Below are 111,061 nucleotides of genomic sequence, written 5' to 3'. Positions count from 1 at the left end.
ACCGTTTATATCAAAACCAACCACATCATATTGGGTCGCAAATAATCGTGCCAATGGCAAACCTACATAGCCTAATCCTATTACTCCTATTTTTATACTCATAGAATTTTGTTTTAATAATTAATTATGTTCCAATAGACTGAAATACAAACCCTATTTCTCTCATTTTATGTGCATCTAATATATTTCTTCCGTCAAACACAAAAGCGGGCTTTAACATCGCATCATATATTTTTTGCCAATCGTATTGTTTAAACTCATCCCATTCGGTGAGAACAGCAATAGCATGAGAATTTTTACATGCTTCATAAGGATCTGAAAAAGAAACAACTCTTTTTTCATTTTCTTCTGACGTTCTAGTCTCTAAATAATTTAAATCTGACATAATCTGTTTATGGTCTACCTTGGGATCAAAAACTGCTATATTTGCTTGTTCATTTATTAAATCATCTGCCACATAAATAGCCGCAGACTCTCTTGTATCGTTGGTATCTTTTTTGAAAGCCCATCCTAAAAAGGTAATTTTTTTATCGGCTATCGTATTATAAAGAGAACTTACAATTTTCAATGAAAATCTTCTTTTTTGATGATCGTTCATAATTATTACTTGTTCCCAATAATTCGCAACTTCATTCAATCCAAAAGATTTACAGATATAAACCAAATTTAAGATATCTTTTTGAAAACAAGAACCTCCAAATCCAACTGAAGCTTTCAAAAATTTATTTCCAATTCTACTATCAGTACCAATTGCATTGGCAACTTCACTAACATTAGCACCGGTTTTTTCGCATAGCTCAGAAATAGCATTTATAGAAGATACTCTTTGTGCTAAAAAGGCATTTGCTGTTAATTTTGACAACTCAGAAGACCATAAATTTGTTGTTAAAATTCTCTCTTTAGGAACCCAATTAGAATAAACATCTACCAAAGCCTGAATAGCTTTTCTCCCTTGATCGTTTTCATCCCCTCCAATTAAAACGCGATCAGGCATAAATAAATCTTCTACAGCAGTTCCTTCAGCCAAAAATTCCGGATTTGATAATATTTGAAACTGCACTCCATTTCCCGTATTATCTAAAATATTTTTAATTGCCTCGGCGGTTCTTACAGGCAATGTAGATTTTTCTACAACAATTTTATCATTTTTAGATACTCTTGCAATTTGTCTTGCGCATAATTCTATATATTTCAAATCTGCTGCCATCCCTTTTCCTAAACCATACATTTTAGTTGGGGTATTTACAGAAATAAAAATCATTTGTGCCTCATCTATTGCTTGATCTACCTGTGTTGAGAAAAATAAATTTCTACCTCTTGCTTCACCTACAACTTCAGACAAACCAGGTTCATAAACTGGAATATTATTTACATCTTTATCGTTCCATTTAGCGATTCTTTCTTCATTCAAATCAACTACAGTAACTTTAATATGTGGACATTTTTGAGCAATCACTGCCATTGTAGGGCCTCCAACATATCCTGCACCTATACAGCAAATATTAGTTATTTTCATATTATATTATTTTAGATTTTCCCAATACCATTTAACTGCTTCTTTTAAACCATCGTTAAAGGAGTATTTGGGATTGTAATTTAGTAATTTTTTTGCTTTTTCAATACTTGCTAATGAATGAGGAATATCTCCAGCTCTATTGGGACCATGAATAATTTCAACATTTCCAATTTCTGATTCAAACTCAGATAAATATTGTTTTAATAAATTTACCATCTGATTTAAAGTTGTTCGATCTCCATAAGCCGTATTATAAACGGTGTTAATTGCATTGGAATCTGTAGTTGTCATAGCTAATTCATTCATCTGAATAACGTTATCAATATAAGTAAAGTCCCTTGAATAATTGCCATCACCATTAATTATGGGACTTTCCTTTTTCATTAATTGCATTACAAACTTAGGAATAACAGCAGCATATGCTCCATTTGGATCTTGTTTTCTTCCAAAAACATTAAAATATCTTAACCCAATTGTTTCAAGTCCGTACGTTCTGCTAAAAATTTCAGCATACAATTCATTTACATATTTTGTTATGGCATAGGGCGACAATGGCTTACCTATTTTATCTTCTACTTTTGGTAATGATTCTGAATCTCCATAGGTTGAAGAACTAGCAGCATATACAAATCTTTTAATTCCATTATCTCTAGAAGCAACCAACATATTAAGAAAGCCAGAGACATTCACATCATTACTAGTTATTGGATCTTTTATAGAACGAGGTACTGACCCTAAAGCTGCTTGATGAAGTACATAATCTATATCTTTTGTAGCCAATAAACAATCATCAATATTTCGAATATCTCCTTCAATTAATTTGAATTTCCCATTTGATAAAAATGGTTGAATATTATGCCTATGTCCAGTCGCAAAATTGTCTAAACAAGCAACTTCATAACCTTTATTTAAAAAATATTCGCATAAATTAGAGCCAATAAATCCAGCTCCTCCTGTAATCAGTATTTTCATGAATTGTTTTTATTTTTATTAGCAACTAATTTATTTATGATTTTTACTATCCTATTTTCTTTATCATCTTCTTGATGGTAACCGTTTGCGTAGTTTCCATAGCCATAACCATAACCATAGCCATAGCCATAGCCGTACTTAGCTTTATTTTCAAAACCGTTTAAAATTATACTTACATTCTTCAATTCTTCTCTACTGACACGATTATTTAGCAAATTAACCATTTCCTTTTTGGTGTAATTTTGTCTCATAACATATAATGTAATATCAGCAAATGCTGCCAACTCCATCGAATCTGAAACCAACCCTACAGGTGGAGTATCAAGAATAATGTATTCATATTTACTCTTCAATTCTTCCATAAACTTTACCATTGTTTCTCCCATAATCAACTCGGAAGGATTTTGGGGTATAGGTCCTGCTGTAATTACATCAAGATAGGGTATTTTAGTTTTATGAGTCACCTCATCCAATGTGTTTTCTTCAGTTAAATAATTAACAACCCCTATATGATTTGTTAAATTAAAATCATCAAAAATTTTGGGTTTTCTCAAATCAAGTCCAACAATAACAGTTTTCTTCTCACTCAAAGCAAAAACGGTTGCAATATTTATAGAACAAAATGTTTTTCCTTCTCCACTTACAGAAGAAGTCAACATTAATGTTTTTGCTCCAACCACCTTATTTTTTCTGTACAAAAACTGCAATGAAGAACGTATCGCTCGAAACGATTCTGATAAAGCCGATTTCGGTTTTTCAAAAACAGTTAAGTTAGTAGCTGATTTTTTAACTCCTATCACCCCTATGAGTGGTAATCTAGTTAAATTTGAGATATCATCAGTATTTTGTATCGAATTATTTATGTAAAAAATTAAAAAAACTATAAACAAAGGCACTAATAGCCCTACAAAAATGGCAATAACATAATTTACGCTTGTTCTAGGTCCTATTAACCCTCCTCCAATATCTTTGGCTGGATCAATAAACTGGATATCTGAAAGATTTGCTGCTTTAACTATTTGAGCTTCTGTTCTTTTTTGTAAATAAGTCTCGTAAATATTATTATTCAATTCATATTTACGCATAATTTTCAAATATTCTTGATGATCTTCTGGAAGTGCTGAAATTTGCCCTTCCATTTTATCGATTTTATTTTTTATTTGTTTTGATTCAAATTGAATAGCTGCTTTAGCAGAATTAATATTTTCCAATAAAACATTTTTTACAGCAGAAATTTCATTATCTATATTATTAAACATCAAATCACTCTTGACAGAATAGACCATTTCAGATCTTCTTACTGACAATTCGACCAATTTAGTAACGTTCAACAATATATTAGGATCTTCAATCCCAGCTACTGAAGGGGCTGGTAACTTTGAGAAATCATTTGATCGCTTCAAATAATTGCTCAAATTATTATAGTAGTTTATTTTTCTATCAACATCCCCATTTACCTTATCCAAATCTACTATTTGTTCTTGCAACACACTACCACCGCTTTCTAATTGAGGAATATTTTTATTCTTACTAAACATCTTCAAGTCTTGATTTGCTTTCTTGAGATCTCCTTCCATCAATTGCAATGTAGTATCAATAAATTTTATCGTATTTTCAGCAAATAAATTCTTATTATCTAATTGTCTTTTTATTAATGTCTTAACCGTTTCATTTAAATAATCGACAATTCTAGATTTATTTGTCCCATCCATTGAGAGCTTTAATATGGATGGAGATTTTTCATCAATATCAATTCTTAATTTTTTATAATCGGAAACTACCTCATCAAAAGACATGAATTTTACCATAAATTCTTTACCTTCATAATTCTCAGAATTTGGAACTATTTCAAGACTCCAATGTAAAAAAGGCAGAGAAACTGATTGTCCCACTTTATATCTTTTTACTATTTTAGTTGTTCCTAAGTTTACGACATTTTTTGAATTGGATAAATAATTAATTACGGGAACTGTATTTGAATTTGCAGTAATCGAAATCTCATATTCAGTAGGAGAAACAAACTTGATATTTACAGGAATATCAAACAATTGACCTTTTGCTTTATCAATTTTAACTATAAAAGGAGTACTTCCATAAACATCTTGAATATAGTACTTTTGTTGTTGCAGATACTCAATGTAAAACTGTAATTTATCTACAACAATCTCGTTGTGAGATCTTGACTTCAAAGTAGTAGCAATATTTTGAACCTGATCAGAACTACCTCCCCAATTAAAAACCAAACTTGTATTTGAGGTAAACAACGGATTATCTTGCTCTTTGATGGCTATCGTTGTGTCTAAGGAATATATTTTTTGTTGACGAATATTTATTTGATAAGCCACTATCAAACATACTATTAATCCAAATAAAAACCACTTCCAATAACTTCCTGTTTTTATCAAAAACATTTTGAAGTCAAATTTATTTTGGTTTTCAAAAAAGGAAAAATCTTTAATATCTAACATGAACTCTTTTTATTTTTTTAATAGTAAAAATGTTGTCGTTGCCAATGATAAAATAGTAATTAATGTACTCAAAGATTCTATCCCTGTCTTTCCTGTACCCCATGTCTTTTGTTTCAAGGGTTTTACATAAATATAATCATTGGGTTGTAGATAATATCCAGTCGAGTAGACCACATTTTGGTCTGTTAAATCTAAACTAAACGTTTCAGTTCCTTGAGGAAATTGTCGAATGACTTTAACATCCTTTCTATCTCCAGTCACAGTGATATCCCCAGAATTCGCAATGGCTTCCAACACATTCACCCTATCTTGATACATGATTTTGGTTCCTGTATTATTTACTTCTCCATTAACCGTATATCTAAATCCGGAAAGTTTCACACTTACAAAAATTCCTGCCTCTTTTTTAAAATGCTCTTGCAGCAAAAGTGTTTCTATTTTCTCCCTAGTTTCCTCCAAAGTATATCCCAAAACATTAATTTCTCCCAAAATAGGCAACCTAATATTCCCATGATCATTAACAGTATATCCTTTTAAATACAACATTTGATCAGACATACTAATCCCTGAAGCGACATCTGAATTAAATATTTCAACCACTTTAGGGTCTATCGCCTTTATTGAAATACTTAAGATATCATTTGTTTGAAGTCTATAGGGTTTAAAAGCAATAGAAGTAATTGACGCAGGATTGGCATCATTTTTATTTTGTAGATATACCAAATCTTGTGTCGGAACACACGAAGAACAAAAAACAACAAAAAGAATATATATAAATAAATTGCGTAGATTCATTAGCAAGCCAAATTAGCAAACAAAAATAGATTTTTCAAGTCTAATATTAAAATAATATCTAATTATTTTTCAAAGCATTTTCAAAAGGAACGCGATGCACAATACTTCTTCCTAATGTCACTTCATCGGCATATTCCAACTCATCACCTACTGCAATTCCTCGCGCTATAGTTGACGTCTTAACATCAACTTCCTTTATTTGCTTGTAAATGTAAAAATTTGTTGTATCACCTTCTATGGTTGAGCTTAAAGCAAAAATAACCTCTTCTATATCACCCGACTTTACTTTTTCTACTAATGATGCTATAGTCAACTGACTTGGTCCAATTCCCTCAATAGGTGATATTTTTCCCCCCAAAACATGATACAATCCTTTAAATTGATTGGTGTTTTCAATAGCCATAACATCTCTCACATCTTCAACAACACAAATGATTTTTGGATTTCGAGTAGAATTTGCACAAATATCACAAACATCGGTATCTGAAATATTATGACATTTTTTACAAAATTTAATATCCTTTCGCATATTGAGCAATGCATTTGATAAATATTGCGTTTGTTCTTCAGGTTGTTTGAGCAAATGCAACACCAAACGAAGCGCTGTTCTTTTGCCAATTCCAGGCAATTGAGCCATTTCGTTTACTGCCTTTTCAAGTAATTTTGAAGAAAATTCCATTTGGCAAAAGTAAGGAATAGATGTTTAGATTTATAGATTTTTGAATATTAGATTTCCAAAATCAATCATTCGTTCTTTTTTTCCTTTTCTAATATCTATATTCTGATTTATTTCTATTTTAGCGAAAACAAATTAAACCATGACACCCACAGCAATTCTTATACTTATCATATCCTATTTTGGGTTACTGCTACTCATTTCAAATCTTGTAAGTAAAAAAAGTGCCGATAACAACACCTTTTTTAGTGCCAATAAAAATTCGAAATGGTACTTAGTGGCCTTCGGAATGATTGGAACTGCGATTTCGGGTATTACTTTTATCTCTGTACCTGGTGAAGTAGGAAATCCAGATTTGCAGTTCAAATATTTTCAATTTGTGCTAGGCTGTGCCATCGGATTTGTTATTGTAGCAAAAATCTTACTCCCACTCTATTACAGAATGAATTTAACCTCTATCTACGGGTATATCGAACAAAGACTTGGAGTAGTAAGCTATAAAACTGCCGCTTCTATTTTTTTGATTGGAAGAACGATTGGTTCCGCTTTTAGGTTATATCTTGTTATCTTTGTTTTGCAACGCTATGTATTTGATTTCTACCACATCCCCTTCGCCATAACAGTATTAATTTCACTTGCTTTTATTTTTGCATATACTTATCGAGGTGGACTGAAAACAATCATCATTACAGACACTCTGCAAACGTTTTTCTTAATCTCATCTGTTTTTTTAACATTGTATTTCATTTGCAACAGTTTGAATTATTCCGTTATTGAAGCTTTTGAAAAAATTAAAACCAGTCAGTATTCCAAGACTTTTTTCTTTGAAGATTATTGTAAAGGAACTTATTTCTGGAAGCAAATTTTAGGAGGAATATTTGTAACCATTGCCACTGTAGGATTGGATCAAGATTTAATGCAAAAAAATTTAAGTTGCAAAAACATTAAAGAAGCACAAAAAAACATGTTTACCTTTACTGGAATTTTTCTTGTAATCAACATCTTTTTTTTAAGTGTTGGGGCCTTGCTTTACATTTATGCAACCAAAAACGGAATTGTAGTTCCAATGGTGAATGATATTGCCAGAACCGATTTACTTTTTCCAGAAATTGCTATTCATCATTTAAGTCTTATTCCTTCTATAGTTTTTCTTTTAGGACTTACAGCCGCTACTTTTGCAACTACAGACTCCGCATTAACAGCATTAACCACTTCGTTTTGTGTCGATTTTTTAGGCATGGATAAATCTGAAAATCTAAACAAACCTAACATTGTAAGAACACGTCATTTAGTTCATATAGGATTTTCATTTTTAATGTTTTTGGTCATCATTGTTTTTAACGCAATAAACGATGATTCGGTTGTAAAAATGGTTTTTAAAATTGCTACATACACCTATGGCCCACTTCTTGGACTCTATTCATTTGGTTTATTTATAAAATCTAAAACAGTAAAAGACAAATGGGTACCGCTTATTTGCTTGATTGCTCCAACGATTTGCTTTATACTCTCGCAAAATTCGGAAAGATTCTTTGGAAACTATGTTATTGACAACGAACTCATCATCTTGAATGGACTGATTACTTTTATTGGACTGTTATTTATCAGTAAGCCAGCAACAAAACAAACTCAATTTTAATACTGATTCGTCGTTAATAGCACCAGAGTACACGCTTCTTCCACTTTGATGTTGTTCGATTTCAAAAGTTGATACAATTCAGGATTTTCAGTTCCTGGATTGAAAATTACTCTTTTGGGGTTTGTCTCTAAAATGTAATTGTAATAGTCACGCTGACGTAAGGGATTCAAATACAAAGTAACTGTATCAATATTTTTCAATGGGATATTTTTCGTTCTAATAGTTATTCCTGCAACTTCGCCTTGATTTTGACCAATCGCAATAACAGAATTACCTTTATCAACGAGCAGCTTTATCGCTTTAAAAGAATACCTCTCAGGTTTTGTAGAGGCTCCTAGAACTAGAGTTTTCTTATTTTTCATTTTTCAAAATTAGTGAATCTTGTTTTTATTTTAACGCTTCTCTTTTATTCTTTATCTATCTTTGCCGAATGATAATTTTAAATAGGAAAAAATGGATGTTTTTTTAAATACATTTTTTGTTTTGGTAGGAGCTTTGTTTTCAGTATTGAATCCTTTTGGGGCCATTCCTTTTTTTGTGGGATTAACCCAAGATTTCAATAAATCTGAGCGTTCAAGAGTTTCTCTTTGGACTGCAATAAATGTGTGTATTATTCTTCTTATTTCCTTTTTTGCAGGTGAATATGTGTTACGCTTTTTTGGCATTACCATTCCTGCCCTACGAATTGCTGGTGGAATCTTGATTTCTAGTTCTGGTTTTGGATTATTGAATGCCAATCAGAAAAAGAGAAAGGGGATCAGTAAAGAAGTTGAGGAAGATTTACAACATCGTAATTCAATAGCACTAACACCACTTGCTATGCCCATGTTGGCAGGACCTGGTTCTATATCTTTTTTAATTGCTTTCAATCAAGATCATCATAAAACAACGGAAATACTAGCATCATGTTTTTCTGTAATTATTGTTTCGTTACTCATATTTTTGATATTAAGAAGTGCTCATTATTTAGCAAAATATTTAGGAGCTTCTGGAATTGTGGCGATTTCAAGAATCGTAGGTTTCTTGACGGTTGCTATCGGAATTCAATATATTATTAGTGCTATATTAAGTATCATTAGAGGTATTTAATATGAAAAAAATCCCAAAATCTAGAGTTTTAGATTTTGGGATTTTTTCTACTTTTTTTTACTACTCTTTCGGCAAGAATATTTCGGCCATCATGCAACGGGCACTGCCACCCCCACAGGCTTCAATTGTATCTAAACTTGAATGTAAAATAGTAATATGTTCTTCAAGTTGTGCAATTTGTTTTTTTGTTAAAGCATGGTATGCTGAAGAACTCATTACCAAATACCTTCTATCATCGGCCCCTTTTACTTCTAGCATATTTCCTGCAAAGTTATTAACTTGATCTTCTGTGATTAAAATCACCTCTTTATCATCCCCTCTCAAACTATCAAGAACCATTTTGCGTTCGCTTTTATCATCAATAGCATCAGCACATACCACCGCAAAAGTATCACCTATACACATCATAACATTAGTATGATATATCAATTTTCGTTCGCCACCCACAGTTTGATACGCTTCAAAAATAACCGGTTGCATATCATAATCTTCGCAAAATTCTATAAATAACTCTTCATCTGCTCTGGGAGAAAGAGCACAATAAGCTTTACCATTTTCTCTATCTAACAACAAACTTCCCGTTCCTTCAAGATAGATCCCATCTTGTTCTGCCTGAGAGTAGTCCATGATTTCATTAATAACAAAACCTTTTTCTTCTAAAATATCGAGTATATCTTCTCTTCGTTCTGCGCGTCTGTTTTCGGCAAACATGGGATATAAAATAACATCGCCATTTTCATGAAATGAAATCCAATTGTTTGGAAAAATACTATCAGGGGTATCAGGCGTGAGCGTATCTTCAACTACTGTGACATCTACACCCACTGCGCGCAATTTTTTTACAAAAGCATCAAACTCCTCCTGAGCTTTAGCATTAACCGTATCCGGAGTTAATCCGTCTAATACTTTTTGATAATAATTATTTACAGCCGTTTGTTCATTCATGCGGAATGATATAGGACGAATCATTAAAATGGAATTTGTAGTTTGTTTCATTTTGATTTGATTTTGGTTGTCAGTTTTCGGTTTGGTTGCTTTTTTGTTTTCCAATTACTTTCAACGTATTTTTATAAAATATAATTCTTTAGACTTATCATGTTTATTTAACTCAAAATCCACAATTCAGAACTTCTCAATCTCTAATCAATGGTAATGTAGAACATCGTAAAAGGCCCTCTTGTTTGGCGATTTCTGCATAGGGAAGTTCCTCTACTGTAAATCCTTGTTCCCGTAACCAAGTATTTAATCGTGTGAAATTTCTTTCGGAAACAACAACATCTGGAGCAATTGAAAAAACATTGGAATTCATACGGTACATCTCCTCACGCGTGATGTGGAATAAATTTTCTTTACCAAACAAATTAACCAAGTACATGTAATCTGACTCTTCTCGGAATCCACTTTTATAAATAATCCCTTTATTGATTCCTACGGGTTGAAAACAACAATCTAAGTGGAGCGCATTATCCCTTGCTTCGAGTTTTGATTTTACTAAATCGAATTCTTTAACAATTTTATGAGGAAATAGGTTTCTAATAAATTCAACTCCCTCCATATTGGTCCTTGCCGTAATATAATCTTTATAATCAGACCCTTTGTAGGTACCTATAAAAACATAGTCATTCCACAACATTACATCACCCCCTTCTATATGCACTGTATCGGGAGGGCGTACTACTTTATTGGGATCTATTTGATCAATAATATACTGAATGGCGTCTAATTCTCTATTTCTATCAGGCAAAATATTTGCTTTTATAAAAACATCATCAATGACAAATCCGATGTCTCTTGAGAAAATCTGATTATAATTCTCAATCATTTCAGGGCGATAAACCGTAACATTGTATTTTTTAAAAACCGCATGAAACGCTTCCATTTCATTAATCATATCTGATTCTACAGGATACGTACCCGCTAAAATATGTTCGAGAGATTTTGGGTCATAAGCCTCTTCAACTGTTGGAGTAGGGCCATTATTTACAGCCGAACCCAACACAACAGCCCTTAATCTTGACGTTTCATTCTTAACATTTAATTTCATAGTATGTGCTTTTGGCATTAGGCAAATATAAAAAAGCTCCGCCGATTTGCGAAGCTTTTATATAGAAAGTCTCTATTTTATTTATCTTTTTATCTTTTATCCATAGGAACAAAATCACGCAGCGGATAACCTGTATACACTTGTCTTGGTCGTCCAATAGGTTCTTTATTGACACGCATTTCTTTCCATTGTGCAATCCAACCTGGTAAACGACCTATTGCAAAAAGAACCGTAAACATATCGGTTGGTATTCCTAAAGCGCGGTAGATAATCCCTGAGTAAAAATCAACATTTGGATATAATTTTCTAGACACAAAGTAATCATCGACTAAAGCTGCCTCCTCTAATTTTTTAGCGATTTGCAAAATGGGATCATCAACTCCTAAAGTACTCAGTACTTCGTCGGCTGCTTTTTTAATGATTTTTGCTCTTGGGTCAAAATTTTTGTACACTCTGTGTCCGAATCCCATCAAACGGAAAGGATCATCTTTGTCTTTAGCTTTAGCTAAATATTTATCGGCATCTCCTCCATCTTTTTGAATGGCCTCAAGCATTTCTAACACCGCTTGGTTAGCCCCACCATGAAGAGGTCCCCACAACGCAGAAACTCCAGCAGAAATTGACGCAAATAAACCTGCATGAGAAGATCCCACTATTCTCACGGTTGATGTAGAACAGTTTTGTTCGTGATCTGCGTGAAGAATAAATAACTTATCTAAAGCATCAATTACAACTTTGTTTTGTGTATATGGTCCTGTAGGAAGTCCAAACATTAAATGCATAAAGTTTTCAACATAGCCTTTCGTATTATCATAATAATTTAAAGGATAGCCCATCATTTTTCTGTATGTCCAAGTAGCAATGACCAAAAATTTGGCCATGGTTTTGCAAACCGCTTCGTACATTTCTTTTTCATTTTCTACATTTACTACTTTAGGATTAAAAGCAGTCAACGCCGATGTCAATGAAGACAACACTCCCATGGGATGAGCCGTTTTAGGAAATCCATCTATGATGTTTTTCATTTCTTCATTAACTAAAGTATACTTACGAATATCATTTTCGAATTTCTCTAATTGATTTTTTGTTGGCAATTCCCCAAAAATAACCAAATAAGAAACTTCAAGAAAATTCGCTTTTTCAGCTAAATCTTCTATGGCATATCCTCTATAACGAAGAATACCCTCTTCTCCATCCAAGAAGGTGATATCACTTTTACACGATCCTGAGTTTTTATAACCTGGATCTAAAGTAATGGCGCCAGTCAAGGCACGTAATTTTTCGATATCAATAGCAGGTTCATTTTCGCTTCCAACGATTACTGGAAACTCATATTTATTGCCATCATACTCTAATATTGCTGTTTTTGACATGATATAAATTGAAAATTAAATCTTATAAAATTATAATTTAACAAAATTATGGAATTCCAAATGAATAAAAAAAGAATTACAACAACGATTTCGTTAATTTTATTATAAAAATTGCAAGATTGGTATAGATTTTTAATTCCCTAACAAACTAAAATAAAAAAGAGTCTTTCCAAAAAGTTGAGCCTGTTTTACTATAATTACTTTTTATGAAAATCTTCACTAAACAATATCAGAATATTTTGACATAAAAAAGGCGGCCTTTTCAGACAGCCTCATGTTTAAATTATTTGATTTTAAAAGCTCTCAATCCAGGGAAGTAAGCTGTATCTCCCAATTCCTCTTCTATTCGTAAAAGTTGATTGTATTTTGCCATACGATCAGAACGTGAAGCTGATCCTGTTTTGATTTGTCCACAGTTTAAGGCTACTGCTAAATCGGCAATAGTATTGTCTTCTGTTTCACCAGAACGGTGTGACATTACCGAAGTATAACCCGCATTTTTAGCCATATTTACTGCGGCTATGGTTTCTGTTAAAGTTCCGATTTGGTTTACTTTTACTAAAATTGAATTCGCAATTCCTTTTTCAATCCCTGTTGATAGACGCTCCACATTAGTAACAAATAAATCATCACCAACTAATTGCACTCTATCGCCAATTAACTCGGTTAAATAGCTCCAACCTTCCCAATCGTTCTCTTGCATTCCATCTTCGATGGAAATAATTGGATATTTGGCTGCTAATTCTGACATATATTCGGCTTGTTCTTTAGAGGTTCTCACTTTTCCATTTGGTCCTTCAAATTTTGTGTAATCGTATTTTCCATCCACATAAAATTCGGAAGCGGCGCAATCTAAAGCTATCATTACTTCATCACCAAATTTGTAACCCGCATTTTCAACCGCTTTTTTGATGGTATCCAAAGCATCTTCAGTACCTCCTGCTAAATTTGGAGCAAAACCTCCTTCATCTCCAACAGCTGTTGACAAATTTCTATCGTGTAACACTTTCTTTAAATTATGGAAAATTTCAGTTCCCATTTGCATAGCATGTGTAAAAGAAGTGGCTTTTACAGGCATAATCATAAATTCCTGAAAAGCAATCGGAGCATCTGAATGCGACCCTCCATTGATAATATTCATCATAGGCACAGGCAATATATTGGCTGAAACTCCTCCTACATAACGATATAAAGGCAGTCCAACTTCATTTGCCGCTGCTTTGGCTGCCGCAAGTGAAACACCAAGAATAGCATTAGCCCCTAGATTTCCTTTGTTTGCAGTTCCATCTAAGTCAATCATAATTTGATCGATAAGATTTTGTTCAAATACAGAAACTCCCAATAATTCAGGGGCAATTTTTGTATTTACATTATCGACCGCTTTTAAAACTCCTTTTCCCATGTAGGCTTTACCACCATCACGAAGTTCAACCGCCTCATGTTCCCCTGTAGATGCTCCACTTGGAACGGCAGCACGTCCTAAAACGCCATTTTCAGTTACAACATCCACTTCTATGGTAGGATTTCCTCTAGAATCTAAAATTTGTCTCGCATGAACTTTAATAATAATACTCATTGTTATATTTTTTTATATTTAATTTTATAGTAAAATAAGTATACAAATTTAAGGATTTGTTAAATGAAAATCATTTTTAATCAAAAAACTTATAAACTCAATCGATTTAGTATCAGAATAAGTGATGAATAACTATCGTGATGCTTCTTTAATTAGATTAATAAATTCATCAAATAAATAAGATGCATCATGAGGTCCCGGACTTGCTTCTGGATGGTATTGAACCGAAAAACAAGGTTTGTTTCTCATTTTCATTCCAGCAACAGTATGGTCATTAATATGTAAATGGGTGATTTCTAATTCAGAATGAGAAGTAAGTTGTTCTTTATCAATTGCAAAGCCATGATTTTGGGAAGTTATTTCACCTTTATTGGTTGACAAATTAAGTACGGGATGATTATTTCCCCTATGTCCGTTGAACATTTTGTAAGTAGGAACATCATTGGCCAAACCTATGATTTGATGACCTAAACAAATGCCGAAAACAGGTTTATTAGAATCAATCATTTGTTTGGCTACTTGTTGAACTCCTTGTAAAGGTTCTGGGTCACCTGGACCATTGGACAAGAAAAAACCATCTGGATTAAAAGCGCTTATTTCTTCAAATGTAGAATCGAATGGAAAAACTTTTATATAACAATCGCGCAAAGCCAAATTTTTTAAGATGCTTCGCTTTATTCCCAAATCCAATGCTGCTATTTTATATGAGGCAGTATCACTACCAAAATAATATGGATGTGTAACCGAAACTTTAGAAGCAAGTTCCAATCCTTTCATATTTGGCATTGATGCTAGTTGCTCTTTCAAAGATTCGATTGTAGAATCCTCTGTTGAAATCACTGCATTTTGAGCACCATGTTCTCTGATATAGTTTACCAATGCCCGTGTATCAACCTCTGAAATGCAAACTAAGTTATGTTTAATAAAATAATCATATAAACTACCTTCTGAATCAGGTCTTGAATGGTTAAAGCTAAAATTTCTACAAATCAATCCAGAAATCATAATGTTATCTGATTCGACTTCGTGTTGATGAACCCCATAATTTCCGATATGCACAGAAGTGGTTACAAGAATTTGACCAAAATACGAGGGATCAGTAAAAATTTCTTGATATCCAGTCATTCCGGTGTTAAAACAAATTTCACCAAAAGTACTTCCCGAAATCCCAATAGATTTACCATAAAAAACAGTTCCATCAGCCAATAGAACTATTGCTTTTTTTTGTGTTGTGTTATTCATTATTTGTAGTTAGTTGTTGTTGCACAAATTTAGTTTTTTAATTCATATATTATACAATTAAAATTTTAAAAGGCATAAAAAAAGGATAAACGTAACTGTTTATCCTTTTTCTATTTATGAATTTGAATTCATTATTCTGCTGATTCTGTAGATTCTTCAGAAGAAGTTTCTGGAGCTTCAGGAGCTTTTGCTTCAGGAGCAGGAGCCACCTCAGATTTTTTAGCTTTTCCACCACGACGGCTTTTTGCTTTTTTCTCTTCTTTTTTACCTCCGTTGTATAACTCATTAAAATCTACTAATTCGATCATTGCCATATCAGCATTATCCCCTAGACGATTTCCTAATTTGATTATACGTGTGTATCCTCCTGGACGATCACCCACTTTTGCTGCAACTTCTCTAAAAAGTTCTGTTACACCATATTTATTTCTAAGGTAAGAAAATACAATACGACGATTGTGTGTAGTATCTTCTTTAGATTTAGTGATTAAAGGCTCAACAAATTGTTTAAGCGCTTTAGCTTTAGCTACAGTAGTATTAATACGTTTGTGCTCAATTAAAGAACAAGCCATATTAGCTAACATAGACTTTCTATGTCCCGTCTGTCTGCTTAAGTGATTTACTTTTTTTCCGTGTCTCATTTTAAATGCGATTTAATTTGAATAAAGAAACTAGTCTTTATCTAATTTATATTTTGACAAGTCCATTCCGAAAGTTAAATTCTTAACTGCAACAAGTTCATCAAGTTCAGTTAAAGATTTCTTACCAAAATTACGGAATTTCATTAAGTCGTGTTTGTTAAAAGAGACAAGGTCTCCTAATGTATCAACTTCTGCTGCTTTTAAACAATTTAAAGCTCTAACTGACAAATCCATATCTACAAGCTTCGTTTTAAGTAATTGTCTCATGTGTAAAGACTCTTCATCGTAAGAATCAGTTTGAGCAATTTCGTCAGCTTCTAGAGTAATTCTCTCATCAGAGAACAACATGAAATGGTGAATTAAAACTTTGGCAGCCTCAGTAAGTGCATCCTTTGGATTGATAGAACCATCCGTTTTGATTTCAAAAACTAATTTTTCATAGTCTGTTTTTTGTTCAACACGAAAGTTTTCAATTGCGTATTTCACATTAATCACAGGAGTAAAGATAGAATCAGTAAAGATAGTACCAATGGCTGCATTTTGCTTTTTATTTTCTTCTGCAGGAATATATCCTCTTCCTTTTTCAATGGTTAATTCCATATTGAAATTAACTTTAGAATCAAGATTACAAATCACTAAATCAGGGTTTAATATTTGAAAACCTGATATAAATTTTTGAAAATCTCCAGCAGTAATTTGTTCTTTACCAGTAATTGAAATCGTAACCGATTCATTATCTACATCTTCAATTTGACGTTTGAAACGTACTTGTTTAAGATTTAAGATAATTTCAGTAACATCTTCAACTACACCTGAAATAGTAGAGAATTCATGCTCAACACCTTCAATTCTGGTTGATGTAATAGCATAACCTTCCAAAGCAGAAAGTAAAACTCTTCTAAGTGCATTACCAACGGTCAATCCGTAACCAGGTTCTAAAGGTCTGAATTCAAACTTACCTTCAAAATCGGTTGAATCGATCATGATAACTTTATCGGGTTTTTGAAAATTAAATATTGCCATAATTTAGACTTAGGTCAATTATTATTTGTTGTACAACTCAACGATTAATTGTTCTTTGATATTTTCAGGAATTTGTAATCTAGCTGGTGCAGAAACAAATGTACCCGATTTAGTGTCGTTATTCCAAGTAATCCACTCATACACATGACTTGAATTAGCTAGAGAACGCTCAATAGACTCTAAAGATTTTGATTTTTCACGAACAGCGACAACATCTCCTGCTTTTAAGTGATATGAAGGAATGTTTACAACTTCTCCGTTCACAGTAATATGACGATGAGAAACAATTTGTCTTGCAGCTCTTCTTGATGAAGCGATGCCCATTCTAAAAACAACATTATCTAAACGAGCCTCACATAATTGAAGTAAGATTTCACCTGTTACTCCTTTAGAAGCAGCAGCTTTTTCATATAAATTTCTGAATTGTCTTTCTAAAATACCATAAGTATATTTAGCTTTTTGCTTTTCCATTAACTGAACAGCATATTCAGATTTTTTTCCTCTTTTTTTAGCCAAACCATGTTGCCCTGGAGGATAATTTCTTTTTTCGAAGGCTTTATCATCTCCGAAAATAGCTTCGCCGAATTTACGGGCGATTTTTGTACTTGGACCAGTATATCTTGCCATTTTTAAATTATTTTGAAAAAGAGATTATGAATTCAGGTCTAAATCCTTCGATAATCTGAAACCTTTTTCTAGTTATACTTTTATTAAAATTAAACTCTACGTCTTTTAGGAGGACGACATCCATTGTGAGGCATTGGAGTAACATCGATAATTTCTGTTACTTCAACTCCACTGTTGTGTATTGATCTGATAGCAGACTCACGTCCATTTCCAGGACCTTTAACATAAACTTTAACTTTTTTAAGTCCTGCTTCTAATGCAACTTTAGTACAATCTTCAGCTGCCATTTGTGCAGCATAAGGAGTATTCTTTTTAGAACCTCTAAAGCCCATTTTACCAGCAGATGACCATGAAATCACTTCTCCTTTTTTGTTAGTCAAAGAAATGATAATATTGTTAAAAGTTGCATTAATATGAGCTTCACCAGAAGATTCAATAATAACTTTACGTTTTTTTGTACTTGCTTTAGCCATATTACTTATTATTTAGTTGCTTTTTTCTTGTTAGCAACAGTTTTTCTTTTACCTTTTCTTGTTCTAGAGTTATTTTTAGTTCTTTGACCTCTCAATGGAAGACCAGATCTATGTCTAATACCTCTATAACAACCAATATCCATTAAACGTTTAATGTTCAGTGACGTTTCAGAACGCAACTCTCCTTCAATTTTGTAATAAGATACTGCATCACGAATCGCGTGAATTTGATCATCATTCCAATCTTGAACTTTAATATCTTGGCTAACTTGAGCTTTTTCTAAAATCTCAATTGCTCTACTTTTTCCTATTCCGAAGATATAGGTTAGTGCTATAACACCTCTTTTATTTTTAGGTATATCTACCCCTGCTATTCTTGCCATAACTATCCTTGTCTTTGTTTAAATCTAGGATTCATTTTGTTAATAACGTATAATCTTCCTTTTCTACGCACTATTATACAATCTGCGCTTCTTTTCTTTACTGATGTTCTTACTTTCATTTTTAATAACTTTAGTATCTGTAAGTGATTCTTGCTTTGGATAAATCGTAAGGACTCATTTCTAATTTTACTTTGTCACCAGGTAACAATTTAATATAATGCATACGCATTTTTCCAGAAATATGAGCAATTACAACGTGTCCATTTTCTAATTCTACTCGGAACATAGCATTGGACAATGCTTCAATTATTGATCCGTCTTGTTCTATTGCTGATTGTTTTGCCATAAAAATTAAGCTACTGCTTTTCTATTTTTACCACTTTTCATCAAACCATCATAGTGTCTATTCAATAAATATGAATTTATTTGCTGAATAGTATCAATTGCAACTCCAACCATAATGATTAAGGAAGTTCCTCCATAAAACATTGCCCAAGATTGTTGAACATCTAAACTTACTACAATAGCTGGGAACACAGCAATTAGAGCTAAGAATAACGCACCTGGAAAAGTAATTAATGACATGATTTTGTCAAGAAAATCTCCAGTTTCAACACCTGGTTTGATGCCTGGAATGAAACCACCACTTCTTTTTAAATCATCTGCCATTTTATTTGTTGGAACTGTAATTGCTGTATAAAAGAATGTAAAAATTATGATTAATAAAGCAAAAACTAAATTATACCATAATCCGAACATATTACTAAAAGCACCTGCAATTGATTGAGAAGCTTCTGACTGAGATAATCTTGCTAATGCTGCCGGTATAAACATAATTGCTTGAGCAAAAATTATAGGCATTACACCCGCTGCATTTAGCTTCAAGGGAATCCATTGTCTATTACCACCCATCATATCTTCTTCAAAATCACCTGTTGTAGTTCTTCTGGCATATTGAACAGGAATCTTTCTGATTGCCATAACCAACAAAACACAAGCAATAATCACTAATAACCAAACAATGATCTCAAATACTAAAATCATTAATCCACCATTATTATTAGTAACTCTAGAAGTAAATTCTTGAATTAAAGCTTGTGGTAATCTTGCTAAAATTCCTACCATGATTAAAAGAGAAATTCCATTACCAATACCTTTATCTGTTATTTTTTCACCTAACCACATCGCAAAAATGGTACCTGTAGTCAAAATTAAAACAGATGAAAACATGAAAGAAACAGAATCAAACCCAAGCAAAAATGCATCATGCGGAATAGTCTGTCTCAAGTTATAAATATAACCAGGACCTTGTAAAAAAGTGATAGCAATAGTTAACCAACGTGTAATTTGATTTAACTTTTTTCTACCACTTTCACCATCTTTTTGAAGTTTTTGCAAATAAGGTATAGCAATCCCCATTAATTGAACAACAATTGAAGCAGAAATGTATGGCATGATTCCTAAAGCAAAGACTGAAGCTTTAGAAAAGGCACCTCCTGTAAACATATCAAGAATTGATCCTATACCTTTATTAGTTTGTCCTGCTAACCCAGACAACTGAGTGGCATCAATACCAGGTAATGTTACGTGAGCACCAAATCTATAAACTAATAATAACCCTAAAGTAAATAGGATTCTATTTTTAAGTTCTTCGATTCTCCATACATTTTTGAATGATTCAATAAAATTCTTCATGATAAGGGATATTATAACGTTACAACTTCACCACCTGCAGCTTCAATAGCAGCTTTTGCAGTAGCGGTAAATTTATGAGCAGAAACTTTTAACTTAGATTTTAATTCACCTCTACCTAAAATTTTAACTAATTCATTTTTAGTAGCTAAACGGTTTTCAACTAAAACTGCAAAGTCAATAGTGTCTGTTACAATCCCGTTATCAACTAAAGATTGTAAGGTATCAAGATTCACACCTTGATATTCTACTCTATTAATGTTTTTGAACCCAAATTTAGGAACACGTCTTTGAAGTGGCATTTGCCCTCCTTCAAAACCAATCTTTCTAGAATAACCAGAACGAGATTTAGCTCCTTTGTGACCACGTGCAGCAGTCCCTCCTTTTCCAGAACCTTCTCCTCTACCAACTCTTTTATTTTGATTGTGCGTTGAACCCTCAGCAGGTTGTAAGTTACTTAAATTCATAACTATAAATGTTGTTATTTAACTTCCTCTACGGAAACTAAGTGTTTAACTTTATTTATCATTCCAAGGATAGCTGGATTTGAATCATGCTCAACAACTTGTCCCATTTTGCGAAGACCTAAAGCTTCTAATCCTCTCTTTTGTGAAAGAGGACAATTGATTTTGCTTCTTACTTGTTTTATTATTAATTTAGCCATATTTCCTTGAATTAACCTTTAAAAACTTTTTCTAAAGAAACGCCTCTTTGTCTAGCAATAGTATGAGCACTTCTCATTTGAAGTAAGGCATCAAACGTTGCTTTTACCACATTATGTGGATTAGACGATCCTTGTGATTTTGATAATACATCGTGAATTCCTACTGATTCAAGCACTGAACGAACAGCACCACCAGCAATAACTCCCGTACCATGTGAAGCAGGCATTAAAAATACACGAGCTCCTCCAAATTTACCTTTTTGTTCGTGAGGAACTGATTGACCACTTAAAGGAATTCTAACAAGATTTTTCTTAGCATCTTCCACCGCTTTAGCGATTGCCTCAGATACATCTTTAGATTTTCCTAAACCGTGACCTACAACACCATTTTCATCACCTACCACAACTATAGCAGAAAAACCGAAAGCTCTACCTCCTTTAGTTACTTTGGTAACACGATTAACACTAACCAAACGATCTTTTAACTCAAGACCACTTGGTTTTACAAATTCTACATTTTTGTATTTATTAGACATAATATATTAGAATTTAAGTCCAGCTGCTCTCGCACCTTCTGCTAATGATTTAATACGACCGTGATATAAATATCCCCCTCTGTCAAACGTTACAGTATCAATACCTGCTTTCAATGCTTTTTCAGCTACCAGTTTACCTACTGCTGAAGCAATTTCTACATTTGTACCTTTTCCATCAAAATTTTTATCTTTTGATGAAGCTGATAAAAGAGTAACACCGTTTACATCATCTATGAGCTGAGCATAGATTTCTTTATTACTTCTGAATACAGAAAGTCTTGGTCTAGCAGCTGTACCACTTACAATCTTTCTTATTCTATACTGGATTCTCTGTCTTCTTTCAGATTTTGTTAATGACATAAGCTTTATTTTTAAGCTGATTTACCTGCTTTTCTTCTTAATACTTCACCTACAAACTTAACTCCTTTTCCTTTGTAAGGTTCTGGTCTACGGAAACCTCTAATTTTAGCCGTTACCGCTCCCAAAAGTTGTTTATCATATGAAGTGAGTTTAACAATTGGATTTTTCCCTTTTTCAGAAATTGTTTCAACCTGTACTTCAGGAGCAACTTCCAAAACGATATTATGCGAAAAACCTAATGCTAAATCTAATTTTTGTCCTTGATTTGAAGCTCTATATCCAACTCCTACAAGTTCTAGTTCTTTTGTAAAACCAGTTGAAACACCTACAACCATATTATTGATTAATGATCTGTATAAACCGTGTTTTGATCTGTGATCTTTGTGATCTGAAGATCGCTCAACTATTACATTACCTTCTTCTAACTTAACAGTAACATCTGAAAACTCTTGAGTTAGTTGTCCTAATTTTCCTTTAACTGTAACCAATCCTTCAGCAACTTCAACAGTCACACCAGCTGGAACTACAATTGGGTTTTTTCCTATTCTTGACATTTTCGTTTTACTTTAAGATTAGTATACGTAACAAATTACTTCACCACCAACATTCAATTGTCTAGCTTGTTTACCTGTCATCAACCCTTTAGAAGTTGAAACGATAGCAATACCTAAACCATTTAAAATTCTAGGTAATTTTGAAGCACCTGCATACTTACGTAAACCAGGTTTACTAATTCTTTGAATATCTCTGATTACTGATTCTCTAGTTTCTTTGTCATATTTCAAAGCAATTTTAATGGTGCCTTGAACGCTAGAATCATCAAACTTGTAACTCAAGATATATCCTTGATCAAATAAAATTTTTGTGATTTCCTTTTTTAAATTAGAAGCAGGAATCTCAACCACTTTGTGATTAGCTTTGGCTGCATTTCTAATTCTTGTAAGAAAATCTGCAATTGGATCTGTATACATATTTATTGATTTGCGGTTATGGTTTTCATGTAGCACTCGCTACATGAACCTTTAACCAATTATACTATTATTTTACCAGCTTGCTTTTTTAACACCTGGAATTAAACCTTGATTTGCCATTTCACGGAATGTAACACGTGAAATACCAAATTGACGCATATACCCTCTTGGTCGTCCTGTTAATTTACAACGATTGTGCAAACGAACTGGAGAAGCATTTTTTGGTAACTTTTGTAAACCTTCATAATCTCCAGCTTCTAACAAAGCCTTTCTTTTTTCAGCATACTTTTCTACCGTTTTTTGTCTTTTAACCTCACGGGCTTTCATTGATTCCTTAGCCATATCTTAATTCTTTTTAAAAGGTAAACCTAATTCAGCAAGTAATGATTTTGCTTCTTTGTCAGTATTAGCAGTAGTTACAAAAGTAATATCCATTCCTGAAATTTTATTTACTTTATCAATATCAATTTCTGGGAAAATGATTTGTTCTAAAACTCCTAAATTATAATTACCTCTACCATCAAAACCAGTAGCTTTGATTCCATTGAAATCTCTAACACGTGGTAATGCAGATGTTACAAGTCTATCAAGAAACTCATACATCTTTTCACCACGTAAGGTTACTTTAGCTCCAATTGGCATACCTTTTCTTAATTTAAAAGATGCAACGTCTTTTTTAGAAATAGTAGCTAATGCTTTTTGTCCTGTAATTTTAGTTAACTCATCTACTGCATAATCAACTAATTTTTTATCAGAAACTGCCGCACCAACACCACGGCTTACAACAATTTTCTCAAGTTTAGGAACTTGCATAATGTTTTTGTAACCAAATTCCTCTTTAAGAGCAGGAATTACTCTACTCTTATATTCTTCTTTAAGTCTAGGGATATATGCCATAACTACAATACTTGATTAGATTTTTTTGAAAATCTTACTTTCTTATCACCTTCCATTTTAAATCCAACTTTAGTAACTTTTTTAGATTTAGCATCTACTAAAGATAAGTTAGAAATATGAATTGGTGCTTCCTTTTTAACGATTCCCCCTTGAGGATTTTTTGCACTTGGTTTCGTGTGTTTTGAAACCATATTTACACCCTCAACAATCGCCTTATTATTCTCGCGATCAACTTTTAAAATTTTACCTTCAGACCCTTTATGATCTCCAGCAATAACTTTAACTACGTCGCCTGATTTAATTTTTAACTTTGTCATCATTAATCGAATTAAAGCACTTCAGGTGCTAATGATACAATTTTCATGAATTGTTTTTCACGAAGTTCTCTGGCTACCGGACCAAAAACACGAGTACCTCTCATTTCACCAGCTGCATTCAAAAGAACACAAGCATTATCGTCGAAACGGATATAAGAACCATCAGCTCTTCTCACTTCTTTTTTGGTACGTACAACAACTGCAGTAGATACAGCACCTTTTTTAACGTTTCCGTTTGGTGTTGCATCTTTAATAGATACTACAATTTTATCTCCAACAGAGGCATAACGACGTTTCGTTCCTCCTAAAACACGGATAGTCAAAACTTCTTTGGCTCCTGTGTTATCTGCTACTTTTAATCTAGATTCCTGTTGTACCATAACTATTTCGCTCTTTCAATGATTTCAACTAATCTCCAACATTTAGATTTAGATAAAGGTCTTGTTTCCATGATCTTTACTGTATCACCAATGTTACAATCATTTGTTTCGTCGTGTGCAACATATTTTTTAGTTTTTAACACGAACTTACCATATAATGGGTGTTTTACTTTTTTAGTTTCTGAAACTACAATAGATTTGTGCATCTTATTGCTCGTAACAACACCAACTCTTTCTTTTCTTAAATTTCTTTTTTCCATCATTCAGCAGATTACAATTATTGTAACTCTCTTTTGCTTAATTCTGTTGCCAATCTTGCAACCGTTCTTCTCATTGTTCTAATTTGAAGTGGGTTTTGAATTGGTGAAATAGCATGAGCTGTTCTTAATTCAGCATACGTTTTTCTTACCTCACTAAGTTTTACTTGTAACTCAGCTGTAGACAGACTAATAATTTCTGATTGTTTCATAATTAATTTTTATTATGCTTCGAAATCTCTAGCAACAACAAACTTAGTTTTAACTGGAAGTTTTTGAGCAGCAAGACGCAACGCTTCTTTGGCTACTGCTAAAGGCACACCTCCAACTTCAAACATAATTTTACCTGGTTTAACTACAGCAGCCCAATATTCAACTGCTCCTTTTCCTTTACCCATACGTACCTCAAGAGGCTTTTTAGTAATTGGTTTATCAGGAAAAACATTAATCCATAATTGACCCTCTCTTTTCATATAACGAGTAGCTGCAATACGAGCTGCCTCAATTTGACGAGAAGTTAAAAACATGCCCGTTTCATGTACAGATTTTATACCGAACATTCCACTTGAAAGAACGTGTCCTCTTTGAGAAACACCTTTCATTCTACCCTTTTGTACCTTACGATATTTTGTTCTTTTAGGCTGTAACATTTTTTTCTAATTTAAAAAATTACTTTCTCTTACGAGGACTAGATTTACCATTAGATTTACCACCTCTTGGAGCATCTCCTTTTCCTGAAGAAGCTTGTTTTTTATCCATACCAATCAACGGAGATAAATCACGTTTACCATACACCTCGCCTTTCATGATCCACACTTTGATTCCCATTCTACCATAAGTAGTATGTGCTTCACCTAGTGCATAATCAATATCAGCTCTGAAAGTTGACAAAGGAATTCTTCCTTCTTTAAAACCTTCTGAACGAGCCATTTCGGCACCATTCAAACGACCTGAAATCATCACTTTAATACCTTCTGCATTCATACGCATAGCTGCCGCGATAGCCATTTTTATAGCTCTTCTGTATGAAATACGGCTTTCAATTTGACGAGCGATACTTGTTGCAACCAAATAAGCATCTAACTCAGGTCTTTTAATTTCAAAGATGTTAATTTGAACTTCTTTGTCAGTAATTTTCTTAAGTTCTTCTTTCAACTTGTCTACCTCTTGACCCCCTTTCCCGATAATAATACCAGGTCTAGCAGTAGTGATAGTAACGGTTACGAGTTTTAAAGTTCTCTCGATGATTACTTTTGATACACTAGCTTTTGATAAACGAGCATGGATATACTTTCTGATTTTATAATCTTCAGCGATTTTGTCACCGTAATCATTTCCACCATACCAGTTTGAATCCCATCCTCTGATGATCCCAAGTCTGTTTCCTATTGGATTTGTCTTTTGTCCCATCTTTTTATTAATTTGCTTGTGTGTTATCTAATTGTCCTAATACGATAGTAACGTGATTAGAACGTTTTCTAATTCTGTGTGCTCTTCCTTGTGGTGCTGGACGTAGTCTTTTTAACATCATACCTCCATCCACACGGATTTCTTTAACGATTAAGCCTGCTTCAGCTACATTACCTTCACTATTTTTTTGCTCCCAGTTATTGATCGCAGATAATAATAGTTTTTCTAATTTTCTTGAAGCTTCTTTTGAGCTAAATCTTAATATATTTAAAGCTCTTTCCACTTTCTGACCTCTTACCAAGTCTGCTACTAAGCGCATTTTTCTAGGTGAAGTAGGGCAGTTATTCAATTTAGCAAATGCTATCGACTTGTTAGCCTCTTTTCTTGCGTCTGCAGTTTCTCTTTTACGAACTCCCATTGCTTCTTATTTTTTACCTTTATTTTTTGCTCCAGCATGACCTCTAAAAGATCTTGTTGGTGAAAACTCTCCTAATTTATGACCTACCATGTTCTCAGTTACATAAACTGGAACAAATTGACGACCGTTGTGTACTGCGATAGTTTGTCCAACAAAATCTGGAGTAATCATTGAAGCTCTAGACCAAGTCTTAACCACTCCTTTATTTCCACCAGCAATATTTTCTTGAACTTTTTTATCTAATTTATAATGTACAAAAGGTCCTTTTTTTAATGAACGTGCCATGTCTATCTAATTATTTCTTTCTGCGTTCAACAATATACTTATTACTCGGGTTAACTTTAGAACGAGTTCTATAACCTTTAGCAGGAAGACCTTTTCTAGAACGTGGATGACCTCCAGAAGAACGACCTTCACCACCTCCCATTGGGTGATCAACAGGGTTCATTGCTACTGGTCTCGTTCTTGGTCTTCTTCCCAACCATCTTGTTCTACCTGCTTTACCAGATACAATTAACTGATGATCAGAATTTGAAACAGCTCCTATGGTAGCCGAACAAGTCAACAAGATTAATCTTGTCTCCCCTGAAGGCATTTTAATAGTAGCATATTTCCCATCTCTTGCCATTAATTGAGCAAAAGTACCTGCACTTCTTGCAATAACAGCACCTTGTCCTGGACGTAATTCAATACAAGAAATCACAGTTCCAAGAGGAATTTTACTTAACGGTAAAGTATTTCCGATTTCTGGAGCCGCATTTTCACCAGACACAAGAGTTTGACCTACTTGCAATCCATTTTGAGCAATAATATACGTTTTTTCTCCATCAGCATACCACAATAATGCGATAAAAGCAGTTCTATTTGGATCGTACTCAATTGATTTTACTGTAGCTGGAACACCAACTTTAGCTCTTTTGAAATCAATGATACGATATCTTTGTTTGTGACCACCGCCAGTGTAACGCATGGTCATTTTTCCTTGACTATTTCTACCTCCTGAGTTTTTTATCGGTGCAATCAATGATCTTTCCGGCTTATCAGTTGTAATGGCGTCAAAACCATTCACAACTCTAAAACGCTGACCCGGGGTAATAGGTTTTAATTTTCTTACTGACATCTTGTTTTATTAGATATTGTTGTAAAAATCTATTGTTTCTCCTTCTTGTACTTGAACTACTGCTTTTTTGTAAGCATTAGTCTTTCCACTTATCAAACCACTTTTAGTGTATTTAGTAGTTCTATCTGGTCTAACATTCATTGTATTCACACCCACAACAGTCACACCATAAGCAGCTTCAACAGCTTTCTTAATTTGAACTTTGTTTGCATTTCTATCTACAACGAAACCAAAACGATTGAAAACCTCACCTTCTTTGGTGATTTTTTCTGTAATAATAGGTTTAACTATGATACTCATGGCTTGTTATTTACTTAAATTTTCTTCAATTCCCTCTAATGATCCTTCTAATAAAACCAAGTTATTCGCATTTAAAATTGAATAAGTGCTTAATTCTGAATTAGTTACAACATTAGATGTTTTCAAATTGCGTGACGACAAATATACATTTTTATTTGAATCACCCAACACAAAAAGAGATTTTTTATTTTCTAACCCTAAGGCTTTCAAAATACTAATGAATTTTTTTGTATTTGGTGTTTCAAAATCAAAATTTTCAACAACCATTACATTAGATTCTTTAGCTTTAATTGAGAAAGCTGACTTACGAGCTAATCTTTTCAAACCTTTATTCAATTTAAAAGAGTAATTTCTTGGTCTAGGCCCAAAAATAGTACCTCCGCCTTTGAAAACTGGTGATTTTTTACTACCTGCTCTTGCAGTACCAGTCCCTTTTTGTTTTTTAATTTTACGTGTAGAACCAGCTACTTCTGCTCTTTCTTTTGATTTGTGCGTACCTTGTCTTTGATTGGCAAGATATTGCTTAACATCAAGATAAACAGCGTGATTATTTGGCTCAATTGCGAAAACTGAATCAGAAAGTTGAACTTTTCTTCCAGTTTCTTTTCCGTTGATGTCTAATACTTTTACTTCCATTACTTCTGAATGATTACGTAAGAGTTTTTGCACCCAGGAATAGCTCCCTTAACAACAAGTAGATTCTTTTCAGCAACCACTTTTAAAACTCTAAGATTTTGCACTTTTACATTTACACCACCCATTCTTCCAGCCATACGCATTCCTTTGAACACGCGTGATGGATAGGAAGATGCTCCTACAGAACCAGGCGCTCTCAAACGATTGTGTTGTCCATGTGTAGATTGCCCAACCCCACCAAAACCGTGACGCTTAACAACACCTTGGAAACCTTTTCCTTTTGACACACCCTGTACATCAACAAATTCTCCTTCGTTGAAAACTTCTACAGTGATATTATCACCTAACTTAAACTCACCCTCAAAACCTTGGAATTCAACGACTTTCTTTTTAGCAGAAGTACCTGCTTTTTTAAAGTGACCTAAATCAGCTTTAGTAGCATGTTTTTCTGTTTTGTCATCGAAACCTAGTTGAAGTGCTTCATACCCATCAACTTCTTTGGTTCTGACTTGGGTAACAACACATGGTCCAGCTTCGATTACTGTACAAGGAATATTTTTCCCGTTTTCATCAAAAATGCTGGTCATGCCGATTTTTTTTCCGATTAACCCAGACATATTATAAATTATTAATTAATTATTTCGAAACAGAACAGACTGTTTCTTTTGAGCGTGCAAAGTTAAACTTAATTTTCACATACACAACAATTTATTTTTTATTTTTTTTATGATTTTTCAAAGACTAAAATCATTGAAAAATCAAGTAAATATGCCGAATACTGTTTATAAACAAAAAAGCTGCCTTAAATAAGACAGCTTTTTTAAACTTGAAAAAGAATTTATCACACTTTTATTTCTACTTCAACACCACTTGGCAACTCTAATTTCATAAGAGCATCAATAGTTTTTGAAGAAGAAGAGTAAATATCTAACAATCTTTTATAAGAACTTACTTCAAATTGCTCTCTCGATTTTTTATTAACGTGTGGAGAACGCAATACAGTAAATATTTTTTTGTGCGTAGGTAACGGAATTGGACCTGTTACAACAGCACCTGTGCTTTTCACAGTTTTTACGATTTTCTCAGCTGATTTATCAACCAACATATGATCGTAAGATTTCAATTTTATTCTAATTTTTTGACTCATTTTGATAAAAATTAAGCGTTACCTTTTGCTTTTTTGATAACTTCTTCTGAAATATTAGAAGGAGTTTGTTCGTAATGTGAAAATTCCATTGTAGAAGTTGCTCTACCTGAAGACAATGTTCTTAAGGTAGTAACATATCCAAACATTTCAGAAAGTGGTACATTAGCTTTGATTGTTTTAGCGCCATTTCTGTCACCCATATCATTTACTTGACCTCTTCTTCTGTTCAAATCTCCAACGATATCCCCCATATTTTCTTCTGGAGTAATTACTTCAATTTTCATGATTGGCTCAAGAATTACAGCTCCAGCAGCTTTAGCTACTTCTTTGTATCCCATTTTTGCAGCCAATTCGAATGAAAGTGCATCAGAATCCACTGGGTGATAAGAACCATCCAATAAAGTAACTTTCAAACTATCTACTTGATAACCTGCTAAAGGTCCTGTTTTCATAGCTTCACGGAATCCTTTTTCAACCGCAGGAATGTATTCTTTAGGAACGTTTCCTCCTTTTACTTCATTCACAAACTGTAATCCAACTGGTACTTTACCATCCAATTCGTCAGCAGGCTCCAAACGGAAAACGATATCCCCGAATTTACCACGTCCACCCGATTGTTTTTTATAAACTTCTCTGTGTTGTGCTGATTTTGTGAAAGCTTCTTTGTACTCTACTTGAGGCTCACCTTGATTCACCTCCACTTTGAATTCACGTTTCATACGATCCACAAGAATGTCTAAGTGTAACTCACCCATACCTGAGATAATCGTTTGTCCAGAAGCTTCGTCTGTTCTTACAGTAAATGTTGGATCTTCTTCAGCCAATTTAGCTAAAGCCATACCCATTTTATCTACATCCGCTTTAGTTTTTGGCTCAATAGCGATACCAATTACCGGATCAGGGAATTTCATTGACTCAAGAATGATTGGGTGCTTTTCATCACACATAGTATCTCCAGTCTTGATATCTTTAAATCCAACTGCTGCTCCAATATCTCCAGCCTCGATATACTCGATTGGATTTTGTTTGTTCGCATGCATTTGGTAAATACGAGAAATTCTCTCTTTGTTACCAGAACGGGTGTTTAAGATATATGAACCTGCATCCAAACGACCTGAATACGCACGGAAGAAAGCCAAGCGACCTACATATGGATCAGTAGCAATTTTAAATGCTAAAGCCGCAAAAGGCTCTTTTACATCAGGACGACGTAAAATTTTAGTTTGATCTTCTTCTAATAAATCGGCATCATCAGGGTGAATTCCTTCAATACCTTCTTTATCTAATGGAGATGGTAAATATTTACAAACGGCATCCAACATAAATTGAACTCCTTTGTTTTTGAAAGACGAACCAGCAATCATAGGAATAATAGCCATATCAATCGTAGCAGCTCTTAAAGCAGCATTGATTTCATCCTCTGTAATAGAGTTTTCATCTTCCATGTATTTATCCAATAAACTTTCGTCATACGTAGCAATTTCCTCTATAAGAATAGATCTGTAATGTTTAACATCATCCACCATATCCGCAGGAATATCTACAATATCAAAAGTTGCTCCTTGTGTTTCTTCGTGCCAAACAATAGCTTGGTTTTTCACTAAATCCACAACTCCTTTAAAGTCTGCTTCATCTCCAATTGGTAACGTGATAGCCACCGCATTAGATTTCAACATATCTTTTACTTGTTGACAAACATTCAAGAAGTTAGCACCTTGACGATCCATTTTGTTAACGAATCCCATACGAGGTACTCTATATTGATCTGCTAATCTCCAGTTAGTTTCCGATTGTGGTTCTACACCATCAACTGCTGAAAACAAGAATACTAATCCATCCAATACACGAAGAGAACGATTTACCTCAACTGTAAAGTCAACGTGTCCAGGAGTATCAATAATATTAAAGTGATATCCTTGAGATTCTGGTATTAAATTACCTTGTTTTGTTGGATAATTCCAAGTACAAGTTGTAGCTGCAGAAGTAATCGTAATTCCTCTTTCTTGCTCTTGAGCCATCCAGTCCATAGTTGCAGCACCATCGTGTACTTCACCAATTTTGTGAGACTTTCCAGTATAGAATAAGATACGTTCTGTTGTTGTCGTTTTTCCAGCATCAATGTGAGCTGCAATTCCGATATTTCTAGTAAATTTTAAATCTCTAGCCATTTCTCTACCTATTAAAATCTAAAATGAGAGAATGCTTTATTAGCATCTGCCATTTTGTGAGTATCCATTCTCTTTTTAACTGCAGCTCCTTCTTCTTTAGCAGCAGCTAAAATTTCTGAAGCTAACTTTGAAGCCATGGATTTTTCGTTTCTTTTACGAGCGTACAAAATCATCCATTTCATTGCCATCGATATTTTACGATCTGGGCGGATTTGCATTGGAATTTGGAATGTAGCTCCTCCAACTCTTCTTGAACGAACTTCAACGTGAGGCATTACATTAGTTAATGCATCTTTCCAAACTTCTAATGCTGATTTCTCGTCATTATTTTTCTTTGTCTCTACAATATCAATAGCATCATAAAACACTTTGAACGCTGTAGATTTTTTACCATCCCACATTAAGTTGTTCACAAAACGGGTTACCAATTGGTCGTTAAACCTTGGATCTGGTAAAAGAGGTCTTTTTTTCGCTGCTCTTTTTCTCATGTCTTTTCTTTAAATAAAAGTTTTAAAAATTACTTTTTCGCCTCTTTTGGACGTTTTGCACCATACTTAGATCTTCTTTGTGTTCTTCCAGCCACACCTGACGTATCAAGTGCACCTCTCACAATGTGGTATCTAACCCCTGGTAAATCTTTTACTCTTCCCCCTCTCACTAATACTATCGAGTGCTCTTGAAGATTGTGTCCCTCACCTGGAATGTAAGCATTCACTTCATTTCCATTTGTCAAACGCACACGCGCAACTTTACGCATTGCTGAGTTTGGTTTTTTTGGAGTGGTTGTATACACACGTGTACAAACCCCTCTTCTTTGAGGACAAGAATCTAACGCAACCGATTTACTCTTCTTAGTGATCTGAGCTCTTCCTGTTCTTACTAATTGTTGAATAGTTGGCATAATTAATTACTATAAATTACTTGTTTATTAAATTCCCGCTTTTTACGGGGTTGCAAATGTATAAATTATTTTTAATAAAAAAAATCATAATTAATTAATTTTCAATAGCATTCTTTAATGACTTAAAAAATATACCATACTCAGAATTTTTCCGTTATTTTTACAACGATTACAAAAGAACAAAAAAGATTGTTCTCTAGCCCTGATGGAAGCGACACCTTGTATAGCGGACAACAGGAATATCGTTTACTTATATACGCAAGCCCTACGCTTCAAATCATGAAACAGTTTCTTTTTATTATGTTCTTTATGTGCTCTCTGTATTCTCAGGGGCAAAAATGGCATGTGAAAATAAACGGGCAAAATGAATTCCAAACCCAAACGATTGATTCTATTGGATACACTTCCTCTTTTAACAACCCTGATGACCAATTTAATGAAAAAAAAGCTTTTACAGAAAAGCTCCTCAAACTTGGATTTTTGGAACATGAGCTTTTGACTACCAAAAAATTAAACGACAGTACTTTTTTATATACTTATGAATTAGGTAAAAAAACAAAAACGATACATATATATATAAGCAACATATACAACATCAAAGAATGGGGAATGTACCGCGTTAAGAACGATACTTTAACACTACCATTTTCTGAGAGTGAGTTGTTTTTGAATGCAACGCTAAAAAAACTAGAATCTGATGGTTTTTCTATGGCAAAAATACACTTGGCACACTTAAATAGAAAAAAGGATTTTGTAACAGCCGATTTAATAATTTCTTCCAGTAAAAAAAGAATTTTAAACGATATCGTAATTAATGGATATGAAAAATTCCCTATAGGGTATACCAACAATCTTAAACGAATCTATAAAAAAAGGGCTTTTAATCAAGATAATATTGACCGACTCTATCGAGACGTTTCTCAGTATCGTTTTGTGAAACAAACCAAATATCCTGAAATACTGTTTACAAAAGATTCAACTAAATTGTTTGTTTACCTCGAAAAAGCAAAAGCCAATTCGTTTGATGGATTCATTGGATTCACAAACGATGAAAACAGTAAACTCATTTTTACTGGTAACGTCGATCTGAAATTAATGAATCTGTTAAACTCGGGAGAAAAACTAGCGCTGTATTGGAAAAGCAATGGAAAAGACCAAAGAACATTCAACATCAACGTCGTAATTCCTTATATCTTTAAGAGTCCCATCGGATTAAAAACCCAACTTAACATTTTCAAACAAGACAGCACTTATCAAAATACGTCAACCTCCTTCAACTTGGGATATTACTTTAATTATAATACTCGAGTGTATTTAGGATACCAAGCTACCGAATCGAGCGATATAAAAAACACCAACTCGCTTCTTTTGAGCGATTATAAAAACACTTTTTACACCACTAATTTCGAATACAACGATTACGACCCAAATATGATTTTGTTTCCAGAAAAAAGTTCGATTTCAATGCTATTCGGTTCTGGAAGACGAGATTCAAAATTTCAACAAAATCATCAATTTTTTGGAAATCTTTTATTCAAACATCATTTTTACTTGAATGCAAAGAACAGCATCAATATAAAAAGTCAAAATTATTATCTTCAAAGTGAAGCCTATATTACCAACGAACTTTATCGTTATGGAGGTATAAATTCTATTAGAGGTTTTAATGAAAATAGTCTTCAAGCAACGCTCCTTTCATCTGTTCTAACAGAATATTGTTATATTCTATCTCCCTCCTTGTACCTTCACTCTATTTTTGATTATGGGTATTTTCAAGATAAAACTACGTCTAGTTCGGGAAATCTAATGGGACTGGGATTTGGATTTGGACTTCTTACAAAAAATGGGTTGTTGAATTTTGTCTACGCTAATGGAAGTACAAACAACCAAGCTATAAAACTTTCCAATTCGATCATCCATATTAGTTTGAAAACAAACTTTTAAACTTTTTTAAACGCATAAACTTTTAAACCATAGTCAAAAAGAATTACTTTTGTACCATGGAAAAAGAAAACCAAATCTTCGGAATTAGAGCAATCATTGAGGCCATTCAAGCCAAAAAAGAAATCGACAAAGTATTCGTTCAAAGCGATGCTCAAGGCGAATTGATGCAGGAATTAATAAAAGTGATGAAAAAAAACAACATCAACTTTACGTATGTTCCTGTTGAAAAATTAAACCGATTAACCCCCAATAACCATCAAGGTGCGGTAGCCACTATTGCGCCTATTACATTCATAAAACTAGAAACTTTGGTTGACAGTGTCGTAGAAAGTGGTAAAAAACCCTTGTTTTTGATTCTTGACCAATTGAGTGATGCCCGAAACTTTGGCGCAATCATTAGAACTGCCGAATGTACGGGCGTTGACGGCATCATTGTACAAAAAACGGGTGCGGCACCCGTGAATGGAGATACGGTAAAAACATCTGCAGGAGCTGTATTTAATGTTCCAATTTGCAAAGTAGATCATATTAAAGATGCTATTTTTTATCTTCAAGGAAGCGGAATCAAAACCGTTGCGGCTACTGAAAAAACCGAAGACAGTCTTTATGATATTTCCCTAAACGAACCCGTGGCCATCATCATGGGAAGTGAAGACAGAGGAATTAACCCTTCTGTATTAAAAATTGTAGATGCCAAAGCCAAGTTACCCATGTTTGGAAGTATCGGTTCTTTGAATGTTTCTGTGGCTTGTGGCGCGTTTTTGTATGAAGCCGTTAGACAGAGACAATAAACAGTTTACAGTCGCAGTTTTCAGTTATATTAGAAGCGAAAGGCATGAGCTTTTTCAGCAAACCTTTTTCCCGCTATACATTACAATCTCGCCGAAAAAGGCGAGATTTTCTTTACTATCGGGGCTAACAAGCATTTTAATGGTTTACTGGTTTTCACCTTTATTTTCTTTAAAGAAGTAAACGTATTTTATTGGCTCTGAAAGTACTTCTTCATCCACTACATCTAATTCTTCAGGCTTGGGAGGATTAACAAAATTGCCTTTTTCATCAAAGCGTTTCATAAATGGGTCGGTACTTGGGTCAAAATCGGGTTTTTCCCAATCAAATTGAATGTCTTCTACATAATCGGGTGTTTTAAATTGCATTGCAAAGACAAATCCTGTGAGCAAACCTGCTAAATGTCCTTCCCACGAAATCGAACTTTCGCCCACAATTTCAGGTTGCGGAAACACATACCAAATCATGCTACCATACAATAAAACTACTGTAAAAGATAAAGCCATTAATCGGTAATATTGGGTTCGCAATCCTTTAAAAAAAATGAACGAAACCAAAACATAAATCAGGCTACTCGCACCAATATGATAGGAGGCTCGACCAATCACCCACGTAATCAATCCCGAAAGCAAAATCCCATACACCAACACCTTTAAAGAGACCTCTCTGTAAAAATAAATTAACGCTGTTGTCAAAATAAATAATGGCAAAGTGTTACTGGCAATATGGTTCAAATCACCGTGTAAAAACGGACTAAAAACAACCCCTTGTAATCCTGAAAAAGTCCTAGGATAAATTCCGTGAACATCAAGATGTAAATGAAAGGAATGATCAACATAAAAAACAAACCAATTCATAAACAACATCATTGTGGGAATTATCCAAGTCGATGGAGAAAATTTAAAATGATTATGTTCGTTAGGATGTATCATACTTATGAATCGTGTATCAAAAATGCAACCAATCTTTTTTTAATGCTATTTTGTCATATCCATTCGAAAAATTGAAAATGAGATAATTTGAAAATTTCTTTAAAAATGATTTATAATAATTAAATTTGTAAAGTGCTTGTTTGAATTAAAATACTTTATCTAAGTTCATTCGCATTTTAAATCTTCAAATTATTACATTTCAAATTATAATGGAAGCCCCTTTAGCCGAACGCATTCGTCCTCAAAAATTGGAAGATTATATTAGTCAATTGCATCTGGTTGGCCCTCAAGGGTCGCTGACACAACAAATTGTACGTGGTGTGATTCCGTCAATGATTTTTTGGGGTTCTCCTGGAACAGGAAAAACTACCTTGGCACAGATTATTGCAAAACAAAGTCAGCGTCCATTTTATGAGCTAAGCGCAATTAATTCTGGTGTAAAAGACATTCGGGATGTAATTGAAAAAGCCAAACAAAGCAATGGATTGTTTACGGCTAAAAACCCCATTCTATTTATTGATGAGATTCATCGTTTTAGTAAATCTCAACAAGATTCTTTATTGGCTGCCGTAGAAAAAGGTTGGGTCACATTAATAGGAGCTACTACTGAAAATCCAAGTTTCGAAGTGATTCCGGCGTTATTGTCACGATGTCAGGTGTATATTTTAAATCCGTTTTCCAAAGACGATTTGTTATCGCTTTTGGATAGAGCAATGAAATTGGATCCTATAATTTCCTCCAAAAAAATAAAAATTAAAGAATCGGAAGCTTTATTACGCCTTTCTGGTGGTGATGGACGTAAGTTGCTGAACATTTTTGAACTCGTTGTAAATGCAACTTCAGGAGATAACATTACGATTACTAATGACAAAGTTCTAGAATTAGTACAACAAAATACCGTTCTGTATGACAAAACGGGTGAACAACATTACGATATTGTTTCAGCATTTATCAAATCGATTCGAGGGAGCGACCCCAATGGTGCGGTATATTGGTTAGCCCGAATGATTGAAGGGGGTGAAGATGTAAAATTCATAGCCCGACGCATGCTCATTTTATCGAGTGAAGATATTGGAAACGCAAACCCAACGGCATTCATCATGGCAAATAATACCTTTCAAGCAGTATCAACAATAGGCTATCCCGAAAGCAGAATCATTTTGAGTCAATGCGCTATTTATTTAGCCACTTCACCAAAGAGTAATGCCAGTTATATGGCTATTGGAGAGGCACAAGCTTTAGTAAAACAAACTGGTGACTTGCCTGTTCCTCTTCATTTACGCAACGCACCCACCAAACTAATGAAAGAATTAGGATATGGAGACGAATATCAATATTCACATAATTATGCAAATAATTTTAGTGAGCAAGAATATTTACCCGATGCCATTTCTAATACAGTTTTTTATAATCCAGGAACAAATTCTCGCGAAAATAGCACTAGAGAATTTTTAAAAAATCGGTGGAAAGATAAATATGGGTATTAAATCTTAACCATGATTATCAGGGAGGTTAAGACTTCTTTTTCATAATATTCATAGACTAAATAATCCCCTTTAACCCTAACAATGCCGTTACCTTTATTTGATTTTCCTATAAAAATAGTCGGATCACTTGTTTTCAAGAGCTCTAGAAAAAAACTTGAATTTGATTTATCTTTTATCAAATACCCGTTGGATTGTTTATTTACAACATAAGTCCATTCACTTGCGCGATATTCTGGGATGTCATTTTTATTTCCCATAACAGGAGCCTCATTGCGATGTTCCAATTGATTATTTGTCACGTCTGTTTTTACAGATGCTTGATATTTATGCATTTTCAACACATCAAAAGAATCAAAAGCTTCTCGAAGTGCTAAATTATAGGCAACTTTATATTCCTTTTCATTGCTTCTACCTTCAGGAGAGGTAAACAGAATTGTATTTTTACAATCTTTCAAAATCACTTTGACTTTAGTACTAAAAATAGTGCTTTCACTCACTACTTCGACCACTATTCTATTGCAATTGTCACGCGCAAAATCGGTTGAAAAAATATCCGTGTCCAAATACGTTTCGAAACCATATTTTTGCATGTAGAGTTTGGTTAAAGTATTCAAACCATACATATCGGGTTCTTTCAAAAAGGAAAATTTTGCTGGAACCAAAGCATATTTGTATTCATTCAGATTTTGACCATATCCGAAACTTGAAACTAATAACAATAGAATAAGATACTTTTTCATTTTATAAATACTTTTTTAATTCTATCAAACTATTGACTTGTTTTATATGGGATGGAATTTCTATTTTACTTTCATTAAAATGGATGGCATCAATTCCGAATTCTAATGCTCCATTGACATCGGCATCAATACAATCACCAATCATAATACTGCTTTCTTTACTTGCATTAGCAGCATTTAAAGCATATTCAAATATTTTAGGATTTGGTTTTTTTACGCCCGCCATTTCCGAATTGGTTACCGTTTGAAAATACCTAGTAATCCCAGAATTTTTCATCTTCCCATCCTGAACTTCCTGAAAACCATTTGTAATAATATGAAGTTTGTATTTAGGTTGCAAATACTCTAAAACCTCAATGGTTCCTTCAAAAAGATGGTTGAATTGAGGCAAAAAGAAAATATATTCTTCTGATAATGTTTGAATCAACGTCGAATCAATTTCATATTTCAATAAATCGAACGCATCTTTTAACCTTCCATGACGGAGTTCTATCTGTGTTACTTTTTCTTGGCGATACAACTCCCAATACTTCTTATTCAAAGGTATATAATACAAGAGAAATTCATTCAAATCAACCCGAATTTGGTGTTTTTTAAAAACAGATTCAAAAGCCAATGCAGAATTTTTTTCAAAATCCCAAAGGGTATGATCTAAATCAAAGAAAATATCGGTAATTTGTTTCATTTCTTAAAATATTCCTGCATCGTTAAAACTGTAATGAGCTGTTTCTGTCACAATAACGTGATCTAACACTTGTATCTCTAGTTGTTTTCCTGCTTCTTTTATTTTTTTGGTTACGGCAATATCGGCTTCACTTGGAACTAATTTTCCTGAAGGATGATTGTGTGCCAAAATTAGTGAAGTTGCATTATATTCCAATGCCGTTTTAAATATTAATCTGCTATCGACTACCGTTCCTGTTAATCCTCCTTTTGAAATTTGAGCTTTGTAGAGTACTTTGTTGGAATTATTCAGATATAAAACCCAAAATTCCTCATGAGGCAATTCGCCAATAATGGGTTGCATGATTTCAAAAACGGCTTTACTTGAGCTAATTTTTCTCAACTCTTGCGTTTCTTCAGCTCGTCTTCGTCTTCCTAATTCTAATGCGGCTGCAATAGCAATGGCTTTAGCCTCTCCTATTCCTTTAAACGTTGTGAGCTGCTGAATGGATAATTTCCCAAGTTGATTCAGGTTATTATTGGTTGAAAACAGAATGCGTTGGCACAATTGTACGGCACTCTCATTTCGAGAACCAGAACCAATAAGAATAGCAAGTAATTCGGAATCTGATAAAGAAGATTTTCCTTTAAGAAGAAATTTTTCACGTGGCCGATCGTCTTCAGCCCATTGGTTGATTGGTGTGTACATGATTATTTTGGCGTTTAATTAAAAAACAAAGAAACTTATTTTTTTAATACGTTCAAAATAAAATGACACAAAAGAAACCAGAAATTAGTTTTATTCTTTTACCAACTCCTTAACCTCATCAAAATTCAATCCACCATAATTCCCTGAGCTCATCAGTAATAATGCGGAATTATCAAGATTTTGACTGAACAAGAAATTTTTAAAATCGGCTGGATTAGTATAAATAATTAAATCTTCACGTTGAAACGATTGTGCAATTTGCTCATACGTTACTTCTTCTAATTGTTTTATTTTTACTGCATCGGGCGAATAAAAAACCACAGCCACATCGGCAGCATCGAGTGCTCCTTGATATTCTTTCAAAAACTCGGCATTCAAACTACTATAAGTATGTAATTCTAAACAAGCGATTAATTTTCTATCAGGATATTGATTTTTAACCGCTTTGGTAGTGGCCGAAACTTTACTAGGAGAATGCGCAAAATCTTTATAGGCAACTTTATTTTTACCTTCCGCTATTTTTTCTAAACGCTTGGATGCACCTTTAAAACTAGCAATAGCTTCATAAAAATCGGCTTCATCCACTCCCATATTTTGACAAATCCATTTGGCACCTGCCAGATTGTTTAAGTTATGAGCCCCAAAAACTTCAATAGGCATTAATCCTTCAGGAGTTTCTAATAAAGTAACTCCATCTTCAACCGTGTAATTTGGTGTAATATAAGGCATCTTTCGTATAGGATTTTCTGAATGTTCCGCTACTTTACGAACGGTTTCATCTTCTTCATTGTAAACCAATATCCCACCTTTTGTAATTTGATTCACAAAAATCTCAAATTGCTCCACATAATTCCCAAACGTGGGAAAGACATTGATATGATCCCAAGCAATTCCTGAAAGTAAGGCAATATTGGGTTGATACAAATGAAACTTAGGTCGTCTATCAATTGGAGAAGACAAATATTCATCACCTTCTAGAACAATAAAATCATTATCGTGTGTGAGATGCACCATGGTATCAAATCCTTCAAGTTGTGCACCCACCATATAATCTACTTCAATATTATGGTAATGCATCACATGTAAAATCATAGAAGTAATGGTGGTTTTTCCATGAGAACCTCCTATAACTACACGTGTTTTGTTTTTTGATTGTTCATATAAAAACTCGGGATAGGAATAGATTTTCAAACCTAATTCTTGTGCTTTCAACAATTCAGGATTATCTGCTTTGGCATGCATTCCAAGAATTACCGCCTCTATGTCGGATGTAATTTTTTCGGGAAACCAACCTAATTCAACAGGAAGAAGTCCTCTTTTTTCTAAACGAGATTTGGAAGGCTCAAAAATAGCATCATCACTACCCGTCACTTGATATCCTTTTTGGTGTAAAGCGAGAGCCAAATTGTGCATGGCCGCTCCGCCTATAGCTATGAAATGTGTTCTCATTTTTCTAGTTTATGAGTTGTGTGTTTATAAGTTTATAAGTTTTTTATATAGTGTATAATAAACTCATAAACAAATAACCTTTTAACCTATTTTTCAAATTGTTCTTTTAACTTATTTGCTTTTGCTTTGTCTCTAATTTTGTTCAAATATAAATTATATAATTTTTGAAACGTGATTTTCGAATGTCCAATTTCGTAGGCTCTAGTATAATTTTTTTCAGCTTCATCATACCGTTCGTAATATTCATCAATGTATCCTTTGGATAGGTAGCCGTCTACTTTAGATATTCGCATCAATTCGTTAGCATACTTCTGTGCTTTTTTTTCGCTTCCACCCACAATTCCAGGCAATTCAATATAAAACATCACGAGAGCCCATCTGCAATCTACATGTTTTTCATCCAATCGAGCTGCAGTACAAAAAGCGGTTTCTATATCATCTAGCATTGTAAGGGCTTTAAATTTACTGACTGATTTTGCTTTCATCCCTAAGGCTCCTCCGAATTTATAAAAATACATAGCTTCTTGAGGAAATTGGTTTTTTAAAGCTTTGTAATAATATAATGCTTCATCCCATTTTTTTTGATGTCCCGCAATATCACCAAGATATTCTTTAACTTTATAATTATTGGGATTGTTAGATAATAATTGGGCAAAACTTTTTTTGGCTTCCTCATATTTTTCCTGCTGAAATAATTGTTCAGCCTTTGCAAAAGCATCCTGTGCCCGCATCGGAAAAACTATTGTTATAAAAACAATGAGGCTAAAATATTTCATACTGATTTATTGCTCAAAAATAAGAAAAATGTCTTAGTGAGTGGTATCAAAATAAAAACTCCGAATAAAAGTAAAATTTATTCGGAGTTTTCTTCATATTCATTTTCTGTTTTTCCTGCCTTTATTTCACCAAAGTCATTTCGTCAACAATATGTTTGGCGCCTGAGAAATTTTCAATAACCCACAACACATAACGAATGTCTACATTGATGGTTCTTTGTAGTTTTTTATCGAAAATAACATCTCCAGCCATAGCCTCAATATTTCCATCAAAAGCCAATCCAATCAATTCGCCTTTTCCATTAAGCACTGGGGATCCTGAATTTCCTCCTGTAATATCATTATCCGTCAAAAAGTTCAAATGAAGCGACCCATCTTTATCAGCATAACGTCCGTATTCTTTATTTTTGGCCATTTCCAATACTCGGGCAGGTAGATCAAATTCGGCGTCTTCTTTTTTATATTTTCTTACCTGACTATCTAAATCAGTATAGTTATTTAAACCCACCGGATTTCTCTTATCTGCTGGCAAAGCTCTAACTTTCCCGTAAGTTAAACGTAACGTTGAGTTGGCATCTGGATATTTAGTAGTTCCAATTTTAGATTCTCTTAGTCCTTCAACCAACAAACGGAATGAGGCACCAAAATCATTTTGTGCTTTGGCAATCTCATCCGATTTTGAAGAAAAATGAGTCAACATATCATTTGACAAAGCATACAACGAATCGTTGTCTAGTAACCCTTGACTTGGCACTTGCAGAAACGCTTTTACTTTATCTAAAGAGGAGAAAATGCTTAAATCAGTTGCCGCATTTACATATTTAGCGAAATCATTATTGTTTTCTTTACCAATTTTTTCCACCATTGGCGCTATCTTGTATCCCACTGATTTTGTAGCATACAAGTTCAATTGAGCGGCCAAAATATCTTTCTCAGCTGGCACATATAAATCTTTATACATTTCTTCAGCCATTTCTGTAATTTGCGGAAGTAACTGTGCTCTCTTTGCAGCATCTGCTTTCACATACGCATCCAATTGCTTTCCAAGGTTTCTTCCTATAGCACCAAAAGATGACGTTCTAAATAACTGTTGTAAATAATTATCATGACGTGCTTTCTCATTGGTTAAAGCATAATACATATTGATTGTTGCAACAACATTACCATATTTAGCTTTATTTTCGGCTTTGTTCGCCCATTGATCAAACTTAGTTTCCTGAGCCGCTTTCGATTTAGAAGTTTGGAATTTAGTTAATGCGTCAATCATTCCTTGGCGGTTTTTCCAATAATTGGCAGTTGACGCATATTTTGAAGCATAAACCAAACGAAGTGCATCCGATTGATTCATGTATTTTTTCATATTATCCATTCCAGTTTTGGCTCCTTCAACCCATGCAGGGTAAGCAAATTTTACGTTTTGCTCAATTCCACCAGCAGGCATCCAACGATTGGTTCTTCCTGGATAACCTAAAATCATGGCAAAATCCCCTTCTTTAACTCCATTCAAGTTTACAGGCAAATAATGTTTTGGTTGTAAGGGGACATTGTTTGGAGAATATTCTGCAGGATTACCGTCTTTATCAGAATAAACTCTAAACATAGAGAAATCGGCTGTTTGTCGCGGCCATTCCCAGTTATCTGTGTCGCCTCCGAACTTTCCTAAACTTTCTGGTGGCACTCCAACTAAACGAACGTCTTTATAGTCTTGGTAAACAAAATAATAATATTCGTTTCCTTGAAAAAAGGGACGCACAGAAACGGTGTATTTTCCACCTTCGTTATTCTCTCTTTCGATTTTAGCGATTTCTGCATTGATCGCTTTATCTCTATCTGCTTCGCTCATGCTAGGATTTACAACAGATAAGATTCTTTTGGTACAATCATCCATACGAACGAAGAAACGCACATATAAACTAGATGGTTTTTTCTCGGCTGCTTTGTTTTCTGCCCAATATCCATTTTTCAAATAGTTGTTTTCAGCAGTTGAAAGCTCAGCTACTGCATCATAACCACAATGATGATTGGTTAAAACCAAACCGTCTTTTGAAATAATCTCGGCCGTACAACCCCCGTTAAATTGTACAATAGCATCTTTCAAACTGTGATGATTGATACTATAAATCTCTTCGGCTGTCAATTGCAAGCCCATTTTTTGCATGTCGCGGTGATTTAGACGTTCGATAAACATCAAAAACCACATTCCTTCATCTGCTTTTACGCTCATCGGAACAAGCATAATACCTGCAATTAAGGATAAAATAATTTTCTTCATTTGTATAAATATTATGATAGTTAAACTTATGTCCCTCAAAAAAAATCAAAAGGTTTGACATATTTAAAAAGTGGCGCTAATTTAATAATTTTGTATAGAAAAACAACTTGGTATTTATAAAAAAAGCCACATCTATTAATGCAGCTTGATATATATTTCTTAGAGTTTATTTTCTAACTTCCTGAAAAAGGGGTTCCAAAAACACCAATAGCTAATTCAACCCAAATTAAGAAAACTACTAGAAAAAGAATTATACCTAAAAGCAATTTTTTCTTCATAGATTTTACTTTAGATAGGAGAAAATCAATACCAATACCTATTAAGAACAACACAATTCCAGCTACAAGAAAATCAAAACCATCCCAGTCTAATTCATCTGTAAACCACATTGCCAACAATGGGACAAGCAATAAAACAAAGACTGATAAACTAATAATTACTATTTTTTTCTTATCCATTTATTTTCTTGTTAGAATCATATTAAGACAAAGATACAAATCTTTTTATGACTTTATATTCCATGACTATTTTCAGGTTTTTCGTCTTCTATGGTAAGCATTTCCCAAAGTTTGTCTTTTAATTCGGTCAATCCTTGTTGTGCAACAGAGGAAATGAATAGGTATGGAATCCCTAATTTGGACTTATCTAAAAGCTGCCTCATTTCAGTTTTTAATTCGTCATCGAGCATATCGCATTTTGAAATCACTAAAAGGCGGTCTTTGTCGAGCATTTCTGGATTGTAACGACGTAATTCGTCTAAGAGAATTTCGTATTCTTTTTTGATATCATCGGCATCGGCAGGAACTAAAAACAAGAGCGTTGAATTTCGTTCTATGTGTCGCAAGAAATAATGTCCTAACCCTTTTCCTTCGGCAGCCCCTTCAATGATTCCAGGAATATCGGCAATTACGAACGATTGGAATTCTCTGTAGGCTACAATTCCCAAATTGGGTTTTAAGGTAGTAAATGGATAATCCGCAATTTTAGGTTTGGCAGAAGTCAATACTGAAAGTAATGTTGATTTTCCTGCATTTGGGAACCCTACTAAACCAACATCTGCTAAGACTTTTAATTCTAAAATCACATCCAATTCTTGAGTTGGCATTCCTGGTTGTGCATATCGTGGTGTTTGATTGGTAGCACTTCTAAAATGCCAGTTTCCAAGTCCGCCTTTACCACCTTCTGCCAGAATTCGCTCTTCCCCATGTTGTGTGATTTCGAAAAGTGTTTCTCCTGTATCGATATCTTTTACCACCGTTCCGAGTGGAACTTCGATGAATTTGTCTTCTCCATCATGCCCTGTACTTCTAGAACTTCCTCCATCACCTCCGTGACCGGCGCGAATGTGTTTGATGAATTTCAAATGAAATAACGTCCAAAGGTTTTTATTCCCTCTCAAATAGACATGACCTCCTCTTCCCCCATCACCTCCATCGGGTCCTCCTTTTTCAATAAATTTCTCTCTATGCAAGTGCGTAGAACCTTTTCCACCTTTTCCAGAGGATACATAAATTTTTACGTAGTCTACAAAATTTCCTTCTGTCATTGTTTTTTTGTGTTCAGTTATCAGTTTTTAGTATTCAGTTATTTAGATTATCTAAAAACCTAATAATAAACTAATAACAATTTATTTTTCAATGAACACAGTTAAAAATCAGAACAAACTGAACACTAACCACTGAACACTGAATACTTTTATTTATTCCTTGTATGCTTTAATCAATACTTTTTCAATTTTAACCCCATCCAATTTTTGAGCTTCTAACTCTAGTTTGTTCCAAATAAGTTTTTCGCCTTTTTTTGGAATACTCCCGAATTCGGTAATGAAAAAACCGCTTACGGTAGTTACTTCGTAGTCGTTGATTACATCACCCATGTCGAAATAGGTTAGGAAATCATGCAAGGAATATTGTCCATCGACCAACCAAGTTCCATCTTCATTGGCTATCAATTTGTACTCATCATCATCAAAATCGGATGCATCGCCCACTAAAGCTTCTAAAATATCATCTAAAGTAATTATTCCTTGAAAAACAGCGTGTTCATCAACAATAAAGGCATAATGAACTCTTGTTTTCTTGAAATTTTCTAACGCTTTATATGCCGACGTTTGTTCAATTAAATAAGCAGGTTCTTTCGCAATCGCTTTTAGATTAAAGTTTCCTTTGTCAAAATTAGAAAACAAATCCTTCAATGAAACAACACCTATAATTTCGTCCAAACTATTTTCACAAACAGGAAAAACAGAGTGTAATTCGTTTAATACTTTCGTCTTTAATTCTTCTATTGAATCATTAACAGACAAATATACAATATCCGAACGATGTGTCATCAATGAGTTGACTTTTCTATCACCGATATGAAAAACACGCTCCACTATATCTTGCTCTATTTCTTGTACTTCACCTACTTCGGTTCCTTCTTTGATAATGGCTTTGATTTCGTCTTCGGTTACTTTTCCGTCAGCCGTCGGTTTAATATTAAACAGTTTCAAAAGTCCATCCGTAGAAATGGTCAACAGCCAAATAAATGGCGCCGTTAATTGCGAAATAACTTTCATAGGAACTGCCATTCCTTTGGCGATTGTCTCTGGATAATTCAATCCAATTCGTTTGGGTAACAACTCTCCTAAAACTAATGAGAAAAAAGTTAAAATCACCACTACAATTCCAACCGCAATAGTATGTGCATAATGTTGTAACGCAGGAAAAGTTTCAACAAATGCTTGCACATCAGTTGTGATTTTATCTCCTGAAAATATACCCGTTAAAATACTGATTAAAGTAATTCCGATTTGAACTGTAGAAAGTAATTTATTTGGAGAATTTACTAAATCTAATGCTACTTTGGCATTTTGCTGTCCTTTTTTTGCCGCAGTTTCTAAACGGTTTTTACGTGCCGAGATTAGTGCAATTTCTGACATTGAAAAAACACCATTTAGCAGGATTAAAAAAAGAATAATTAAAAGTTCCATAGTTGTATTTTACAAAAAAAGAGCCTCTCCTTACTGTTGGAAATAGCTCCTTATTGTGTATGCAAATATCTGAAAAAAAAATGAATGCTCGAAATTAATCTTTAGTAACATAGATTGAATTAAAAAGTATCAAAAACAGCCGTCAATCTTTCTGTAACTTCTGCAATCGTTCCGATACCATCTACCGCATGAAACTTACCTTGTGCCTTATAATAATCCATCAATTGTGCGGTCTTTTGATTGTATTCGTCGTAACGGTTTCTGATTTTTTCTTCATCTTGATCGTCAGGTCTTCCCGATGTTTTACCTCTTTCTAACAAACGTGCTACCAAGATGTTATCATCTGCCTCTAATGCTACAGTTGCCGTAATACTTTGTCCTTTTGATGCTAAAAATTGATCTAAAGCATCTGCTTGAGCTAGGGTTCTCGGGAAACCATCAAATAAAAATCCTGCTGATTGTGGGTTTTTATCTACTTCGCTTTGCAACATTTGAATTGTTACTTCGTCTGGCACTAAATCACCTTTATCCATATAGGTTTTGGCTAGTTTACCTAAATCTGTATCATTTTTGATGTTAAATCTAAAAATATCTCCTGTTGATAGGTGCGTTAAATTGTATTTCTCTTTTAAAAATTCAGCTTGTGTGCCTTTTCCAGCACCTGGTTTTCCGAAAAGAACGATGTTGATCATTGTGTTATTTTTAATTTTAAATTATAAATTATGAATTATTTTGCTAATTGGTAAACATCGGCTAAATTTCTTCCTAGTCCGTCGTAGTCTAAACCGTAACCAACGATGAATTTGTTAGGGATTCTGATTCCGATGTAATCAATTTTAATATCTTTTTTGTAGGCATCAGGTTTGAAAAATAAGGTTGCTATTTTAAGATGCTTCACCCCTTTTTCTTTAAAAATCGTTTTCAATTCTTCAATGGTGTTTCCTGTATCTACAATATCTTCAACAATAACCACGGTTCTTCCTTCTAAATTTTCGTTGATTCCGATTAATTGTTTAACGTCATTTGTAGATTGCATTCCTTCATACGAAGCCATTTTCATAAAACTCACTTCACACATTCCTCTGTAGTGCTTCATCAAATCGGACATCACCATAAAAGAACCATTTAGAATCCCAACAAAAACTGGAACCTCATCAAAAAAGTCATCATCCATTTGTTTGGCCATATTTGCAATTGCGAAATCAATTTCTTCTGAAGAAATAAATGGCTCGAATGTTTTATCGTGAAGATGTATCATTGTGTTGTTGTTTTTAAAAATAAAGAGGCAAATTTACGAACTAATAACTATTTAGTAACAAGTATTTTGACTTTTTTGCTAATTTAATATATTTACACAATGAATGCAGAATTTTATAATCAAATAGCTAAAAGTACGGCGCATCGAAAAAGTAGAGATGACAACAAAGAATTCATTTTTGCTAATCCCAACTATTTAAGTGACTTAACCGAGATTGCATTCAATACAAAAGACAAAAATCACCACAAAGCTTGCTGGATTTTGGAATTAATTTGTGAGGAACGAATAGAATTATTTATACCATTTATAGACGATTTTTGTGAAGCATTACCCAATTTCAAAAACAATCCGGCGTTACGACCAACTTCGAAAATCTGTATGTTTTTAACACAAAACACAAAAGTTCTGTTAACTGAATTCCAAGAGGAAAAAATAATCGAAACTTGTTTAGATCGATTAATTGAAAGCGATTTAGCAGCAACTGCAGCCTATTCGATGCGCGCTTTATATCAACTTGGCAAAAAATACGATTGGGTAAATGACGAATTAAAAATCTTATTGACTCGTGATTTAAAAAAACAAACTCCAGGTTATATAGCTGCTACAAAAGATATTTTGAAGCGATTGAAATAATTTTCAAATGTTTATCTTTGCGCAAACACAACTACTACAAATGAATTATTTTTCATCCGATTTTAAATTAGGAATTCTCGGCGGTGGACAATTGGGCAAAATGCTATTGACCGAAAACCGAAAATTCGATATCCAAACCTTGGTTTTAGATCCAAGCGAAGAAGCGCCTGCAAGATACAGTTGTAATGCTTTTTACAGAGGAAGTTTAATGGATTATGACACCGTTTATCAGTTTGGAAAAATGGTAAATCTTTTAACCATAGAAATTGAAAATGTAAATCTTGATGCATTAGACAAATTAGAAGAAGAAGGTTTAGTAATATTTCCATCACCAAAAACATTGCGATTGATTCAAAATAAAGGTCGTCAAAAAGATTTTTATGTTGAACATAACATTCCAACGGCGCCACATCAACGATTCGTAGATTTGAATGATTTGAGAAAATCATTAGAAAAAGATGAATTAGAATTTCCATTCGTATGGAAATGCGCTCAATTTGGATATGACGGAAACGGTGTTAAAATTGTACGTAGTGCATCCGATTTAAACAATTTACCTGATGTAGAATGTATCGCTGAACAAATAGTGCCCTACAAAAATGAATTAGCAGTAATTGTTGCACGTTCCGTTTCGGGTGAAGTCAAAACCTATCCTGTGGTGGGAATGGAATTCCATCCCGAAGCCAATCAAGTAGAATATGTGATTTGTCCAGCTCGAATTGATGAAAAAGTCGCCCAAAAAGCTACCGAAATAGCCTTAAACGTTTCAGAAGCATACAACCATGTTGGTTTATTAGCTGTGGAACTATTTCAAACTGAGGACGATGAAATTTTAGTCAACGAAGTGGCTCCAAGACCACACAATTCGGGACATTATTCGATAGAAGCGAGTTATACGTCGCAATTTGAAAATCATTTGCGCTCTATTTTAAACTTACCTTTAGGAAACACCGCTAGTAAAGTTGCTGGAATTATGGTAAACTTGGTCGGTGCTGAAGGTTTTTCGGGACCAGTCGTATATGAAAATATCGAAAAAATAATGGCAATAGATGGCGTAACACCTCACATTTACGGTAAAAGAGAAACACGACCGTTCCGAAAAATGGGACACGTTACCATTGTCAATGAAAATATGACAGAAGCAAGGAGAGTTGCTGAGGAAGTTAAGAATAGTATTAGAGTGATTAGCGTTCAGTAATCAGTCGCAGTTTTCGGTCGTAGTCAATAGAAACAGCTTTAAACTAATAAACAATTTAAACAACATTAAACAAAATAATGAGCAAAGTAGCCATAATAATGGGAAGCATCTCCGATATGCCCGTAATGCAAGAAGCCATCGACATTTTAAAAGGATTTGACATCGAAACTGAGGTTGATATAGTTTCGGCACATCGTACTCCCGAAAAGTTATTTGATTTTAGTAAAAACGCACATACTCGTGGTATTTCAGTAATTATAGCTGGTGCTGGTGGTGCGGCTCATTTACCTGGAATGGTTGCTTCTATGTCACCTCTTCCTGTCATTGGAGTTCCAGTAAAATCGAGCAACTCTATTGATGGTTGGGATTCGGTTTTGTCGATTTTGCAAATGCCTGGTGGCGTTCCTGTGGCAACGGTTGCTTTAAACGGAGCCAAAAATGCCGGAATTCTTGCCGCACAAATTATTGGAAGTCATGATAAATGTGTCTTAGACAAAATCATTTTTTATAAAGAAAGTCTGAAAGAAGCTGTGAATAAAGCAGCATCTGAAATAAAAAAATAAAATTATATTAATTATAAAACCCTGTCAGAGTTCAAAACTCTGACAGGGTTAATCGTAAAAAATGAAAACACTTACCTCAACATTCAACACCAAACATAACACAGCACCTTTTTCGCAAATAAAATTAGAAGACTACAAACCTTCTTTTATAGAAAATATCGCTAGCGCCAAAGCCGAAATTGACGCCATCATCAATAATCCAGAAGCACCAACATTTGAAAACACGATTGTGGCTTTAGATTTTTCGGGTGAACCATTGGATCGATTATCGTCCATTTTCTTTAATTTGAATTCGGCAGAGACTTGTGACGAAATGCAAAAAATTGCACAAGAAGTTTCGCCTTTGTTGACTGAATTTAGTAATGACATTGCTTTAAATGAGGATTTATTTAAACGAGTAAAATCCGTTTACGATCAAAAAGATGCTTTGACTTTAACTACTGAACAAGCCACTTTATTAGACAAAAAATTCAAAGGTTTCTCTAGAAATGGTGCTTTATTGAATGAAGAAGACAAATTAAAATTACGGGAAATCGATACTGAATTAGCGAAACTCAAACTGACTTTTGGAGAAAATGTTTTGGCGGAAACCAACAATTACCAATTGCACATTACCAATGAAGGAGATTTAAAAGGTTTACCTGACGGCGCTAAAGAAATGGCAGCGAGTTTAGCAAAATCTAAAAATTTGGAAGGCTGGATTTTTACCTTAGATTTTCCAAGCTATTTGCCCTTTGTAACCTATGTGGACCATCGTGAATTACGCAAAGAAATGGCTATTGCTGCTGGAAAAAAATCGTTTCAAAATAACGAATTCGACAACCAAGAAAATGTTAAACGCATTGTGGAGTTGCGTCATAAAAGAGCCAATTTATTAGGTCATGAATCACATTCCCATTTTGTTTTGGAAGAACGAATGGCTCAAAATCCAGAAAAAGTACAATCCTTTTTGAATGATTTATTGGAAAAAGCAAAACATGCAGCTCAAAAAGAATTTGCGCAATTAACGGCTTTCGCAAAAGAATTAGATGGCATTGAACAATTAGAAAAATGGGACGGTGGCTACTATTCTGAGAAATTGAAACAAAAATTATTCAACTTTGATGATGAGATTTTAAAACCGTATTTCAAATTGGAGAATGTTTTAAACGGAGCGTTTACTATTGCCGAAAAATTATACGGAATCACATTCAACGAAGTTTTTGATATTGACAAATACCACGAGGATGTTCAAACTTTTGAAGTATTGGGTGAAAACAACAATTTAGTTGCCATTTTCTATTCCGATTTTTTTCCAAGAAAAGTAAAACGAAATGGCGCTTGGATGACTTCTTACAAATCGCAAGCCATTAAAAACGGAATCAACGAACGACCACATGTGTCTATTGTTTGCAATTTTACACCACCAACCGAAACCAAACCTTCACTCCTCACCTTTAATGAAGTAACCACTTTGTTTCATGAATTTGGTCACGCGTTACACGGCATGTTAGCCAACACGACGTATCCGAGTTTGTCAGGAACTTCGGTGTATTGGGATTTTGTGGAATTACCAAGTCAGGTGATGGAAAATTGGTGCTACGAACCCGAAGCCTTAGCTTTGTTTGCTAAACATTATGAAACAGGCGAAATTATTCCCCAAGAATACGTAAACAAAATCAAAGAAAGTGCCAGCTTTTTAGAAGGTATGGCAACGTTGCGCCAATTGAGTTTTGGTATCTTGGACATGGCGTATCATGGAAAATCACAAACCATTATTGATGTCAAAGCTTTTGAAAAACAAGCTATGGAAATTGCTTCGTTATATCCAGATGTGGCAGAAAATTGCATGAGTACTTCGTTTTCACATATTTTCCAAGGCGGTTATTCTTCGGGTTATTACAGTTATAAATGGGCCGAAGTATTGGATGCGGATGCGTTTGCCTATTTTCAAGAGAAAGGCATTTTTAATAAAGATGTCGCAACCCAATTTAAAGAACATGTACTTTCAAAAGGAGGCACCGAATTGCCGATGGAATTGTACAAGCGTTTTAGAGGTCAAGAACCGAAAGCGGATGCTTTGTTGAAACGTGCTGGGCTAATATAAATTACGAGTTACAAAATACGAAGTACGAAGTAAAGAGCCGATGTGAGAAGACACTTCGGTTTTTTATTTAAAAAACATCAAAAATAACCACCAAAAAATTGGAATGCTCTCCACCCAAAAAGAAGCATAGTAACGTGAACGATTTTCATTTGAAAACAACAGGAATAAAATCGTTGTTATTGTCAAACACAATTTTAAAATAAAGAAATCTATTCTAAAATTGGTCGAGAAAAATTCTACTAAAACAAAGAAAATCATCAATAAAACACCTGCTTTCTTTGTTTTAACTACACCTATTTGCTGCGGTACAGTTTTTAAATGTGTATCATCGAATTTTAAATCAATAATTTCAAAAATCAATACCAACACAAAAATTAGAATAAATCGTTGTGTAGTTACTAGAAAAAAATAATGGGTAAAGGGTAAATTATTGTTTAATATCGGTAATAAAAGAGTTACTCCAACCCAACACAAGGATACTATGTAAATTTTAATTCCAGCCCAATTTCGAGCATTTATTTGGTTAGGAAAAAAGGGGACGGTATATAATAAAGTGATTATCATAAATACAAAACCTATAATTTGTGTTGTTTTTTGTAGTTGAAAAAAATAATATCCTGTGGCTATCAAACTCAAAAAACTCAAAAAAACAATGCCTTTTAAAGGAATTGTCATTGGCACTTTTTTAGGTCTTGCTAAAGCATCATATTTTACGAAATTATAACCGACAATAGTTCCAAAAAAAACAAATTTTGAAGTAGTAAAATCATTCGAAATCGCAAATAAAATCTGGGTTAATTGTACCAATGCATACGCCGACAAAGCAACATGTATGCTTGAATTGATGTAAAAATCGAGTAGTTTTTGTAAAAATCGCACACTGCAAAACTAATCATTCTGTTAATAAGACCTGAATTTGGTTAACAAATTCTCAAAATATTACATCTTATTTACTATAAAATTAAAAGTTTAATAAGTACTTTTGTTAACCGAAAATAGCTCTTACAAAAGAGCGATATAGATTATTAAAGAATTTATTTAATGAGAACCGACGCATTTGCATTACGCCACATAGGTCCCAATGAAAACGACCTACAAACTATGTTGAAAACTATAGGAGTAGCTTCTATAGAGCAATTGATTTATGAGACTATACCAGACGACATTCGTTTAAAAAACGAATTAAATTTAGAACCTGCGTTATCTGAATTCGAGTATTTATCGCATATTCAAAACTTAGGAACTAAAAACAAAATATTCAAATCCTACATTGGATTAGGATATCACCCAACGGTAATCCCTGCTGTAATTCAACGAAACATCTTTGAAAACCCAGGATGGTACACTGCTTATACTCCTTATCAAGCTGAAATTGCTCAAGGTCGATTGGAAGCCATTTTAAATTTCCAAACCACCATTATAGAATTAACAGGTATGGAGATCGCAAACGCTTCACTTCTTGATGAAGGAACTGCAGCTGCAGAAGCTATGGCGCTATTATTCGATGTCAGAACGAGAGAACAAAAGAAAAACAATGTCTTGAAATTCTTTGTCTCTGATGAACTTTTACCTCAAACTTTATCGGTTTTACAAACACGTTCAACCCCAAAAGGAATAGAATTGGTAGTCGGAAATCACGAAACCTTTAATTTTTCTGACGACTATTTTGGAGCTATATTACAATATCCCGGAAAATTTGGTCAACTATATGACTATTCAAGTTTCATAGCTAATGCACATGAGAAAGAAATAAAAGTTGCAGTAGCTGCTGATATTTTATCATTAGTAAAACTAACACCCCCTGGCGAATTTGGTGCCGATGTGGTCGTAGGAACTACACAACGATTCGGAATTCCTATGGGTTACGGCGGACCTCACGCAGCCTTTTTTGCTACCAAAGAAGAATACAAACGTTCGATGCCAGGAAGAATCATTGGAGTAACTATAGACGCTAATGGAAATCGAGCTTTGAGAATGGCTTTAGGTACTCGAGAGCAACATATTAAACGTGAAAAAGCAACTTCTAATATTTGTACCGCTCAAGTTTTATTAGCGGTTATGGCTGGAATGTATGCGGTGTACCATGGACCAAATGGATTGAAATATATTGCTAATAAAGTACATGCTTCGGCAGTAACATTAGCAGATGCTTTAAATAAATTAGGTATTTACAACACCAACACTTCGTTCTTTGATACGATTGCTGTAAAAGCAGATGCCTCTAAAGTAAAACCTGTTGCAGAAAAACATGAAGTAAATTTCTTTTATATCGATAACGAAACCCTTTCAATTTCGGTAAATGAAACCACGTCTCTTTCCGATTTGAATCAAATCATTTCTATTTTTGCAGAAGCCATAGGAAAAGAATGTTTTACGCTTTCTGAGGCATCTTCTTCAAATAGTATTCCTGCTTCTTTAGAACGAAAATCCGCTTTCTTAACTCACGAAGTTTTCAACAGCCATCATTCTGAAAGTCAATTGATGCGTTATATTAAAAAATTAGAGCGTAAAGATTTATCATTGAATCATTCCATGATTTCGTTGGGTTCTTGTACGATGAAATTGAATGCTGCGGCAGAAATGCTACCATTATCTATGGCCAACTGGAATAGTATTCATCCATTTGCTCCGATAGAACAAGCCGAAGGATATCAAATAATGCTGAAAAAACTAGAGCATCAATTGAATGTGGTAACTGGTTTTGCTGGTACTACATTGCAACCTAATTCGGGTGCACAAGGAGAATATGCAGGTTTAATGGCCATTCGTGCGTATCACTTATCTCGTGGTGACCATCACAGAAATGTGTGTTTAATTCCATCTTCGGCTCATGGTACTAATCCCGCCTCAGCAGCAATGGCAGGAATGCAAATTATCGTAACCAAAACCATGGAAAATGGGAATATTGATGTAGAAGATTTGAGAGTAAGGGCTATTGAACACAAAGACAATCTTTCTTGTCTAATGGTAACTTACCCATCCACACATGGTGTTTTTGAAAGTGCTATTTGCGAAATCACACAAATCATTCATGATAATGGCGGATTAGTTTATATGGATGGTGCAAATATGAATGCACAAGTGGGATTAACCAATCCTGCAACTATTGGAGCCGATGTCTGTCACTTAAACCTACACAAAACCTTTGCCATTCCTCATGGTGGTGGTGGACCAGGTGTGGGTCCAATTTGTGTAAACGAAAAATTAGTTCCGTTTTTACCAACCAATCCAATTATTCCAACAGGAGGAGTTGAAGCCATCACCGCTATTTCTGCTGCGCCTTATGGTTCGGCATTGGTATGTTTAATTTCTTATGGATACATTACGATGTTGGGTGCTGAAGGTTTGAAAAAAGCTACGCAATATGCCATTTTAAATGCAAATTATATGAAAGCACGCTTAGAGTCGCATTATCCTGTTTTATATTCAGGAGAAATGGGTAGAGCCGCTCACGAAATGATTTTAGACTGTAGAGCTTTCAAAGAAAAAGGAATTGAAGTAGGCGATATTGCCAAACGATTAATGGATTATGGTTTTCATGCTCCAACCGTTTCGTTCCCCGTTGCAGGAACCTTGATGATAGAGCCTACTGAAAGTGAGGACAAGGCCGAATTGGATCGTTTTTGTGATGCGCTAATTTCAATAAGAAAAGAAATTGAAGCAGCTACAAAAGAAGATTTGAATAATGTTTTACATAATGCACCTCACACTTTGGCAATGGTAACTGCTGATTCTTGGAAATTTCCATATAGCAGAGAACAAGCGGCTTTTCCATTGGACTATATTGCTGAAAACAAATTTTGGCCTAGTGTTCGTCGTGTAGATGATGCATACGGCGATCGAAATTTAGTTTGTAGTTGTGCTCCAATTGAGGCTTATATATAAGCTCGAATTACGAAGTTAGAAATAAGAAGTTAGAGGTCTCAAATGAATTTTTGAGACCTTTTTCTTTTGATAAATTATGATTTTAATCAGATTATTGTATTTGTAATCGTGTAACTTTGTAGTTTAATTATTATAATAATGAACGACGTACAAAATCAAGACGATTTATATATCATAGTAGATGTATTCTACAAAAAATTGTTTGCTGATGAGCGAATTAGTTATATTTTCACAAGAATAACTCCAATACACGAAAAATTAGAAGAACATTTACAGATGTTAGTCAAATTTTGGTCGCAAGCTATTCTAGGAACTGGCGGGTATTATAATAACTTAACACAAATTCATTTGGATGTTGATTTAAAATCACATCTAACTAAAGAATTGTTTGAAATCTGGCTAACCCATTTCGAAACGGCTATTAATGAAAATTTTGAAGGATTCAATTGTGAACGTATGAAGAATATGGCACACAATCTCTCTACAATAATGCAAATTAAAATTGCACAACAAAACAAAGAATAATTTCACATTATATAATTATATCCCCTCTTCATTAGGTATTTCATAATTCGAAATCGAAATATACTTTTTTTAGAAATCCTTTCGCTTCAATTTCATAGATTCGTCCTATAAAAAGATTAAAATGAATATAAAAATTACAGGTTCAGGGAGTTATATTCCCTCAGAAATAGTTACCAATAAAGATTTTTCGAACCACATTTTTTTAAATGAAGACGGAACTCCTTTTCCGCTCCCAAATAACATTATTACAGAAAAGTTTTTTGGAATTACGGGAATAGAGGAACGTCGCTATGTTTCTGAGAATTTGTTAACTTCTGATATTGCTGTAATCGCCGCTCAAAAAGCTATTGCAACTGCTGCTATTGATCCAGAATCGATAGATTATATAATATTGGCTCACAATTTTGGAAACGTCAAACAAGGTGCGATTCAATCGGATATTTTACCAAGTTTGGCTACCCGTGTAAAACATGATTTGCGAATAAAAAATCCAAAATGTGTGGCCTATGACATGCTTTTTGGATGTCCCGGTTGGGTTGAAGGCGTCATTCAAGCTTCGGCTTTTATCAAAGCAGGAATGGCAAAAAAATGTTTAGTGATAGGTGCCGAAACCCTGTCAAGAGTAGTCGACCCCCACGACAGAGATTCCATGATTTATTCGGATGGTGCAGGCGCTACCATTATTGAAGCTGTTGAAGGCGAAGGCGAAGGAATTCTAAGCCATGAATCGGCAACCTATGCTTATGATGAAGCTGGGTACTTATTTTTTGGTAATTCCTATAATAAAGCCCATGACCCTAATGTAAGGTATATAAAGATGCAAGGGAGAAAAATATATGAATTTGCTTTAAACCAGGTTCCTCTTGCAATGAAAACATGCTTAGACCACAGCAAAATCAACATCAATGAGGTGAAAAAAGTCTTAATTCATCAAGCCAATGAAAAAATGGATGAAGCCATCATTCATCGTTTTTATAAATTGTATGAAAAAACACCACCAAAAGATATTATGCCTATGAGCATCCATAAACTAGGGAATTCGAGTGTTGCAACAATTCCTACGCTTTATGATTTGCTAGTAAATGGTAAAATTGAACATCACGAATTACATCGAGGTGACGTGGTTTTATTTGCCTCTGTTGGAGCGGGCATGAATATTAATGCTATCGTATATAAAATGTAAAAGAACGTGAGAAGTATGAAATACAAAGTGAGAAGTGAGAAGTAAAAATTAGTACCTTTGTCTCTTTAATACTCAATTTCCATGTACGAAAAAACATTTCCAAATAAACGCTTCAAACATACCTTAGAATTTCTAAAAAAACATATAGCAACTTCTGAAACCATTTTTGATTTGGGAGTACCAAATCCGTTTTCCAAAATCATGGAAGAAAATGGATATACTGTAAAAAACACCAAAGGAGAAGATTTAGACAACGACCAAACCGCTCTAAACACTGAAGAGTATACCGTTTTTACGGCATTTGAAATTTTTGAACATTTATTAAACCCTTATACTGTTTTGCAAAATGTAAAATGTGATAAGTTATTAATTTCAATTCCATTGCGCTTGTGGTTTTCTCCAGCTTACCGCAGTAAAACAGATCTTTGGGACAGACACTATCACGAATTTGAAGCTTGGCAATTGGATTGGTTACTGGAAAAAACAGGCTACACAATTGTTGATCGAATTAAGTTCACGCATCCCGTAAAAAAAATCGGATTCAGGCCTTTTTTAAGATGGTTTACACCGAGATATTATTTGGTTTATGCTGTAAAAACTCCAAAAAAATAATTAAAACACTAAAACACATTGTTTATAGGATTTGGAATATAGAAATTGGATTTTACTATGAATTACTACGTCATCATCCCTACATACAACGAAGAAAAATACATCTCCCTAACACTACAATCGTTGGTAGAGCAAACTATTTTACCTTCTAAAATTGTAGTGGTGAATGATAATTCTACTGATGCTACCGAAGCTATTGTGCATTCATTTATTTCAAAATATCCATTTATTTCACTAGTAAACAAAAACTCAGACGCCATTCACTTACCAGGGAGTAAAGTCATTCAAGCCTTTAAAAAAGGATATGACACTCTAGATGAGCATTATGATCTCATTGCCAAGTTGGATGCCGATTTAATTTTTCCTAGTCATTATTTTGAAACCATCATCAACCACTTTAAATCGGACGAACGTATAGGCATGGTTGGTGGATTTTGTTATATTGAAAAAAATGGAACTTGGATTTTAGAAAACTTAACTGGTAAAGATCACATTCGTGGTGCTTTAAAAACATATAGAAAAAAAACTTTTAAGGAAATTGGGGGATTAAAAGCTGAGATGGGTTGGGATACTGTTGATGAATTGTTGTGTAAATTTTATAATTGGAAAATTGTAACAGACCAAAATCTACACGTAAAACATTTAAAACCTACAGGAGCTAAGTACAATCAGGCTGCTCGATTTAAACAAGGAGAGGCTTTTTATAGGCTTGGATATGGTTTTTGGATTACTGCAATCGCATCAATGAAATTGGCTTTGATGAAAAAGAAACCTATGTTGTTTTGGGACTACATGAGAGGTTTTTGGAAAGCAAAAAAAGCAAAAAAAACGCTCTTAGTTACAGAAGCACAAGCTAAATTCATAAGAAGATACCGTTGGAATAAAATGAAAGAAAAACTGTTTTTAATGGTAATCTTCTATTAAAATGGAAATTGCGTTAGGGATAGCAGTGAAAATCCTTTTGCAAAATGAAATGACGCAAAAGATTGAAACGGATAGCCCGGCCTAAAAGGAACGCCAAAAAAACCTTAATGGATACGTTAAAACTCACAACTTCTTACTATTTTTGACCCTATATTAAAACTATGATGCTCGTTCGCTATTTATCGCAAATAGGAAAATATTTCTTAATGCTCAAGGAGGTTTTTAAAAAACCAACCAAATGGGCTGTTATGAAAGGTTTGATTTTTAAGGAAATTGATGATTTAATCATTGACTCCTTGGGAATTGTAGCTTTTATTTCTTTTTTTGTGGGCGGAGTTGTTTCCATCCAAACCGCTTTGAATTTGACAAATCCCTTAATTCCTAAGCAACTCATAGGCTTTGCGACAAGACAATCAATTATATTAGAATTTGCGCCAACCTTTATTTCTATCATTATGGCAGGAAAAATGGGGTCTTTTATTACATCAAGCATTGGAACCATGAGAGTTACCGAGCAAATTGATGCTTTAGAAGTAATGGGGGTGAACTCTTTAAATTACCTTGTTTTTCCAAAAATAATAGCGTCTCTTTTATATCCATTTTTAATTGGAATTGCGATGTTTTTAGGAATTTTAGGAGGTTGGATTGCTGGGGTTTATGGAGGATTTGTTTCTAGTAATGAGTTTATTACGGGACTACAAACCGAATTCATTCCTTTTCATATTAAATATGCGTTTATAAAAACCATTGTATTTGCGCTTTTATTGGCTACAATTCCTTCCTTTCACGGCTATTATATGAAAGGAGGCGCACTGGAGGTAGGAAAAGCCAGCACGATTTCATTTGTTTGGACTAGCGTAGTTATTATATTGGCGAATTATATACTAACTCAATTACTATTAACCTGATGATAGCCGTTTCAAATATTGAAAAATCTTTTGGGGAATTCAAAGTTTTAAAAGGAATTACAACAACTTTTGAAACAGGTAAAACCAATTTGATTATTGGTCAGAGTGGTTCTGGAAAAACCGTTTTATTAAAATCACTTCTTGGAATTTTTACTCCAGAGCAAGGAACCATCTCATTTGATGGACGAATTTATTCCGAATTGAGCGATGATGATAAACGAACGCTTCGAACTGAAATTGGAATGGTTTTTCAGGGGAGCGCTTTATTTGACAGCATGACTGTTGAAGAAAATATTGGATTTCCTTTAAAGATGTTTTCTAATAAAAATATTTCTGAAATTCAGGATCGCGTGAATGTTGTGATTAACAGAGTGAATTTGATTAATGCCAACAAAAAAAAACCATCCGAAATTTCAGGGGGTATGCAGAAACGAGTGGCGATTGCTAGAGCTATTGTAAACAATCCGAAGTATTTGTTTTGTGACGAACCCAATTCGGGATTAGATCCAAAAACGGCTATTGTGATTGACTATTTGATTCAAGAAATTACTCAAGAATACAACATTACAACAGTAATTAATACCCACGACATGAACTCAGTTATGGAAATTGGAGAAAAAATCGTTTTTTTAAAAGAAGGTATTTTAGCTTGGGAAGGAACTAAAAAAGAGATTTTTAAAACGGATAACGAAGCTATTGTTGATTTTGTTTATTCGTCCAATTTGTTTAAAAAAATTAGGAAAGCGCAAAATAAAGAGGGATTCTAAAAATTTAGAAACCCTTCTTGTTTATAATTTGTTTACTTGTGCTGTAATTCTTTTGATTTCTTGTTCTTTATCTTTAGGATATATCATTAAAACATCCTCTTTATCTACAATAATAAAATTGTCTAGACCGTCAACGATAATTAATTTTTTACCATCGGCTCTAATTATATTATTAGAAGCATTTTCTAAAATAACTTTTGCATTGACAACTGCATTGTTTTGAACATCTTTATCCAATTTTTCATGTAAAGAACCCCATGTCCCCAGATCATTCCAATCAAAGGTAGCCGGAAGAACAAAGACATTTTGTGCGTGCTCCATGATTGCATAATCTATCGAAACATTAGCAGATTTTGAATAATTCTCATCAATAAATTTCTTTTCAAAAGACGTATTTAATAGGTCATACCCTTGTTGAAAAAGAGCTAACATTTGGGGTTGAAACTTCTCAAAAGCATGTATTATAGAGCGCACACTCCAAATAAAAATTCCACCATTCCACAGAAAATTACCTTGTTCAAGAAAGTGTTTTGCTGTATCATAATCGGGTTTTTCTCTAAATTGTACTACTTTTCTCAACGTATTAGCATCCTCTTTATCAAACTCGATATATCCAAATCCAGTATTTGGAAATGTCGGCTGAATACCCAATGTTGCTAAAGCTTCGTTTTTACTACAGAAATCAAAACTTAGTTCTAAATTATTGACAAAGGCTTGTTCGTCTTCAATCCAGTGATCACTTGGTGCAACGACCATAAGCGCATCTGGATTCATCTTCTGTATCTTTAAAGCAGCATACAAAATACATGGTGCCGTATTTCTCATAGCAGGTTCCAATACTATTTGATCCTGCTTTAATGCGGGTAATTGTTCTAATACCAAATTACTATATCGTTCGTTGGTTAGTACAAAAATATTCTCTTTAGGTATATATTTAGCCAAACGATGATAGGTCTTTTGAATGAGCGTCTCCCCTGCTCCTAACATATCATGAAACTGTTTCGGAAAATCGACTGTGCTTACAGGCCAAAATCTCGAACCTACTCCACCAGCCATAATAACAGCATACTTATTATTATTCATATTATTAGATTATTGCTTCGAACTTGTTAATACTTGCTTTACTTGAACAGCAAAGGTATTCATTAGGAATAAAAACTGAAATAGAATTAACGATATTAATATCAATTCCAAACCATGATTGTAAAAATTTAATTTTTCATCACTAATATTAGACCTCGTTTTCAAGACATTATTCTCATTATTGAGGTATAATAATGTGATGACAAGAACAATAGTACCAAAAACATGCAGTCTTTCATAGATTGGTTTAATTTTAACTTTCGAGACATCTTTGACAATATACAGTAAACTTACTGTAAGCAACAAAATGGCCAATGCTCTATAAAAATGTGTCAACGTCATGACAAAAAAAGTGCTTTCTAGATTGATCGTGAAATTAGACGTGTTCGCTGTTGTATGGCTAAAAATAAACAGAAAAATCGATGCGATTAAAAGCAAAAAATAAAGTCTGAATTTCATGTTTTTTATAAATTACTAGGGTTGTTTTACTATTTCGACTTCCGCATTTGGATTGAATAAAAATATTTTACTTGTTGAGACTTCTACACACTCATATCGCTTTACTCGAAGTCCTTTTTTCTGAAAGATTCTACCGTTTTTTATTCTGAATAAAGCTCCGTTTGGAACTTCATGTATAAAAAAGGCATCCGATTTTCTCTCATCAAATTGTTTTAAAGCAAAAGCCAACCGAGCATCGGTATCACTACTTGCTGTTGGATTCCTAAAATGATTGGCAACCAAAGGCAGAATAGCATGTGGAAATATTTCTGGTCTAATGAAAGGAATCATCAATTTTTGAAATGTTATCTTCCATTCTATTCCGTGGGGTTTTATGGTACGACCATATTTTTCAAAAGCAACTAAATGAGCAATTTCATGAATTAATGTTATGAGAAAACGATATTTATTTAAATTTGAATTGACAGTAATTTCGTGCTTTCCTGAAAGTCCTTTTCTATAATCCCCATGCCGTGTTTGTCTTTCATTCACAATTTTCAAGTGCACACGATGAGCTTTGATTAATTCAAAACAAGGAACTACAGCATGTTCGGGCAAATATTTTAAGAGAACGTCGCTCAATTTTTATGTATCAGGGCGTTGAACTTGAAACTTGCAATACTTTACCGTTGTAAAATTTATTTCCTGTCAAAGCAAAATTGAAAATATAATCAGCCATTTCAACAGCAGTAATTGGAGCTTCATACCCAGGAAATGCTTCTTGCAACATCTCCGTCTGAACCGCACCAAGTGCCAAGACATTAAAAGCAACACCTTGATCTTTATATTCTTCAGCTAATAGCTCTGAGAGCGTAATTAATGCCCCTTTACTTGAACTATAAGCCGCTAAGCCCGAAAATTTTGAACTCCCTTGAATGCCTCCCATCGAACTTATAGAAACCACGTGACTTCCTTTTGACATATAGGGCAAACAGATTTTTGTGAGGTTTGCTACCCCAAACACATTCACTTTGTATACTCGCTCAAAGTCTGATTGTGTTAGTTGCGCAAAAGGTTTATTGACCAAACAACCCGCATTATGAATTAATACATCCACCTTTTTTGAAGTGGAAGCAATGAATTTATCAATTTCGTGCATTTCATCTTCTACAGAAATATCTATGGAAAGACAAACACAATTTGGATGCTCTAATAATTCTTTAGGCGTTTTTCTTGATATGGCTAGCACTTGATGTCCTTCATTAGCAAATTTCAGTGCTAAATCAAAACCAATACCGCGCGAAGTCCCAGTGATAATTATATTTTTCATGATGGTCATAAAAGCAGATGCAAAAAGAAACCGCAAATTGGCAAATTAAATTTTAAATCTGCGAATTTGCGGTTAAATTTAACATTTTAGTTTGTTTATACTAATCCTCTTGAAATAACTATACGTTGAATTTCAGAAGTTCCTTCATAAATTTGAGTGATTTTGGAATCACGCATCATGCGCTCCACATGGTATTCGGCAACATAACCATTTCCTCCGTGAATTTGAACTGCATCACTAGCTACTTCTAAAGCAATCTCTGAAGCATATAATTTGGCCATAGCCCCCGAATGTGCAATATCTTTACCTTCATCTTTTTCACATGCTGCTTTCATAATTAAAAGTTTAGCTGCCGTTACTTTGACATACATATCGGCTAGTTTAAAAGCCACCGCCTGATGATTAAAAATCTCTTTTCCAAATGCTTTTCGCTCTTTAGAATATTTCAAAGCTAATTCATAAGCTCCTGTTGCAATTCCTAATGCTTGGGAAGCAATTCCAATTCTTCCACCATTTAAGACATTCATGGCAAATGAAAAACCAAATCCGTCTGCTCCAATTCTATTTTCTTTTGGAACTTTCACATCAGTAAACATCAACGAGTGTGTATCACTTCCGCGAATTCCCATTTTTTTCTCTTTAGGACCAATTTCAAATCCTTCCCAACCTTTTTCAACAATAAAAGCATTAATTCCCTTATGTCCTTTTTCAATATCTGTTTGAGCAATCACTAAATAAGTAGACGCAGTAGATCCATTGGTAATCCAGTTTTTTGTCCCGTTCAACAAATAGTAATCTCCTTTATCAATAGCTGTCGTTTTTTGTGAAGTCGCATCACTTCCCGCTTCTGGTTCACTCAAACAAAAAGCGCCAATCACTTCTCCTTTTGCTAGTGGAACTAAATATTTCATTTTTTGTTCTTCATTACAATATTTTTCCATTCCAGCACACACTAACGAATTGTTTACTGACATGATTACTGCTGCAGAAGCATCTACTTTTGCAATTTCGGTCATCGCTAAAACATAAGAAACGCTATCCAATCCAGCGCCACCATACTTTGGGTCGACCATCATCCCCATAAAACCAAGTTCCCCCATCATTTTCACTTGCTCGGTTGGGAATTTAGAATGTTCATCTCTTTCAATAACTCCGGGCAATAATTCATTTTGAGCAAAATCTCTTGCCGCTTGTTGAATCATTAAATGCTCTTCTGTAAGATTAAAATCCATATTTTTGTATCGTTTTATTAGTAAAATAATTAAGTTTCAAAAATAACATTTTTTGTTAACATCTCAAACGTTTTCGTATTTTTAGTTATGGAGAAAAAATCCTATAATATTCTGGGGGTCATGAGCGGCACTTCCCTTGATGGCATTGATTTCGCGCATGTTATTTTTTCCATTGAGCAAAATAAATGGGATTATACCATATTGGAGGCAGAAACGTTACCCTATTCTGAAGATTGGATAAACATCCTAAAAACAGCAACTAGATATTCAGATACTGCACTTGAAGAACTAAACGAAAATTACACCGATTATTTAGGACAAGAGATCACTACTTTTATAAAAAAATATACTATCACTCAACTGGACGCTATTAGTTCGCATGGTCATACTATTTTACATCAACCCGAAAAAGGAATCACTTTACAAATTGGAAATCTTAAAAAAATAGCCTCAATCACAAAACAAAAAGTGGTTTGCGATTTTAGGGTTCAAGATATTTTACTGAAAGGACAAGGAGCTCCTTTAGTTCCGATTGGAGACCGATTACTATTTTCTGATTTTGATTTTTGTTTAAATCTAGGTGGTTTTTCAAACATCTCATTCGAAGAAAACCATGAACGAATTGCTTTCGACATTTGTCCCGTAAACACCATTTTAAATCATTATGCTGAAGCTATGGGATTTCCATACGATGCAGGTGGCGCTATAGCAAGAACTGGAAGAATACATTTAGAGGCTTTGAACGCTTTAAATGAAATTCCTTTTTACAAAGCTAATCATCCAAAATCCCTTGGATTTGAATCTGTAAGAGACTTATTTCTCCCTTTAATTGAAGGTTATTCGATTCCCATTGAAGACAAATTAAGAACCTTCACAGAACATATTGCCATACAAATCGGGCAAACTCTCAAAGAAAAATCAGGCAGAATACTAATTACTGGCGGAGGAGCCTACAATAATTTTCTAATAGAAACCATCAAAAAACACCTCCCAAAACAAGACGTTATTATTCCTGACTCAAAAACTTTAGAATTTAAAGAAGCACTAATCTTTGGTTTATTGGGTGTATTAAAATTAAGAAATGAAATTAATGTGCTCAAAAGCGTAACAGGAGCATCCAAAGATCATTGTTCTGGAGTTATCTTTACTCCAAATTAAATAAGCTCTAAAGTTCGCTCTAAGGCCATTCCACGAGATCCCTTAATCAGAATACTCCTATTTTCAAGATGATTTCCAGACAAAAATATTGAGAGCGTGTCAAAATCTTTAAAGAAATAGAAGTTTTCTTTTTCTATCTTGTTAGAAAAAAAATCTGATCCAACGAAACAACAAGTAATACAAGACTCCTCTTTTAAAAAATCCACAATAATACGATGTTCTTCAAGGCTCGCAGTTCCCAATTCGAACATATCACCCACGATAATCATTTTATGGGGCTTATCAAGTTGCAAAAAATTTTCCAAAGCTGCTTTCATGCTTGTAGGATTAGCATTGTATGCGTCCAAAATAATTTCATTAGTGCCTTTTTTCACAATTTGTGATCTGTTATTTTCGGGGATATATGATTCAATTGCTTGTTTTATATCATGCTTAGAAACTCCAAAATAACTTCCTATAGTAATTGCAGCACAACTATTGGTAGCATTATACAGACCTATCAAATGAGATTGAATGTAAACATCATTAAACTGAATGCTAACAAAAGGATTGGCCTCGATTTTAGAGAAAAACACATCACATTCCTTATTGTGACAACTAAAAGTAACTCTTTTACTATTGACTGTTTTATCATATTGTAGGATATCATCAGCATTTACAAATACCGTTTTATGATTCTCAAACAAATATAAATACATTTCACTTTTCCCTTTGATAACACCTTCTACTCCTCCAAATCCTTCTAAGTGTGCTTTTCCAAAATTAGTAATGTAGCCATAATCTGGTCTTGCAATCTGACACAAAAATTCAATTTCTTTCTGATGATTCGCCCCCATTTCTACAACTCCTATTTGTGTTTGATTTGTAAAGGAAAGCAATGTCAGAGGCACCCCTATATGATTATTCAAATTTCCAAAGGTGGCTTTTGTATTAAACTTTTTTGATAGTACAGCATGAATTAATTCTTTTGTAGTCGTTTTTCCATTACTTCCAGTTAATGCAAGGATTGGAATATTTAAAAATTCTCTATGAAAACTTGCTAATTCTTGTAATAATTTCAGACTATCCTCTACAAGAATAGTTCTTTCATCAACATAATATTCTTTATTGTCAATAATTACACATGAAGCGCCTAGTGCCAAAGCCTCATGAGAAAAAGTATTAGCATCAAATCGTTCGCCTTTGAGTGCCACAAAAAAAGATCCTGGTTGAATTTTTCTTGTATCGATTACAACCCCAGTTGATTGAATGAATAAAGTATGTATTTTTTGTAATATCATTAAAATTAGTTTAAAAAATAAAAGCCCTAAATTAGGGCTTTTATGATTTATTTAAAAATTATCTTCTCTTATTTCTTGCTGATTTTTTTGAATCCGATTTAGGACCAACTCTCGACATGGCACATCTAAATCCAATATAGTCTGTTGCCATATCTTGTGGAAAATACCTTCTTTGCGCAGGATCTAACCAATAGGCTCTATCTCTCCATGAACCCCCTTTATAAACTCTAACATCATCATTTACCAAAGTTGTTCTTTTACTAGATTTGTCATATTTACGAATCATGTTACCTATACTATCCGTTGACACATTATGAATAGGCGAATCATACATTCTTTGTTCTGGTTTTAATTTGCTACCTTCCTCACTGTCATCACCAAATTTATAGTATCTAGTAGATTGTTTATCACCATCTCTGTAATTTCTTTCATCACTCTTATCAAAGTTTTGTCTTAAATACGTTTCTTTTTCATCAACTGGAACTTGAGCAATCTGACCTGGGAAGTTTCTAGCCATTACTTTTCCGTTTGGCATTGTATCAAATTTCTGTGACTCACCAGTAACCAACTCAACCTTTCCATCTTCACCAATTTTGTTTTTCATGTAAACGTTTCCTCTGTAGTAATTGAAATCACTAGCTTCATCATCTACAATTGGTCTGTATACATCGGCAACCCATTCTGCAACATTTCCTGCCATATCATACAATCCGAAATCGTTTGGAGGATATGATTTTACTTTATTTGTAATATCTGCACCATCATCAGACCAACCTGCAATTCCACCGTAATCTCCTTTACCTTGTTTGAAATTAGCTAACTGATCTCCTTTGATTTGTCTCTTACCTGAACGCGTGTAACTTCCAGACCAAGGGTATTTTTTCTGACCTTTATACACATTATATTCTCTTTGACCAACATCAGCAGCAGCAGCATATTCCCACTCCGCTTCTGTAGGCAATCTATATTCTGGCAAAACTAACCCCGAAGATCTTTGAGCATAAATACCTTTTGGTTCAGTAATCGTCCCATTCGCTCCTTTTGTACCGCCTTTTCCAGCTGCTTTAGAATTTCTAGGCCCTTTCAATACAATTTTATCATCACCACCAAAAGTTTTTGTTGGTGCAGCTAAATAGGTATCCGTACTAAAAGTCGCTTCACCTTTTACATCCGTAACTTTGGCATCTTTTTTCAAGTACCCTGCTTTTTCGAGCACAGATTCATTCACACGATCCGTTCTCCATTTAGAAAATTCTGTGGCTTGAATCCAATTAACTCCAACTACTGGATATTCAGCATAGGCTGGATGTCTCAAATAATTATTAGTCATCGTTTCGTTATACCCTAATCTGTTACGCCATACTAAGGTATCAGGAGAAGCTCCTTCATAGATATTCTTATAATTATCTTCTTCAGGTGGAAAAACTCTTTTCAACCAATCTAAGTATTCCATATACATTAAATTAGTCACTTCTGTTTCATCCATGTAAAACGATTGAACGTGTTGTTGGTTTGGCGTATTATTCCAATCATGCATAGGATCATCTTGCACTTTACCCATTGTAAAAGTTCCTCCTTCTACCAAAACTAAACCAGGTCCAGTTTCTTGTTTTTTAAACTTTGAAGCATATTGGAACCCTCCTTTTTTGTCGTTGATTTTCCAACCTGTAGCTCTAGACCCGCTGTTTGAACTGGACTTTTTACTACAACTCGAGATGCTTGCCATCAATGCAAGAACTAGTAACAATCTGATTGCCATAAATTTGTTAACTTTCATACTTTTAGTAGGTAATAAATTTTCGAGGCGCAATATAAGAATTAACCTTGATATTGCAACACCTTTTTTAAATATTAATATTTTTTTTATTCAGTTGAATGAATAACGCTATTTTAGTTTTAATATTGTGTAAGCTGATTATTAATTTTATTTTTACATCCTAAATAATTTTTTCAACATTATTTCGTTTATTAGACGATGAAAAAAATTTATACGTATTGTGTTTTATTTATCAGTTTTTTTGCTAAGGCGCAAGAAACAGGTTCAATTACTCTAAATTGGAGTGACAAAAAAAACATTCCCTTTAGTGATTTCAATGTAGTTATACCACAATTTCAAAAAGAAGCCTTTAATTATGATATTGAACTCCGTAAACTTTCTTTTGTAAAAAAAATAAACACCAGCGCTCTTGTAGATGAAAAATCAATCGTAATAACCAATATCCAATACGAAAACATTTCAAAAGAGTATCTTGGAGATTTAAATACCGAAAACATTCCTAACTCACCGCAAATAGAATTCAAAAACATCATATCTCGAGATAAAAAGATGGCTTTGCTTCGTTTTTCACCACTATTAAAAGACGGAGACGGTTACAAAAAAATACTGTCACTTTCCTATTCCTATAAATACACTAATGGAAATAGCATTACGTACAAAACCTCATCAAGCATTACCAACTCGGTTTTAGCTAGTGGAACTTGGAAAAGATTTTATATTCAAAAATCTGGAATTTATAAAATTACAAAAAGCTTTTTAAATCAAATTGGTATTAGCACAGATGGTTTAGATCCTAGAAAAATAAAAATTTATGGTAATGGAGGCCGTATGATTCCATTGCTTAATAATGTTGCCTACCCTTATGATATCGAAGAAAATGCTATTCAAGTAATTGGTGAGAATGATGGTTCTTTTGACGACTCTGATTATATTTTATTTTACGGTGAAGGAGTTGATAATTGGAGCCAAGAAAACAACACCAATTTAAACTTGTATTCCGACAATTCTTATTATTATGTAAATGTAGAAGGCAATTACGGAAAAAGAATTACCACATTGACAGAACCTACTGGAATCCCAACGATAACATCTTCTACTTTTGATGATTATCAATTTCATGAAGTTGACTTAACCAATATTGGTAGACTTGGAAGAACTTGGTTTGGCGAAAGTTTTAATATTGACAATGAACAAACTTTTGATTTTAATTTTCCTAATATAGACACGACAGTTCCTGTAAAAATTGCAGTTCATGTAGGCGGAAATGCTATTGTTGACACCTATTTTTCTGTAAGTGCAAACAACCAAAATTTAGGCACTTTATTAGTATCAAACGTAGCTTTAAACTCAGGTAATGTGGCTGCTCATGCCTCTTTACCAACAAATACAACCATCACAGCTTCGCCAAACATTAGTATAAAACTTAGTTATAATAATAACGGAGTTCCTACCGCTAAAGGATATTTAGACTATATTAATCTTACTGCTAAAAGCAAACTGAACGGCTTTGGCAAACAATTTAGATTCACTTACAACGATGCTGTGTCTCAAAGCGGCATAATCGCTTATCAATTTTCGAATGCAACAAATATTTCTCAGATTTGGGATATCACAGATATTTACAACCCAAGTGTCTTAACGAATTCTGGACAGACCTCTTTTTCTTTCAAATCAAATTTAGGTATTGAAAAGAAATATATCGCTATTGACGAGTCAGATTATTACACTCCCTTGAAAGAGACCAACACATCTGTGAGTAACATCAACCTAAAAGGAACTATTTTTTTAAATAATGCGGGGACATTTGAAGATATTGATTACTTAATTATTACTCCCAGATTTTTAAATTCACAAGCAGAAAAACTAGCTAATTTTCACAGAAAAAATTCTAATTTGGTGGTACGAGTAGTCAATCTTGACGAGATTTATCAGGAATTTGGTGGTGGAAAACAAGATATTGGTGCTATTCGGAATTTCATCAAATATATATACGAAAATGCTTCTAGCACAGGCACACGCGTAAAATATGTTAATCTTTTTGGAGATGCTTCTTTCGATTTCAAAAACAGAATTCCAAACAACACCAACATTGTTCCTATTTATCATTGTGTGAATAGTTATACAGAAACATCTTCTTCTTTTTCATCTGATGATTATTTTGTAATGATGGATGCGAATGAAGGAAATTTAGACACTTTTTATGGAGAACCCGATATTGCAGTAGGAAGAATGCTGATTTCCAGCACACAACAAGCAGAAGAAATGATCAATAAGGTTTTTGAGTATTACGACATCAAATCATATGGAAATTGGAGAAATAACTATGTGACTATTTCCGATGACGCAGACAAATCTGGCGATTATGTTTTACAAGATACACAAAATAGTTTGACCGATATAATTTACTCCAATAAGCCTACGTTTAATTTTAAAAAAATTCTCCTTGACTCCTACCAACAAGAAACTACAGCAGGAGGATCACGTTACCCAAAAGCAAAAGAGGACTTGACTAATGCTTTCGAAAAAGGAGCCTTAGTTTTTAATTATCTAGGTCATGGCGGTGAAGATGGCCTTACTAGTGAACGAATCTGGGATAAAATGGATGGATACAATTTCAGAAATCAGTACAAATACCCGCTTTTTATAACAATCACTTGTCAATTTTCTAGATTTGACAATCCTTATAGACCAACCGCTGGAGAATATACATATTGGAACCCTGTTGGTGGAGCTATTTCAATGGTTACTACCACTAGAGAAATTAGCTACGCTTTCCTTTTTAATACCATTCTTACTCAAAATCTTTTCGAATTTAATTCAAGTCCACAAGTATCAATTGCCGAAGCGTTGCGACTTACAAAAGGCGCAAGCACTGATATGTCTGCTATCAGAGTAACTTCGTATCTAGGTGATCCTGCTTTATTTTTAGCATTCCCGAGACCAAAAGTGGTATTGACAAAAATAAATGATGTTCCTATTACGCAACCTGTAGATGATTTAAAAGCTTTGAGTTACGTCAAACTTTCAGGAGAAGTACATGATGAAAACAACAATCTATTAAGCTCCTACAATGGAGATATTGCTGTAAGTGTTTTTGATAAAAATTACGACCGAACTACATTAAATAATGATGGCTATAGTCCCCCAATTACTTTTACAAATCTTGGTGAGACCATTTTTAGAGGAAATGCTTCTGTACAAAATGGAACCTTTGAAATGGGTTTTATTGTTCCTAAAGACATAAAAATCCCCGTAGGTAATGGTCGTGTGAGCTTTTATACCAAAAGAAACACGGTTAATTTAGACAAAACAGGATACAATTTAGACATAAAAGTAGGAGGAATTAACTTAAATGCGACAGCAGACACTACACCACCAAAAATAAGAATCTACATGAATGATGAAACCTTTGTTAATGGCGGAATCACTAATGAATCTCCTTTTTTCCTTGCCTTTTTAGAAGACGAACACGGCATCAATACAGCCAGTGGAATCGGACATGACATAGTAGCCCTTTTGGATGGTGATGAAACAAAACCATACATACTAAACGATTATTACGAAACAGAGTTAAACAACTATACCAAAGGAAAAATACGTTTCCCGTTTAGAAATCTTTCAAAAGGATTACATACCTTGACTTTTAAAGCTTGGGATGTATACAATAATTTTGTGATGGGCGAACTTCAATTTGTAGTTGCTGACAATGAAAACATCACACTGACAAATGTTTTAAATTACCCCAACCCATTTGTTAATTATACCCAATTTTGGTTTAATCATAACAAACCATACGAACCATTAGAAGTGCAAGTTCAAATCATGACCATTACTGGAAAAATTGTAAAAACAATCAATCAAACCATAACCACAGAAGGCTTTTTATCGAGAGATATTACTTGGGACGGTAGGGATGATTTTGGAGACAAAATTGGAAAAGGAGTTTACATATACAAACTCACAGTCAAGGCAATGTTGTCTGGAAATAAATCAGAAAAATTCGAAAAACTTGTTATACTATAATAAAGTACTATATTTGTTAAATATTTTAGAGATTAAAAATGAAAAAGATTATTGTTTTATTCTTACTGATTACCTCAGTTCAAATCGTAAAAGCACAAGAAAGAGTAATTACAACAGGAGTTCCTTTTCTACTCGTAGCAGCCGATGCTCGAGCAGCAGGTATGGGAGACAATGGTGTAGCCTCTACTGCTGATGCTTACTCTCAACAATGGAATCCTGCAAAATATGCTTTTGCAACAGACAAACAAGGTTTTGCTGTAAGTTATACCCCTTATTTACAATCACTAGTAAATGACATTTCTTTGGGTCAGGTAAACTATTACAACCGCATCAATGAACGAAGTGCCTTTGCTACTAGTTTGCGTTTTTTTAGTTTAGGTGAAATTCAATTGAAAAAAGATTATGACGATCCAGGTTATAATGTAAAACCAAATGAATTAGCTTTTGATGGTTCCTATTCTTTAAAATTGAGTGATCACTTTAGTATGGCTGTTGGTGGAAGATACATTCGATCCAATTTAAAAATTCAAGATCAATCCAACGATGCAACGCCAGGAACTTCATTTGCTATTGATGTCGCTGGATTTTATCAATCTGAAGAAATTGCTTTTAATGATTTCAACGGAAGATATCGTTTCGGATTTAATTTCCAAAACATGGGACCTAAAATTAGCTACGACAATACTAAAAATGATATCTCTTCTAATTTCTTACCCGCGAACATGCGTATAGGTGGTGGGTTTGATTTTATTTTAGACGAATATAGTAAGGTAGCCTTAAACTTAGAATTGACCAAACTAATGGTGCCAACCCCACAATTGGATGCTAATAACAAAACCGATTATAATGGAGATGGTGTTATCGATAATTTAGATGTTTCAGATGCCTATGCTGACTATAAAAGAATCAATTGGTTTTCAGGAATGTTAAAATCGTTTAGTGATGCTCCTGGAGGATTTTCAGAAGAACTTAAAGAATTTACATATTCTGTAGGTACTGAATATTCCTATCAAGATGCTTTTGCCATGCGCTTAGGATACTTTCACGAAAGCCCTATGAAAGGTGCTCGAAAATTTTTCTCTTTGGGAGCAGGATTTAAATACAATGTAGTTCGAATAGATGTTTCTTATTTATTCTCTGCCTCTAAAGTTAAAAACCCATTAGAAAACACGTTGCGTTTTTCACTGACCTTCAACTTTGGTGATAAATATGATGATTTATAAAATGATAAACAATTAATACAAATCCAAATTTCAGTTTTTGAAATTTGGATTTTTTTTCCTCTATAAACAAATGAAAGAACTTAACATTAACACTACATTTTCGGTTTTTAACGGAATTCACGATTTGCCAGAAGACATTCAATCATTAATGCATTTAGCTATTGAAACACGAAAAAAAGCCTATGCTCCCTATTCCCTTTTTCGAGTTGGGGCAGCCATATTGTTGGATAATGGAAAAATTGTAGTTGGAAACAACCAAGAAAACGCAGCCTATCCCTCCGGATTATGTGCAGAGCGTGTAGCTATTTTTCAAGCAGGAGCGGTATATCCTGATTCCAAAATCGTAAAACTAGCCATCACAGCAGCATCAGACCACAACCCAACATTAGCGCCTATCCCACCCTGTGGCGCTTGCAGACAATCAATTGCTGAATACGAATTTAAACAAGATATTCCTATTGAAATTTATTTTATGGGAGAATCTGGCGAAATATACAAGTCTAATTCTATTAAGAATTTGTTACCCCTTTCGTTTGATAAAACTTCGTTGTAAGCTATAACGTTATAGTTGATATTTTTAAAATTTGACATGTTATTTTATAATAATTTAATACATTTTAATTTTTGGATATTCACTCAATATCTTACTTTTGCAGTTCGTAAATTTTAGTTTGAATCCATTTCAACTACAATACATTAATCACGTAATTCATTAAAAAAATGAAACCAATTACTAAAGAAACCTATCTTCAATGGTATGAAGAAATGCAGTTTTGGAGAAAATTTGAAGACAAATTAGCCGCTGTATACATTCAACAAAAAGTGAGAGGATTTTTACACTTATATAACGGTCAAGAAGCTGTTCTCGCTGGGGCAATTCACGCCATGGATTTATCAAAAGACAAAATGATTACAGCCTATCGCAATCACGTTCAGCCAATTGCCATGGGAGTTGATCCTAGAAAAGTTATGGCCGAATTGTATGGTAAAGTAACTGGAACATCCAAAGGTATGGGAGGTTCCATGCACATCTTTTCTAAAGAACATGGGTTTTATGGCGGTCACGGAATCGTGGGTGCTCAAATTCCAGTAGGTGCGGGAATGGCCTTTGCAGATAAATATTTTGAAACTGGTGGTGTTACCTTAACTTATTTTGGTGATGGTGCAGCACGTCAAGGTTCTCTTCACGAAGCTTTTAACATGGCTATGAATTGGAAACTTCCTGTAGTTTTTATCTGTGAAAACAACGGATACGCAATGGGAACTTCTGTAGAACGAACTGCCAATCATACTGATATTTGGAAACTTGGTTTAGGGTACGAAATGCCTTGCGGACCCGTAGACGGAATGAATCCGGTAAAAGTTGCCGAGGCTATGCAAGAAGCCATCGATAGAGCACGTCGTGGTGACGGTCCTACTTTTTTGGAAATGAAAACGTATCGATACAGAGGGCACTCAATGTCGGATGCGCAGTTATACAGAACAAAAGAAGAGGTTGAAGAATACAAAAAAATAGATCCAATAACTCAAGTTCTTGACATCATCCGTGAAAAGGGATACGCCACAGAAGCTGAAATTGAAGCTATGGACGAACGCGTGAAAAACTTAGTAGACAAATGCGAAAAGTTTGCTGAAGAATCTCCATTCCCAGAAGCGCAACAATTGTATGATGTAGTATACGAACAAGAAAATTATCCTTTCATTCCTCATAGATTATAATTATGGCAACAATAATAACAATGCCTCGTTTAAGCGATACTATGACAGAAGGAACTGTTGCAACTTGGCTTAAGAAAGTAGGTGATACAATAAAAGAAGGTGATATTTTAGCAGAAATCGAAACAGATAAAGCTACTATGGAATTTGAATCGTTCAATTCAGGTGTGTTGTTGCATATCGGAATTGAAGCAGGGCAAACCGCTCCAGTAGATTCCTTATTAGCCATCATTGGAAAAGAAGGAGAAGATATTTCTGCATTATTATCAGGTGGAACTCCAGCTCCAAAAGTTGAAGCTACTCCTGCTGTTGAAACTCCAGCAACTTCTGCTCCTCAAGCAACGGTAGCAATTCCTGCAGGTGTAAAAGTAATCACCATGCCACGTTTAAGTGATACCATGACTACTGGAACCGTAGCCACTTGGTTGAAAAAAGTAGGCGATTCGGTTAAAGAAGGAGATATGCTTGCTGAAATCGAAACGGATAAAGCCACCATGGAATTTGAATCGTTCAACGCTGGAACATTATTATATATCGGTATTGAAGAAGGTGGATCAGCTCCAGTAGATAGCGTTTTAGCCATCATCGGACCAGCAGGAACGGATGTATCTGGAATAGCAGAAAACTATTCAAAGGGCGGTGAGGCTCCAGTAGCTGCTAAAACCGAAACAGCTGCTCCAGTTGAAGCGACCCAACCAGTTCAAGAAACAACAACTTCAGATAATTCTAGAATATTTGCTTCGCCCTTAGCCAAACAAATCGCTAAAGAAAAAGGCATAAACCTGTCTCAAGTAAAAGGTTCGGGTGAAAACGGTAGAATTGTAAAAAGTGATGTCGAAAACTTCACAGCTTCGGCTCCAGCAGTTGCAGCACCAATTGCTTCTCAAACTGAGGTACAATCGGCTCCAGCAGTAAAACCTTTTGTTCCTGCCGGAGAGACCTATTCAGAGAAAATTCCAAATTCGACCATGCGTAAAGTAATCGCAAAACGACTTTCGGAATCTATTTTCACTGCACCTCATTTCTATTTGACTATCGAAGTAGCGATGGACGAAGCCATGAAATCTCGTGCTACCATCAATACCGTTCCAGATACTAAGGTGTCGTTCAACGACATGGTCATCAAAGCATGTGCAATGGCGTTGAAAAAACATCCAAAAGTAAATTCGCAATGGGCTGATGACGCCATCACTATTCACCATCACGTAAATATTGGTGTGGCAGTTGCGGTAGAAGACGGTTTAGTGGTTCCTGTATTGAAATTTGCCGATCAAATGAGTTTGTCTCAAATTGGAAATAATGTAAAAGATGTTGCCGGACGCGCTAAAAACAAAAAGTTACAACCTGCCGAAATGGAAGGAAGTACGTTTACGGTATCTAATTTAGGAATGTTTGGCATCACTGAATTCACCTCGATCATCAACCAACCGAATTCAGCCATTCTTTCAGTAGGAGCTATTGTAGAAAAACCTGTGGTGAGAAATGGTCAAATTGTAGTAGGAAACACCATGAAAGTTACGCTTGCCTGCGATCACAGAACGGTTGACGGTGCAACAGGCGCTCAATTCTTACAAACGTTACGTACCTATTTAGAAAACCCAGTAACTATGTTGGCGTAATCTAAAATCTAAATAATGATAAATCCCGTTCGAAAGGTTCGGGATTTTTTATGCTTTGAAGCGAAAGTTTCGGGCATTCTTGGTTTCTGTATTCCTGCTTTTCGCGCTACTTGGTAGCTTGCTACAATCAGGGCTAGATAGTAATCGTCTTGAGTAAAATCAGATTTTCAAAAGAAGTTTTCAGAATCATATAACCTGTAAAAGCTGTGTAAAAGTTTATTTCTTATTCTTTTCCTCAATCCACTTACTCATAAATTTCGTACTAGAAACCATATGATGTTGCAAAATAGCACCTATAAAATTGGCATTTCGATGCTCTTTCAAATTTGCCAAAGTAGAATCAATTTCATCAATAAAATTCTTTTCAAAAAGTGATTTTTTATAACGTTTGTCTAAAATTTCAAAACCCTTTTCCTGACACTGTTGCCATAATTTTTCATTTTCATAAAGTTCTACTGCGGCTTCAACAAATTCATTCAGATTATCTTTTACAAAACCATTCCAATCCAAAGTTCCAGCCATCGATTCCGCACCAACGGATGAAGTGACACTTGGCGTACCACATTGCATCGCTTCCAATAATTTTCCTTTGATACCAGCTCCAAAACGTATCGGAGCTAAAACTACTCTGGCTTTTTTTATCACATCCATAGCATCTTCAGCTCTTCCCATAATGTAGAAATGCTGTTTGGGCTTGTGCAATTCCAAAACTTTCTGTGTAGGATAAGCCCCATAAATCAAGAGTTTAGCTTCGGGTAATTTTTTATGTAATAAGGGCCAAATACTTTCTGATAAGTATTTCGCGCAATCCCAATTCGGTTCATGCAAAAAGTTTCCAATGAACACAAAATCATGACGTTCGGCACAAGTTGGAATTTCATTTAAACGTTCGACAAAAATGGGTAGGTAATACAACAACTCTTTTGAAACTTTAAACTGTTGTTGCAATACTTCCATTTCATATTCAGAAACCATCAGCGATAGATCACAGCGCAAAATACTGGCGATTTCACGTTTAGCCATATCTGAGTATAAATCATCTGAAGTAAATTTTCGATGCTCTTTTACAGCCAATTGTCGAGCCAATCGCAAACAATGCAAATCCTCTGTATCCAATATTTTTAGTGCATTCGGACAATTATCCGAAACACGCCACCCAAATTGTTCTTCAACCATAAAGCGATCAAACAAAACTACATCAGGTTTCAATTCTCTTACAAAATCATCAAAAGTTGTCGAATTCAATTCGATGGTTTGAGTGTCAATTCCTAATCGAGATAGATCTTCCGAAAATTCAAAATTTTGAGCCGAACTCGCAAAAGTAATGTGGTATCCATTGGCTTGAAATAATGCCATCAATTGCATCATCCGATTTCCTGCTGCAGACGATTTGGGTTCGGGCCAAACAAAGCCAATGACTAATAAATGTTTAGAATTTTGCATACGATCAAATACTATTACAAAGAAAAGATTTAATTTTACAACAAATTAAATTTCTATCAAAATGTTAGGACTAAAATTGAAAACCGACCCACGTTGGGCCAACATCGCCGAATCGAATTTAGAAGAAATTCTAACCGATCATTGTTGGTGCGAACAAAAAGCGGCATCCAACGCTTTGTATATCATTACGAATAATTCTGAAAATGAAGAACTGGTTACCGAAATGGCCAAAATTGCCATCGAAGAAATGCAACATTTTCAAATGGTACACGATATTATCAAAGCGCGAGGTTACGAATTTGGTCGCGAAGTTAAAGACGATTATGTCAATCAATTGGTAAAGTTTAGTAAAAAAGGTGGCACTAGAAATGATGCTTTGATTGAACGATTATTATTTGCAGCCATGATTGAAGCCCGAAGTTGTGAGCGCTTTAAAGTTTTGTCCGAAAATATTCAAGACAAAGAATTGGCTGCGTTTTATAGAGAATTAATGATTAGCGAAGCCCATCATTACACCACATTTTTAAATTTTGCTCGCAAGTTTTCAGAGAAAGTAGATGTGGAAAAACGTTGGAACGAATGGCTCGAATTTGAAGGAGAACTTATCTCTAACTATGGAAAAAAAGAAACCGTTCACGGATAAAAACAAAAACAATTATTAAAGCATCAGAAGTTAATTGCCAAAACTTTCCTTCCCCTAAAGAAAGTTAATCAATTCTCCTTAAACGCATCTAAAGCTAACGATGGTTTTCCATTAGATTGCCAGCAATTTAACTGATAGCCACTCCATGATTTTTCACCTTCGGGTTCCCAATAGATTACTCCAAGACCTTTGTTGTTTGGAACATTTTTTACTGCATTGAGCACCGCAGCAAGCATATCGTGCGTATTTTGCACTTGTGTAAAGTCCCCTCCTACTTCGACCACCATAACTTCTTTTCCATAACGAGACACCATATCATTCAAATTGGTTGCAAGGTTATTTATGGTTGCTGTGTAATTGCTATTGAGCCAATACGGATAATAAGACATTCCTATAACATCATATTTTACTTGATTTGAGGTTGCTAGATCAAAGAACCATCTGAATTTTGAATTGTTGTTTCCTTCGTCTAAATGAATGACTACTTTAATTGCTGAATTTATTGCTTTTGTTGCATCATACCCTTTATTAAGTAATTGTGCTAATTGGCTAAAATTAGTCGAGTTTCCTTCTGGCCACAACATACCCCCAGGAATTTCATTTCCAATTTGAACCCATTCAGGAGTAACTCCAGCTGTTTTCAAATCGTTCAATACATCATAGGTATGATTATACACATCGTTTAACAATTGACTAAAAGAATCATTTGCCCATGCAGCGGGTTTATTTTGTTTGCTTGGATCTGCCCATGAATCAGAATAATGAAAATCAATCATGATGCGCATCCCCATATTCTTAGCTCGAACGGCCATAGCTACCGTCTCTGCTTTACTACAGTGTCCATTAATTTTATCGGATGATGGATTGACCCATACACGAAGTCGAATAGTATTGATTCCTCTGTCTTTGAGCAATTGCAAACACGTTTTTTGAGTTCCATCGGTATCATAAAAATAATAGCCCGTTGCTTCCATTTGGGAAAGCCACCCTATATCTGCTCCTTTTGCAAAGGACGTGGGAGTTGGTGAAGGAGTAGGTAATTCTGTAGCACTTTGTGCATGGCTACAAGAAATAACAAACAGTCCTAAGAACAAGATAGACAAAAGAAAAGGGAGGTTAATTTTTTTCATACAAATGAATTATTTAAAAAAGAATATTCACAAAATTAACTCTTCTTTTCATCAGTATTTGAAATATAACTAAGAATTTTTGATCACAAAATCACATTTATTATGATTTCATGTTGTTTGTAAAATATTTTTTAAGAATTATCGTAGAAAAATCATAAAAAAAACTTCAACATTTCTGTTGAAGTTTTTTGTGGGCGATGAGGGGTTCTCATCTTTTGTCTTACTAGCTTATAAATCATCTTCTTATTAGCTTTGTTTTTTAGGGTATGCCTAAAAGTATGCCTTTTTTATAAAATTACTACCATAATAGGGTAAAGTTTTTTAAGGATTTGATTTTTAATTAAGTTTCTTAATTTTCATTTGAAGTTCAAATTCTATTTCTTCTTCTGTATGGTATTTAACTACTTCAAGTACTTCATAGTTGGATTTTAAAATTGCTGAAACCCTTTTGTCAATTTCAACATTTAATAAACTCCTATAGGCATCATAAAAACTTCTGTCATTAATTAACTCAGGAGCTATTTGACAGAAGCTACTTAATTTATCAGTCATTAGAGAAATCATATTTATTGTGAGGGTTTCCTTTTTTAACTTTATAAAAACCCAGTACTTTGGAAATGTGAGCCCATGTAAATCTGTACTATTTTTTATAATGTATTCTGCTGAACATTCTTCTTGATTTGAAATTATTTCAAGAATATCTGCTTCATCTTCAATCTCCTCAAGTGTAATGTTTTTAATTCTTTTGTGGTTTAGGAGAGGTTTTAATGAAACAGGCTTACAATATGTTAAATCAATGTCCTCAAGGTTCTCTAATGTAGCTAATGCATCAATTGAGTCAATTTTATTAGAACACAAGTTTATATTGATTAATTTTTTTAAGTGTACTAAATCACTTATGTCTTCTAAATCTAAACAAGCTAAATCTACTTCTTCTAAATTTGTGCAATATTTTAAAAAATTAAGATTACCATCAAATTTTATTAAGCATGGATAGAAGCAAGTTAACTTTTCTAACTCTTCTAACTCAAAATTAATATTTTCTGGTGTCCCAATTTTTTCTTCTAATTGATTTAATCTAGTAGCACTAAATAAATTCTCTCTACTAATAATATTAACAACTTCATTTAACTTAATTTCATCATAGCCAATTTTAATCCAATGTAAATGTTGGGCTAGTAAATGTCTGGTGGAATCTGATAATTGCATTTTTAAGGTTTAGGAGTTTTAATTAATTTAGAGTAATCTTATTTCTTTTTATGCTTAAATTGAGTATACAAGAACTAAAAAAATATTTAAAATCAATGCTAACTCTTGCAGTTAAAAATTATTATTACTTAACTATTAGTTTTTTTTAAGTGTTTTATTATTTCTTTTGCCTTTATTTTTTCAGGGTTTAATTCTAATGATTTTTCAAAATCTGTAATTGCACTTTGATATTCATTTAAACATCCCCTAGCTAGTCCTCGGTTAAAGAAATAAATGTCTTTTGAGCTATTAAATTCAATTGCTCTAGAATAATCTTCAATTGCTTTAGAATAAATTTTAAGACTGAAAAAAACATCACCTCTTCTAAAGTAATATAATTCATTTTGAGGATTGATAGCTATGGCTTGATTAAGATTGATTAATGCCCCATCAAAATTTTTCTGTTTATACAATATTTTAGCTCTCATTTCATAGATAAACTCTTCTTTTGGAAAAAGTTTACAAGCTTCATTCAAATAATGTAAAGCTCCAGCAATGTCATTAATTTGTAGTTTAAGTTTAGCTAAAACTAAAAAATAACTAGGTTGTGAATTAAAAAAACTAATATGCCTTTCAAATTTTTCAATCTTTTTTCTAACCTCAATTTCCTCTAGTTTTTTCTTAAAATTTATTGAAGTAGTCATAGAGTCCTTTAGGTAAAATTTTCCTTGTATTTAAGCATTAGTGGTCTGTAAGTTATTTCAAGATTTATATACTCCTTGAAATCACTAAGTTCAATTTTAATTCCTAATTCTTTTGACACAACTATTTTATCTCCCTCTATTTTTCCTTCTTCCCATTCAAAATGAGAGCAATAAAAATGTTCAACATATTCATAAATGTTTTCATACTCAATAAGCCATCCTATAACCTCTTCTTCATTTTCTTTGTCTAAGAGTTTGTATCTGTTATTAGCTTCAATAATGGTTTGCTCATGTTCTAAAAAGTTAACTAGATTTTTAAATTCATTAAAAGCCCATACTAACTCTTGCATACAGAAATCATTATATGATTGCTTCTCAATAGTTTTAAAGTGTTTTTTGTACCAAGCAATATATTCCTCTTTTTTAGGTATGTAGTTTGATGTTGGGGTTATTTCATCTAAGATTTTAAAATAAGGATTGGTTATTAAAGGCATATTTCTTAATTAATATTTAAATAGTAGTTCCCTTTAATGTTTTGATTATAAAACCTGCCAAAAGAATCTGCATTTTTAAATTCATTCCAAACTTGAATAGGAACATTTTTATGAATGTAGCTTTTGCCTTTTTTTGTATTTACTATCAGATAACCAGATACTTCATCACAACTATAATATTCAATAGAATCTATCCAAGAAGAATCAGTATCTACTTTTTCTTCAACACTAAAATCAGTACTTCTAACTAAAGAGATTGCCTCATCATAAGAATTGAATTTTTTACTAATATTATCACAATTACCTGAACATGATACAATCATTAAAAAAAATATAGAAATTAAGTACTTCATGTTTTGCTATTTTTATTCAGTTATTAAATAATTGTCATTGAATTTTCTTAAATTTTCATGATTTACTTCATAATCTATTCTTGAATTTGTAAAACCACTTGACTCCACTAGTATGTTTAATTCTTTTAATCTGCCCATAAGTGGAGTAGATTGAAATCTAAAATAATGTTTTTCAATATCAAATTTTTTGAATAATGGATTGTAGAGATTGTAATATTTTGTTTCAAAATCTGGAAAATCTGAATAATCAGATAAATCAAAAAGGTGTTTTCCATCATTGGTTATACTACATATAAAATTATTTGACGGATTAATTTCATTGTCTATGAAAAACATCCCAAATTTATTAATAACTTCCTCATATTCAGCAACCCAAAAAATCACAGAAGCTTCATTTAGTAAATCTAGCTTGATATAATTTTCTAAACCATTTCTCACTTCACCCTTTATTGAATGTAAAGGATCAATAGATAAAAAGAAATTTTTAAGATATAGTATATCTGGATTTATTTTTTTTCTAAATGAATTTTTATTTCTTGTAGTTTTATCATACCAATAAGCTAATTCTTCAAAACTTGGAATATAATCTTCACTTGGATACAACTCTTTTATACACTCTTCACTCAAGTTATGTTGTTTGTCTTCCCAGTTTTGTTCCACAAATTCACCTATTAAAATCCGGTCATTTAATTTTGATGAATTAAAATCATAATTGTAACATTCTGATATTTGATAAATTTGTTCATTATCTCCTTCAATCATTAATGTTAAGTAGTTTTTATTTTTTTTAGAAGAAAAAACAATAACATTTTTATTGCAGTTGCAACAAGTATCTGAAACACATTTAGCCGAATAACAGTCAAAAGAATCTTCACCCAATAATTTTAAATAGTTAAAAATCCTTGATAAAGAAGCAACAAACTCTTGTTTAGATACTTTGCAAAAATTTCGGTCTAAATCTAAAATCAAGTTGATTCTAGATATATCCATAACACAAAAACTTTCTTTAAATTGTTCTGTAATGGGGTAAAAAGGAATTATCATTTTTTGAAAAGTCATAGAGTTTTTTGTTAGTCGTAAAAAAAGTGTTTAATAAATTTGAGTTTTATTTGTATGAATTCATATATAAAAAAACTTTCAAGAAGTTTGTATGATATATTAATATTAAAAAGGCTGTCACTAATTATTCAGACAGCCTCATTCAATTTGAAAGACAATTAATATGTTGTCCTAGTTGTTGTTGTACCACTTGATGTTCTACTTGTAGTTGAAGTAGAACGAGTAGTACCATTTCCATTTGTTACAGTAGTAGATGAGTTTCCACCTGTTCCTTGTGTTCTAGTTACTGTAGTCCCATTACTGTATGTAGTGGTTGAAGTATTACCAGATCTAGTTGTTGTTGGTTTTTGTTGAGCTACACAAAAATTTGTAGCAAAAAACAAAGTTGATAAAAGAATTAATTTTTTCATTTTTTTCATTTTAATTTGACTACCTTACTGCTTTTGCTTTTGTGGACTTTTCCACGGAGATTTGTCGTCATTAATTGGTCTCCATTAATATTTATTTTTTATAGTTTTAATTAGAATATTTTTTTCTGACAATTAACAAAAATTATCATTTATTTTTTTAGTTATATAACTATATTGTGAATTTGGATTGGCATCATACATAACAACAGCTTCTTCTTCTGAAAAACCTTTTTTAATGTATTTGACAAGTTCTTCACCGACACATTCACAAACTGCTTTGTTTTCTGTTTTTAAGAAAGAAAAACAGAATTGTATTCTGTGAATTTTTCCATTATGAGAATCTAGCATTAAGCCCGCTTTAGTTTTATCTGTAAATTCCTGAGGAATTATTGGAAATGTGCCATGGTTTAAAATTACAATATTTTTTCCAAAACTACAACCAATACATTGATCATAAATGACATCTGTAATTTTTGTAGTTTTTAGTTTAGTAGTATACCATTTTAAAAATTCTGGCTTTGAAGTTTCATTGACTTCAAGAGTTTCATCTTCAATTTCATAGGCGCCGTCTTCATCTAACAATTCTTCAATCTTTAATGTATCTATATTTTCACTAGCTAATATGAACTGTTCTATTAATTCAATAGTATCTGGAATTAATGTAGTTTGATTCATTCTTACTTTTTTTATGTTAATAACCAACTAATTACAATAATTCTTTATTGTTTCATAAGCTCTATTATCTCCTAATTCTCCTGCTTTACTTAGATCTAAACACCCTGCTGTTTTATCATTTATTTCGATTTTAATTAATCCTCTTAGATAGTAAGCTTCTGAATTTTTAGGTTGAAATTCAATAGTTTTGTTAAAATCCGCTATTGCTCCTTTAAAATCTTTAAGGGTATATTTTAACATTGCTCTGTGGAAATATGGTAATCCTTCTTTAGGGCTAAGTTCTATAGCTTTATTAAAGTCTTCCATAGCTCCACTATAATCTCCTAACTGATACTTAGAACGACCTCTATAATAATGAGAAATTCCGTTTTTAGGTTTGAGTTCTATAGCTTTATTAAAGTAGACTATAGAGCCTCTAAAGTCTTTGTTGTTTGCTTTTTCAACTCCTTTATCATTAAAATATTCAATTGATTGGCTAAATAAATTAATACTGCTAAATAGCAATACACATAAAAATATATTTTTCATTTATTATTCTGTTAATTTACTGTTGTTTTCTTTTATTTTATTATAAAAATCCCGATATCTCCATCAGATCTAATGTCATAAGTTAAGTATCCTCTTTGAATTACTTCTTTTCCATTAATAACCTTTGTTCCGTATCTCCTGATTAGTTCCCTGCCTATTGAATCTGAGTTGATTTTAGGCATTAGAAATATTATTTGAGTAACTTCACCTTGAGAAGTATAAGTAACAAGTGGTGTTATTAAGCTTTCATTTTTATACTGAACAGTTACATAAGCTCCATCATCACTTCTTTTCTTTTCTCCTTTTTGTTCAAATGAAAAATTTATTTTAGCCATAATTTGAGTAAGTGAAGTGGAATTTAAAATAACACTTTCTATATCAAAGTTTTCCTCTTTCAATTCATAAGATTGAGAGTAGGTTAACAACCCAATAAATAAAAATAGACACGATAATGATTGTTTTAATTTTTTCATTTAGTAGTTTTTAAATGTTTTTTTTCCAAGTTCAGTTAAATAATATTTTGATCTAGAATTTGATTTATTTCTACCCTTTATTTCAAGTATATAAAGAACCTGTCCTCCTCTTTGATTATATACAATTTTGTATACTCTCATATCACCATTATAATTGTTAGTCCATTCTAATGGGTTGCTTTTTATATATTCAACAGGTGAAAAAGTTATACAGTAAAATCCACTTTTATCATAAAAGCTGTCATCCATAATAGCAGGAAAACTATCCGAATAACCATTGTAAAGGTCTTTTTTTAATACCCAATCATTTGAAAAATTAAATTCAAACTCTTCAAGGCCAACGCTCCCTTCTTCTGATTTAGTGTAGTAAGTTTTGATTTTTATTTCTTGTCCATTTGTTAGAATTGGAGAAAGAAAAAAGATTGTCAATATTATGATTCTTATCTGTTTCATTTGAATTTGTTTTATTTAGAAGCTGCTTTATATCCTTCTTTAAAACCTAAATTATATCCACATTTATAACTATCATTAGTGCAACCTATAGGTGGAATTGGTGCAATTGGAGAAATAGGACAAATAGCATTTTGACCTTTAACATCTCTCCAGCCTTCACAATATCCATCATCCCATCCTTTTGAAAAGTCAGATGTTTTTGAGTATATTTTAGGGATATTTCTTAATTTTAAAGATTTTGGTGAAATAAAAGAAGTAAGCGTATGGAATAACAATCCAAATAATGTAAGTAAAATTAATTTTTTCATTTTTTCATTTTAAAATTAAACAATAAAGTTGTCATAAATGATAACCAATTAGACAAAAATAGAACAAATTTTGAGTTATCAAACAATACAACTCAAAAAAGTTAAATGTCGGACAATTCTATTCAAATAAATGTTGGCAAACAAATCCAAAAACTCAGAGAGTCAAAAGGCTTATCTCAACAAGATTTAGCTGCTAAATGCAATTTTGAAAAGAGCAATATGTCTAGACTTGAAGCAGGTAGAGTAAACCCTACACTTTCTACTTTGGAGAAAGTTGCTAAAGCTCTTGAGGTAACATTAATTGAGCTTTTTAGCTTTTAAGCACAACAAATACTCCTCTTAAAATATCACAGTTGTAAGCTAATAGAATCTCTTTTACTTCTTCATTAGTCAACTTACCTGTAAATTTAAAATAATCATAATCTATTCCGTTTTTGTCTGTTTTAGTTTTCAAATACTCCAACTCAAATTCATGTAAAGCAAACTCTTCCCCAATACAAAATTGGTTTAAAATAATATCTTCCATTGTAAATAAGTTGATTTATGCCCTATCAATATTGATAGGACAAATGTAGTTTTGAATTATAAGAGTTTAGGAGAGTTGCAAATTTGCAAGGATGGATTTTTTACAAATCAAAATCATCTAATGTGTTGTAATTGTTCCAAGTAATTGAAAATGTATTAAATAAAACTTTTCTATCTTCTTCTCCTGAGCCAGATACAATGTAATATTTGGCAAAAGAAGCATCCATTATTTTATAAAATGCAGATTTAATTCTGGAGAGGTGGGTATAAATAGCTTTTGTTTCTAAATTAATTACATCATCAATACTCTTAGCCATTTTATCATAATCCAATTGGTTTGAAACTGAAGTATATATGGTAAGCAATTCTTTTTTGTAGTTACTAAGTTCTTTTAAGTTAATGCCTTCGGGATATTTTAGAAACAAGAAATAGATGGATTTAGTTAAATGACTTAATTCCACTTCTTTTTTGAAATAGGGAAGTTGAATTTTATTCTGATAATCAATTTCCATTTTGCTGATACTTTTAAAATCAATCTTTTCAGATTGCTTATTAAGTAAGTCTTTTAAAATAGGTATGAGAAACAAAAGTTGACCACTGTCTTTGAGTTCTGTTAATCTATTTTCTATATCCTTTACCAATTTTTTAGCATCATCATCAAGTTGTTCTGAATATGTTGGTAAAAAGTTTAAATCAATTGAAAAATCTCCATTTCCAAGAGCAAAATCTCCCCATTCTTCAGTACTTAAATATTGTATTACTTCTTCGAAAAATAATTCATAATTTTGATTAGAGTTGGAGTGGAAAAAATCAGAAACTCCAATAGCTCCATGACTCATATTAAAAAATAGCAATCCTGATTTTATACTACCTTTATAATTGAGTAGATTTAAGAGCTCCTCACTATCAACTTTAGAGGGTATAAAGTTGTCTTTATTTAATATTTCATCAATTCCATCAGCGGCTATTCTTACTGCTTGTTTTATTACTTTTTCACTATATTCTTTTGATGCTAGATTTGGAATTTGATAATAATTAAGCTGAGGGAAATAGTAGGCTACAACTTCTTCAAGGTTTTTTGAAGAGCACATTACTAAAGGTGGATAAATAAAATTAAATCCCTTGGATTTAAATCTAGATTTAAGTACTTCAAAGTTTTTTCTGATGTATAGGCTTAGTTCTTTATTTTGCTCTTTTTCAAAATAAATAACATAATTGTCTGGAAAATTAAAATTATTTCCAAATGCTGTATGAGTATTTAATTCTGATAGTTCTACAATTATGTTATTTAATTCATGCATTTAATTATCATTTAAAGCAACGAATATAAAAAAGCTATTAACATTATATGTTGTTTTAAATAAAAAAATGAAAATCATTCAAATTAAGAGGGGTTTTGTCAAGCCTACATTTTCAACTTAACTTTCCTTCATTAGAAAAGCTATAAAAACCATTTTTACTTATAATTAGATGATCTAATAGGTTAATACCTAGTAACTCTGCACATTTGCCGATACTCTTAGTCAAAGTAATATCTGTTTCACTATGCAAAAGTTTGCCACTTGGATGGTTATGACACATTATTATTCCTGTAGCATTGCACTTTAAAGCTACAGCGAAAATTAATCTTTGGTCAACAACAGTTCCTGTGATACCACCTTTTGATAATGGATATACTCCTAGAACCTCATTGGCTCTGTTTAATAACAATATTTTAAACTCTTCTTGCAATTCTATTGTGTCTAAATTCCATGAAGCTAATAAAACGTCGTAAGCATCTTCCCCTGATTTAATTTTTACTTTGGGAGTATCACTAGTACTATAGGCTACTTTTATTTCAGACACATTTAATAGCGTTTTTTTCATTTCCGGTTTAATTAGGTTAAAAAATAAAAAAGTAAATAACCTATGCCTGATTATAGACATAGGTTATTTTTCTAATGCACTAACTGACCATTAGTTGAGAAAGTATTACCTGTTGGGGCGTTACTCATAAATTCCTCAATGGTAGTTTTACTTTTCTCTGGAGTTTGAATATGAGCTTCTTGCTCAACATATTCAAATCTGTGTGAAAGTGTAATAATTTCTCCTGTATCTTTAATGGTGTAGGAGTATTCTTCACATTCTACTTTTCTAACAGTACCAGGAAGTTCTGTTCCAATTAATGATTGACAAGTAAGCTCATCAAAAGTACATGACATATTTGCTTTTCTAGCTGTCATATAAAGCTTTCCTGTTTCTTGGGATTTTACTACTTCAATCCCGCCTTGAAGTTCTAGAGTGAAGAATACTTTTCCTTCCTCTGTTGTTCTTTTTTGATAGTTTACAATTCTTACCATTTTTTCTAGTTTTTGAGTTTAACATTAAGATTTTATACAACACTTTTCCAGATAAAACTCTTGGCTTTCAACTCAAGATAAATTTACCTGCAGAATAATTTTGTACTTGATACAACACCAGGGGGGGGGGTATTGTAATCACTCAGAATTGGTGGGGGTTTTGAGACAAGGAGGGTTAGGCTTAAAAAAATTTTAAAAATTTTAAAAATTTTTTTCAATCTATTTTACTACTTTTATGCAACAGTACAAAAATCTTTGGAGCTAAAAGCTACCATTGATGCAATGGTGTATGAGTTGTATGGTTTAACAGCGGAAGAAATAGAAATTGTAGAGAAAAGTTAATTATGGATAGTTTTAAGGATAAAATATTAGGTGAATGGTTGAATAGCTCTATTAGATATGTTTTTTATGAAGATGGAAAACTTACTATTAATTGGATTAAAGATAATTCTTTAAGTAGAGGAATATGGAGTATTGAAAGTGATGAAATAATGTTTAAGTATGGTGCTAATTTGCACCAAACTTGGAAAGGAAGAATTAACCATATAAATGTCCAAGAGCTTTCTATAACTGATGTATCTCATCAAAAAGGAGTTATAGATGTATTATACAGAAGGGAATTATCAATAATTGACCCTATTATTGAGATTAATAATAATATAACTCCAACACCTGAAAAGAAAAACTTTAAAGAAAAACTAACAGAGACTGTTTGGGGAGTTATTAGTATAGTTTTTATGGCAGCTTTTTTGGGTGGTATGTTTTATGTAATCTATAAATATGGTTTTAAATATCAAAGTCATGAATATAACTATTTTTTTATAGGTTTGATGTTATTTGTAGCTTCAGCCATACCAATAATATTTATTTTTTATAAAGGCTCTGACCATGATACTTTGTTTTTAAAAGGTTACTTTATTTTTTATGCATCAATTATAATAGTCCCCATGCTGTATTATATATTAGTTATTTTTTTTGCAATAATATCCTTGTGGTATTATTTACTTGTGATAGGTGTTATAATAGCTTTAATTGTACTCTCTCTAAATAAAGAAGTAAAGTGGATACATAAATCTATAATCATTTTCATGTCTATAGCAAGTTTATACTTTCTTTATGATGCTAAATCTATTTTAAAAATAAAATTTGAAGTATATTTTGACAATAAGATAGTAGGAACTTCTTCAGAAGAAGATGAATAGGAGCCCCAATGATGAGGCTCCGTTTTTAACTCAAAAACCAAGCATAGTTAGAATTACTATAACTCAGTGCTTTTGAGATACCTTTACTGAAATCAAAGGCATTCACTCCTCTAGAAAGGAAAGTGTCAATGTAGGAGCTTTTATTAGCTCCTGTGAAAAGGTTAAACATGTTCCAAAGATTAATGTCTCCATTTTCTTGTCTACAAAAACTTTCATCATTGTAGTAGTCTTTGGCAATAGTGGAAATATGCCCATCATTCATAAGTAATTCAGGGAGTATTAGCTTTTCCTTTTTTGGGAGATAATTATACAATCTGCTTTTACCTATAATTTGAGCAAATTGGCTTTCTGAAAGATGATAATTTTGTAAATCTTGCATATCTTTTAAATGCTGGTCAGGAAGATAATTTTCTAGGACATTAGACATTCTAATTATTAAATCAGAAGTACTCATTACCTTAATTTCATCCTTGTAACCATCAGTAGAAATACACATATTACAACACACCATATTTTGAAATCCAATAAAGAATTTAAACTTTTCAAAACTCTTTTTATTGTATAGGTTTTCTGTATTGTAAGCTCTTACTCCTCCAACTGTTAAAGCCAAAAGATTGCCATTTATATTTGCTGTTATTGATGGAATTCTGAAAATAAAAGCCATTCTTTCATAATACATGGTTCTTTGATGTTCTGTTAATTCTTTAGCAGGAACATGTAGTGCATCTGGAGTTCTGCCTCTAATGAGATGACTTGTCCTAATTTCAGGCTTATCTACAACCTCATTAGGAAAAACTTTTAAAATTGAAGCATAAGCTGCTTCAATAAATTCCTGATGAGAAATAGTAATTTCATTATCTTTAGTAAATACAGGAATAATGCAATCTTCTTTTAAATGAGAAAGGCTAACCTCTTCTGTGTTAGCCTCTATAAAGGGTGATTTAGCAACAATTTTAGGCGTACTCCTAGAAGGAAAAACTACACTTTCTTGCTTTAAGAGTATTGGTGCATTTTGTTCAGATTTAACTGGTTTGAGAGTAAGTTCCGTTTCCATTTTTTGATACATTAGAAATAAGGTTAGTTAAAAGGTTCTTTTTGTTTATAAATTCTTGTTCCATACTCTTGGCTAAATCAAGGTTGTTTTGATACAAATCTGAGAGCTCATGTATAGTCATACATTCTACTATTTTCTGCTGCATCTCGGATTTTGTCATGGTGTTATTACACCATTCTAATATCTTTTTACCTGTATGAGTATTGATAAGAAATTGGGGCTTTCCTTCAAACAGTAAAGTCCTGTCTTTTGATGCCACTGCAAAGTGTTTGCTATCAATATCAAAAACAATGGTAAATTCATAGCTGATTTCATCACGCTGAATTGCCTTTAAACCCACTTTTTCTGGAACCAACTTACCATTTTTTTCACTTATTACATAATCTTGTTTTACTCTCATGGTAGCAATTACATGAGCATTGCAATTAAGCATCTTATCTACAAATGCTTTTTGCATAGGAGTAATTTTGCTCCAATTGGTAAAACTATTTCCAGGCAATGAAGCATGATAGTCAATTAGAAAATCCCAACAATGACTTGTGGAATCAATAATAATAACTTCAATTCCGGAATTGATACAAACATCAATAGCTTGTATATACCTTTCAGGGGAATGAGGATTACTTAGGTTAAGCACACTGTATTCTCCCAAGTGAGCATAGAGATTGGCAGAACCATTTTCTGTGTCAATCACAGCTACTTTGTTCATTTCTCCATTTATGAGTCCTTGAGCTATTAAAAGGGCACTCATTGTTTTTCCTGAACCTGATGGTCCTTGTAAAGCCATTTTTATCTTGGCTTTACTTCTTTGTGATTTTTGTAATTGCATGGTTTAATTATTAAAAAAGTTGATATTAATTGGTTGGAAATTTTCCATCAGTGGAAATCCATCAATAAAAGATAAACATTACCATAACTAGGGATTTTTAAGAGTTAAGAATAAACTTGTTCTCTTATTGAAGGAAATCCAATAATGGTTTTAAAAAGAATACCCAATAAAAAAGGGAGACTAAATCTCCCTTTTATTTATTGCATTATTCTTGTGATATCAATAGGATGAATTGTCCTATTTGATTTCTTTTCAATAGCAGGTTCTAAATACATTGTCAATTCCTTATTTACTTGTTCTAGATGTTCATTTTTGTAGATTAGAGGGATTAGTTCAATGATTTTGCATGCATTAACAAAATAGTAGGTTACCTGAGAGGGTCTTCCATCTATTAAACTTGTTTTAATATTACAATTTAAGAAACCAAGTCTAACAAACTTTTTAACTATTGTATTTGCTTTGTCTTTCTTAATTCCTAATTCAATATGAATTGTGTTATAGGAATAAAAAAACTCTTTAAACTTGAATTGATGGAATTTGATTAAAAGAGTTTCAAAAAGAACTCTTTCTTCACATGAAAAAAAATCAGGTTTATACTTTTGAAAGGAGAGTAATCTTAGTCCAAAAATTGAATCATAGTCAAGGACAAAATAATTCAGCCCTTCACTAAATTTATCCATAACTTTTTTTCTATTCATGAGTATTTTTGAGCCAAGATTTAATAGCTTGGTATAGTTCTTTTCTTCATTGTTGTTGTCTTTGTAAATAGGAAGTAAAACATATTTTACTGTGTTGCCATCTTCAAAGTTTTCATCAAATTGTAATGTTTCATCATAGAACTCAATTTCTATTTCTTCATTAAGCTTCTTAGTTTCACTCTCATTTTTTTTACTTTCACTTGAGTAATCAACTTGATTGTTTAAATTATTAATCTCACTCTTATACTCATTTTGTTCTTGAAAACAAACTCCATAACTCAATAATTTCTCATTCATTTTAATTCATTTTAAGTTTCACATTTATTTTTTTATGGATTAATATTTAAAAAACTTCATTTTTAAATTGTCTTTTAAAATCCTTACTCAAAACAACATTTATAGAGAAATCCGAACAGTTATACTTTGTATCCATTTCCTTTTTAATCAATCCTTTAAATGTACAAGAAAATTTGATTACCCTGCAATCATTAAATAGTTTTCTTGTTGTTAATTTGATTTCACTTACTGTAACAGGATTTTCAAGATGAAAGCCATATTCTAAATGAGTAATTTCAAATTCTCTTAAAAAAGGAATTCTTTTTAAAATTTGTTTAATAACAATTCTTAAAGTAGAATTTTGGAATTTTTCAATTAATACAGAAGTTACAGGGTCTGTATTATTGTAAAAATAATAAATGGATTTTGCCAGTAAATCTAAATTATTTACAATAATGGAATCATCAATTGATGATTTAATAATATCATTTGAAACAACCTCAGGATTCCTAATTTCATAACTTAAATAAGCATTATCAAAATACTTTTGAGAACCAATAATTACATTTAGACCATATTGGTTTTTTAATTTGATTTTTAAATAATCTACCATAACCTACTTTTTTAATAACGTTAAACATTCTAAAACTTCACTTTTTTTGTAATACCTCCTGTTACCTATGGCATAGCATTTTAACTTACCATCTCTAGTCCAATACCAAAGAGTAGTTGAGTCAATTTTAAGTAAACGGTAGGTTTCTTCTCTAGTTAAAAGAGTTTCGTTTTTCTCTCTTTTTAGAGCTTCAAATACATCATTTAACTGGTTTTTTACAGTTGTATTGATGATTTCTTTTAGTTGTTGTACATCTAGATTGTGTACAATAATTGAATCAGACATAATTGTTTTTTTTAAATTATGGCTGCAAGTAGTTTTAGGTGTTTTTTAGGGTTTCCCTAATTCGTTTTGTTAGCTGAAAATCCCATATCAGCAAGCTTTTTTGAAACCTTTTTAACAGCTGGATTTGAATTTAATGGGTTATTCTTCTGACCTGAAGTTGGACTAAAAATGGGATTGATGTAGGATTGTAATGTAGTTGCATTTTCACCCGTAATTGCAGATAAATATTCAGCAAGTTTATTTATGGATAAGTTAAATGGAGAAAGTTTTTTAAGATAATCAAGAACTCCAACTTGATGTAAAAAGATAATTTTTTCTCCACAAGATGTATCACTATAATCAATCAATTTTTCAACATTTGAAGGATTAAGTGTTTCCATTTTGTTTTCAAGTAATTTGATTTTTTTTCTAATGGGGTAAATTAAATCAGGATGATAATTAGTGTTGCTAAAGTTCCTTTCTGAGTTTTTTAGTATGTTTATTTCACTTTCAATAAATTCAATTTCATTGTGAATTTCATTAAAGTCATTGTTTAAAAACTCATTTAATCTATTATCATAATTTTTAAAATAAGTTTCTGTAGAGCAATAACTCCAGTAGATATTTTCTTTTTTACTTGCTAAAAATACTTTATGAGATAAATCAAAGATTGTATCATTTATTGCACTTAAATGATTTTTTAAATCATTGGATATAGTATCTCCAGATAATAAAAAAATCTGATCTCTTTCACACTCTTGTAAATTAGAATATAACTCTTGAAAACTCATAATTAAAACTATATTAGTTAGTAAAAATAATCATCTTGAGCTAATTTTTATCTTTTCTATTAAGCTTTTTACTTAATTTTTTCATGTGCTCACTCACTTTAGATTTTACCACTTTACCATAGTGAGCTTGTGTTATACTCATTTCAGAATGTCCAAGTAGTTCACTAACTATTTCCATTGGCACATCATTGTAAAGTAGAATTGTAGTAGCAAATGTTTTTCTTGCTAGATGATGAGTTAGATTCTTTTGAATACCTACAATTTCAGCAACTTCTTTGATGTATGCATTGAAGTTTTGATTTGAGATTACAGGCAATAGCTTATTATTTTTAAGATTGCTGTTCTTGTATTTGTTTAAAATCTTAATTGCATCTGGCAACAATGGGATTGCTATTTCCTTGTTTGTCTTGTCTCTAATCATCTTAATCCAGTCAAATCCATCAAAACCAACTTCAATGTGTTTATCCTCTAGCTTAGCCATTTCATTATAGGCTAACCCTGTGTAACAACAGAATACGAACATGTCTTTTACTTGTTCTAATCTTTTAGAGGCAAATTTGTATTCTTGTAGTTCTTTTAGTTCTTTAGGAGTAAGGAAGATAACTTCTTTTTTTGGTTTGGGATTTTTGTGTAGTAGAAATGGGTCTTTAAAAATATAGTCATTTGCTACGGCTAATTTTATCATTTGCCTAAACCTTTGAATTGTCTTATAAATGGTGTGCTGTTTAAACTGCTTTTCAGCCTTTAGGTAATATTCAAAGTCTGAAATAAAGATTGGTTTTAGGTCTTTTAGTAGATAATCTTTTTTGTGGAATTTATCCCAAATGAAAATTTTTAGATGCTTTTGAGTTTGGTAGAATTTAGCCACAGATACTTTTGTAGTTTCTATTCCTATGAGTTTTTCTTGTTTTTTGATGTGTAGGTCAAAAATATCCATTAATGACTTATCAATATTTAAAGTTACACCTGCATACTGATTATAGATATCTTCTACACTAAACTCTTTTTGTTGAACTTGTAGAAATAAAAAAGCCTGATTAATTTTTGATTTAATCAGGCTTAGTTGTGTGTTGATATGGTTATTCTCATCATTGGGAGGCTTTGCTGTTTGATTTGCACTGTCCCAATATTTAGGATTTATAAATAATCCTGTGGAGAATATTTTTCTGGTTCCTAAAAATGTAATTCTACATCTTATAGGGGCTTTTCCTTGACTAGTTAACTTAACTTTATTCAAAAGGAATAGGATTTTTATGTTTATTATGTTCATAATTTTTCTGAGTTTTTGTAGGGTGTACCTTGATGAAATTTGGGTGTACCTTAGGGTATACCAAGAGGGTGTACCTTGTTAATTTATGGGTGTACCCATAGGTGTACCTAAATTGCAAAAAGAAGGTGTGATAATTGAAGGTACACCTAAATAAATTTTGTGAAGTAAAGTTTGATAAGTGTCTGTTAACTCCAGTAAAATCAAAGCATAAAAAAAACTCCAACATTTCTGTTGAAGTTTTTTGTGGGCGATGAGGGGTTCGAACCCCCGACCCCCTCGGTGTAAACGAGGTGCTCTGAACCAGCTGAGCTAATCGCCCGATAGTTATATCAGTAAATTGACAAAAGTTGTGGGCGATGAGGGGTTCGAACCCCCGACCCCCTCGGTGTAAACGAGGTGCTCTGAACCAGCTGAGCTAATCGCCCTTTGTCGTGTTTGATTGTTATCAATCAGGGTGCAAATATAGCGCTTAAATTTTAATTTGCAAACATTTTTTACAAAACTTCTGCTACTACAAAAGTGCTTCCTCCTATGTATATGAAATCCTTCATAGAAGCATTTTTTTGAGCCTTTTGATAAGCCTTTGAAACAGAATCACATACTTCCCCAAGCAATCCAAAACGAGCCGCTTGCTCTGCTAATTTAGTCGCTTCTAAACCACGTAAAACAGCTGGCTTACAAAAATAATATTTTGCATTTTTAGGAAACAAAGGCAAAATTTCTTCTAAATCCTTATCCGTTACAACACCCAAAACAACATGAAGTTGTTCAAACTTTTCATGTGCTACCTGATTGAGCACTATCTTTAGTCCATGCGGATTATGTGCGGTATCACAAACCGTTTTTGGAGCCTCACTCAACTGCTGCCAACGTCCTTGTAATCCTGTATTTCTTATCACCTGAAGAAATCCTTTTTTAATAGTTTCTTTCGAAATTTTAAAATTGGTTTCTTTTGAAAGAATATTCAAGGTTTGTTGAACCGTTTTTTTATTTTGAAGTTGATAATCCCCTAACAAAGAAGAAGCATAGGTATCCTCAATCAAATCGGAAGCAAAGTAAAGTTCTGATTGACTCTCTTTGGCTTTTTTAATAAAAACCTCTTTCGTTTCTAACGTATACTCCCCAACAACAACAGGAATCTTATTTTTTATGATACCTGCTTTTTCAAATGCGATTTGAGCTTCTGTAGTTCCTAAAAATTGGGTGTGATCTATACCAATATTGGTAATTACCGAAATCAAAGGAGTAATGATATTGGTAGAATCCAATCGCCCTCCCATTCCTACTTCTATAATGTTAATATCCGTTTTTTGTTGCATAAAATAATCAAATGCCAAACCTACGGTCATTTCAAAAAAACTCAACTGATGTTCTTGAAAAAAGGGCTTATTTTTTTCTATAAATTCACAAACAAACGCTTCTTCAATCGGCGTTCCATTAATCTTTATGCGCTCTTTAAAATCTTTTAAATGTGGAGAGGTATACAGTCCTACTTTATAACCCGCTTCCTGTAAAACAGAAGCTAAAAGATGCGACGTAGACCCCTTCCCATTGGTGCCAGCCACATGAATACACTTTAAATACTGCTCAGGATTTCCTAAATGATTAGATAACAAAATGGTATTCGTCAAATCTTTTTTATAGGCCGAAGCTCCTATATTTTGATACATGGGAAGTTGTTCGAACATCCAATTTATGGTACTTTTGTAATTCATTATTTTAAATAAAAACGCATTAAAACAAAATATTTTTACAATTTTGTAGTTTACTATACTATTAGAATTTATCTTTAATGCAAATTTGAGATTATTTTTAAAAACAAAATCAATTAAAACGGAATATTATGATCAACTTTTTTCTACAAGTCCAAAATGACACTATTGCAAAAACAGCGGGTGTTGTTGTTGAAGGCACAATAAAGACGAATGAAATTTCGGTATTAGGTTTTATTTTAAAAGGAGGATTTTTCTTAATTCCGATTGCATTGTTGCTTTTTTATACCTTTTATATAATCGCGGAACGTTACTTTTACATACACAGAAGAGCGGTGATCGACCCAAATTTAATCCGTGACATTCGAGAGAACTTAAATGCTGGAAATTTAGATGCCGCTGTAGCTATTGCTGATAAAAACGGAACTGCATCGGGATATGTTTTGAAAGAAGGCATATTAACCATTGGAAGACCCATTTCGGAAATTGAATCGAATATGGAGCGTGCCGCTAATATTGAGGTAGGTGAAATGGAGAAAAAACTGGGTCAACTCGGACTTATCGCAGGGATTGCACCTACATTTGGATTCATTGGAACTATTTCTGGAGTTATTAAAATATTTTACAGCATATCTCAAACGGAAGACATCAGTATTGGTAATATTTCTGGTGGATTGTATGAAAAAATGATAAGCTCAGGGGCTGGTCTAGTTGTAGGAATCATCGCTTATTCTGCCTATCATTTATTTAATGGAAGAATTGATAGTTTTACGCTTGCCATTCAGAAGCAAGTATTAGATTTTGTTAACATAATTCAGCGTCCAAATGGTAAAACGAAATAAACGATTTCATGCAGAAGTAGCGACTTCTTCATTGAGTGACATCATGTTTTTCTTGCTTTTATTTTTCCTAATCATTTCGACATTAGCAAATCCAAACGTGATTAAGATGACTTTACCTAAGTCTAAGACCAACGAAAAAACGAACAAACAATTAATTACGTTATCAATAACCGAAGATAAACGGTATTATCTAGACAAAGACGAAGTCTCTTTTGATCAAATCGAACCCAATTTATTATCAAAAATGGGAGGTTCAAAGGACCAAACGGTGGTAATCCGAATTCCTTACAATCTTCAAGTTCAAGATTTAGTCGATGTATTACAAATTGGAGTAAAAAACAAATTAAAGTTTGTAATTGCTACAAACAATTCGAAGTAACACTAAAAAAGAGGAAGCTAATTCCTCTTTTTTTATGACATTATTTTTACCTATTCTTTAATTTCAAAATTATATCTAATAGTTCCTACTTGCTTTTCAAGTCCATCAGGGCTAGGAGTCCATTTTGTTTCCATTGCAGCTGATTTAGCTTGGTTTGTCAAACAAGGTGCTGTATTTGTTGTACCTCTATACCCTGGTTTAGCATCAATTACATTTCCGTTTTTATCTACTGTTATTTGAACAACAACGGTTCCTTCTTCATTACAATTATAATTAGGTTTGGGTTTGTTTACCGCTTGTCGGCCTGCTAATGAATAACCAATTCCAACACCTTTCCCATTTCCGCTTCCGCTTCCGCCACCACTTCCACTTCCCGATCCTGGTCCAGTTCCTATTCCTTTTCCAGGACCTGAGCCACCTCCAGAACCGCCACCCGATCCTCCTGTTCCTGAATATCCATCAGAATTTATATCTCCATTTGAACGTCCTTTATTTCCTGATGCAGCATCATTTCCATCGCCTCCTTTTTTGTTGCCTTTAATGAAATTAGCCACTGCATCATCCACTTTTCTAACTACTGGTTTCTTTACTTCTATGGGTTTAGTAATATTTGGCTTTACTATGTTTTTAACATTTTTAACAGGGTCTTGTTTTGGGATAGACACATCCGTTTTATCACCTTCATCCTCTTGAGTCAAAATGGGATCATCTGCCACAGGTTGTGCTGACGTACTTTTAGTATTTTGGGTAATTTCAAGTTCTTTACTTTGAAAATCATTTCCAGAACCTAATTCGGAGTCACCAAAATTTACAGTCACACCGCCTCCGCCTCCACCAACAATAAGCGCTTCTAGTTCTTCATTGGAAGGAGGCCAAAAACGAATAAAAAACATGATCAAAATCAGTATAGCATAGAGTAACGTAGCAATAACGAGCGATTTTGTTCTATCAGAATGTGTGCCTTCAAAATTCATCTTATCTATTTTTACTTTAGTAACGTAACTATTATTTAAAAATTGTCTTTGAAACTTGCTGTTCTGGCTTTAGTATTCCGTAAAAGCAAATACCCAATAATCCCTGAAATTAATGATGCTACTACAATAACAAACTTAGCATTATTCACAATCACCACGTCTTGAAAAGCTAAAATAGTAATAAATATTGACATCGTAAAACCTATCCCTCCTAAAAATGCTACTCCAAAAAGATCATTCCACTGGACATTACTTGGCAACTTAGACAGTTTTAACTTGATACTCAAAAAAGCAAAACTTATGATTCCTAAAGGTTTTCCTACACAAAGTCCAATCATAATTCCTAAAGAATAGTTTTCATGAAAAATAGAGGTCCAATGCTTATCAATTGCTATCGCTGTATTACACAAAGCAAATAAAGGCACTACATAAAAAGCAACTGGAATATGTAAATTCATTTGAAGTTTATGAGCCAATTCATTGCTCCTTTTTTTATTCAATGGAATAGAAAATGCTAACAAAATTCCAGCTATTGTGGCATGAATTCCAGAATGAAGCATAAAATACCACATTAAAAAACCTCCGATAGCCGTAAAGACCAAAGAACTTTTATTAAACTTATGAAGGACCAAAAGTCCCAAAAACACTACGAACGCCCAAAATGCATATACTAAATGTAAGGTCTTGGTATAAAAAAGCGCAATAATAACTATAGCACCTAAATCATCAATAACCGCCAATGCTGTTAAAAAAACTTTAAGTGCAAGAGGAACTCTATTTCCTAATAAAGATAAAATTCCAATTGCAAAAGCAATGTCTGTTGCCATTGGAATTCCAAATCCAGAACTTGTGCTCGACTTGTAATTACATACAAAAAATAAAAAAGCGGGAAGAACCATACCTCCTACAGCACCAAATAAGGGTAAAAAAGTATCTTTTATATTAGAAAGTTCCCCTTCAACCCACTCTCTTTTTAATTCTAATCCAATAAGTAAAAAAAAGAAAGTCATCAACCCATCATTGATCCAAAATTCGATCGAATGACCTGCTATTTCATTATGCCAAACGGTTCCGTAAGAAGATATAAACGAGCTATTTGTTAAACATAACGAAACTATCGTACAAAACAACAATACCAATCCCCCAGCTTTCTCGCTTTCAAAAAAAGATTTAAAAAGTAGGGTTGCTTTCAATTATATCAATTGGTTTAAGGCTATCTCATAGGCTGTGGCACTCAAGTTATTTTTTGATGGGTTTTTTTCAAAAGTTTTTTCAATAGCTTTCTTAATCGTTTCAGAAATATCATAAAAAACAGCCTCATCGGTCATGAGTACTTTCTTTTCCATAAAATAAGCAAAAACTCGAGCCATTCCACAATTGGAAATAAAATCGGGAATCAAACTAACTTGAGCATCGGTAGCTTCCATGATGGGACCATAAAAAATCTCCTTGTCCGCAAAAGGTACATTCGCTCCACAAGATATTACTTCCAATCCAGAGGAAATCATTGCTTTTAGTTGGTCTTGCGTTACCAATCTGGAAGCCGCACACGGAGCAAAAATAGCAGCACCAATAGTCCAGATTTTGCGATTAATCTCTTCAAAAGGAATCATATTTTCGGCAACTAACTTGTTTCCGTCTTTATTTAAAAACAATTTCCGAATTTCATCAAATGTAAACCCTTCTTCTTTGAGAACTCCTCCTTCTCTATCAATAATTCCTACAATTTTAACCCCCATTTCAGCTAAGTAAAAGGCAGCTGCAGAACCGACATTTCCAAAACCTTGAATAATTGCTTTTTTTCCTTGAAAATCCCCACCATACGTATTATAATAATGACGGACCGCTTCAGCTACTCCATAACCCGTTATCATATCCGCAACTGTATATTTTCTCAAAACATCAGGAGAAAATTTAGGATTTTCTATGACTTTGATGACACCTTGTCGTAATTGCCCAATTCTATTAATTTTATCGGCCTCAGTAGGCATAAAATGCCCATTGAACACCCCTTCTTGTGGATGCCAAACGCCACATTCTTCTGTATAAGGAATAACTTCGTGAATTTCATCAACATTTAAATCGCCTCCTGTCCCGTAATAGCTTTTTAATAAAGGCGACACCGCTTTATACCATCTCTTTAATACACCTTCTTTTCTAGCATCGTTGGGATCAAAATTAATTCCAGACTTGGCTCCTCCAATTGCAGGTCCTGAAACCGAAAACTTCACTTCCATAGTTTTAGCCAACGACAAAACTTCATTCATATCCAACCCTTTTCGCATACGTGTTCCACCGCCAGCAGCACCTCCACGTAAGGAATTGATAACCGTCCATCCTTCTGCTTCCGTTTCAGAGTCTTTCCAATTAAATACAATTTCAGGTTGTTTATTTTCAAATTTTTTTAATAATTCTTTCATAGTTTGTTTGTTTGTGGTGCAAATATAAGTTATTCCAACAAATTGATTTACTAATGGAGTTTTTACATTTTTCTTTTTGTCCCTATATATTTGAAAAAACAAGATAAAAAAAGCTCATTGTTGATTCAATGAGCTTTGCTGTACTTTTATTTTTTCTGAGGCGGATATTGTGCCAATATTTTATCGACAAATTCCTTGATTCGCGCCTCTTTTTCATCGGCATTTTTGGTCAAATAGCCCGTACCTTCCCCTTGCCAAATCAATTCTTTGGTTTTTGCATCAATCAAATCAATGAAGAGCGTTCCTTCTGGAGTAGTATAGACATTCGAATATCCCATTCCCCATGGACTCCAACCAAAACCCCAACCAAAACCAACATTATTATACACATCGACTCTCTGGCTTTCTTTTGTGAAAATACTCACCAACACATCGGGTGTTTCGCTTTTTGAAAACCCTTTTGTAGCCAGAGCCTCATCAATAGCGTGTAAAATTCGTTTCTTATCCAAGTCGGAAATTTCAACTTTATCCACCGCACTTTTCAAATAGGCATACGTTTTGTAGCTGTTGAAATTTGCCTTGTTGTCATAATCATAGTTTACTCGAACCGAACTGCACGATGCGAGAACTAAGAGTAGAATAAGTGTTAAAAATTTTGGTGTTTTCATAGCTTATTATTTTATCGTTTAACAATCTTTAATGTTTATATTGTTTGAAACAGTTCGATTGAGTATATTTTAAACACTCAAAATTTTAAACAGCTTTAAACTATAATAAATTTTCATCAACTATATTAGGGATGGTAACTTTTAATAAAGGTTGCGTCTCCATAGCTCTTTTTATTGCAAAAATTGCGCCTTCATTTCTAGCCCAACTTCTTCTAGATATCCCGTTATTAACATCCCAAAAAAGCATCGACTCCAATCGTCTCGATGCTTCTGGAGTTCCGTCAAGAACCATACCAAATCCGCCATTGATTACTTCTCCCCAACCAACGCCACCGCCATTATGTATAGACACCCATGTGGCACCACGGAAACTATCTCCAATAACATTGTGAATAGCCATATCGGCAGTAAAACGAGATCCATCATAAATATTTGAGGTCTCTCTGTATGGAGAATCTGTTCCTGAAACATCATGGTGATCACGTCCCAAAATCACAAACCCAATTTCGCCCTTTGCAATGGCTTCATTAAAAGCTTTTGCGATTTTGATACGTCCTTCCGCATCAGCATATAAGATTCTTGCTTGAGACCCTACAACTAATTTATTTTCTTGAGCACCTTTTATCCATTGAATGTTATCAGCCATTTGTTGCTGAATTTCAACGGGTGAATTTTTCATCATTTCTTCCAATACGTCACAGGCAATTTTATCCGTTTTTACCAAATCGTCTGGATTTCCCGATGCACAAACCCATCTAAATGGGCCAAAACCATAGTCAAAACACATAGGTCCCATGATATCTTGCACATAACTTGGGTATTTAAATTCCCTACCCAACGTTGGATGTTCTTGTAACACATCGGCTCCGGCTCTTGAAGATTCTAGTAAAAACGCATTTCCATAATCAAAGAAATACGTTCCTTTTACAGTATGTTTGTTAATAGCATCAGCATGTCGACGGAGCGTTTTTTGAACTTCTTCTTTGAATTTTGCTGGATGGTTTGCCATCATCTCATTAGATTCCTCAAACGTATACCCTATTGGATAATATCCTCCTGCCCAAGGATTGTGCAACGAAGTTTGGTCGGAACCTAAATCAATATGCAAATTTTCCTCATCAAAACGCTCCCATACGTCTACAACGTTTCCGAGATAGGCAATGGAAACCGTTTCTTCATGAGCTAATGCTTTTTTAACTCGGGGTACTAATTCATCTATATTTTCAATAATTTCATTAATCCATCCTTGAGAATGACGAATATGGGTAATTTTTGGATTGACTTCGGCACAAACGGTTACGCACCCAGCAATTGTTCCTGCTTTAGGTTGTGCTCCAGACATTCCACCAAGACCAGAAGTAACAAATAATCCGCCTTTTGGATTCTTTTTAATTTTCCTGAAACCGTTCAAAACCGTAATGGTTGTTCCATGAACGATTCCTTGTGGCCCAATGTACATATAACTCCCTGCGGTCATCTGTCCGTATTGTGACACACCCAAGGCATTCATGCGCTCCCAATCATCTGGCTTCGAATAATTTGGAATCACCATACCGTTTGTCACTACCACCCTTGGTGCTTCTTTATGGGAAGGAAAAAGTCCCATAGGATGTCCCGAATACATGACTAACGTTTGTTCATCTGTCATTTGTGACAAATACTGCATCGTTAAAAGATACTGTGCCCAATTTTGGAAAACAGCACCATTACCGCCATAGGTAATCAATTCGTGAGGATGTTGTGCTACTGCATAATCCAAATTATTTTGAATCATGAGCATGATGGCTTTAGCTTGTTCACTTTTTCCTGGATATTCCGAAATTGGTCTAGCATACATTCTGTACTCAGGACGAAAACGATACATATAAATACGTCCATAAGTTTCCAATTCGTTCTGAAATTCAGGAAGCAATTGTGCATGATGTTGGGGTTCAAAATAGCGTAACGCGTTTTTTAAAGCCAATTTTTTTTCCTCAGGGGTGAGTATCTCTTTTCGCTTTGGCGCATGATTGATGGTTACATCATAAGGTTTTACTTGTGGTAACTCCGATGGAATTCCCTGCATAATTTGTTCCTGAAATGTCATTTTATATGTAGTTTGTTATTGTTTTTGTTGCTATTTAGGTTTGTCACTGTGTTTACTATTGTTCATTTTCTTCATTTCTCCCGTTTTTTTATCAAACCCATAAGGACAATGTTTGCAACCGCTTTTGCAACAATAGCCTCTTTTCAAATGGTATTTTTCTGTAAAACATCGATAGCCTTCAACGGTAAGATAATAATCTTCTCCTTCTAAAAGCTCTTTTGAATTAAATTTTTCATTCATAGCTACAAATTTAACAACTTTGAATAAATTGAAAGAAATAGTTTTCATTTATTTAACAACAGTTGCATCGTTCAAAAAAAAAAATTACTTTTATAAACTCAAACAATTTAGGTATGAAAAAAATTACTTTTATATTCTCTTTATTGTTCTTTTTTCAAATGAGTTTGGCACAACTTTATGTTAAAAACAACACCTATGTTTTCAACAAGGGAGCGATGGTATATGTAAAAGGTAATATTGAATTAAACGGAGCCAACAGTACTCTTTATTTGAGAAATGAAGGGCAGCTCCTTCAAGGAACTTCAAGCACATCAACCAACAAAGGAATTGGAAAACTATCTGTTTTTCAAGAAGGTTCTGTAAATAATTATGCCTACAATTATTGGTGTTCTCCAATAGGAAATGCCTCAGCGGCTGTGGGTAATGAAAATTTTGGGATTAGTATGTTAAACGTCCCAACAACAAGCACGGCCAGTACTGCAGCAACCATTTTACCTACAAACAATTACAATGGCAGTTGCAGCACAGGCACCTTGTCAATTGCTCCATATTGGATTTGGAGATTTTTATCTTCGCTTACCTATTCTGATTGGTTTTATACAGGATCGAGTACCAATATTACTCCTGGACAAGGTTTTACCATGAAAGGTACAAGTGGCACTGACACCACAAATCCAGGAGAAACAACTACCAATAACCCTGGAAGTAAACAGCGCTATGATTTTAGAGGAAAACCTAATGATGGTGATATAACCATAAATGTAGCGAATGGAAAATATACACTAACTGGAAATCCCTATCCCTCAGCGATAGATTTATCTGCTTTTTTAACCAATGCCACAAATTGTACAGGAGTAGCCTATTTTTGGGAACAAGACAAAACAGTTAATTCACACCTAATTGCAAACTATCGAGGAGGCTATAGTACTTTTTCCCCAGTTTCCAGAGGAGGCACAGGAATTTATGTTCCTGCTACATTTTATGCCTTTGACAGTGCAGGAAATCAACTCGGGGTTGTAAGTACTCCCAATAATAGTTATGCTCGTTATTTTTCTCCTATTGGACAAGGATTTATGATTGAAGGAAATGCTTCTGGAAGTACGGTTACGATGAAAAATTCCTATCGTGTCTATCAAAAAGAAAATGCTGCAACCTCAGTTTTTGAAAAAAATGGTTACAACGTGCTACAGAGTGTCAACAATCACCTACCTGAGATACTATCAGTGTCTGGGTTTGATTACACAACCGTAAGTACCCAAGAAGTCCCACAAATAAAATTCAATTCGCTTCTAAATAATCAAGCGATTAAACAAATGGTACTCGCTTTTGACGACAATGCTACTGATGGCGTCGACCATGCTATGGACGCCAAAAGCCCAGACGATGGAACACCAATCGATATGTATTTTTTATTAAACAACGAGGGATACGTCATTAATATTACAACTTTTGACGAAAATAAGAAAATCCCTATTGGATTTAAATCAGATGAAACCGCTTCCATAAAACTTACCGTAGCCGATATTATCAATTTTAATCAGGCTGAAAATGTATATCTTCATGATAAACAAACCGATTTGTATCATGATATTAAAAATGCGATCTATGAATTTTCTGTAGACAGTGGAACGACAAACAATCGTTATGAAATCACCTTCAAAAATGAAGCTTTAAGAACACCTACAAATCAAGTAAATTATTTTACAATTGTTCAAAACAACGCAACACAAACCCTTTCTATTGAAAACAAACTCAATACTGATATCCAATCCGTTACTTTGCATGATATTTTAGGAAAAGAAATTCTAAGCAATAGTCCCGTTGGCCAGCAAAATCAATACGAATATTCTACCAATACTTTAAGCGAAGGGATTTATATTGTAAAAATTATAACGAGTCTTAACGAGTACACCAATCAAAAAATAATTATCAAAAAACAACCTTAATACATTCTTTTTTCCAACTATAATTAGAATTTCATTTGTAATTTTGTAAAAAACTATCTTTTGAAAGTTCTTACGCAAGAAATTAAGCTCGACACGCAAAACATTAGGTTATTTATCAAACGAGAAGATTTGATACACCCTTTTATTTCTGGTAACAAATACAGAAAATTAAAATACAACCTTATCCAAGCCCAGAACGAACAGAAAAAGACGTTACTTACTTTTGGTGGAGCCTACTCCAACCATATTGCAGCAACAGCGTATGCTGGTATGGAATTGGGTTTAAAAACCATAGGGGTGATTCGAGGCGACGAACTAGCAGGCAAAATCGACCAAAATCCAACCTTAACATTTGCTCAAAAATGGGGAATGAAATTTGTTTTCATTAGTAGAACACACTACCGTATGAAATCTGAAGCTCCTTTTATAGATGACCTTCATGCTCAATTTGGCGATTTTTACCTAGTCCCCGAAGGAGGTACCAATACGCTAGCCATCAAAGGATGTGAGGAAATACTAGAGGAGGAGGACCAAGAATACGATTTCATCTGTTGCGCTGTGGGAACTGGAGGTACAATGTCGGGAATCATCAACGCAGCAAAACCTCATCAAAAAGTTCTCGGATTTCCATCCTTAAAAGGTGACTTTTTGTCGAAGGATATTGCTAAATTTGTAACCAAAAACAACCCGTGGGAACTCATTACTTCCTATAATTTTGGGGGCTATGGCAAAATTTCAGAACCATTACTTATGTTTCTCAATGATTTTTATCAGATTCATAAAATTCCGTTAGACCCAATTTATACTGGAAAAATGGTTTTTGGCGTTATGGATTTGATTCGGAATAATTATTTTCCTTCAAATTCCAAAATCCTTCTCATTCATACGGGAGGCCTTCAAGGAATTGAGGGCATGAATCTAAAATTAAAAAAGAAAAACATACAAACGATACACTACAATGATTAAGCAACTCCTTTTTTATGCCTTCTTTTTTATCATCGTCGCTTGTGGTTCGACACAGCATGTCGTACGCACCACACCCACTACTCCTGCAAAAAAACCAATCACACGAACAGTTCGAAAACCTATTAAGGCTAACACAAAACCTGTAGTTTCAAATACAAATAACGATAAAACAAGTACAATCGAATCGACATCAAATGTAAATACTCCTCCCGATTCTACCGAAATTCTTGAAGCAACTA

At 33.5% G+C, this 111,061-nt stretch carries 125 protein-coding genes and 2 tRNA genes (1 of these 127 only partly in view); 30 read left to right on the top strand and 97 right to left on the bottom strand.

Features of this window, described 5'->3' with window-relative positions; translation table 11 throughout:
- The 6 genes from CLV55_RS04145 to recR all read right to left on the bottom strand — a co-directional run.
- Positions 1 to 102, bottom strand: a 102-nt coding sequence (locus CLV55_RS04145; RefSeq protein ID WP_170122238.1) for a hypothetical protein, incomplete at its 3' end; no start/stop codon positions are given.
- 22 nt (positions 103 to 124) lie between these two features.
- Positions 125 to 1,516, bottom strand: coding sequence for a UDP-glucose 6-dehydrogenase (locus CLV55_RS04140; protein ID WP_112112472.1), 1,392 nt, complete (start codon positions 1,514 to 1,516; stop codon positions 125 to 127).
- 6 nt (positions 1,517 to 1,522) lie between these two features.
- On the bottom strand, positions 1,523 to 2,488 hold the full coding sequence (locus CLV55_RS04135) for an SDR family oxidoreductase (RefSeq protein WP_112112471.1): 966 nt from the start codon (positions 2,486 to 2,488) through the stop codon (positions 1,523 to 1,525).
- The gene (locus CLV55_RS04130) at positions 2,485 to 4,956 is read right to left on the bottom strand and encodes a polysaccharide biosynthesis tyrosine autokinase (protein ID WP_112112470.1); all 2,472 of its coding nucleotides are present in this window, start codon (positions 4,954 to 4,956) and stop codon (positions 2,485 to 2,487) included. The genes CLV55_RS04135 and CLV55_RS04130 overlap by 4 nt, the downstream gene beginning before the upstream one ends.
- 9 nt (positions 4,957 to 4,965) lie before the next feature.
- Positions 4,966 to 5,751: a polysaccharide biosynthesis/export family protein gene (locus CLV55_RS04125; RefSeq protein ID WP_112112469.1), complete on the bottom strand. Its 786-nt coding sequence runs from the start codon at positions 5,749 to 5,751 to the stop codon at positions 4,966 to 4,968.
- A 58-nt stretch (positions 5,752 to 5,809) separates the two neighbouring features.
- Complete coding sequence (gene recR / locus CLV55_RS04120) at positions 5,810 to 6,430, bottom strand: recombination mediator RecR (RefSeq protein ID WP_112112468.1); 621 nt, start codon at positions 6,428 to 6,430, stop codon at positions 5,810 to 5,812.
- Positions 6,431 to 6,569: 139 nt separating this feature from the next.
- Here recR and CLV55_RS04115 point away from each other — a divergent pair, with 139 nt between their 5' ends.
- Positions 6,570 to 8,066: a sodium:solute symporter gene (locus CLV55_RS04115; protein ID WP_112112467.1), complete on the top strand. Its 1,497-nt coding sequence runs from the start codon at positions 6,570 to 6,572 to the stop codon at positions 8,064 to 8,066.
- On the opposite strand, the gene CLV55_RS04110 is transcribed toward CLV55_RS04115, so the two are convergent.
- The gene (locus tag CLV55_RS04110) at positions 8,063 to 8,428 is read right to left on the bottom strand and encodes a CoA-binding protein (protein WP_112112466.1); all 366 of its coding nucleotides are present in this window, start codon (positions 8,426 to 8,428) and stop codon (positions 8,063 to 8,065) included. The genes CLV55_RS04115 and CLV55_RS04110 overlap by 4 nt on opposite strands.
- Before the next feature lie 91 nt (positions 8,429 to 8,519).
- Between CLV55_RS04110 and CLV55_RS04105 the strand changes: the two genes are divergently transcribed.
- Positions 8,520 to 9,155 (top strand): MarC family NAAT transporter, encoded by a 636-nt coding sequence (locus tag CLV55_RS04105; RefSeq protein WP_112112465.1) that lies wholly within the window; start codon positions 8,520 to 8,522, stop codon positions 9,153 to 9,155.
- 60 nt (positions 9,156 to 9,215) lie between these two features.
- On the opposite strand, the gene ctlX is transcribed toward CLV55_RS04105, so the two are convergent.
- The 37 genes from ctlX to rpsL form a co-directional block, all read right to left on the bottom strand.
- Positions 9,216 to 10,151 (bottom strand): citrulline utilization hydrolase CtlX, encoded by a 936-nt coding sequence (gene ctlX / locus CLV55_RS04100; protein ID WP_112112489.1) that lies wholly within the window; start codon positions 10,149 to 10,151, stop codon positions 9,216 to 9,218.
- Between the two features lie 136 nt (positions 10,152 to 10,287).
- Positions 10,288 to 11,199, bottom strand: a complete 912-nt coding sequence (locus tag CLV55_RS04095; RefSeq protein WP_112112488.1) for a dimethylarginine dimethylaminohydrolase family protein — start codon at positions 11,197 to 11,199, stop codon at positions 10,288 to 10,290.
- A gap of 89 nt (positions 11,200 to 11,288) precedes the next feature.
- Entirely contained in the window at positions 11,289 to 12,572 is a 1,284-nt protein-coding gene (locus tag CLV55_RS04090) for a citrate synthase (protein WP_112112464.1), read from the bottom strand.
- Between the two features lie 283 nt (positions 12,573 to 12,855).
- On the bottom strand, positions 12,856 to 14,148 hold the full coding sequence (gene eno / locus CLV55_RS04085; protein WP_112112463.1) for a phosphopyruvate hydratase: 1,293 nt from the start codon (positions 14,146 to 14,148) through the stop codon (positions 12,856 to 12,858).
- 132 nt (positions 14,149 to 14,280) lie between these two features.
- On the bottom strand, positions 14,281 to 15,390 hold the full coding sequence (carA, locus tag CLV55_RS04080; protein ID WP_112112462.1) for a glutamine-hydrolyzing carbamoyl-phosphate synthase small subunit: 1,110 nt from the start codon (positions 15,388 to 15,390) through the stop codon (positions 14,281 to 14,283).
- A 131-nt stretch (positions 15,391 to 15,521) separates the two neighbouring features.
- Positions 15,522 to 16,031 carry a 50S ribosomal protein L17 gene (gene rplQ, locus CLV55_RS04075; RefSeq protein ID WP_112112461.1) on the bottom strand — a complete coding sequence of 170 codons (510 nt, stop codon included), beginning with the start codon at positions 16,029 to 16,031 and terminating at the stop codon, positions 15,522 to 15,524.
- A 30-nt stretch (positions 16,032 to 16,061) separates the two neighbouring features.
- A complete protein-coding gene (locus CLV55_RS04070) occupies positions 16,062 to 17,054 on the bottom strand; it encodes a DNA-directed RNA polymerase subunit alpha (RefSeq protein WP_112112460.1) in 993 nt (330 codons plus the stop codon).
- 21 nt (positions 17,055 to 17,075) lie between these two features.
- Positions 17,076 to 17,681 (bottom strand): 30S ribosomal protein S4, encoded by a 606-nt coding sequence (gene rpsD / locus CLV55_RS04065; protein WP_112112459.1) that lies wholly within the window; start codon positions 17,679 to 17,681, stop codon positions 17,076 to 17,078.
- A gap of 89 nt (positions 17,682 to 17,770) precedes the next feature.
- Positions 17,771 to 18,154 carry a 30S ribosomal protein S11 gene (gene rpsK / locus CLV55_RS04060; protein ID WP_112112458.1) on the bottom strand — a complete coding sequence of 128 codons (384 nt, stop codon included), beginning with the start codon at positions 18,152 to 18,154 and terminating at the stop codon, positions 17,771 to 17,773.
- Positions 18,155 to 18,162: 8 nt separating this feature from the next.
- A complete protein-coding gene (gene rpsM / locus CLV55_RS04055) occupies positions 18,163 to 18,537 on the bottom strand; it encodes a 30S ribosomal protein S13 (protein WP_112112457.1) in 375 nt (124 codons plus the stop codon).
- A gap of 2 nt (positions 18,538 to 18,539) precedes the next feature.
- Positions 18,540 to 18,656, bottom strand: a complete 117-nt coding sequence (gene ykgO, locus CLV55_RS04050; RefSeq protein WP_112112456.1) for a type B 50S ribosomal protein L36 — start codon at positions 18,654 to 18,656, stop codon at positions 18,540 to 18,542.
- A gap of 11 nt (positions 18,657 to 18,667) precedes the next feature.
- Positions 18,668 to 18,883, bottom strand: a complete 216-nt coding sequence (gene infA / locus CLV55_RS04045) for a translation initiation factor IF-1 (RefSeq protein ID WP_026714631.1) — start codon at positions 18,881 to 18,883, stop codon at positions 18,668 to 18,670.
- A gap of 5 nt (positions 18,884 to 18,888) precedes the next feature.
- Positions 18,889 to 20,232 (bottom strand): preprotein translocase subunit SecY, encoded by a 1,344-nt coding sequence (gene secY, locus CLV55_RS04040; protein WP_112112455.1) that lies wholly within the window; start codon positions 20,230 to 20,232, stop codon positions 18,889 to 18,891.
- 11 nt (positions 20,233 to 20,243) lie between these two features.
- Positions 20,244 to 20,696 carry a 50S ribosomal protein L15 gene (rplO, locus tag CLV55_RS04035; protein ID WP_112112454.1) on the bottom strand — a complete coding sequence of 151 codons (453 nt, stop codon included), beginning with the start codon at positions 20,694 to 20,696 and terminating at the stop codon, positions 20,244 to 20,246.
- A 14-nt stretch (positions 20,697 to 20,710) separates the two neighbouring features.
- A complete protein-coding gene (gene rpmD / locus CLV55_RS04030; protein ID WP_112112453.1) occupies positions 20,711 to 20,893 on the bottom strand; it encodes a 50S ribosomal protein L30 in 183 nt (60 codons plus the stop codon).
- 11 nt (positions 20,894 to 20,904) lie between these two features.
- Positions 20,905 to 21,429: a 30S ribosomal protein S5 gene (gene rpsE / locus CLV55_RS04025; RefSeq protein ID WP_112112452.1), complete on the bottom strand. Its 525-nt coding sequence runs from the start codon at positions 21,427 to 21,429 to the stop codon at positions 20,905 to 20,907.
- Between the two features lie 6 nt (positions 21,430 to 21,435).
- Positions 21,436 to 21,789 carry a 50S ribosomal protein L18 gene (gene rplR, locus CLV55_RS04020; protein ID WP_112112451.1) on the bottom strand — a complete coding sequence of 118 codons (354 nt, stop codon included), beginning with the start codon at positions 21,787 to 21,789 and terminating at the stop codon, positions 21,436 to 21,438.
- A gap of 11 nt (positions 21,790 to 21,800) precedes the next feature.
- Positions 21,801 to 22,343, bottom strand: a complete 543-nt coding sequence (gene rplF / locus CLV55_RS04015) for a 50S ribosomal protein L6 (protein WP_112112450.1) — start codon at positions 22,341 to 22,343, stop codon at positions 21,801 to 21,803.
- A gap of 18 nt (positions 22,344 to 22,361) precedes the next feature.
- Positions 22,362 to 22,760 (bottom strand): 30S ribosomal protein S8, encoded by a 399-nt coding sequence (gene rpsH, locus CLV55_RS04010; RefSeq protein WP_112112449.1) that lies wholly within the window; start codon positions 22,758 to 22,760, stop codon positions 22,362 to 22,364.
- Positions 22,761 to 22,832: 72 nt separating this feature from the next.
- Positions 22,833 to 23,102, bottom strand: a complete 270-nt coding sequence (rpsN, locus tag CLV55_RS04005) for a 30S ribosomal protein S14 (protein ID WP_112112448.1) — start codon at positions 23,100 to 23,102, stop codon at positions 22,833 to 22,835.
- Between the two features lie 3 nt (positions 23,103 to 23,105).
- Positions 23,106 to 23,657, bottom strand: a complete 552-nt coding sequence (gene rplE, locus CLV55_RS04000; protein ID WP_112112447.1) for a 50S ribosomal protein L5 — start codon at positions 23,655 to 23,657, stop codon at positions 23,106 to 23,108.
- Positions 23,658 to 23,659: 2 nt separating this feature from the next.
- The gene (rplX, locus tag CLV55_RS03995; protein WP_112112487.1) at positions 23,660 to 23,974 is read right to left on the bottom strand and encodes a 50S ribosomal protein L24; all 315 of its coding nucleotides are present in this window, start codon (positions 23,972 to 23,974) and stop codon (positions 23,660 to 23,662) included.
- 11 nt (positions 23,975 to 23,985) lie between these two features.
- Complete coding sequence (gene rplN, locus CLV55_RS03990) at positions 23,986 to 24,354, bottom strand: 50S ribosomal protein L14 (protein ID WP_007803649.1); 369 nt, start codon at positions 24,352 to 24,354, stop codon at positions 23,986 to 23,988.
- 2 nt (positions 24,355 to 24,356) lie between these two features.
- Positions 24,357 to 24,614: a 30S ribosomal protein S17 gene (gene rpsQ, locus CLV55_RS03985; RefSeq protein WP_112112446.1), complete on the bottom strand. Its 258-nt coding sequence runs from the start codon at positions 24,612 to 24,614 to the stop codon at positions 24,357 to 24,359.
- 17 nt (positions 24,615 to 24,631) lie between these two features.
- Positions 24,632 to 24,823, bottom strand: coding sequence for a 50S ribosomal protein L29 (rpmC, locus tag CLV55_RS03980; RefSeq protein WP_112112445.1), 192 nt, complete (start codon positions 24,821 to 24,823; stop codon positions 24,632 to 24,634).
- Positions 24,824 to 24,835: 12 nt separating this feature from the next.
- Positions 24,836 to 25,261 carry a 50S ribosomal protein L16 gene (rplP, locus tag CLV55_RS03975; protein ID WP_112112444.1) on the bottom strand — a complete coding sequence of 142 codons (426 nt, stop codon included), beginning with the start codon at positions 25,259 to 25,261 and terminating at the stop codon, positions 24,836 to 24,838.
- A 19-nt stretch (positions 25,262 to 25,280) separates the two neighbouring features.
- The gene (gene rpsC, locus CLV55_RS03970) at positions 25,281 to 26,021 is read right to left on the bottom strand and encodes a 30S ribosomal protein S3 (RefSeq protein WP_112112443.1); all 741 of its coding nucleotides are present in this window, start codon (positions 26,019 to 26,021) and stop codon (positions 25,281 to 25,283) included.
- A gap of 7 nt (positions 26,022 to 26,028) precedes the next feature.
- On the bottom strand, positions 26,029 to 26,439 hold the full coding sequence (gene rplV, locus CLV55_RS03965; protein ID WP_112112442.1) for a 50S ribosomal protein L22: 411 nt from the start codon (positions 26,437 to 26,439) through the stop codon (positions 26,029 to 26,031).
- 6 nt (positions 26,440 to 26,445) lie between these two features.
- The gene (gene rpsS / locus CLV55_RS03960; protein ID WP_007136562.1) at positions 26,446 to 26,724 is read right to left on the bottom strand and encodes a 30S ribosomal protein S19; all 279 of its coding nucleotides are present in this window, start codon (positions 26,722 to 26,724) and stop codon (positions 26,446 to 26,448) included.
- Positions 26,725 to 26,734: 10 nt separating this feature from the next.
- Entirely contained in the window at positions 26,735 to 27,559 is an 825-nt protein-coding gene (gene rplB, locus CLV55_RS03955) for a 50S ribosomal protein L2 (RefSeq protein WP_112112441.1), read from the bottom strand.
- Between the two features lie 9 nt (positions 27,560 to 27,568).
- On the bottom strand, positions 27,569 to 27,859 hold the full coding sequence (gene rplW, locus CLV55_RS03950; RefSeq protein WP_112112440.1) for a 50S ribosomal protein L23: 291 nt from the start codon (positions 27,857 to 27,859) through the stop codon (positions 27,569 to 27,571).
- Between the two features lie 6 nt (positions 27,860 to 27,865).
- Positions 27,866 to 28,495: a 50S ribosomal protein L4 gene (gene rplD / locus CLV55_RS03945; RefSeq protein ID WP_112112439.1), complete on the bottom strand. Its 630-nt coding sequence runs from the start codon at positions 28,493 to 28,495 to the stop codon at positions 27,866 to 27,868.
- On the bottom strand, positions 28,495 to 29,112 hold the full coding sequence (rplC, locus tag CLV55_RS03940; protein ID WP_112112438.1) for a 50S ribosomal protein L3: 618 nt from the start codon (positions 29,110 to 29,112) through the stop codon (positions 28,495 to 28,497). The genes rplD and rplC overlap by 1 nt, the downstream gene beginning before the upstream one ends.
- A gap of 224 nt (positions 29,113 to 29,336) precedes the next feature.
- Positions 29,337 to 29,642: a 30S ribosomal protein S10 gene (rpsJ, locus tag CLV55_RS03935; protein ID WP_023579610.1), complete on the bottom strand. Its 306-nt coding sequence runs from the start codon at positions 29,640 to 29,642 to the stop codon at positions 29,337 to 29,339.
- A gap of 11 nt (positions 29,643 to 29,653) precedes the next feature.
- Positions 29,654 to 31,810: an elongation factor G gene (gene fusA / locus CLV55_RS03930; protein WP_112112437.1), complete on the bottom strand. Its 2,157-nt coding sequence runs from the start codon at positions 31,808 to 31,810 to the stop codon at positions 29,654 to 29,656.
- Between the two features lie 11 nt (positions 31,811 to 31,821).
- The gene (gene rpsG, locus CLV55_RS03925; protein ID WP_112112436.1) at positions 31,822 to 32,298 is read right to left on the bottom strand and encodes a 30S ribosomal protein S7; all 477 of its coding nucleotides are present in this window, start codon (positions 32,296 to 32,298) and stop codon (positions 31,822 to 31,824) included.
- 29 nt (positions 32,299 to 32,327) lie between these two features.
- On the bottom strand, positions 32,328 to 32,711 hold the full coding sequence (rpsL, locus tag CLV55_RS03920; RefSeq protein WP_112112435.1) for a 30S ribosomal protein S12: 384 nt from the start codon (positions 32,709 to 32,711) through the stop codon (positions 32,328 to 32,330).
- Between the two features lie 279 nt (positions 32,712 to 32,990).
- Here rpsL and CLV55_RS03915 point away from each other — a divergent pair, with 279 nt between their 5' ends.
- Together CLV55_RS03915 and rlmB are read left to right on the top strand one after the other, a co-directional pair.
- Positions 32,991 to 34,655 carry a BamA/TamA family outer membrane protein gene (locus tag CLV55_RS03915; RefSeq protein ID WP_112112434.1) on the top strand — a complete coding sequence of 555 codons (1,665 nt, stop codon included), beginning with the start codon at positions 32,991 to 32,993 and terminating at the stop codon, positions 34,653 to 34,655.
- Between the two features lie 56 nt (positions 34,656 to 34,711).
- The gene (gene rlmB / locus CLV55_RS03910) at positions 34,712 to 35,446 is read left to right on the top strand and encodes a 23S rRNA (guanosine(2251)-2'-O)-methyltransferase RlmB (RefSeq protein WP_112112433.1); all 735 of its coding nucleotides are present in this window, start codon (positions 34,712 to 34,714) and stop codon (positions 35,444 to 35,446) included.
- Between the two features lie 144 nt (positions 35,447 to 35,590).
- On the opposite strand, the gene CLV55_RS03905 is transcribed toward rlmB, so the two are convergent.
- On the bottom strand, positions 35,591 to 36,376 hold the full coding sequence (locus tag CLV55_RS03905) for a rhomboid family intramembrane serine protease (protein WP_245902676.1): 786 nt from the start codon (positions 36,374 to 36,376) through the stop codon (positions 35,591 to 35,593).
- A 209-nt stretch (positions 36,377 to 36,585) separates the two neighbouring features.
- Between CLV55_RS03905 and CLV55_RS03900 the strand changes: the two genes are divergently transcribed.
- Positions 36,586 to 37,863 (top strand): replication-associated recombination protein A, encoded by a 1,278-nt coding sequence (locus CLV55_RS03900; protein ID WP_112112432.1) that lies wholly within the window; start codon positions 36,586 to 36,588, stop codon positions 37,861 to 37,863.
- Here CLV55_RS03900 and CLV55_RS03895 read toward each other — a convergent pair.
- The 11 genes from CLV55_RS03895 to hpt all read right to left on the bottom strand — a co-directional run bounded on the left by CLV55_RS03895 (position 37,860) and on the right by hpt (position 48,704).
- Positions 37,860 to 38,603, bottom strand: coding sequence for a hypothetical protein (locus CLV55_RS03895; RefSeq protein ID WP_112112431.1), 744 nt, complete (start codon positions 38,601 to 38,603; stop codon positions 37,860 to 37,862). The genes CLV55_RS03900 and CLV55_RS03895 overlap by 4 nt on opposite strands.
- Before the next feature lies 1 nt (position 38,604).
- On the bottom strand, positions 38,605 to 39,288 hold the full coding sequence (locus CLV55_RS03890) for a YjjG family noncanonical pyrimidine nucleotidase (RefSeq protein WP_112112430.1): 684 nt from the start codon (positions 39,286 to 39,288) through the stop codon (positions 38,605 to 38,607).
- A 3-nt stretch (positions 39,289 to 39,291) separates the two neighbouring features.
- Positions 39,292 to 39,975 carry a RadC family protein gene (gene radC, locus CLV55_RS03885; protein ID WP_112112429.1) on the bottom strand — a complete coding sequence of 228 codons (684 nt, stop codon included), beginning with the start codon at positions 39,973 to 39,975 and terminating at the stop codon, positions 39,292 to 39,294.
- 90 nt (positions 39,976 to 40,065) lie between these two features.
- The gene (locus CLV55_RS03880; RefSeq protein WP_112112428.1) at positions 40,066 to 41,424 is read right to left on the bottom strand and encodes a UDP-N-acetylmuramate--L-alanine ligase; all 1,359 of its coding nucleotides are present in this window, start codon (positions 41,422 to 41,424) and stop codon (positions 40,066 to 40,068) included.
- An 86-nt stretch (positions 41,425 to 41,510) separates the two neighbouring features.
- Complete coding sequence (locus CLV55_RS03875; protein ID WP_245902675.1) at positions 41,511 to 42,155, bottom strand: tetratricopeptide repeat protein; 645 nt, start codon at positions 42,153 to 42,155, stop codon at positions 41,511 to 41,513.
- A gap of 166 nt (positions 42,156 to 42,321) precedes the next feature.
- Positions 42,322 to 44,472 (bottom strand): S46 family peptidase, encoded by a 2,151-nt coding sequence (locus CLV55_RS03870; RefSeq protein WP_112112426.1) that lies wholly within the window; start codon positions 44,470 to 44,472, stop codon positions 42,322 to 42,324.
- A gap of 173 nt (positions 44,473 to 44,645) precedes the next feature.
- Positions 44,646 to 44,930: a hypothetical protein gene (locus tag CLV55_RS03865; protein ID WP_112112425.1), complete on the bottom strand. Its 285-nt coding sequence runs from the start codon at positions 44,928 to 44,930 to the stop codon at positions 44,646 to 44,648.
- A 53-nt stretch (positions 44,931 to 44,983) separates the two neighbouring features.
- Entirely contained in the window at positions 44,984 to 46,018 is a 1,035-nt protein-coding gene (obgE, locus tag CLV55_RS03860) for a GTPase ObgE (protein WP_112112424.1), read from the bottom strand.
- 153 nt (positions 46,019 to 46,171) lie between these two features.
- On the bottom strand, positions 46,172 to 47,446 hold the full coding sequence (locus CLV55_RS03855) for a hemolysin family protein (protein WP_112112423.1): 1,275 nt from the start codon (positions 47,444 to 47,446) through the stop codon (positions 46,172 to 46,174).
- Positions 47,447 to 47,565: 119 nt separating this feature from the next.
- On the bottom strand, positions 47,566 to 48,138 hold the full coding sequence (locus tag CLV55_RS03850; RefSeq protein ID WP_112112422.1) for an adenylate kinase: 573 nt from the start codon (positions 48,136 to 48,138) through the stop codon (positions 47,566 to 47,568).
- Between the two features lie 35 nt (positions 48,139 to 48,173).
- Complete coding sequence (gene hpt / locus CLV55_RS03845) at positions 48,174 to 48,704, bottom strand: hypoxanthine phosphoribosyltransferase (RefSeq protein WP_112112421.1); 531 nt, start codon at positions 48,702 to 48,704, stop codon at positions 48,174 to 48,176.
- A 99-nt stretch (positions 48,705 to 48,803) separates the two neighbouring features.
- Between hpt and CLV55_RS03840 the strand changes: the two genes are divergently transcribed.
- The 4 genes from CLV55_RS03840 to CLV55_RS03825 all read left to right on the top strand — a co-directional run bounded on the left by CLV55_RS03840 (position 48,804) and on the right by CLV55_RS03825 (position 53,184).
- Entirely contained in the window at positions 48,804 to 49,337 is a 534-nt protein-coding gene (locus CLV55_RS03840; RefSeq protein WP_112112420.1) for a hypothetical protein, read from the top strand.
- A 40-nt stretch (positions 49,338 to 49,377) separates the two neighbouring features.
- Positions 49,378 to 50,535 (top strand): 5-(carboxyamino)imidazole ribonucleotide synthase, encoded by a 1,158-nt coding sequence (locus CLV55_RS03835; RefSeq protein ID WP_112112485.1) that lies wholly within the window; start codon positions 49,378 to 49,380, stop codon positions 50,533 to 50,535.
- Between the two features lie 77 nt (positions 50,536 to 50,612).
- On the top strand, positions 50,613 to 51,098 hold the full coding sequence (purE, locus tag CLV55_RS03830) for a 5-(carboxyamino)imidazole ribonucleotide mutase (RefSeq protein ID WP_112112419.1): 486 nt from the start codon (positions 50,613 to 50,615) through the stop codon (positions 51,096 to 51,098).
- Positions 51,099 to 51,159: 61 nt separating this feature from the next.
- Positions 51,160 to 53,184 (top strand): M3 family metallopeptidase, encoded by a 2,025-nt coding sequence (locus CLV55_RS03825; protein ID WP_112112418.1) that lies wholly within the window; start codon positions 51,160 to 51,162, stop codon positions 53,182 to 53,184.
- Between the two features lie 63 nt (positions 53,185 to 53,247).
- Here the strand turns inward: CLV55_RS03825 and CLV55_RS03820 are convergent, their stop codons facing one another.
- Positions 53,248 to 54,063, bottom strand: coding sequence for a UbiA prenyltransferase family protein (locus CLV55_RS03820; protein ID WP_112112417.1), 816 nt, complete (start codon positions 54,061 to 54,063; stop codon positions 53,248 to 53,250).
- A 162-nt stretch (positions 54,064 to 54,225) separates the two neighbouring features.
- Here CLV55_RS03820 and gcvP point away from each other — a divergent pair, with 162 nt between their 5' ends.
- The 7 genes from gcvP to CLV55_RS03785 all read left to right on the top strand — a co-directional run bounded on the left by gcvP (position 54,226) and on the right by CLV55_RS03785 (position 61,988).
- Positions 54,226 to 57,069, top strand: coding sequence for an aminomethyl-transferring glycine dehydrogenase (gene gcvP, locus CLV55_RS03815; RefSeq protein ID WP_112112416.1), 2,844 nt, complete (start codon positions 54,226 to 54,228; stop codon positions 57,067 to 57,069).
- Positions 57,070 to 57,207: 138 nt separating this feature from the next.
- Positions 57,208 to 57,594 carry a group III truncated hemoglobin gene (locus CLV55_RS03810; RefSeq protein ID WP_112112415.1) on the top strand — a complete coding sequence of 129 codons (387 nt, stop codon included), beginning with the start codon at positions 57,208 to 57,210 and terminating at the stop codon, positions 57,592 to 57,594.
- A gap of 121 nt (positions 57,595 to 57,715) precedes the next feature.
- Entirely contained in the window at positions 57,716 to 58,777 is a 1,062-nt protein-coding gene (locus CLV55_RS03805) for a 3-oxoacyl-ACP synthase III family protein (protein ID WP_112112414.1), read from the top strand.
- 81 nt (positions 58,778 to 58,858) lie between these two features.
- A complete protein-coding gene (locus CLV55_RS03800) occupies positions 58,859 to 59,389 on the top strand; it encodes a class I SAM-dependent methyltransferase (protein ID WP_112112413.1) in 531 nt (176 codons plus the stop codon).
- 57 nt (positions 59,390 to 59,446) lie between these two features.
- Positions 59,447 to 60,313: a glycosyltransferase gene (locus CLV55_RS03795; RefSeq protein WP_112112412.1), complete on the top strand. Its 867-nt coding sequence runs from the start codon at positions 59,447 to 59,449 to the stop codon at positions 60,311 to 60,313.
- Between the two features lie 161 nt (positions 60,314 to 60,474).
- Positions 60,475 to 61,221, top strand: a complete 747-nt coding sequence (locus CLV55_RS03790; RefSeq protein ID WP_112112411.1) for an MlaE family ABC transporter permease — start codon at positions 60,475 to 60,477, stop codon at positions 61,219 to 61,221.
- Positions 61,221 to 61,988 (top strand): ABC transporter ATP-binding protein, encoded by a 768-nt coding sequence (locus tag CLV55_RS03785; RefSeq protein WP_112112410.1) that lies wholly within the window; start codon positions 61,221 to 61,223, stop codon positions 61,986 to 61,988. Before CLV55_RS03790 ends, CLV55_RS03785 begins: the two co-directional genes overlap by 1 nt.
- 21 nt (positions 61,989 to 62,009) lie before the next feature.
- Here the strand turns inward: CLV55_RS03785 and CLV55_RS03780 are convergent, their stop codons facing one another.
- The 5 genes from CLV55_RS03780 to CLV55_RS03760 all read right to left on the bottom strand — a co-directional run bounded on the left by CLV55_RS03780 (position 62,010) and on the right by CLV55_RS03760 (position 66,071).
- Positions 62,010 to 63,071: a mannose-1-phosphate guanylyltransferase gene (locus CLV55_RS03780; RefSeq protein WP_112112409.1), complete on the bottom strand. Its 1,062-nt coding sequence runs from the start codon at positions 63,069 to 63,071 to the stop codon at positions 62,010 to 62,012.
- Positions 63,072 to 63,080: 9 nt separating this feature from the next.
- Positions 63,081 to 63,530: a hypothetical protein gene (locus tag CLV55_RS03775; RefSeq protein ID WP_146739526.1), complete on the bottom strand. Its 450-nt coding sequence runs from the start codon at positions 63,528 to 63,530 to the stop codon at positions 63,081 to 63,083.
- 15 nt (positions 63,531 to 63,545) lie between these two features.
- Positions 63,546 to 64,151 carry a SprT-like domain-containing protein gene (locus CLV55_RS03770; protein ID WP_112112407.1) on the bottom strand — a complete coding sequence of 202 codons (606 nt, stop codon included), beginning with the start codon at positions 64,149 to 64,151 and terminating at the stop codon, positions 63,546 to 63,548.
- Positions 64,152 to 64,161: 10 nt separating this feature from the next.
- Positions 64,162 to 64,839: an SDR family NAD(P)-dependent oxidoreductase gene (locus CLV55_RS03765; RefSeq protein ID WP_112112484.1), complete on the bottom strand. Its 678-nt coding sequence runs from the start codon at positions 64,837 to 64,839 to the stop codon at positions 64,162 to 64,164.
- A gap of 95 nt (positions 64,840 to 64,934) precedes the next feature.
- Complete coding sequence (locus CLV55_RS03760; protein ID WP_112112406.1) at positions 64,935 to 66,071, bottom strand: acyl-CoA dehydrogenase family protein; 1,137 nt, start codon at positions 66,069 to 66,071, stop codon at positions 64,935 to 64,937.
- 87 nt (positions 66,072 to 66,158) lie between these two features.
- Between CLV55_RS03760 and CLV55_RS03755 the strand changes: the two genes are divergently transcribed.
- Complete coding sequence (locus CLV55_RS03755) at positions 66,159 to 67,229, top strand: anhydro-N-acetylmuramic acid kinase (RefSeq protein ID WP_112112405.1); 1,071 nt, start codon at positions 66,159 to 66,161, stop codon at positions 67,227 to 67,229.
- Here CLV55_RS03755 and CLV55_RS03750 read toward each other — a convergent pair.
- Complete coding sequence (locus CLV55_RS03750; RefSeq protein WP_112112404.1) at positions 67,226 to 68,509, bottom strand: UDP-N-acetylmuramoyl-tripeptide--D-alanyl-D-alanine ligase; 1,284 nt, start codon at positions 68,507 to 68,509, stop codon at positions 67,226 to 67,228. The two genes, CLV55_RS03755 and CLV55_RS03750, sit on opposite strands and share 4 nt — an antisense overlap.
- 58 nt (positions 68,510 to 68,567) lie before the next feature.
- Entirely contained in the window at positions 68,568 to 70,286 is a 1,719-nt protein-coding gene (gene gldJ / locus CLV55_RS03745; protein WP_112112403.1) for a gliding motility lipoprotein GldJ, read from the bottom strand.
- 198 nt (positions 70,287 to 70,484) lie between these two features.
- Here gldJ and porU point away from each other — a divergent pair, with 198 nt between their 5' ends.
- The 5 genes from porU (at position 70,485) to CLV55_RS03720 (ending at position 78,867) form a co-directional block, all read left to right on the top strand.
- Entirely contained in the window at positions 70,485 to 74,309 is a 3,825-nt protein-coding gene (porU, locus tag CLV55_RS03740) for a type IX secretion system sortase PorU (RefSeq protein ID WP_112112402.1), read from the top strand.
- Between the two features lie 38 nt (positions 74,310 to 74,347).
- Positions 74,348 to 75,532, top strand: coding sequence for a type IX secretion system outer membrane channel protein PorV (porV, locus tag CLV55_RS03735; RefSeq protein ID WP_112112401.1), 1,185 nt, complete (start codon positions 74,348 to 74,350; stop codon positions 75,530 to 75,532).
- Between the two features lie 70 nt (positions 75,533 to 75,602).
- On the top strand, positions 75,603 to 76,085 hold the full coding sequence (gene cdd, locus CLV55_RS03730; protein ID WP_112112400.1) for a cytidine deaminase: 483 nt from the start codon (positions 75,603 to 75,605) through the stop codon (positions 76,083 to 76,085).
- A 167-nt stretch (positions 76,086 to 76,252) separates the two neighbouring features.
- Positions 76,253 to 77,251, top strand: coding sequence for a pyruvate dehydrogenase (acetyl-transferring) E1 component subunit alpha (gene pdhA / locus CLV55_RS03725; protein ID WP_112112399.1), 999 nt, complete (start codon positions 76,253 to 76,255; stop codon positions 77,249 to 77,251).
- 2 nt (positions 77,252 to 77,253) lie between these two features.
- Positions 77,254 to 78,867, top strand: coding sequence for a pyruvate dehydrogenase complex dihydrolipoamide acetyltransferase (locus CLV55_RS03720; RefSeq protein ID WP_112112398.1), 1,614 nt, complete (start codon positions 77,254 to 77,256; stop codon positions 78,865 to 78,867).
- 216 nt (positions 78,868 to 79,083) lie between these two features.
- Here CLV55_RS03720 and CLV55_RS03715 read toward each other — a convergent pair whose 3' ends face one another.
- Positions 79,084 to 80,310, bottom strand: a complete 1,227-nt coding sequence (locus CLV55_RS03715) for a glycosyltransferase family 4 protein (protein ID WP_112112397.1) — start codon at positions 80,308 to 80,310, stop codon at positions 79,084 to 79,086.
- Positions 80,311 to 80,371: 61 nt separating this feature from the next.
- Between CLV55_RS03715 and miaE the strand changes: the two genes are divergently transcribed.
- Positions 80,372 to 80,953 carry a tRNA-(ms[2]io[6]A)-hydroxylase gene (miaE, locus tag CLV55_RS03710; protein ID WP_112112396.1) on the top strand — a complete coding sequence of 194 codons (582 nt, stop codon included), beginning with the start codon at positions 80,372 to 80,374 and terminating at the stop codon, positions 80,951 to 80,953.
- Positions 80,954 to 81,021: 68 nt separating this feature from the next.
- On the opposite strand, the gene CLV55_RS03705 is transcribed toward miaE, so the two are convergent.
- From CLV55_RS03705 to CLV55_RS03650, 12 genes are all read right to left on the bottom strand, one after another.
- Complete coding sequence (locus CLV55_RS03705; RefSeq protein WP_112112395.1) at positions 81,022 to 82,083, bottom strand: glycoside hydrolase family 53 protein; 1,062 nt, start codon at positions 82,081 to 82,083, stop codon at positions 81,022 to 81,024.
- A 336-nt stretch (positions 82,084 to 82,419) separates the two neighbouring features.
- Positions 82,420 to 83,292, bottom strand: a complete 873-nt coding sequence (locus CLV55_RS03700; protein ID WP_112112394.1) for a hypothetical protein — start codon at positions 83,290 to 83,292, stop codon at positions 82,420 to 82,422.
- 128 nt (positions 83,293 to 83,420) lie between these two features.
- On the bottom strand, positions 83,421 to 83,975 hold the full coding sequence (locus tag CLV55_RS03695; protein ID WP_112112393.1) for a tetratricopeptide repeat protein: 555 nt from the start codon (positions 83,973 to 83,975) through the stop codon (positions 83,421 to 83,423).
- Positions 83,976 to 83,983: 8 nt separating this feature from the next.
- Positions 83,984 to 84,469, bottom strand: coding sequence for a hypothetical protein (locus CLV55_RS03690; RefSeq protein WP_112112392.1), 486 nt, complete (start codon positions 84,467 to 84,469; stop codon positions 83,984 to 83,986).
- Between the two features lie 5 nt (positions 84,470 to 84,474).
- Entirely contained in the window at positions 84,475 to 84,792 is a 318-nt protein-coding gene (locus CLV55_RS03685) for a KTSC domain-containing protein (protein ID WP_158527014.1), read from the bottom strand.
- A gap of 42 nt (positions 84,793 to 84,834) precedes the next feature.
- On the bottom strand, positions 84,835 to 85,881 hold the full coding sequence (locus tag CLV55_RS03680; protein WP_112112390.1) for a hypothetical protein: 1,047 nt from the start codon (positions 85,879 to 85,881) through the stop codon (positions 84,835 to 84,837).
- Between the two features lie 158 nt (positions 85,882 to 86,039).
- A complete protein-coding gene (locus CLV55_RS03675; RefSeq protein WP_146739525.1) occupies positions 86,040 to 86,291 on the bottom strand; it encodes a hypothetical protein in 252 nt (83 codons plus the stop codon).
- 132 nt (positions 86,292 to 86,423) lie between these two features.
- On the bottom strand, positions 86,424 to 86,966 hold the full coding sequence (locus CLV55_RS03670) for a hypothetical protein (protein ID WP_112112388.1): 543 nt from the start codon (positions 86,964 to 86,966) through the stop codon (positions 86,424 to 86,426).
- A 27-nt stretch (positions 86,967 to 86,993) separates the two neighbouring features.
- Positions 86,994 to 87,494, bottom strand: coding sequence for a tetratricopeptide repeat protein (locus tag CLV55_RS03665; protein ID WP_112112387.1), 501 nt, complete (start codon positions 87,492 to 87,494; stop codon positions 86,994 to 86,996).
- A 32-nt stretch (positions 87,495 to 87,526) separates the two neighbouring features.
- Positions 87,527 to 87,967, bottom strand: a complete 441-nt coding sequence (locus CLV55_RS03660; RefSeq protein WP_112112386.1) for a hypothetical protein — start codon at positions 87,965 to 87,967, stop codon at positions 87,527 to 87,529.
- Positions 87,968 to 88,420 (bottom strand): hypothetical protein, encoded by a 453-nt coding sequence (locus tag CLV55_RS03655; RefSeq protein ID WP_112112385.1) that lies wholly within the window; start codon positions 88,418 to 88,420, stop codon positions 87,968 to 87,970.
- Positions 88,421 to 88,431: 11 nt separating this feature from the next.
- Positions 88,432 to 88,728 carry a hypothetical protein gene (locus CLV55_RS03650; RefSeq protein ID WP_112112384.1) on the bottom strand — a complete coding sequence of 99 codons (297 nt, stop codon included), beginning with the start codon at positions 88,726 to 88,728 and terminating at the stop codon, positions 88,432 to 88,434.
- A gap of 105 nt (positions 88,729 to 88,833) precedes the next feature.
- On the opposite strand from CLV55_RS03650, the gene CLV55_RS03645 reads away from it, so the two are divergent.
- Positions 88,834 to 89,049: a helix-turn-helix domain-containing protein gene (locus CLV55_RS03645; protein WP_112112383.1), complete on the top strand. Its 216-nt coding sequence runs from the start codon at positions 88,834 to 88,836 to the stop codon at positions 89,047 to 89,049.
- On the opposite strand, the gene CLV55_RS03640 is transcribed toward CLV55_RS03645, so the two are convergent.
- The 4 genes from CLV55_RS03640 to CLV55_RS03625 all read right to left on the bottom strand — a co-directional run bounded on the left by CLV55_RS03640 (position 89,039) and on the right by CLV55_RS03625 (position 91,592).
- On the bottom strand, positions 89,039 to 89,254 hold the full coding sequence (locus tag CLV55_RS03640; RefSeq protein ID WP_112112382.1) for a hypothetical protein: 216 nt from the start codon (positions 89,252 to 89,254) through the stop codon (positions 89,039 to 89,041). The genes CLV55_RS03645 and CLV55_RS03640 overlap by 11 nt on opposite strands.
- A gap of 100 nt (positions 89,255 to 89,354) precedes the next feature.
- Positions 89,355 to 90,554: a cytochrome P450 family protein gene (locus CLV55_RS03635; RefSeq protein ID WP_112112381.1), complete on the bottom strand. Its 1,200-nt coding sequence runs from the start codon at positions 90,552 to 90,554 to the stop codon at positions 89,355 to 89,357.
- Between the two features lie 112 nt (positions 90,555 to 90,666).
- On the bottom strand, positions 90,667 to 91,119 hold the full coding sequence (locus CLV55_RS03630) for a JAB domain-containing protein (protein WP_112112380.1): 453 nt from the start codon (positions 91,117 to 91,119) through the stop codon (positions 90,667 to 90,669).
- Positions 91,120 to 91,190: 71 nt separating this feature from the next.
- Positions 91,191 to 91,592 carry a hypothetical protein gene (locus tag CLV55_RS03625; protein WP_112112379.1) on the bottom strand — a complete coding sequence of 134 codons (402 nt, stop codon included), beginning with the start codon at positions 91,590 to 91,592 and terminating at the stop codon, positions 91,191 to 91,193.
- A gap of 344 nt (positions 91,593 to 91,936) precedes the next feature.
- Here CLV55_RS03625 and CLV55_RS03620 point away from each other — a divergent pair, with 344 nt between their 5' ends.
- Positions 91,937 to 92,794 (top strand): hypothetical protein, encoded by an 858-nt coding sequence (locus CLV55_RS03620; RefSeq protein ID WP_112112378.1) that lies wholly within the window; start codon positions 91,937 to 91,939, stop codon positions 92,792 to 92,794.
- Positions 92,795 to 92,819: 25 nt separating this feature from the next.
- Here CLV55_RS03620 and CLV55_RS03615 read toward each other — a convergent pair whose 3' ends face one another.
- From CLV55_RS03615 to CLV55_RS03570, 10 genes are all read right to left on the bottom strand, one after another.
- A complete protein-coding gene (locus CLV55_RS03615) occupies positions 92,820 to 93,848 on the bottom strand; it encodes a DUF3871 family protein (protein ID WP_112112483.1) in 1,029 nt (342 codons plus the stop codon).
- Complete coding sequence (locus tag CLV55_RS03610; protein ID WP_112112377.1) at positions 93,817 to 94,677, bottom strand: ATP-binding protein; 861 nt, start codon at positions 94,675 to 94,677, stop codon at positions 93,817 to 93,819. Before CLV55_RS03610 ends, CLV55_RS03615 begins: the two co-directional genes overlap by 32 nt.
- Positions 94,678 to 94,874: 197 nt before the next feature.
- A complete protein-coding gene (locus CLV55_RS03605; RefSeq protein WP_112112376.1) occupies positions 94,875 to 95,672 on the bottom strand; it encodes a hypothetical protein in 798 nt (265 codons plus the stop codon).
- A 46-nt stretch (positions 95,673 to 95,718) separates the two neighbouring features.
- On the bottom strand, positions 95,719 to 96,264 hold the full coding sequence (locus CLV55_RS03600) for a hypothetical protein (RefSeq protein ID WP_112112375.1): 546 nt from the start codon (positions 96,262 to 96,264) through the stop codon (positions 95,719 to 95,721).
- 3 nt (positions 96,265 to 96,267) lie between these two features.
- A complete protein-coding gene (locus CLV55_RS03595) occupies positions 96,268 to 96,549 on the bottom strand; it encodes a helix-turn-helix domain-containing protein (RefSeq protein WP_112112374.1) in 282 nt (93 codons plus the stop codon).
- A 56-nt stretch (positions 96,550 to 96,605) separates the two neighbouring features.
- Positions 96,606 to 97,319 (bottom strand): hypothetical protein, encoded by a 714-nt coding sequence (locus CLV55_RS03590; RefSeq protein WP_112112373.1) that lies wholly within the window; start codon positions 97,317 to 97,319, stop codon positions 96,606 to 96,608.
- A gap of 40 nt (positions 97,320 to 97,359) precedes the next feature.
- Positions 97,360 to 98,589, bottom strand: a complete 1,230-nt coding sequence (locus CLV55_RS03585) for a site-specific integrase (RefSeq protein ID WP_112112372.1) — start codon at positions 98,587 to 98,589, stop codon at positions 97,360 to 97,362.
- A gap of 244 nt (positions 98,590 to 98,833) precedes the next feature.
- Positions 98,834 to 98,908 (bottom strand) — tRNA-Val (locus CLV55_RS03580).
- A 31-nt stretch (positions 98,909 to 98,939) separates the two neighbouring features.
- Positions 98,940 to 99,014 (bottom strand) — tRNA-Val (locus CLV55_RS03575).
- A 69-nt stretch (positions 99,015 to 99,083) separates the two neighbouring features.
- Entirely contained in the window at positions 99,084 to 100,304 is a 1,221-nt protein-coding gene (locus CLV55_RS03570; protein ID WP_112112371.1) for a bifunctional folylpolyglutamate synthase/dihydrofolate synthase, read from the bottom strand.
- A gap of 128 nt (positions 100,305 to 100,432) precedes the next feature.
- Here CLV55_RS03570 and CLV55_RS03565 point away from each other — a divergent pair, with 128 nt between their 5' ends.
- Positions 100,433 to 101,143 (top strand): MotA/TolQ/ExbB proton channel family protein, encoded by a 711-nt coding sequence (locus CLV55_RS03565; protein ID WP_112112370.1) that lies wholly within the window; start codon positions 100,433 to 100,435, stop codon positions 101,141 to 101,143.
- On the top strand, positions 101,127 to 101,522 hold the full coding sequence (locus tag CLV55_RS03560) for an ExbD/TolR family protein (protein WP_112112369.1): 396 nt from the start codon (positions 101,127 to 101,129) through the stop codon (positions 101,520 to 101,522). The genes CLV55_RS03565 and CLV55_RS03560 overlap by 17 nt, the downstream gene beginning before the upstream one ends.
- A 50-nt stretch (positions 101,523 to 101,572) precedes the next feature.
- On the opposite strand, the gene CLV55_RS03555 is transcribed toward CLV55_RS03560, so the two are convergent.
- The 6 genes from CLV55_RS03555 to CLV55_RS03530 all read right to left on the bottom strand — a co-directional run bounded on the left by CLV55_RS03555 (position 101,573) and on the right by CLV55_RS03530 (position 107,910).
- Positions 101,573 to 102,496, bottom strand: coding sequence for an energy transducer TonB family protein (locus CLV55_RS03555; protein WP_112112368.1), 924 nt, complete (start codon positions 102,494 to 102,496; stop codon positions 101,573 to 101,575).
- 35 nt (positions 102,497 to 102,531) lie between these two features.
- The gene (gene nhaA / locus CLV55_RS03550; RefSeq protein WP_112112367.1) at positions 102,532 to 103,689 is read right to left on the bottom strand and encodes a Na+/H+ antiporter NhaA; all 1,158 of its coding nucleotides are present in this window, start codon (positions 103,687 to 103,689) and stop codon (positions 102,532 to 102,534) included.
- Positions 103,690 to 104,916: a Glu/Leu/Phe/Val dehydrogenase dimerization domain-containing protein gene (locus tag CLV55_RS03545; RefSeq protein WP_112112482.1), complete on the bottom strand. Its 1,227-nt coding sequence runs from the start codon at positions 104,914 to 104,916 to the stop codon at positions 103,690 to 103,692.
- A 146-nt stretch (positions 104,917 to 105,062) separates the two neighbouring features.
- Positions 105,063 to 105,584 (bottom strand): DUF4136 domain-containing protein, encoded by a 522-nt coding sequence (locus CLV55_RS03540; protein ID WP_112112366.1) that lies wholly within the window; start codon positions 105,582 to 105,584, stop codon positions 105,063 to 105,065.
- Between the two features lie 100 nt (positions 105,585 to 105,684).
- Positions 105,685 to 107,670, bottom strand: coding sequence for a urocanate hydratase (locus CLV55_RS03535; RefSeq protein ID WP_112112365.1), 1,986 nt, complete (start codon positions 107,668 to 107,670; stop codon positions 105,685 to 105,687).
- Positions 107,671 to 107,700: 30 nt separating this feature from the next.
- A complete protein-coding gene (locus tag CLV55_RS03530; protein WP_112112481.1) occupies positions 107,701 to 107,910 on the bottom strand; it encodes a DUF5522 domain-containing protein in 210 nt (69 codons plus the stop codon).
- Positions 107,911 to 108,023: 113 nt separating this feature from the next.
- On the opposite strand from CLV55_RS03530, the gene CLV55_RS03525 reads away from it, so the two are divergent.
- The 3 genes in view from CLV55_RS03525 to CLV55_RS03515 are tightly spaced (at most 60 nt apart) and all read left to right on the top strand, a layout consistent with a single transcriptional unit that may run on beyond the window.
- Positions 108,024 to 109,856, top strand: coding sequence for a T9SS type A sorting domain-containing protein (locus tag CLV55_RS03525; protein WP_170122237.1), 1,833 nt, complete (start codon positions 108,024 to 108,026; stop codon positions 109,854 to 109,856).
- 60 nt (positions 109,857 to 109,916) lie between these two features.
- Positions 109,917 to 110,822, top strand: a complete 906-nt coding sequence (locus tag CLV55_RS03520; protein WP_112112364.1) for a 1-aminocyclopropane-1-carboxylate deaminase/D-cysteine desulfhydrase — start codon at positions 109,917 to 109,919, stop codon at positions 110,820 to 110,822.
- Positions 110,815 to 111,061, top strand: partial view of a glucosaminidase domain-containing protein gene (locus CLV55_RS03515; RefSeq protein WP_112112363.1) — the beginning only. 647 nt of this gene lie beyond the right edge of the window; the window shows 247 of its 894 coding nt (coding positions 1-247); it begins with the start codon at positions 110,815 to 110,817; its stop codon lies beyond the right edge, outside the window. Before CLV55_RS03520 ends, CLV55_RS03515 begins: the two co-directional genes overlap by 8 nt.

Source organism: Flavobacterium aciduliphilum (genome assembly GCF_003268855.1).
Taxonomy (GTDB): domain Bacteria; phylum Bacteroidota; class Bacteroidia; order Flavobacteriales; family Flavobacteriaceae; genus Flavobacterium; species Flavobacterium aciduliphilum.
Note: the sequence above shows the minus strand (reverse complement) of the source record. Positions and strands in the feature narration are given on the sequence as shown.

Bases quoted from the DNA above. Each gene is read 5' to 3' on its own strand.
- CLV55_RS04140 (WP_112112472.1), bottom strand. From the start codon at position 1,516: ATGAAAATAACTAATATTTGCTGTATAGGTGCAGGATATGTTGGAGGC.
- CLV55_RS04135 (WP_112112471.1), bottom strand. From the start codon at position 2,488: ATGAAAATACTGATTACAGGAGGAGCTGGATTTATTGGCTCTAATTTA.
- CLV55_RS04130 (WP_112112470.1), bottom strand. From the start codon at position 4,956: ATGTTAGATATTAAAGATTTTTCCTTTTTTGAAAACCAAAATAAATTT.
- CLV55_RS04125 (WP_112112469.1), bottom strand. From the start codon at position 5,751: ATGAATCTACGCAATTTATTTATATATATTCTTTTTGTTGTTTTTTGT.
- recR (WP_112112468.1), bottom strand. From the start codon at position 6,430: ATGGAATTTTCTTCAAAATTACTTGAAAAGGCAGTAAACGAAATGGCT.
- CLV55_RS04115 (WP_112112467.1), top strand. From the start codon at position 6,570: ATGACACCCACAGCAATTCTTATACTTATCATATCCTATTTTGGGTTA.
- CLV55_RS04110 (WP_112112466.1), bottom strand. From the start codon at position 8,428: ATGAAAAATAAGAAAACTCTAGTTCTAGGAGCCTCTACAAAACCTGAG.
- CLV55_RS04105 (WP_112112465.1), top strand. From the start codon at position 8,520: ATGGATGTTTTTTTAAATACATTTTTTGTTTTGGTAGGAGCTTTGTTT.
- ctlX (WP_112112489.1), bottom strand. From the start codon at position 10,151: ATGAAACAAACTACAAATTCCATTTTAATGATTCGTCCTATATCATTC.
- CLV55_RS04095 (WP_112112488.1), bottom strand. From the start codon at position 11,199: ATGAAATTAAATGTTAAGAATGAAACGTCAAGATTAAGGGCTGTTGTG.
- CLV55_RS04090 (WP_112112464.1), bottom strand. From the start codon at position 12,572: ATGTCAAAAACAGCAATATTAGAGTATGATGGCAATAAATATGAGTTT.
- eno (WP_112112463.1), bottom strand. From the start codon at position 14,148: ATGAGTATTATTATTAAAGTTCATGCGAGACAAATTTTAGATTCTAGA.
- carA (WP_112112462.1), bottom strand. From the start codon at position 15,390: ATGAATAACACAACACAAAAAAAAGCAATAGTTCTATTGGCTGATGGA.
- rplQ (WP_112112461.1), bottom strand. From the start codon at position 16,031: ATGAGACACGGAAAAAAAGTAAATCACTTAAGCAGACAGACGGGACAT.
- CLV55_RS04070 (WP_112112460.1), bottom strand. From the start codon at position 17,054: ATGGCAATATTTAATTTTCAAAAACCCGATAAAGTTATCATGATCGAT.
- rpsD (WP_112112459.1), bottom strand. From the start codon at position 17,681: ATGGCAAGATATACTGGTCCAAGTACAAAAATCGCCCGTAAATTCGGC.
- rpsK (WP_112112458.1), bottom strand. From the start codon at position 18,154: ATGGCTAAAGCAAGTACAAAAAAACGTAAAGTTATTATTGAATCTTCT.
- rpsM (WP_112112457.1), bottom strand. From the start codon at position 18,537: ATGGCAAGAATAGCAGGGGTAGATATACCTAAAAATAAAAGAGGTGTT.
- ykgO (WP_112112456.1), bottom strand. From the start codon at position 18,656: ATGAAAGTAAGAACATCAGTAAAGAAAAGAAGCGCAGATTGTATAATA.
- infA (WP_026714631.1), bottom strand. From the start codon at position 18,883: ATGGCAAAACAATCAGCAATAGAACAAGACGGATCAATAATTGAAGCA.
- secY (WP_112112455.1), bottom strand. From the start codon at position 20,232: ATGAAGAATTTTATTGAATCATTCAAAAATGTATGGAGAATCGAAGAA.
- rplO (WP_112112454.1), bottom strand. From the start codon at position 20,696: ATGAATTTAAGTAACTTACAACCTGCTGAGGGTTCAACGCACAATCAA.
- rpmD (WP_112112453.1), bottom strand. From the start codon at position 20,893: ATGGCTAAATTAATAATAAAACAAGTAAGAAGCAAAATCAATTGTCCT.
- rpsE (WP_112112452.1), bottom strand. From the start codon at position 21,429: ATGTCTAATAAATACAAAAATGTAGAATTTGTAAAACCAAGTGGTCTT.
- rplR (WP_112112451.1), bottom strand. From the start codon at position 21,789: ATGTCATTAACAAAATCTGAAAGAAGACAGAGAATCCAGTATAGAATA.
- rplF (WP_112112450.1), bottom strand. From the start codon at position 22,343: ATGTCAAGAATAGGAAAAAACCCAATTGTAGTTCCAGCTGGTGTGACT.
- rpsH (WP_112112449.1), bottom strand. From the start codon at position 22,760: ATGTATACAGATCCAATTGCAGATTTTCTTACAAGAATTAGAAATGCA.
- rpsN (WP_112112448.1), bottom strand. From the start codon at position 23,102: ATGGCTAAGGAATCAATGAAAGCCCGTGAGGTTAAAAGACAAAAAACG.
- rplE (WP_112112447.1), bottom strand. From the start codon at position 23,657: ATGGCATATATCCCTAGACTTAAAGAAGAATATAAGAGTAGAGTAATT.
- rplX (WP_112112487.1), bottom strand. From the start codon at position 23,974: ATGACAAAGTTAAAAATTAAATCAGGCGACGTAGTTAAAGTTATTGCT.
- rplN (WP_007803649.1), bottom strand. From the start codon at position 24,354: ATGGTACAACAGGAATCTAGATTAAAAGTAGCAGATAACACAGGAGCC.
- rpsQ (WP_112112446.1), bottom strand. From the start codon at position 24,614: ATGGAAAAAAGAAATTTAAGAAAAGAAAGAGTTGGTGTTGTTACGAGC.
- rpmC (WP_112112445.1), bottom strand. From the start codon at position 24,823: ATGAAACAATCAGAAATTATTAGTCTGTCTACAGCTGAGTTACAAGTA.
- rplP (WP_112112444.1), bottom strand. From the start codon at position 25,261: ATGTTACAGCCTAAAAGAACAAAATATCGTAAGGTACAAAAGGGTAGA.
- rpsC (WP_112112443.1), bottom strand. From the start codon at position 26,021: ATGGGACAAAAGACAAATCCAATAGGAAACAGACTTGGGATCATCAGA.
- rplV (WP_112112442.1), bottom strand. From the start codon at position 26,439: ATGGGAGTTCGTAAAAGAGAAACTGCAGACGCAAGAAAAGAGGCTAAC.
- rpsS (WP_007136562.1), bottom strand. From the start codon at position 26,724: ATGGCACGTTCATTAAAAAAAGGACCTTTTGTACATTATAAATTAGAT.
- rplB (WP_112112441.1), bottom strand. From the start codon at position 27,559: ATGTCAGTAAGAAAATTAAAACCTATTACCCCGGGTCAGCGTTTTAGA.
- rplW (WP_112112440.1), bottom strand. From the start codon at position 27,859: ATGAGTATCATAGTTAAACCTATTATTACAGAAAAAATCACCAAAGAA.
- rplD (WP_112112439.1), bottom strand. From the start codon at position 28,495: ATGGAAGTAAAAGTATTAGACATCAACGGAAAAGAAACTGGAAGAAAA.
- rplC (WP_112112438.1), bottom strand. From the start codon at position 29,112: ATGTCTGGGTTAATCGGAAAAAAAATCGGCATGACCAGCATTTTTGAT.
- rpsJ (WP_023579610.1), bottom strand. From the start codon at position 29,642: ATGAGTCAAAAAATTAGAATAAAATTGAAATCTTACGATCATATGTTG.
- fusA (WP_112112437.1), bottom strand. From the start codon at position 31,810: ATGGCTAGAGATTTAAAATTTACTAGAAATATCGGAATTGCAGCTCAC.
- rpsG (WP_112112436.1), bottom strand. From the start codon at position 32,298: ATGAGAAAAAGAGCAGCGAAAAAAAGACCTCTTTTACCAGATCCAAGG.
- rpsL (WP_112112435.1), bottom strand. From the start codon at position 32,711: ATGCCAACTATTCAACAATTAGTAAGAACAGGAAGAGCTCAGATCACT.
- CLV55_RS03915 (WP_112112434.1), top strand. From the start codon at position 32,991: ATGAAACAGTTTCTTTTTATTATGTTCTTTATGTGCTCTCTGTATTCT.
- rlmB (WP_112112433.1), top strand. From the start codon at position 34,712: ATGGAAAAAGAAAACCAAATCTTCGGAATTAGAGCAATCATTGAGGCC.
- CLV55_RS03905 (WP_245902676.1), bottom strand. From the start codon at position 36,376: ATGATACATCCTAACGAACATAATCATTTTAAATTTTCTCCATCGACT.
- CLV55_RS03900 (WP_112112432.1), top strand. From the start codon at position 36,586: ATGGAAGCCCCTTTAGCCGAACGCATTCGTCCTCAAAAATTGGAAGAT.
- CLV55_RS03895 (WP_112112431.1), bottom strand. From the start codon at position 38,603: ATGAAAAAGTATCTTATTCTATTGTTATTAGTTTCAAGTTTCGGATAT.
- CLV55_RS03890 (WP_112112430.1), bottom strand. From the start codon at position 39,288: ATGAAACAAATTACCGATATTTTCTTTGATTTAGATCATACCCTTTGG.
- radC (WP_112112429.1), bottom strand. From the start codon at position 39,975: ATGTACACACCAATCAACCAATGGGCTGAAGACGATCGGCCACGTGAA.
- CLV55_RS03880 (WP_112112428.1), bottom strand. From the start codon at position 41,424: ATGAGAACACATTTCATAGCTATAGGCGGAGCGGCCATGCACAATTTG.
- CLV55_RS03875 (WP_245902675.1), bottom strand. From the start codon at position 42,155: ATGCGGGCACAGGATGCTTTTGCAAAGGCTGAACAATTATTTCAGCAG.
- CLV55_RS03870 (WP_112112426.1), bottom strand. From the start codon at position 44,472: ATGAAGAAAATTATTTTATCCTTAATTGCAGGTATTATGCTTGTTCCG.
- CLV55_RS03865 (WP_112112425.1), bottom strand. From the start codon at position 44,930: ATGGATAAGAAAAAAATAGTAATTATTAGTTTATCAGTCTTTGTTTTA.
- obgE (WP_112112424.1), bottom strand. From the start codon at position 46,018: ATGACAGAAGGAAATTTTGTAGACTACGTAAAAATTTATGTATCCTCT.
- CLV55_RS03855 (WP_112112423.1), bottom strand. From the start codon at position 47,446: ATGGAACTTTTAATTATTCTTTTTTTAATCCTGCTAAATGGTGTTTTT.
- CLV55_RS03850 (WP_112112422.1), bottom strand. From the start codon at position 48,138: ATGATCAACATCGTTCTTTTCGGAAAACCAGGTGCTGGAAAAGGCACA.
- hpt (WP_112112421.1), bottom strand. From the start codon at position 48,704: ATGATACATCTTCACGATAAAACATTCGAGCCATTTATTTCTTCAGAA.
- CLV55_RS03840 (WP_112112420.1), top strand. From the start codon at position 48,804: ATGAATGCAGAATTTTATAATCAAATAGCTAAAAGTACGGCGCATCGA.
- CLV55_RS03835 (WP_112112485.1), top strand. From the start codon at position 49,378: ATGAATTATTTTTCATCCGATTTTAAATTAGGAATTCTCGGCGGTGGA.
- purE (WP_112112419.1), top strand. From the start codon at position 50,613: ATGAGCAAAGTAGCCATAATAATGGGAAGCATCTCCGATATGCCCGTA.
- CLV55_RS03825 (WP_112112418.1), top strand. From the start codon at position 51,160: ATGAAAACACTTACCTCAACATTCAACACCAAACATAACACAGCACCT.
- gcvP (WP_112112416.1), top strand. From the start codon at position 54,226: ATGAGAACCGACGCATTTGCATTACGCCACATAGGTCCCAATGAAAAC.
- CLV55_RS03810 (WP_112112415.1), top strand. From the start codon at position 57,208: ATGAACGACGTACAAAATCAAGACGATTTATATATCATAGTAGATGTA.
- CLV55_RS03805 (WP_112112414.1), top strand. From the start codon at position 57,716: ATGAATATAAAAATTACAGGTTCAGGGAGTTATATTCCCTCAGAAATA.
- CLV55_RS03800 (WP_112112413.1), top strand. From the start codon at position 58,859: ATGTACGAAAAAACATTTCCAAATAAACGCTTCAAACATACCTTAGAA.
- CLV55_RS03795 (WP_112112412.1), top strand. From the start codon at position 59,447: ATGAATTACTACGTCATCATCCCTACATACAACGAAGAAAAATACATC.
- CLV55_RS03790 (WP_112112411.1), top strand. From the start codon at position 60,475: ATGATGCTCGTTCGCTATTTATCGCAAATAGGAAAATATTTCTTAATG.
- CLV55_RS03785 (WP_112112410.1), top strand. From the start codon at position 61,221: ATGATAGCCGTTTCAAATATTGAAAAATCTTTTGGGGAATTCAAAGTT.
- CLV55_RS03780 (WP_112112409.1), bottom strand. From the start codon at position 63,071: ATGAATAATAATAAGTATGCTGTTATTATGGCTGGTGGAGTAGGTTCG.
- CLV55_RS03775 (WP_146739526.1), bottom strand. From the start codon at position 63,530: ATGAAATTCAGACTTTATTTTTTGCTTTTAATCGCATCGATTTTTCTG.
- CLV55_RS03765 (WP_112112484.1), bottom strand. From the start codon at position 64,839: ATGAAAAATATAATTATCACTGGGACTTCGCGCGGTATTGGTTTTGAT.
- CLV55_RS03760 (WP_112112406.1), bottom strand. From the start codon at position 66,071: ATGGATTTTAATCTTACAGAAGAGCATTTAATGATTCAACAAGCGGCA.
- CLV55_RS03755 (WP_112112405.1), top strand. From the start codon at position 66,159: ATGGAGAAAAAATCCTATAATATTCTGGGGGTCATGAGCGGCACTTCC.
- CLV55_RS03750 (WP_112112404.1), bottom strand. From the start codon at position 68,509: ATGATATTACAAAAAATACATACTTTATTCATTCAATCAACTGGGGTT.
- gldJ (WP_112112403.1), bottom strand. From the start codon at position 70,286: ATGAAAGTTAACAAATTTATGGCAATCAGATTGTTACTAGTTCTTGCA.
- porU (WP_112112402.1), top strand. From the start codon at position 70,485: ATGAAAAAAATTTATACGTATTGTGTTTTATTTATCAGTTTTTTTGCT.
- porV (WP_112112401.1), top strand. From the start codon at position 74,348: ATGAAAAAGATTATTGTTTTATTCTTACTGATTACCTCAGTTCAAATC.
- cdd (WP_112112400.1), top strand. From the start codon at position 75,603: ATGAAAGAACTTAACATTAACACTACATTTTCGGTTTTTAACGGAATT.
- pdhA (WP_112112399.1), top strand. From the start codon at position 76,253: ATGAAACCAATTACTAAAGAAACCTATCTTCAATGGTATGAAGAAATG.
- CLV55_RS03720 (WP_112112398.1), top strand. From the start codon at position 77,254: ATGGCAACAATAATAACAATGCCTCGTTTAAGCGATACTATGACAGAA.
- CLV55_RS03715 (WP_112112397.1), bottom strand. From the start codon at position 80,310: ATGCAAAATTCTAAACATTTATTAGTCATTGGCTTTGTTTGGCCCGAA.
- miaE (WP_112112396.1), top strand. From the start codon at position 80,372: ATGTTAGGACTAAAATTGAAAACCGACCCACGTTGGGCCAACATCGCC.
- CLV55_RS03705 (WP_112112395.1), bottom strand. From the start codon at position 82,083: ATGAAAAAAATTAACCTCCCTTTTCTTTTGTCTATCTTGTTCTTAGGA.
- CLV55_RS03700 (WP_112112394.1), bottom strand. From the start codon at position 83,292: ATGCAATTATCAGATTCCACCAGACATTTACTAGCCCAACATTTACAT.
- CLV55_RS03695 (WP_112112393.1), bottom strand. From the start codon at position 83,975: ATGACTACTTCAATAAATTTTAAGAAAAAACTAGAGGAAATTGAGGTT.
- CLV55_RS03690 (WP_112112392.1), bottom strand. From the start codon at position 84,469: ATGCCTTTAATAACCAATCCTTATTTTAAAATCTTAGATGAAATAACC.
- CLV55_RS03685 (WP_158527014.1), bottom strand. From the start codon at position 84,792: ATGATTGTATCATGTTCAGGTAATTGTGATAATATTAGTAAAAAATTC.
- CLV55_RS03680 (WP_112112390.1), bottom strand. From the start codon at position 85,881: ATGACTTTTCAAAAAATGATAATTCCTTTTTACCCCATTACAGAACAA.
- CLV55_RS03675 (WP_146739525.1), bottom strand. From the start codon at position 86,291: ATGAAAAAATTAATTCTTTTATCAACTTTGTTTTTTGCTACAAATTTT.
- CLV55_RS03670 (WP_112112388.1), bottom strand. From the start codon at position 86,966: ATGAATCAAACTACATTAATTCCAGATACTATTGAATTAATAGAACAG.
- CLV55_RS03665 (WP_112112387.1), bottom strand. From the start codon at position 87,494: ATGAAAAATATATTTTTATGTGTATTGCTATTTAGCAGTATTAATTTA.
- CLV55_RS03660 (WP_112112386.1), bottom strand. From the start codon at position 87,967: ATGAAAAAATTAAAACAATCATTATCGTGTCTATTTTTATTTATTGGG.
- CLV55_RS03655 (WP_112112385.1), bottom strand. From the start codon at position 88,420: ATGAAACAGATAAGAATCATAATATTGACAATCTTTTTTCTTTCTCCA.
- CLV55_RS03650 (WP_112112384.1), bottom strand. From the start codon at position 88,728: ATGAAAAAATTAATTTTACTTACATTATTTGGATTGTTATTCCATACG.
- CLV55_RS03645 (WP_112112383.1), top strand. From the start codon at position 88,834: ATGTCGGACAATTCTATTCAAATAAATGTTGGCAAACAAATCCAAAAA.
- CLV55_RS03640 (WP_112112382.1), bottom strand. From the start codon at position 89,254: ATGGAAGATATTATTTTAAACCAATTTTGTATTGGGGAAGAGTTTGCT.
- CLV55_RS03635 (WP_112112381.1), bottom strand. From the start codon at position 90,554: ATGCATGAATTAAATAACATAATTGTAGAACTATCAGAATTAAATACT.
- CLV55_RS03630 (WP_112112380.1), bottom strand. From the start codon at position 91,119: ATGAAAAAAACGCTATTAAATGTGTCTGAAATAAAAGTAGCCTATAGT.
- CLV55_RS03625 (WP_112112379.1), bottom strand. From the start codon at position 91,592: ATGGTAAGAATTGTAAACTATCAAAAAAGAACAACAGAGGAAGGAAAA.
- CLV55_RS03620 (WP_112112378.1), top strand. From the start codon at position 91,937: ATGGATAGTTTTAAGGATAAAATATTAGGTGAATGGTTGAATAGCTCT.
- CLV55_RS03615 (WP_112112483.1), bottom strand. From the start codon at position 93,848: ATGGAAACGGAACTTACTCTCAAACCAGTTAAATCTGAACAAAATGCA.
- CLV55_RS03610 (WP_112112377.1), bottom strand. From the start codon at position 94,677: ATGCAATTACAAAAATCACAAAGAAGTAAAGCCAAGATAAAAATGGCT.
- CLV55_RS03605 (WP_112112376.1), bottom strand. From the start codon at position 95,672: ATGAATGAGAAATTATTGAGTTATGGAGTTTGTTTTCAAGAACAAAAT.
- CLV55_RS03600 (WP_112112375.1), bottom strand. From the start codon at position 96,264: ATGGTAGATTATTTAAAAATCAAATTAAAAAACCAATATGGTCTAAAT.
- CLV55_RS03595 (WP_112112374.1), bottom strand. From the start codon at position 96,549: ATGTCTGATTCAATTATTGTACACAATCTAGATGTACAACAACTAAAA.
- CLV55_RS03590 (WP_112112373.1), bottom strand. From the start codon at position 97,319: ATGAGTTTTCAAGAGTTATATTCTAATTTACAAGAGTGTGAAAGAGAT.
- CLV55_RS03585 (WP_112112372.1), bottom strand. From the start codon at position 98,589: ATGAACATAATAAACATAAAAATCCTATTCCTTTTGAATAAAGTTAAG.
- CLV55_RS03570 (WP_112112371.1), bottom strand. From the start codon at position 100,304: ATGAATTACAAAAGTACCATAAATTGGATGTTCGAACAACTTCCCATG.
- CLV55_RS03565 (WP_112112370.1), top strand. From the start codon at position 100,433: ATGATCAACTTTTTTCTACAAGTCCAAAATGACACTATTGCAAAAACA.
- CLV55_RS03560 (WP_112112369.1), top strand. From the start codon at position 101,127: ATGGTAAAACGAAATAAACGATTTCATGCAGAAGTAGCGACTTCTTCA.
- CLV55_RS03555 (WP_112112368.1), bottom strand. From the start codon at position 102,496: ATGAATTTTGAAGGCACACATTCTGATAGAACAAAATCGCTCGTTATT.
- CLV55_RS03545 (WP_112112482.1), bottom strand. From the start codon at position 104,916: ATGAAAGAATTATTAAAAAAATTTGAAAATAAACAACCTGAAATTGTA.
- CLV55_RS03540 (WP_112112366.1), bottom strand. From the start codon at position 105,584: ATGAAAACACCAAAATTTTTAACACTTATTCTACTCTTAGTTCTCGCA.
- CLV55_RS03535 (WP_112112365.1), bottom strand. From the start codon at position 107,670: ATGACATTTCAGGAACAAATTATGCAGGGAATTCCATCGGAGTTACCA.
- CLV55_RS03530 (WP_112112481.1), bottom strand. From the start codon at position 107,910: ATGAATGAAAAATTTAATTCAAAAGAGCTTTTAGAAGGAGAAGATTAT.
- CLV55_RS03525 (WP_170122237.1), top strand. From the start codon at position 108,024: ATGAAAAAAATTACTTTTATATTCTCTTTATTGTTCTTTTTTCAAATG.